This is a genomic window from Pseudomonas sp. WC2401, from assembly GCF_041200115.1.
GTDB classification, from domain to species: domain Bacteria; phylum Pseudomonadota; class Gammaproteobacteria; order Pseudomonadales; family Pseudomonadaceae; genus Aquipseudomonas; species Aquipseudomonas fragi.
Genome location: NZ_CP165623.1, coordinates 4935795 through 5051137, shown reverse-complemented (window position 1 = coordinate 5051137; position 115343 = coordinate 4935795). Strand labels below are relative to the sequence as shown.

95 protein-coding genes, 5 tRNA genes, 6 rRNA genes and 2 pseudogenes (2 of these 108 cut by a window edge) are annotated in these 115343 nt (G+C 58.1%); 58 read left to right on the top strand and 50 right to left on the bottom strand.

Annotated features, from left to right (window positions below):
- The 11 genes from AB3G35_RS23270 to dksA all read right to left on the bottom strand — a co-directional run.
- Positions 1 to 655, bottom strand: partial view of an oxygenase MpaB family protein gene (locus AB3G35_RS23270; protein WP_106116975.1) — the 5' portion only. The gene continues 215 nt to the left of window position 1, outside the view; only the first 655 of its 870 coding nucleotides appear in the window; the start codon lies at positions 653 to 655; the stop codon falls past the left edge of the window.
- A 52-nt stretch (positions 656 to 707) separates the two neighbouring features.
- Positions 708 to 2372, bottom strand: coding sequence for a glucose-6-phosphate isomerase (gene pgi, locus AB3G35_RS23265; RefSeq protein ID WP_016783427.1), 1665 nt, complete (start codon positions 2370 to 2372; stop codon positions 708 to 710).
- A 265-nt stretch (positions 2373 to 2637) separates the two neighbouring features.
- Complete coding sequence (gene panC, locus AB3G35_RS23260) at positions 2638 to 3498, bottom strand: pantoate--beta-alanine ligase (protein ID WP_095040937.1); 861 nt, start codon at positions 3496 to 3498, stop codon at positions 2638 to 2640.
- Complete coding sequence (panB, locus tag AB3G35_RS23255; RefSeq protein ID WP_016783425.1) at positions 3495 to 4295, bottom strand: 3-methyl-2-oxobutanoate hydroxymethyltransferase; 801 nt, start codon at positions 4293 to 4295, stop codon at positions 3495 to 3497. The genes panC and panB overlap by 4 nt, the downstream gene beginning before the upstream one ends.
- 222 nt (positions 4296 to 4517) lie before the next feature.
- The gene (gene folK, locus AB3G35_RS23250) at positions 4518 to 5000 is read right to left on the bottom strand and encodes a 2-amino-4-hydroxy-6-hydroxymethyldihydropteridine diphosphokinase (protein ID WP_016783424.1); all 483 of its coding nucleotides are present in this window, start codon (positions 4998 to 5000) and stop codon (positions 4518 to 4520) included.
- Positions 5001 to 5003: 3 nt separating this feature from the next.
- Positions 5004 to 6398, bottom strand: a complete 1395-nt coding sequence (locus AB3G35_RS23245; RefSeq protein ID WP_016783423.1) for a polynucleotide adenylyltransferase PcnB — start codon at positions 6396 to 6398, stop codon at positions 5004 to 5006.
- Between the two features lie 727 nt (positions 6399 to 7125).
- Complete coding sequence (locus tag AB3G35_RS23240; protein WP_016783422.1) at positions 7126 to 8559, bottom strand: sigma-54 dependent transcriptional regulator; 1434 nt, start codon at positions 8557 to 8559, stop codon at positions 7126 to 7128.
- A gap of 22 nt (positions 8560 to 8581) precedes the next feature.
- Complete coding sequence (locus tag AB3G35_RS23235) at positions 8582 to 11536, bottom strand: sensor histidine kinase (RefSeq protein ID WP_162939352.1); 2955 nt, start codon at positions 11534 to 11536, stop codon at positions 8582 to 8584.
- Positions 11520 to 11696, bottom strand: coding sequence for a hypothetical protein (locus AB3G35_RS23230; RefSeq protein WP_003176118.1), 177 nt, complete (start codon positions 11694 to 11696; stop codon positions 11520 to 11522). The genes AB3G35_RS23235 and AB3G35_RS23230 overlap by 17 nt, the downstream gene beginning before the upstream one ends.
- A gap of 78 nt (positions 11697 to 11774) precedes the next feature.
- Positions 11775 to 12662, bottom strand: a complete 888-nt coding sequence (gene gluQRS, locus AB3G35_RS23225; protein ID WP_095040934.1) for a tRNA glutamyl-Q(34) synthetase GluQRS — start codon at positions 12660 to 12662, stop codon at positions 11775 to 11777.
- A 169-nt stretch (positions 12663 to 12831) separates the two neighbouring features.
- Positions 12832 to 13272, bottom strand: coding sequence for an RNA polymerase-binding protein DksA (gene dksA / locus AB3G35_RS23220; RefSeq protein ID WP_016783419.1), 441 nt, complete (start codon positions 13270 to 13272; stop codon positions 12832 to 12834).
- A gap of 322 nt (positions 13273 to 13594) precedes the next feature.
- On the opposite strand from dksA, the gene AB3G35_RS23215 reads away from it, so the two are divergent.
- Positions 13595 to 14767: a pyridoxal phosphate-dependent aminotransferase gene (locus tag AB3G35_RS23215; RefSeq protein WP_106116976.1), complete on the top strand. Its 1173-nt coding sequence runs from the start codon at positions 13595 to 13597 to the stop codon at positions 14765 to 14767.
- On the top strand, positions 14767 to 15474 hold the full coding sequence (sfsA, locus tag AB3G35_RS23210; RefSeq protein WP_016783417.1) for a DNA/RNA nuclease SfsA: 708 nt from the start codon (positions 14767 to 14769) through the stop codon (positions 15472 to 15474). Before AB3G35_RS23215 ends, sfsA begins: the two co-directional genes overlap by 1 nt.
- Here the strand turns inward: sfsA and AB3G35_RS23205 are convergent.
- On the bottom strand, positions 15457 to 15795 hold the full coding sequence (locus tag AB3G35_RS23205; RefSeq protein WP_369782171.1) for a Rieske (2Fe-2S) protein: 339 nt from the start codon (positions 15793 to 15795) through the stop codon (positions 15457 to 15459). The two genes, sfsA and AB3G35_RS23205, sit on opposite strands and share 18 nt — an antisense overlap.
- A 177-nt stretch (positions 15796 to 15972) precedes the next feature.
- Here AB3G35_RS23205 and AB3G35_RS23200 point away from each other — a divergent pair, with 177 nt between their 5' ends.
- The 3 genes from AB3G35_RS23200 to AB3G35_RS23190 are packed head-to-tail and all read left to right on the top strand — an operon-like array spanning position 15973 to position 18649.
- Complete coding sequence (locus tag AB3G35_RS23200) at positions 15973 to 16848, top strand: hemin ABC transporter substrate-binding protein (RefSeq protein WP_106116977.1); 876 nt, start codon at positions 15973 to 15975, stop codon at positions 16846 to 16848.
- Positions 16849 to 16898: 50 nt separating this feature from the next.
- Positions 16899 to 17882 carry an iron ABC transporter permease gene (locus AB3G35_RS23195; protein WP_169845437.1) on the top strand — a complete coding sequence of 328 codons (984 nt, stop codon included), beginning with the start codon at positions 16899 to 16901 and terminating at the stop codon, positions 17880 to 17882.
- Positions 17882 to 18649 carry a heme ABC transporter ATP-binding protein gene (locus tag AB3G35_RS23190; RefSeq protein WP_106116978.1) on the top strand — a complete coding sequence of 256 codons (768 nt, stop codon included), beginning with the start codon at positions 17882 to 17884 and terminating at the stop codon, positions 18647 to 18649. The genes AB3G35_RS23195 and AB3G35_RS23190 overlap by 1 nt, the downstream gene beginning before the upstream one ends.
- A 233-nt stretch (positions 18650 to 18882) precedes the next feature.
- Here the strand turns inward: AB3G35_RS23190 and AB3G35_RS23185 are convergent, their stop codons facing one another.
- Positions 18883 to 19155, bottom strand: a complete 273-nt coding sequence (locus AB3G35_RS23185) for a TfoX/Sxy family protein (RefSeq protein ID WP_016783413.1) — start codon at positions 19153 to 19155, stop codon at positions 18883 to 18885.
- Between the two features lie 312 nt (positions 19156 to 19467).
- A complete protein-coding gene (locus AB3G35_RS23180; protein ID WP_106116979.1) occupies positions 19468 to 21024 on the bottom strand; it encodes a bifunctional aminoglycoside phosphotransferase/ATP-binding protein in 1557 nt (518 codons plus the stop codon).
- A 116-nt stretch (positions 21025 to 21140) separates the two neighbouring features.
- Between AB3G35_RS23180 and mrcB the strand changes: the two genes are divergently transcribed.
- From mrcB to AB3G35_RS23080, 20 genes are all read left to right on the top strand, one after another.
- Positions 21141 to 23465, top strand: coding sequence for a penicillin-binding protein 1B (gene mrcB, locus AB3G35_RS23175; RefSeq protein WP_369782170.1), 2325 nt, complete (start codon positions 21141 to 21143; stop codon positions 23463 to 23465).
- A gap of 16 nt (positions 23466 to 23481) precedes the next feature.
- Positions 23482 to 24219, top strand: a complete 738-nt coding sequence (locus AB3G35_RS23170; RefSeq protein WP_106116981.1) for a M48 family metallopeptidase — start codon at positions 23482 to 23484, stop codon at positions 24217 to 24219.
- Between the two features lie 5 nt (positions 24220 to 24224).
- Positions 24225 to 24554 carry a YqcC family protein gene (locus AB3G35_RS23165; protein ID WP_029611718.1) on the top strand — a complete coding sequence of 110 codons (330 nt, stop codon included), beginning with the start codon at positions 24225 to 24227 and terminating at the stop codon, positions 24552 to 24554.
- Positions 24555 to 24963: 409 nt separating this feature from the next.
- On the top strand, positions 24964 to 26688 hold the full coding sequence (locus AB3G35_RS23160) for an acetolactate synthase 3 large subunit (protein ID WP_029611717.1): 1725 nt from the start codon (positions 24964 to 24966) through the stop codon (positions 26686 to 26688).
- A 2-nt stretch (positions 26689 to 26690) separates the two neighbouring features.
- The gene (gene ilvN, locus AB3G35_RS23155) at positions 26691 to 27182 is read left to right on the top strand and encodes an acetolactate synthase small subunit (RefSeq protein ID WP_016783407.1); all 492 of its coding nucleotides are present in this window, start codon (positions 26691 to 26693) and stop codon (positions 27180 to 27182) included.
- A gap of 49 nt (positions 27183 to 27231) precedes the next feature.
- Entirely contained in the window at positions 27232 to 28248 is a 1017-nt protein-coding gene (gene ilvC, locus AB3G35_RS23150) for a ketol-acid reductoisomerase (protein ID WP_016783406.1), read from the top strand.
- A gap of 144 nt (positions 28249 to 28392) precedes the next feature.
- Positions 28393 to 29250, top strand: coding sequence for a CDP-diacylglycerol--serine O-phosphatidyltransferase (gene pssA / locus AB3G35_RS23145; protein WP_016783405.1), 858 nt, complete (start codon positions 28393 to 28395; stop codon positions 29248 to 29250).
- Positions 29251 to 29313: 63 nt separating this feature from the next.
- Positions 29314 to 30327, top strand: a complete 1014-nt coding sequence (gene msrP / locus AB3G35_RS23140; protein ID WP_369782169.1) for a protein-methionine-sulfoxide reductase catalytic subunit MsrP — start codon at positions 29314 to 29316, stop codon at positions 30325 to 30327.
- A complete protein-coding gene (gene msrQ, locus AB3G35_RS23135) occupies positions 30327 to 30941 on the top strand; it encodes a protein-methionine-sulfoxide reductase heme-binding subunit MsrQ (protein ID WP_016783403.1) in 615 nt (204 codons plus the stop codon). The genes msrP and msrQ overlap by 1 nt, the downstream gene beginning before the upstream one ends.
- A gap of 479 nt (positions 30942 to 31420) precedes the next feature.
- Positions 31421 to 32957, top strand: a 16S ribosomal RNA gene (locus AB3G35_RS23130).
- A gap of 81 nt (positions 32958 to 33038) precedes the next feature.
- A tRNA-Ile gene (locus tag AB3G35_RS23125) sits at positions 33039 to 33115 on the top strand.
- A gap of 29 nt (positions 33116 to 33144) precedes the next feature.
- A tRNA-Ala gene (locus AB3G35_RS23120) sits at positions 33145 to 33220 on the top strand.
- A 244-nt stretch (positions 33221 to 33464) separates the two neighbouring features.
- Positions 33465 to 36358: ribosomal RNA gene (locus AB3G35_RS23115) — 23S ribosomal RNA — on the top strand.
- 153 nt (positions 36359 to 36511) lie between these two features.
- A 5S ribosomal RNA gene (gene rrf / locus AB3G35_RS23110) occupies positions 36512 to 36627 on the top strand.
- Positions 36628 to 37107: 480 nt separating this feature from the next.
- Positions 37108 to 38644: ribosomal RNA gene (locus tag AB3G35_RS23105) — 16S ribosomal RNA — on the top strand.
- Positions 38645 to 38956: 312 nt separating this feature from the next.
- Positions 38957 to 41850, top strand: a 23S ribosomal RNA gene (locus AB3G35_RS23100).
- 147 nt (positions 41851 to 41997) lie between these two features.
- Positions 41998 to 42113 (top strand): 5S ribosomal RNA (gene rrf / locus AB3G35_RS23095).
- Together the 16S, 23S and 5S rRNA genes with 2 tRNA genes alongside form the textbook arrangement of a ribosomal RNA operon.
- 185 nt (positions 42114 to 42298) lie before the next feature.
- Positions 42299 to 42958 carry a paraquat-inducible protein A gene (locus tag AB3G35_RS23090; protein WP_016781693.1) on the top strand — a complete coding sequence of 220 codons (660 nt, stop codon included), beginning with the start codon at positions 42299 to 42301 and terminating at the stop codon, positions 42956 to 42958.
- Positions 42945 to 43568 (top strand): paraquat-inducible protein A, encoded by a 624-nt coding sequence (locus tag AB3G35_RS23085; RefSeq protein WP_086798750.1) that lies wholly within the window; start codon positions 42945 to 42947, stop codon positions 43566 to 43568. Before AB3G35_RS23090 ends, AB3G35_RS23085 begins: the two co-directional genes overlap by 14 nt.
- The gene (locus AB3G35_RS23080) at positions 43561 to 45864 is read left to right on the top strand and encodes a PqiB family protein (protein ID WP_016781695.1); all 2304 of its coding nucleotides are present in this window, start codon (positions 43561 to 43563) and stop codon (positions 45862 to 45864) included. The genes AB3G35_RS23085 and AB3G35_RS23080 overlap by 8 nt, the downstream gene beginning before the upstream one ends.
- A 235-nt stretch (positions 45865 to 46099) precedes the next feature.
- Here the strand turns inward: AB3G35_RS23080 and mksF are convergent, their stop codons facing one another.
- The 3 genes from mksF to mksB are packed head-to-tail and all read right to left on the bottom strand — an operon-like array spanning position 46100 to position 50854.
- A complete protein-coding gene (mksF, locus tag AB3G35_RS23075; RefSeq protein ID WP_169845240.1) occupies positions 46100 to 48940 on the bottom strand; it encodes an Mks condensin complex protein MksF in 2841 nt (946 codons plus the stop codon).
- Positions 48937 to 49587 (bottom strand): Mks condensin complex protein MksE, encoded by a 651-nt coding sequence (gene mksE, locus AB3G35_RS23070; protein ID WP_016781697.1) that lies wholly within the window; start codon positions 49585 to 49587, stop codon positions 48937 to 48939. The genes mksF and mksE overlap by 4 nt, the downstream gene beginning before the upstream one ends.
- On the bottom strand, positions 49577 to 50854 hold the full coding sequence (mksB, locus tag AB3G35_RS23065) for an Mks condensin complex protein MksB (protein ID WP_086798741.1): 1278 nt from the start codon (positions 50852 to 50854) through the stop codon (positions 49577 to 49579). The genes mksE and mksB overlap by 11 nt, the downstream gene beginning before the upstream one ends.
- 144 nt (positions 50855 to 50998) lie before the next feature.
- Here mksB and AB3G35_RS23060 point away from each other — a divergent pair, with 144 nt between their 5' ends.
- Positions 50999 to 51772 carry an SPOR domain-containing protein gene (locus AB3G35_RS23060; protein ID WP_095041453.1) on the top strand — a complete coding sequence of 258 codons (774 nt, stop codon included), beginning with the start codon at positions 50999 to 51001 and terminating at the stop codon, positions 51770 to 51772.
- Complete coding sequence (gene rimI / locus AB3G35_RS23055) at positions 51765 to 52217, top strand: ribosomal protein S18-alanine N-acetyltransferase (RefSeq protein WP_016781701.1); 453 nt, start codon at positions 51765 to 51767, stop codon at positions 52215 to 52217. The genes AB3G35_RS23060 and rimI overlap by 8 nt, the downstream gene beginning before the upstream one ends.
- Positions 52218 to 52312: 95 nt before the next feature.
- Here rimI and AB3G35_RS23050 read toward each other — a convergent pair whose 3' ends face one another.
- The gene (locus AB3G35_RS23050; protein WP_169885793.1) at positions 52313 to 52696 is read right to left on the bottom strand and encodes a serine kinase/phosphatase; all 384 of its coding nucleotides are present in this window, start codon (positions 52694 to 52696) and stop codon (positions 52313 to 52315) included.
- Positions 52697 to 52846: 150 nt separating this feature from the next.
- On the opposite strand from AB3G35_RS23050, the gene can reads away from it, so the two are divergent.
- On the top strand, positions 52847 to 53491 hold the full coding sequence (can, locus tag AB3G35_RS23045; RefSeq protein ID WP_016781703.1) for a carbonate dehydratase: 645 nt from the start codon (positions 52847 to 52849) through the stop codon (positions 53489 to 53491).
- A gap of 120 nt (positions 53492 to 53611) precedes the next feature.
- Here the strand turns inward: can and AB3G35_RS23040 are convergent, their stop codons facing one another.
- A complete protein-coding gene (locus AB3G35_RS23040) occupies positions 53612 to 55030 on the bottom strand; it encodes a short-chain fatty acid transporter (RefSeq protein WP_083369636.1) in 1419 nt (472 codons plus the stop codon).
- A gap of 212 nt (positions 55031 to 55242) precedes the next feature.
- Between AB3G35_RS23040 and AB3G35_RS23035 the strand changes: the two are divergent.
- The 7 genes and pseudogenes from AB3G35_RS23035 to AB3G35_RS23005 form a co-directional block, all read left to right on the top strand.
- Positions 55243 to 56019, top strand: a pseudogene (locus AB3G35_RS23035) (PAS domain-containing protein); the annotation flags it as partial.
- A gap of 108 nt (positions 56020 to 56127) precedes the next feature.
- A complete protein-coding gene (locus tag AB3G35_RS23030; RefSeq protein ID WP_369782767.1) occupies positions 56128 to 56559 on the top strand; it encodes a methyl-accepting chemotaxis protein in 432 nt (143 codons plus the stop codon).
- A gap of 97 nt (positions 56560 to 56656) precedes the next feature.
- Positions 56657 to 57538: a Dyp-type peroxidase gene (locus AB3G35_RS23025; protein WP_369782168.1), complete on the top strand. Its 882-nt coding sequence runs from the start codon at positions 56657 to 56659 to the stop codon at positions 57536 to 57538.
- Positions 57539 to 57780: 242 nt separating this feature from the next.
- The gene (locus AB3G35_RS23020) at positions 57781 to 60549 is read left to right on the top strand and encodes an ATP-binding protein (protein ID WP_106115822.1); all 2769 of its coding nucleotides are present in this window, start codon (positions 57781 to 57783) and stop codon (positions 60547 to 60549) included.
- 11 nt (positions 60550 to 60560) lie between these two features.
- Complete coding sequence (locus AB3G35_RS23015) at positions 60561 to 61757, top strand: EAL domain-containing protein (protein ID WP_016781708.1); 1197 nt, start codon at positions 60561 to 60563, stop codon at positions 61755 to 61757.
- Between the two features lie 91 nt (positions 61758 to 61848).
- A complete protein-coding gene (locus AB3G35_RS23010; RefSeq protein WP_016781709.1) occupies positions 61849 to 62496 on the top strand; it encodes a response regulator in 648 nt (215 codons plus the stop codon).
- A 36-nt stretch (positions 62497 to 62532) separates the two neighbouring features.
- Positions 62533 to 63177, top strand: coding sequence for a response regulator (locus AB3G35_RS23005; RefSeq protein ID WP_029611521.1), 645 nt, complete (start codon positions 62533 to 62535; stop codon positions 63175 to 63177).
- 9 nt (positions 63178 to 63186) lie between these two features.
- Here the strand turns inward: AB3G35_RS23005 and AB3G35_RS23000 are convergent, their stop codons facing one another.
- From AB3G35_RS23000 to AB3G35_RS22975, 6 genes are all read right to left on the bottom strand, one after another.
- Positions 63187 to 63705 (bottom strand): fimbrial protein, encoded by a 519-nt coding sequence (locus AB3G35_RS23000; RefSeq protein ID WP_169845235.1) that lies wholly within the window; start codon positions 63703 to 63705, stop codon positions 63187 to 63189.
- 7 nt (positions 63706 to 63712) lie between these two features.
- Positions 63713 to 64204 carry a fimbrial protein gene (locus AB3G35_RS22995; protein WP_016781712.1) on the bottom strand — a complete coding sequence of 164 codons (492 nt, stop codon included), beginning with the start codon at positions 64202 to 64204 and terminating at the stop codon, positions 63713 to 63715.
- Positions 64205 to 64224: 20 nt separating this feature from the next.
- Positions 64225 to 65151, bottom strand: coding sequence for a fimbrial protein (locus AB3G35_RS22990; RefSeq protein ID WP_086798727.1), 927 nt, complete (start codon positions 65149 to 65151; stop codon positions 64225 to 64227).
- Positions 65144 to 67765 carry a fimbria/pilus outer membrane usher protein gene (locus AB3G35_RS22985; RefSeq protein WP_106115821.1) on the bottom strand — a complete coding sequence of 874 codons (2622 nt, stop codon included), beginning with the start codon at positions 67763 to 67765 and terminating at the stop codon, positions 65144 to 65146. Before AB3G35_RS22985 ends, AB3G35_RS22990 begins: the two co-directional genes overlap by 8 nt.
- 34 nt (positions 67766 to 67799) lie before the next feature.
- The gene (locus AB3G35_RS22980; RefSeq protein ID WP_016781715.1) at positions 67800 to 68498 is read right to left on the bottom strand and encodes a molecular chaperone; all 699 of its coding nucleotides are present in this window, start codon (positions 68496 to 68498) and stop codon (positions 67800 to 67802) included.
- A 66-nt stretch (positions 68499 to 68564) separates the two neighbouring features.
- Positions 68565 to 69146, bottom strand: coding sequence for a fimbrial protein (locus tag AB3G35_RS22975; RefSeq protein WP_016781716.1), 582 nt, complete (start codon positions 69144 to 69146; stop codon positions 68565 to 68567).
- 287 nt (positions 69147 to 69433) lie between these two features.
- Between AB3G35_RS22975 and AB3G35_RS22970 the strand changes: the two genes are divergently transcribed.
- From AB3G35_RS22970 to AB3G35_RS22955, 4 genes are all read left to right on the top strand, one after another.
- Entirely contained in the window at positions 69434 to 72688 is a 3255-nt protein-coding gene (locus AB3G35_RS22970; RefSeq protein WP_369782167.1) for a response regulator, read from the top strand.
- Between the two features lie 101 nt (positions 72689 to 72789).
- On the top strand, positions 72790 to 74190 hold the full coding sequence (locus tag AB3G35_RS22965) for an FAD-binding oxidoreductase (protein ID WP_369782166.1): 1401 nt from the start codon (positions 72790 to 72792) through the stop codon (positions 74188 to 74190).
- Positions 74191 to 74288: 98 nt separating this feature from the next.
- Positions 74289 to 74364, top strand: a tRNA-Phe gene (locus AB3G35_RS22960).
- Between the two features lie 156 nt (positions 74365 to 74520).
- On the top strand, positions 74521 to 74865 hold the full coding sequence (locus AB3G35_RS22955) for a cupin (protein WP_095040431.1): 345 nt from the start codon (positions 74521 to 74523) through the stop codon (positions 74863 to 74865).
- 50 nt (positions 74866 to 74915) lie between these two features.
- Here the strand turns inward: AB3G35_RS22955 and AB3G35_RS22950 are convergent, their stop codons facing one another.
- From AB3G35_RS22950 to AB3G35_RS22940, 3 genes and pseudogenes are all read right to left on the bottom strand, one after another.
- Positions 74916 to 75230: a DNA-binding transcriptional regulator gene (locus AB3G35_RS22950; protein ID WP_016781720.1), complete on the bottom strand. Its 315-nt coding sequence runs from the start codon at positions 75228 to 75230 to the stop codon at positions 74916 to 74918.
- Positions 75227 to 75569 (bottom strand): annotated as a pseudogene (locus tag AB3G35_RS22945) (toxin). Before AB3G35_RS22945 ends, AB3G35_RS22950 begins: the two are co-directional and overlap by 4 nt.
- 325 nt (positions 75570 to 75894) lie before the next feature.
- Positions 75895 to 75971 (bottom strand) — tRNA-Met (locus tag AB3G35_RS22940).
- 172 nt (positions 75972 to 76143) lie between these two features.
- Here AB3G35_RS22940 and AB3G35_RS22935 point away from each other — a divergent pair.
- A complete protein-coding gene (locus AB3G35_RS22935; RefSeq protein ID WP_134049596.1) occupies positions 76144 to 77361 on the top strand; it encodes an MFS transporter in 1218 nt (405 codons plus the stop codon).
- A gap of 81 nt (positions 77362 to 77442) precedes the next feature.
- On the opposite strand, the gene AB3G35_RS22930 is transcribed toward AB3G35_RS22935, so the two are convergent.
- Positions 77443 to 77967, bottom strand: coding sequence for an RNA polymerase sigma factor (locus AB3G35_RS22930; RefSeq protein WP_340079695.1), 525 nt, complete (start codon positions 77965 to 77967; stop codon positions 77443 to 77445).
- A 263-nt stretch (positions 77968 to 78230) separates the two neighbouring features.
- On the opposite strand from AB3G35_RS22930, the gene sctW reads away from it, so the two are divergent.
- The 12 genes from sctW to AB3G35_RS22870 all read left to right on the top strand — a co-directional run bounded on the left by sctW (position 78231) and on the right by AB3G35_RS22870 (position 92705).
- Positions 78231 to 79328, top strand: coding sequence for a type III secretion system gatekeeper subunit SctW (sctW, locus tag AB3G35_RS22925; RefSeq protein WP_340079694.1), 1098 nt, complete (start codon positions 78231 to 78233; stop codon positions 79326 to 79328).
- Positions 79325 to 81418 (top strand): type III secretion system export apparatus subunit SctV, encoded by a 2094-nt coding sequence (gene sctV / locus AB3G35_RS22920; RefSeq protein ID WP_369782165.1) that lies wholly within the window; start codon positions 79325 to 79327, stop codon positions 81416 to 81418. Before sctW ends, sctV begins: the two co-directional genes overlap by 4 nt.
- Complete coding sequence (locus AB3G35_RS22915; RefSeq protein ID WP_369782164.1) at positions 81415 to 82362, top strand: FHA domain-containing protein; 948 nt, start codon at positions 81415 to 81417, stop codon at positions 82360 to 82362. Before sctV ends, AB3G35_RS22915 begins: the two co-directional genes overlap by 4 nt.
- The gene (locus AB3G35_RS22910; protein WP_369782163.1) at positions 82359 to 83717 is read left to right on the top strand and encodes a FliI/YscN family ATPase; all 1359 of its coding nucleotides are present in this window, start codon (positions 82359 to 82361) and stop codon (positions 83715 to 83717) included. The genes AB3G35_RS22915 and AB3G35_RS22910 overlap by 4 nt, the downstream gene beginning before the upstream one ends.
- Entirely contained in the window at positions 83704 to 84150 is a 447-nt protein-coding gene (locus tag AB3G35_RS22905) for a hypothetical protein (protein WP_095040419.1), read from the top strand. The genes AB3G35_RS22910 and AB3G35_RS22905 overlap by 14 nt, the downstream gene beginning before the upstream one ends.
- Before the next feature lie 5 nt (positions 84151 to 84155).
- Complete coding sequence (locus tag AB3G35_RS22900) at positions 84156 to 84509, top strand: type III secretion system HrpP C-terminal domain-containing protein (RefSeq protein ID WP_016781730.1); 354 nt, start codon at positions 84156 to 84158, stop codon at positions 84507 to 84509.
- The gene (locus tag AB3G35_RS22895) at positions 84509 to 85498 is read left to right on the top strand and encodes a FliM/FliN family flagellar motor switch protein (protein WP_369782162.1); all 990 of its coding nucleotides are present in this window, start codon (positions 84509 to 84511) and stop codon (positions 85496 to 85498) included. Before AB3G35_RS22900 ends, AB3G35_RS22895 begins: the two co-directional genes overlap by 1 nt.
- Positions 85495 to 86148: a type III secretion system export apparatus subunit SctR gene (gene sctR, locus AB3G35_RS22890; protein WP_016781732.1), complete on the top strand. Its 654-nt coding sequence runs from the start codon at positions 85495 to 85497 to the stop codon at positions 86146 to 86148. The genes AB3G35_RS22895 and sctR overlap by 4 nt, the downstream gene beginning before the upstream one ends.
- A 7-nt stretch (positions 86149 to 86155) precedes the next feature.
- Positions 86156 to 86416 (top strand): type III secretion system export apparatus subunit SctS, encoded by a 261-nt coding sequence (gene sctS / locus AB3G35_RS22885; RefSeq protein WP_016781733.1) that lies wholly within the window; start codon positions 86156 to 86158, stop codon positions 86414 to 86416.
- 12 nt (positions 86417 to 86428) lie between these two features.
- Positions 86429 to 87226 (top strand): type III secretion system export apparatus subunit SctT, encoded by a 798-nt coding sequence (gene sctT / locus AB3G35_RS22880; protein WP_106115811.1) that lies wholly within the window; start codon positions 86429 to 86431, stop codon positions 87224 to 87226.
- Positions 87223 to 88323: a type III secretion system export apparatus subunit SctU gene (sctU, locus tag AB3G35_RS22875; protein ID WP_369782161.1), complete on the top strand. Its 1101-nt coding sequence runs from the start codon at positions 87223 to 87225 to the stop codon at positions 88321 to 88323. Before sctT ends, sctU begins: the two co-directional genes overlap by 4 nt.
- Before the next feature lie 68 nt (positions 88324 to 88391).
- Entirely contained in the window at positions 88392 to 92705 is a 4314-nt protein-coding gene (locus tag AB3G35_RS22870) for an AvrE-family type 3 secretion system effector (protein ID WP_369782160.1), read from the top strand.
- A gap of 34 nt (positions 92706 to 92739) precedes the next feature.
- Here AB3G35_RS22870 and hrpT read toward each other — a convergent pair whose 3' ends face one another.
- The 18 genes from hrpT to AB3G35_RS22780 all read right to left on the bottom strand — a co-directional run bounded on the left by hrpT (position 92740) and on the right by AB3G35_RS22780 (position 107366).
- The gene (gene hrpT, locus AB3G35_RS22865; RefSeq protein WP_016781737.1) at positions 92740 to 92943 is read right to left on the bottom strand and encodes an HrpT family type III secretion system protein; all 204 of its coding nucleotides are present in this window, start codon (positions 92941 to 92943) and stop codon (positions 92740 to 92742) included.
- Positions 92940 to 94964, bottom strand: a complete 2025-nt coding sequence (gene sctC / locus AB3G35_RS22860; protein WP_369782159.1) for a type III secretion system outer membrane ring subunit SctC — start codon at positions 94962 to 94964, stop codon at positions 92940 to 92942. The genes hrpT and sctC overlap by 4 nt, the downstream gene beginning before the upstream one ends.
- Positions 94961 to 95179, bottom strand: coding sequence for a type III secretion protein HrpF (locus AB3G35_RS22855; protein ID WP_086798705.1), 219 nt, complete (start codon positions 95177 to 95179; stop codon positions 94961 to 94963). Before AB3G35_RS22855 ends, sctC begins: the two co-directional genes overlap by 4 nt.
- A 21-nt stretch (positions 95180 to 95200) precedes the next feature.
- A complete protein-coding gene (sctL, locus tag AB3G35_RS22850; protein WP_106115806.1) occupies positions 95201 to 95815 on the bottom strand; it encodes a type III secretion system stator protein SctL in 615 nt (204 codons plus the stop codon).
- On the bottom strand, positions 95793 to 96338 hold the full coding sequence (locus tag AB3G35_RS22845; RefSeq protein ID WP_016781741.1) for a hypothetical protein: 546 nt from the start codon (positions 96336 to 96338) through the stop codon (positions 95793 to 95795). Before AB3G35_RS22845 ends, sctL begins: the two co-directional genes overlap by 23 nt.
- Positions 96335 to 97090: a type III secretion system inner membrane ring lipoprotein SctJ gene (gene sctJ / locus AB3G35_RS22840; RefSeq protein ID WP_134049618.1), complete on the bottom strand. Its 756-nt coding sequence runs from the start codon at positions 97088 to 97090 to the stop codon at positions 96335 to 96337. Before sctJ ends, AB3G35_RS22845 begins: the two co-directional genes overlap by 4 nt.
- Positions 97091 to 97098: 8 nt before the next feature.
- Positions 97099 to 97467, bottom strand: a complete 369-nt coding sequence (locus tag AB3G35_RS22835; RefSeq protein WP_262502000.1) for an EscI/YscI/HrpB family type III secretion system inner rod protein — start codon at positions 97465 to 97467, stop codon at positions 97099 to 97101.
- 92 nt (positions 97468 to 97559) lie between these two features.
- Positions 97560 to 97802: a hypothetical protein gene (locus tag AB3G35_RS22830; RefSeq protein ID WP_095040409.1), complete on the bottom strand. Its 243-nt coding sequence runs from the start codon at positions 97800 to 97802 to the stop codon at positions 97560 to 97562.
- 291 nt (positions 97803 to 98093) lie between these two features.
- Positions 98094 to 99011, bottom strand: a complete 918-nt coding sequence (locus AB3G35_RS22825) for a sigma 54-interacting transcriptional regulator (RefSeq protein WP_369782158.1) — start codon at positions 99009 to 99011, stop codon at positions 98094 to 98096.
- 236 nt (positions 99012 to 99247) lie between these two features.
- Complete coding sequence (locus AB3G35_RS22820) at positions 99248 to 100324, bottom strand: aromatic acid exporter family protein (protein WP_134049622.1); 1077 nt, start codon at positions 100322 to 100324, stop codon at positions 99248 to 99250.
- Positions 100325 to 100448: 124 nt separating this feature from the next.
- Positions 100449 to 101549, bottom strand: a complete 1101-nt coding sequence (gene ychF, locus AB3G35_RS22815) for a redox-regulated ATPase YchF (protein ID WP_086798695.1) — start codon at positions 101547 to 101549, stop codon at positions 100449 to 100451.
- A gap of 23 nt (positions 101550 to 101572) precedes the next feature.
- Complete coding sequence (gene pth / locus AB3G35_RS22810; protein WP_016781749.1) at positions 101573 to 102157, bottom strand: aminoacyl-tRNA hydrolase; 585 nt, start codon at positions 102155 to 102157, stop codon at positions 101573 to 101575.
- A gap of 166 nt (positions 102158 to 102323) precedes the next feature.
- Positions 102324 to 102911 carry a 50S ribosomal protein L25/general stress protein Ctc gene (locus AB3G35_RS22805; RefSeq protein ID WP_016781750.1) on the bottom strand — a complete coding sequence of 196 codons (588 nt, stop codon included), beginning with the start codon at positions 102909 to 102911 and terminating at the stop codon, positions 102324 to 102326.
- Between the two features lie 139 nt (positions 102912 to 103050).
- The gene (locus AB3G35_RS22800; RefSeq protein WP_019825119.1) at positions 103051 to 103992 is read right to left on the bottom strand and encodes a ribose-phosphate pyrophosphokinase; all 942 of its coding nucleotides are present in this window, start codon (positions 103990 to 103992) and stop codon (positions 103051 to 103053) included.
- Between the two features lie 45 nt (positions 103993 to 104037).
- Positions 104038 to 104112 (bottom strand) — tRNA-Gln (locus tag AB3G35_RS22795).
- A gap of 37 nt (positions 104113 to 104149) precedes the next feature.
- A complete protein-coding gene (ispE, locus tag AB3G35_RS22790; RefSeq protein ID WP_369782157.1) occupies positions 104150 to 105010 on the bottom strand; it encodes a 4-(cytidine 5'-diphospho)-2-C-methyl-D-erythritol kinase in 861 nt (286 codons plus the stop codon).
- Position 105011: 1 nt separating this feature from the next.
- Entirely contained in the window at positions 105012 to 105638 is a 627-nt protein-coding gene (gene lolB, locus AB3G35_RS22785) for a lipoprotein insertase outer membrane protein LolB (protein WP_016781752.1), read from the bottom strand.
- Positions 105639 to 105641: 3 nt separating this feature from the next.
- Positions 105642 to 107366: a tetratricopeptide repeat protein gene (locus AB3G35_RS22780; protein ID WP_369782156.1), complete on the bottom strand. Its 1725-nt coding sequence runs from the start codon at positions 107364 to 107366 to the stop codon at positions 105642 to 105644.
- A gap of 201 nt (positions 107367 to 107567) precedes the next feature.
- Here AB3G35_RS22780 and hemA point away from each other — a divergent pair, with 201 nt between their 5' ends.
- The 6 genes from hemA to AB3G35_RS22750 all read left to right on the top strand — a co-directional run bounded on the left by hemA (position 107568) and on the right by AB3G35_RS22750 (position 112902).
- Positions 107568 to 108851 (top strand): glutamyl-tRNA reductase, encoded by a 1284-nt coding sequence (gene hemA / locus AB3G35_RS22775; protein WP_016781754.1) that lies wholly within the window; start codon positions 107568 to 107570, stop codon positions 108849 to 108851.
- Positions 108852 to 108853: 2 nt separating this feature from the next.
- Positions 108854 to 109936 (top strand): peptide chain release factor 1, encoded by a 1083-nt coding sequence (gene prfA / locus AB3G35_RS22770; protein ID WP_086798689.1) that lies wholly within the window; start codon positions 108854 to 108856, stop codon positions 109934 to 109936.
- Positions 109937 to 110767, top strand: a complete 831-nt coding sequence (prmC, locus tag AB3G35_RS22765) for a peptide chain release factor N(5)-glutamine methyltransferase (protein ID WP_106115800.1) — start codon at positions 109937 to 109939, stop codon at positions 110765 to 110767.
- On the top strand, positions 110761 to 111516 hold the full coding sequence (locus AB3G35_RS22760; protein ID WP_016781756.1) for a molybdopterin-synthase adenylyltransferase MoeB: 756 nt from the start codon (positions 110761 to 110763) through the stop codon (positions 111514 to 111516). The genes prmC and AB3G35_RS22760 overlap by 7 nt, the downstream gene beginning before the upstream one ends.
- On the top strand, positions 111509 to 112300 hold the full coding sequence (gene murI, locus AB3G35_RS22755; RefSeq protein WP_016781757.1) for a glutamate racemase: 792 nt from the start codon (positions 111509 to 111511) through the stop codon (positions 112298 to 112300). Before AB3G35_RS22760 ends, murI begins: the two co-directional genes overlap by 8 nt.
- Before the next feature lie 83 nt (positions 112301 to 112383).
- Complete coding sequence (locus AB3G35_RS22750; RefSeq protein ID WP_016781758.1) at positions 112384 to 112902, top strand: acyloxyacyl hydrolase; 519 nt, start codon at positions 112384 to 112386, stop codon at positions 112900 to 112902.
- 217 nt (positions 112903 to 113119) lie between these two features.
- On the opposite strand, the gene AB3G35_RS22745 is transcribed toward AB3G35_RS22750, so the two are convergent.
- The 3 genes from AB3G35_RS22745 to AB3G35_RS22735 all read right to left on the bottom strand — a co-directional run.
- Positions 113120 to 113425, bottom strand: coding sequence for a YkgJ family cysteine cluster protein (locus AB3G35_RS22745; protein ID WP_016781759.1), 306 nt, complete (start codon positions 113423 to 113425; stop codon positions 113120 to 113122).
- Between the two features lie 163 nt (positions 113426 to 113588).
- On the bottom strand, positions 113589 to 114095 hold the full coding sequence (locus AB3G35_RS22740; RefSeq protein ID WP_106115799.1) for a DUF2878 domain-containing protein: 507 nt from the start codon (positions 114093 to 114095) through the stop codon (positions 113589 to 113591).
- A protein-coding gene (locus AB3G35_RS22735) for a cyclopropane-fatty-acyl-phospholipid synthase family protein (protein WP_016781761.1) crosses the window boundary here: on the bottom strand, positions 114088 to 115343 show its 3' portion. The gene runs 16 nt beyond the window's last position; 1256 of the gene's 1272 nt are visible here — the last part of the coding sequence; its start codon lies beyond the right edge, outside the window — the gene reads right to left on this strand; its stop codon occupies positions 114088 to 114090. Before AB3G35_RS22735 ends, AB3G35_RS22740 begins: the two co-directional genes overlap by 8 nt.

Genomic DNA, 115343 nt, shown 5'->3' with positions numbered 1-115343 from the left:
CGGGGGCGTTGAGCAGCAGGCGGATCACTTCATGGCTGCGCTCGTCGCACAACAATTGCGGGCGTATGCCTTCGAGGTAATCGGCAATCTGCTGGCGTGAGCGCGGCACATGGGTCGCACCCAGGCGCTCAGCGACCAGGGCGATTTCGTCGTAGTAACGATCCTGATCGGCTTCGGATAAATGCGGGTTGCGGTAGCGCAGGTGGGCGGCGAGGAAGTTGCTGACTTCGGCCACATGCACCCAGGTCAGCAACTCGGGGTCGCTGGCGGCATAGGGGCGGCCATCGAGGCCGGTGCCGGTGACTTGCAGGTGGATGGTGCGCACCTTGTCGATCAGCCAGTTGGCATCGCCACTGGCGCCGAAGGTGGTACCTGATATGAACTGCCCGGTGCGGCGTAGCCGACCCAGCATGTCTTCGCGAAAATTGGAGTGGTCCCACACCCCGGCCAGGGCCAGCGGGTGCAAGGCTTGCAACATCAAGGCGCTGATGCCGCCAATCAGCATGCTGGTGAAATCACCATGTACCTGCCAACTGATGGAATCGGGGCCGAACAGGCCGGGGTCGCCCTTGGGGTTTTCGAGGTCGAGCTTGCCAAGGGAAAGCCCGGTCAGGCTCATGATCTGGCGTTCGATGGGGCGGCGGATAAATTCCATGATGCCTTTCTCGATGGTGCCAGCCAGTCGGTGAAGACTGGCTGGCTATCAATCAACCGCGATGACGACCGCGGAAGTAGTTGATCAGACCTTGGGTCGATGCATCGTCGGCAGGTTCTTCCTGGATACCGGTCAGGCGGTTGTATACGCCCTTGCCCAGTTCCTTGCCCAGCTCAACACCCCATTGGTCGAAGGCGTTGATACCCCAGATCACGCTTTGTACAAAGACCTTGTGCTCGTACAGCGCAACCAGTGCACCCAGGCGGCGCGGGCTGATGCGTTCAACCACCAGGGTATTGCTCGGGCGGTTGCCCGGGATCACCTTGTGCGGTGCCAGTTTTTGCACCTCTTCTTCGCTCATGCCTTTGTCGCGCAATTCAGCTTCGGCTTCTGCGCGGGTTTTACCCAGCATCAGCGCCTGGCTTTGCGACAGACAGTTGGCATACAGCCATTGATGGTGGTCGGACACCGGGTTGAAGCTGACAATCGGCACGATAAAGTCGGCCGGGATCAGTTGGGTGCCCTGGTGCAGCAATTGGTGATACGCATGCTGACCGTTGCAGCCCACGCCGCCCCAGATCACCGGGCCAGTATCGGTTGATACCGGAGTGCCATCCTGGCGCACGCTCTTGCCGTTGGATTCCATGTCCAGCTGTTGCAAGTGCTTGGTGATGTTGCGCAGGTAGTGGTCGTACGGCAGGATCGCGTGGCTTTGCGCGCCCCAGAAGTTGCCATACCACACGCCCAGCGCGGCCATCAGCACCGGCATGTTCTGTTCGAACGGCGCGGTCTGGAAATGCTGGTCCATGCTGTAGGCACCGGACAACAGTTCCTTGAAGTTGGACATGCCGATGGCCAGGGCAATTGGCAAGCCAATGGCCGACCACAGCGAGTAACGCCCGCCAACCCAGTCCCACATCGGGAAGATGTTTTCTTCACGAATGCCGAATGCCACGGCTGCCGCGTTGTTGCTCGATACGGCGATGAAGTGGCGGTGCAGCTCTGCTTCCGAGCCGCCCTGAGCCAGGTACCAGGCGCGTGCTGCCTGGGCGTTCTTCAGGGTTTCGAGGGTATTGAAGGATTTCGACGACACGATAAACAGCGTGGTTTCGGCGCGCAGCTTGGCGGTCAGTTCATGGAACTCACTGCCGTCGATGTTCGCCAGGTAATGGCAGCGCACGCCTTTTTGCGCGTAGGACAGCAACGCTTCAGAAACCAGCTCCGGGCCGAGGAACGAGCCGCCGATGCCGATATTGACGATGTCGGTGATCGGTTTTTCGGTGTAACCGCGCCACAGGCCATCGTGAATCCGGCCGACCAGCTCGGTCATCTGGTTCAGGACTTTATGCACCTCGGGCATGATGTTCACGCCGTTGACCGACAATTTGTCGGCCACCGGGCGACGCAGCGCGGTGTGCAGGGCCGGGCGACCCTCGGAGGCGTTGACGATTTCGCCGCCGAACAGCGACTTGATCGCGCCTTTGAGGTCGACCTCATTGGCGAGGTTGACCAGCAAGTCGCGGGTTTCGTTGGTGATCAGGTTTTTCGAGTAGTCCAGAAACAGCCCGCAGCTACTCAGGGTGAATTCTTCAAAACGTTTCGGGTTGCTGTTGAACGCATCGCGCATGCTGAAGTTCTGCATGCCGGCGCGGTGAAGTTTCAACGCCTGCCAGGCGGGCAGGGCGGTAACGTCGTGAGGGGTGCGGTAGTACGCCATCGCTGCGGATATCCTTTTTGCTTGAACTGCCTTTGGACACTGAAAACACCTACGCCTGTTTTTTCTTGTTCAGGCGTTCGGTCGGTCTGATTCTGCACGTTAACTGGAAGCAGGGCGATTACAGTAACCTTCGCGCCTGCTTCTGTCTTGGCTTTGTCTGACACCGAGAAGTAACTTTTGTCACAGTTAAGTCACAACAGGTGAAACGTTTCAGTGTTTCTTTATGGAGTGCGGGTCATTCCGCGGTTCCGCACAGGCGACTCTGTCAGAGCGCGCTGTCGAGATTCAGATGCACGTTGTCGATCAAACGGGTGGCGCCCAGGAAGGCCGCCACCAGAATCACGATGTCGCGATCGGTGGCTTGTGCCGGGAGCAGGGTTTGCCCCTGGCGTACTTCCAGGTAGTCCGGGCGAAAGCCGAGGGCTTCGATTTGCGCCAGATGCTGGCGCACCAGAGCCGGGTAATCGCGCTCACCGGCTTCGATGGCGCGGGCCATTTCGCTCAGGTGGCGATACAGGGCGGGTGCCAGGGCACGCTGCTCATCGCTCAGGTAACCATTGCGCGAGGACAGGGCCAGGCCATCTTCAGCACGCACGGTGGGTTCGCTGATGATCTGGATCGGGAAGTTGAGATCGTTGACCATTGCACGAATGACTGCCAGCTGTTGGTAGTCTTTTTGCCCGAAGATCGCCAGATCCGGCTGAACCATATTGAACAGCTTGCTGACCACAGTGGTCACGCCATCAAAATGCCCGGGGCGACGGCTGCCGCACAGTTCATTGCTCAGTTGGGCTGCGGTCACCCGGGTCAGGCCATCCATGCCGTTGGGGTACATCTCTTCAACGGTGGGGGCGAACAGCAAGTCGCAGCCTGCCTGCAGAAGTCTTTCCTGATCGGCAGCAAGGGTGCGCGGGTAGGTATCGAGGTCTTCGTTGGCGCCAAACTGCAGCGGGTTGACGAAAATGCTCGCCACCACAAAATCGGCTTGTTGTGCGGCGGTGGTCACCAGTGCGGCGTGACCGCTGTGCAGGTTGCCCATGGTTGGCACCAGCGCGATCTGTTTGCCTTCGCGGCGGGCGCGGGCGATGACGGCGCGCAGTTCGCGAACGGTTTTAACTGTGTTCATGCAGAGAATCCGTGTTCGGTAGCAGGAAAGCTGACGGCTTTGACTTCGCTGACGTACGCGCGCAGGGCGGACTGGATGTCGGGCTGGCCGGTCATGAAGTTTTTCACGAACTTGGGCACGCGGCCAGTCAGCGAAAGGCCCAGCATATCGTGCAGTACCAGGACCTGGCCGTCGGTGTCGCTGCCGGCGCCAATGCCGATGACCGGGATCTTGACCGCGTGGGTAATCTCTTTGGCCAGTTCGCTCGGCACGCATTCCAGCAGCAGCATGGCGGCGCCTGCCTGCTCCAGGGCAATGGCATCGGCGCGCATCTGGCGGGCCTGGTTTTCGTTGCGCCCTTGTACCTTGTAACCACCCAGCACATTCACGGTCTGCGGGGTCAGGCCCATGTGCGCACACACGGGGATGCCGCGTTCGGTCATGGCCCGGATCGACTCGGCCAGCCACACGGCGCCTTCGACCTTGACCATATGCGCACCGGCCTTCATCAGCACGGCGCTGTTGTTCAGGCTTTGTTCCAGGGTGGCGTTGGCCATGAAGGCCATGTCCGCGAGGATCAGGGCGTCCTGGTTACCGCGTTTGACGCAGGCCACATGGTAGGCCATGTCGGCGGTCGTCACAGGCAGTGTGCTGTCATGCCCTTGTAGAACCATGCCCAGGGAGTCGCCCACCAGTAGCACTTCAACACCGGCCTGATTGCAGGCGTGGGCGAAGGTGGCGTCGTAGCACGTCAGCATGGTGATTTTTTCACCTTTTTGCTTAAGGCTTTGCAGGGTGGTCAGGGTAATAGCTGGCATGAAAAGGATCCTCGTCAGGCAGTGTGGTAGGCACTGCGAGTCACGCGCGTGATTCATCGTTATGAGCAGGCACACCTTTATAGAGGGCGCTTATAAAGCCTGCTTTTCACTTTGCACCATCCTGTGGATGGCAGCGGGATGCCTATAGTCGTGACGAGGGCACTGGAAGTCAATTCCGGGTGTTACCGTGAAGGTGTTACCCGGGTATTGATTCGTTTCAGCTCAGCAAGCGATGCGCTCAAGGCCGATGAAGGGGCAGTCGTTCAGCAATTGCGCGAGCGTGCGGCCATCGGCGAGTTCCAGCGATGCTGGCGCCAGTTCGGCCAGCGGGTAGAGCACAAAAGGGCGAGCGTGCATGTGGTAATGCGGGACCTTGAGGCGGGGTTCGTCAATCAGGCGATCGCCGAACAGCAGGATGTCCAGATCCAGCGTGCGCGGGCCCCAGCGTTCGTGGCGTTCGCGGCCCTGATCCAGCTCGATGGCTTGCAACGCGTCGAGCAAGTCCAGCGGTGCGAGGCTGCTGTCGATGGCTGCCACGGCATTGGTGTAGCGCGGTTGCCCTGGCAGCAGCGAGTCGCTTTGGTAGAACGCTGAAACCCCGACGAATCGGCAGCCAGGCAATTGCGCAAGCGCCTGGACTGCACTGCGCAACTGATCGGCCGGGTCAGCCAGGTTGCTGCCCATGCCAATGTAGACACGTTCCATCGCTTACTCGTCCGCTGCCGCACTGCGCTTGCGTTTGGCACCGCCGGTGCGGCGACGTTTGCGCGGTGCCGGGCCGCTGCCGTCATCCTTGGCGTTGCTCAGGTCGCGAATCATCTCGCGGCGACCGCTGTCATTGGCGTCCTGATAGTCGGTCCACCATTCGCCCAGGCCGTTGGTCTGCTCGCCGGCGCTTTCACGCAACAGCAGGAAGTCGTAGCCAGCACGGAAGCGCGGGTTGTCGAGCAGCATGTCGGCACGTTTGCCACTGCGGCGCGGCAAGCGTTCCTGCATGTCCCAGATCTCGCGGATCGGCATGGTGAAACGCTTGGGAATAGCAATGCGCTGGCATTGTTCGGCGATCAGTTCATGGGCGGCTTCCTGCATGGCAGGAATCGGCGGCATGCCTTGATCTTGCAGGCGCAATACACGGGCAGGCAGCGCGGGCCACAACAGGGCGGCAAACAGGAAGGCCGGGGTTACCGGTTTGCCCTGTTTGATGCGCAGATCAGTGTTGCGCAAGGCTTCGCTGATCAGGGTGTGGGTGTAGGTCGGGTTGTGCTCCAGTGCTTCGGCGCTGGCCGGGAACAGCGGATCGAACAACTCGAGGTCAACCAGCATTTCGAAGGTGTCAGAAGCGTTACCCGAGAGGAACAGCTTGAGGACTTCTTCAAATAGCCGGGCTGACGGGATTTCGCGCAGCATTGGCGCCAGTTCGCGGATCGGCTCGGCGGTGTGCTTTTCGATGCCAAAGTTGAGTTTGGCGGCAAAGCGCACGGCGCGCAGCATGCGTACCGGGTCTTCCTGGTAGCGCTGTTGCGGGTCGCCGATCAGGCGCAGCAAGCGGTTGCGGATATCGTGTACGCCATTGGCGTAATCGAGGATGCGCTCGCTGACTGGGTCGTAGTACAGGGCATTGATCGTGAAGTCACGACGCTGGGCGTCTTCTTCAAGGGTGCCGTAGACGTTATCGCGCAGGATACGCCCGCTTTCGTTACGCGAGGACTGGTTGCTGTCTTCCTCTTCGTCGTTTTGCGGGTGATTGGCACGGAAGGTCGCAACTTCAATGATTTCGCGGCCAAAGTGGATATGCACCAACTTGAAACGACGACCGATGATTCGCGCATTGCGAAATTCGGCGCGCACTTGCTCGGGCGTGGCGCTGGTGGCGACGTCAAAGTCTTTTGGCGTGATATTGAGCAGCATGTCGCGTACGCAACCGCCGACCAGATAGGCCTGGTAACCGGCGTTCTGCAGGCGTTCGACGATATTGACCGCGTAGCGGCTGAACTGGGCACGTTGCAGCGAGTGTTGGCTGCTGTTGAGCACTTCAGGGGTGCTGCGCAGTTGTTGCGTACGACGCTTGGGAGAACGGAATGACTGGAACAGCTTCTTCAGCATGGGATGCACTGTTTGAAGGAATGTTCGGCCAAAACGAAGAATGACCGCATGATGGGCGGGGATTCTAGCATTTAGTCAGGGGATGGTGTAGGACAGTGAGCCGCTCTTGCGAGCGAAGCTGCAAGCGGCAAGCAGAAAAAGCGCCAAGAGGTGCGCGCTAGACAGGATTTGTTAAATCGCAGAAACCACAAGGGGAGCCGAAGCTCCCCCAGAATTAGTTGCGTGCTCTATTTTTATTATTGGTTGCGGGCTTTTTGTTTTTGTTAATCGCCCTGGTTGCATAGGTCTTGCCTGTACAACCCTCCCAATCGGGAGATAAGAGCAAACGGATTGCTTTGGTCGCTGTGTTGATGTGATCAATGATCCAACCAGTTCAGGCTCTGCTTTAAGTGCAGTTTTTGTTGTTCTCTGCCTGGTCGTGGGGCTAGCCCCATTTACAACGCCTCTCCAAAACAATCAGTTAGCTGCGCCTCCGCCGTGTTGTTCTTGTTATGCGTGAGCCGATACGTCTTATTTTTATTGTGTGCTGCTGTGATTCTTATTGTTCTTGTACGAATACATATTGCAGGGTGCGTGCCAACTTTTGCGCGGCCCCGCAAAACATGGGGTTTGCAGGGTTTTTACCTTTTCCGGGGCAAAAAAAAGCCGGGTCATCGTTACCGTAAGACCCGGCTTTTGTTACGTCTTTTAACGCAGGTAACAGTTTTTTCACAAAACTGTGTGTTACCTAGCCTTCGCTCGGCACGCCGGTTTTGCGTCGCGGAATGCCCAGGCGCTGGCGCCGTTCCCACAGGCATTTGCGGCTGACCCCCAGTTTGCGGGCCAGTTCGGTCTCGGTCATGTGGTCCTGATGCTCAAGTACGAAGTGCTGGAAGTAGTCTTCCAGTGACAGGTCCTCGGTAGGGTCCAGGCTGGTGTTACCGTTGCCGATACCCTGCTGCGGGGCCAGGCCGATAAAGTCATCGTCTTGCAGGTCGCTCAGTTCAATGTCGATACCCAGCAGTTCTGCCGAGATTTCCGGGCTTTCGCACAGGATCACCGCACGCTCGACCGCGTTTTCCAGCTCGCGCACGTTACCCGGCCATGAGTAATGGCTGATCGCCCGTTCGGCATCGGGGGCGAACTTGAGGTCGGTACGGCCGATGCGGGCACTCTGGCGGGCAAGGAAGGCGTTGGCGATTTCATTGACGTCGGCGCCACGCTCGCGCAAGGCCGGCAGCTTGAGGGCAATAACGTGCAGGCGGTAGTACAAGTCCTCACGGAACTGGCCCACTTTGGCCAGGCTCTTGAGGTCACGGTGAGTCGCGGCAATCAGGCGTACATCGACCTTTTGCGACTGCACCGAGCCTACGCGACGAATCTCGCCTTCCTGCAGCACGCGCAGCAGGCGGGCCTGGGCTTCAAGGGGCAGTTCGCCGATTTCATCAAGGAACAGCGTGCCGCCATCGGCAGCCTCGACCAGGCCGGCCCGGCCCGCGCTGGCGCCGGTAAACGCGCCTTTTTCGTGGCCGAACAGTTCGGACTCGATCAGGGACTCGGGGATGGCCGCGCAGTTGACCGAAATCATGGGGGCCTTGGCCCGTCGCGACAGGTTGTGCAGGGCGCGGGCGACCAGCTCTTTACCGGTGCCGGACTCACCCTGGATCAGCACATTGGAGTCGGTAGGCGCCACCTTGCGGATCTTGCTGTACATATCCAGCATCGGTGGGCAGGAGCCGATGATGCCGATTTCACCGTTGCTGTTGTCCACCGTGTTCTTGTCGGCGCTGCCAGCCTTGACCGGGCGTTCGACCGGGGCGCTCTGGGCGTTTTGCCGATCGCGCAGGATGCGCGCCACCGCTTGCAGCATCTCGTCGTGGTCAAAGGGCTTGGCGATGTAGTCCACCGCGCCCATTTTCATCGAGTCCACGGCCGAGCGCAGGCTGGCATAGCTGGTCATGATCAGCACCGGCTTGCCCTGGCCCAGCTTGATCAGCTCGGTACCCGGTGCGCCCGGCAAGCGCAGGTCACTGACGATCAGGTCAAACGAGGGGATGCTGAAACGCTCCTGTGCTTCTTGCACCGAGCCAGCCTCGCTGACCTGGTACTGATTGCGCTCCAGTAAACGGCGTAGTGCGGAGCGGATGATGGTTTCATCTTCGACGATCAAAATATGCGGCATTGATTCGGTTCTCTCGACGGTCTCAGTTCACAGCGGACGTCGCTTCGACATGACGCGGTAGTGTCACCCGGATACGGGTTCCGCGTTGGCTGTGAATGTCAGCCGGGCTGTCGATGGTGATTTGTCCATAATGCTCTTCAACGATGGAATAGACCAGTGCAAGGCCCAGACCGGTGCCTTCGCCAGGGTCCTTGGTGGTGAAAAACGGTTCGAACAAGCGGTCCATGATGCTCTTTGGAATACCTGTGCCTTCGTCTTCGACAATAAGGTCGACGGTGTGCTCGTTGGCCTCGCTCTTGACCCGCACGGCACTGCCCGCAGGCGAAGCATCGCGGGCGTTGGACAGCAGGTTGATGAGCACCTGGGCGAGCCGCTGCGGGTCGCCGTCGACCCAATGGTCCGGGTCGCAGAGGTTGTAGAACTGCACTTCGAAATTGCGCCGGTTCAGGGCCAGCAGGCCAATGGCGTCCTGGGCTACTTCGGCCAGGCAGACGGGCTCGTCATTGTGCTGGTGGCTGCCGGCATGGGCGAAGCTCATCAAGGACTGGACGATGCGCGAGATGCGCTTGGTCTGTTCAAGGATCTGGCTGCTGATTTCTGTCAGTTCGCCGTCGTCTTCCCGTTCTTCGCGCAGGTTTTGCGCCAGGCAGGCAATCCCGGTGACCGGGTTGCCGATTTCATGGGCCACGCCTGCCGCCAGGCGACCGATACTGGCCAGACGCTCGGAGTGCACCAGTTTGTCTTCGAGCATCTGGGTTTCGGTCAGGTCTTCAACCAGCAGTACCAGGCCGCTGTTGCCCGGCGCCAGTGGCTCGTCAATCGCCGCCTTGTGCAGGTTGAGCCAGCGGGTCTGGCCGTCGAGGGCCAGGTGCTGCTTGTGCAAATGTTCGTCGGGCAGGTCGATAAAGCCTTGCAGCAGTTCGCGCCAGGGATCGCCCAGGGTGCTCAGGCGTGAGCCCACCACGCGCTGGGCCGGGATGCCGGTCAGCTCTTCCATGGCCTTGTTCCACATCAGGATCTCCTGATCCTTGGCCAGCGAACACACGCCCATCGGCAGCTCTTGAAGGGTCTGGCGGTGATAACGACGCAAGGCATCCAGTTCGGCTGCCAGCCCGGTGAGGCGCGAGTGGTAGTCCTCAAGCCGGCTTTCGATAAAGTGAATGTCTTCGGTCACATAGTTTTCGCCGCCGGACTTGTAGGGCAAAAACGTTTCGACCATGTCCTGTGCGACGCTGGGGCCCATCAAGCCGGAAAGGTTGGCTTCGATCCGGTCTCGCAGACGGCGCAAGGCGTAAGGGCGACGCTCATCGAACGGCAGGAACAGGTCACGCAGTGCTTGCTCGACTTCTTTTTGCGCGGCCTTGGCCCCCAGGGGCTTGGCCAGCTGGGTGGCGAACTCCTGCGGGGACGCCGCGTGCAACTCACGCCGCTGCGGACGGCGCACGTTGTCTACCGCGCAGGCTTCGGCGGCACTGGCCTCTTCGGGGCTGGCGTTGGTAAACAGGGAAATCAGGGTAAACATCAGCACGTTGGCCGCCAGCGAGGCGATGGCTGCCATGTGCCAGCTGGTATCGTCCAGCACATAGATCATGTTCAGCCACGGGATATAGAACCCCTGGAAGTTGCCGATCAGCGGGAACAGCATGCTCGCCATCCACACCATGATGCCTGCCAGCAAACCGGCAATAAAGCCGCGGCGGTTGGCAGTCGGCCAGTACAGTACCGAGAGCACGCCCGGCAAAAACTGCAAGGTGGCAACAAAGGCCACGATACCGAGGTTGGCCAGATCCTGCTCGGCGCCCAGCAGCAGGTAGAAGCCGTAGCCGGCCATGATGATGGCAACGATCAGGGCGCGGCGCGTCCACTTCAGCCAGCGGTAGATATTGCCTTCGGCAGGTGGCTGATAAAGCGGCAGTACCAGGTGGTTGAGGGCCATGCCCGACAGCGCCAGGGTGGTGACGATAATCAGCCCGCTGGAGGCCGATAGCCCGCCCACATAGGCCAGTAGCGCCAGGGGTTTGCTGTTGGCGGCAATGCCGATGCCGAGGGTGAAGTACTCGGGGTTGGTGGTGGCGCCCAGCTTGAGGCCGGCCCACAGGATCAGCGGCACGGCCAGGCTCATCAGCAGCAGGAACAGCGGCAGGCCCCAGCTGGCGCTGACCAGCCCGCGCGGGTTGAGGTTCTCGGTAAAGGTCATGTGATACATGTGCGGCATCACGATGGCCGAGGCAAAAAACACCAGCAGCAGGGTGCGCCACGGCCCTTCTTGCAAAGGCGTATGCAGCGCGGCGAGGGCGGTCTGGTTTTGCAGCAGCCAGACTTCCAGCTGTTGTGGGCCATCGAACACACCATAAAGCGCGTAGAGGCCCACGCCGCCAATGGCGATCAGCTTGATTACCGACTCAAAGGCAATGGCGAACACCAGCCCTTCGTGTTTTTCCCGGGTGGCGATATGCCGCGAGCCGAAGAAGATCGTGAACAGGGTGATCAGTGCACAGAAACTCAGGGCCACGCGGTGTTGCACGGGTTCGCGGGTGAGGATGCTGATGGAGTCCGCCACGGCCTGGATTTGCAGGGCCAGCAGCGGTAGCACACCGATCAGCATGAAAATCGTGGTCAGCGCACCGGCCCAGGTACTGCGAAAACGGAAGGCGAACAGGTCAGCCAGTGACGACAGTTGATAAGTACGGGTGATTTTCAGAATGGGATAGAGCAGCACCGGCGCCAGCAGAAACGCCCCGGAAACCCCCAGGTAACTGGATAAAAAACCGTAGCCGTATTCGTAGGCCAGGCCCACGGTGCCGTAGAACGCCCAGGCACTGGCGTAGACGCCCAGCGACAGGGTGTAGGTCAGCGGGTGGCGAATGATTGCACGCGGGATCATGCCGCGTTCACTGATCCAGGCTACGCCAAACAGCACCAGCAGGTAGGCGGCGCTGATCAGGATCATCTGGGTCAGGCTAAAGCTCATCGGCATCTTTTTGGCTCTGCAGAATAAAGGTCACGACGATCAGAATCAGCCAGAGCAGATAGGGCCTGTACCAGGCGCCTGTCGCATCGATCCACCAATCCATGATGGCGGGAGAAAATAGGTAGATCCCGACAACCAGCAACAGGACCAATCGATAGATATACATCCCGCCCTCACTTTTACAGGCCGCATGCCCAAAAACGTGCGGCGATGGTAACGGATGGCTGGCAACCTGCAAGGGCTGTCAGCGTAATTGCGCCTCGGCAAGGGTGAGTGTGCGTGGGATATTGGCTGCGTTCCAGTGGGCAATGCCCCAATCCAGAACCTCACGCGGGGTAGCGTCGCTCAGGCTTTCGTCAGTGCGCTGACCCAAGGTGCGCAGGGCGCGCAGCAGCAGCGGGGTTGCCTGCTCCGGGGTCAGGGGGGGTGAACGATAGGATTTGCCCAGTTTGTGGCCATCAGGCTGCACGATCAGCGGCACATGCAGGTAGCGTGGTTGTGACAAGCCCAGCAGCTCTTGCAGGTACAACTGGCGTGGCGTGGAATCGAGCAGGTCGGCGCCGCGCACGATATCGGTCACCCCTTGGGCGGCATCGTCGAGCACCACGGCCAGTTGGTAGGCATACAGGCCGTCACGGCGGCGAATCACGAAATCGCCGACATCCCGCCCCAGGTGCTGACGGAACTCGCCCTGCACCCGGTCGGTGAAGGCATATTCCAGTTCGGGTACGCGAATGCGGATGGCGGCGTTATCCATCGAGTGCCCGGCGTTGCGGCAAAAGCCCGGGTAAATGCCGTTGTAGCCTTCCAGCTGTTTGCGCGAGCAGGTGCAGGCGTACGCCAGGCCCATGCTGAACAGGCGGTTGAGTACTTCCGCGTAGGCTTCGTGGCGTTCGCTTTGACGGACCAGTTCGCCGTCCCATTCAAAGCCATAGCGTTCAAGGGCATCCAGGATCGCGGCCTGGGCACCGGGCATTTCCCGCGGCGGGTCGAGGTCTTCCATGCGCAGCAGCCAGCGACCACCCACGGATCGGGCATCGAGATAGGACGCAAGGGCGGCGACCAGCGAGCCAAAGTGCAGGTGGCCACTGGGCGTTGGGGCGAAGCGCCCGATGTAGGAGGGTGCAGTCATGGACGTGGGCCGATTTTTTGTGGGAGCGGGCTTGCTCGCGATGGGGCAACCCGGTTTTGAACCATTGGCGCGGTAATGCTATCGCGAGCAAGCCCGCTCCCACGCAGGGCACTGAAATTTCAGAAACAAAAATGGGGCGTTCGCACGCCCCATCTGGTCAAACCGGCGATTACTTGCCGACTTGTTTTTCCTTGATTTCAGCCAAGGTCTTGCAGTCTACGCACATGTCGGCAGTAGGACGGGCTTCGAGTCGACGGATACCGATTTCGACGCCGCAGGATTCGCACCAGCCGTATTCTTCGTCTTCGATCAGTTGCAGGGTCTTGTCGATTTTCTTGATCAGCTTGCGCTCGCGATCGCGGGCGCGCAGTTCCAGGCTGAATTCTTCTTCCTGGCTCGCGCGGTCGGATGGGTCAGGAAAGTTTGCCGCTTCGTCTTTCATATGATCAACGGTGCGGTCGACTTCCTGCATCAAGTCCTGTTTCCACTTTTGCAGAATCTTGGTGAAGTGCTTGCGCATGGGCTCGCCCATGTACTCTTCACCCTTCTTTTCAACGTAGGGTTCGAAGCCGCTAAGTTGAGTATTCTGTTGCTTTGCTTGTGTGGGCATGAAATGGACCGCCTCTCATTCTTCTAATCCATTGCGCAGGATTGCAACATCACCGACACCTGCCGGCCCTGCGGCTGCAAGCGGGCGAACTTACCAGATCAAATCGGGCTGCGCTACTCCCGCATGTCTAGCCCGTTCTCAGGGGGTGTGTGCAGAGCCTGTGGTGCTTGAGATTAGTGGCTAATTAATAATTTTAGTCGAGCTATGACTAAAGGCCGGGTTGTTTGGTTCTATTGGCAAGCGGGCTAAGACCGTAATTAGCTCTCCCTTATAGCACTGCTTGGGTAGAATCAGCCTTTTGCTTACCCAGGAAGGCAGGCTCATGGCTCAGTCTTACAGTGCGCGCAGCCGCGCAATCGAACCGTTCCACGTGATGGCGTTGTTGGCGCGAGCCAACGAGTTGCAGGCTGCGGGGCACGATGTGATTCACCTGGAAATCGGCGAGCCGGACTTCACCACGGCCGAGCCGATCATTGCTGCTGGCCAGGCTGCGTTGGCCGCTGGCAAAACCCGGTATACCGCTGCCCGCGGCCTGCCGGAACTGCGCGAAGCGATCTCCGGTTTTTATCAGCAGCGTTATGGCTTGAGTATCGACCCGTCGCGCATTCTGATTACTCCAGGCGGTTCTGGTGCGTTGTTATTGGCATCTAGCCTACTGGTCGATCCGGGTAAGCACTGGTTACTAGCGGATCCGGGCTACCCATGTAATCGACATTTCTTACGTCTGGTGGAGGGAGCTGCTCAGTTGGTGCCCGTTGGTCCGGATGTGCGCTATCAACTGACGGCTGAACTGGTTGAGCGTTGCTGGAATCAAGACAGCGTAGGGGCACTGGTTGCGTCCCCGGCCAACCCGACCGGCACCACGCTGAGCCGTGACGAACTGGCGGCGCTGTCGGCAGCGGTCAAGGCCCGCAACGGGCATCTGGTGGTGGATGAGATCTACCACGGCCTGACTTACGGCTGCGATGCCGCGAGTGTGCTGGAAGTGGATGACAGCGCGTTTGTGCTCAACAGTTTTTCCAAGTATTTCGGCATGACCGGCTGGCGCCTGGGCTGGCTGGTGGCGCCGCCTGAGGCCGTGGCCGACCTCGAGAAACTCGCCCAGAACCTCTATATCAGCGCGCCCAGCATGGCCCAGTACGCTGCACTGGCCTGCTTCGAACCGCAGACCCTGGCCATCCTGGAAGAGCGTCGGGCCGAGTTCGGGCGTCGTCGTGATTATTTGTTACCGGCTTTGCGCGAGCTTGGTTTTGGCATTGCGGTAGAGCCCGAAGGTGCGTTTTACCTGTATGCCGATATCAGCGCGTTTGGCGGTGATGCCTTTGCGTTTTGCCAGCATTTTCTCGAAACCGAGCACATAGCCTTTACGCCGGGTCTGGATTTTGGCCGTTACCAGTCCGGGCATCATGTGCGCTTTGCCTACACCCAAAGTCTGCCGCGCCTGCAAGAAGCTGTTGAGCGGATTGCGCGTGGCCTCAAGAGCTGGAAGGGCTGATGCGTTTTTCACCTGAGCTGGAAGAAGGGCGGCTGATCAAGCGCTACAAGCGTTTTTTGGCGGATATCGAAACCAGTACCGGCGAGTTGATCACCATTCATTGCCCGAACACCGGCTCCATGCTCAATTGCATGGTCGAGGGCGGTCAGGTCTGGTTCAGTCGCTCCAATGACCCCAAGCGCAAGTTGCCGGGCACTTGGGAAATCAGCCAGACCCCGCAAGGGCGGTTGGCGTGCGTGAACACCGGGCGTGCCAATCACTTGATCGAAGAGGCGCTGCTGGCCGGGGTGATCAGCGAGCTGAGCGGCTTCACCGCGCTCAAGCGCGAGGTGCCTTACGGGCAGGAAAAAAGCCGCATCGATTTTCGCCTGGAGTACCCGCAGGGCTTTGCCTATGTCGAGGTCAAAAGTGTCACCCTGGGGTTTGACGGCTCGGCTGTTGCAGCATTCCCGGATGCCGTGACCCAGCGTGGCGCCAAGCATCTGCGGGAACTGGCGACCCTGGCGCGGCAAGGCGTGCGTGCCGTGCAGTTGTATTGCGTCAACCTGACGGGGATCGAGGCGGTGCGCCCGGCTGAAGAAATCGACCCGGGCTATGCTGCTGCACTGCGCGAAGCCGTGGCCGCCGGGGTGCAGGTGCTGGCTTATGGGGTCAGCCTGACCTCTGATGCGGTAGTGGTTGATCGCCGTTTAGACGTCATCCTCTGACGTTGGCGGTGTAATCCATATCCCTTGTCTGTCTTCATGGCAGTCGAGGGCTATCAGAAATTGCCCGGCGCAAGGCCCGGCCACGCATTCGCCGCTTTCGATCAGAAACAGTGCGGCGTGGGTCGAACACTGGATCAGGCTGGCGCTGGCGTCGAGAAACTGGTCGGGTTGCCATTCCAGAGCCACCCCGCGATGGGGGCAGCGGTTTTGGTAGGCATACACCCGGCCCTCACGGCGAACCACCAGCAAGCGCAGCTCATCGAGTGCAAAGCCACGACTGGCGCCTTCGCCCAGCGCCTGGGAGGGGCATAAAAACTTCATGGCGATCCTTAATAACAGCCAAACGGTTATGGAGATGTGGCGTTGTAGAGCGGGTTAATAGGTTGACGTGCAAATGCAAACAATTATCAAATGGCAGCTTGCTCTGCGATGTGCTGTGTTCAGCGCGGCACAATTGTTTGGTCCCATTGAGCCCTCTTTTTCAAGGAAAGCCTCTGTATGCGCCTGAGTACCCGCCTGATTACGTTCTGTGCAGGCCTTATGATCAGTCATGCCAGCCTGGCTGGCGAATTGCCGCAACGCTGGGTCAGCGCCGGAGGAGCGCTTTCGGAGTGGGTCAGCGTATTGGGTGCGGAGTCTAAATTGGTTGGGGTCGATACCACCAGCCAGCACCCTGAATCACTCAAGTCGCTGCCCAGCATCGGCTATCAGCGCCAGCTTTCGGCAGAAGGTGTCCTGAGCCTGAAACCGGATGTGCTGATCGGCACTGAAGAAATGGGTCCGGCTGCGGTTTTGTTGCAGATCCGCGGTGCCGGTGTGCCGGTAGAAATGTTTTCGGCCCAGGCAGACCTTGCCAGCCTTGAGGGCAACTTGCAGCATTTGGGCCGCCTGCTCGGGGACGAGGCCCAGGCCGCACAGGTGTTCAAAAACTACCAGCAACAACTCGACCAGCATCAACTGCAGGTCAAGGCCGCGCAAGCCACGCAACAGGCGCCCGGGGTGTTGCTGCTGCTGGGCCATGCCGGTGGCAAGCCGATGATTGCGGGCAAGGACACGGCGGCCGACTGGCTGCTGACCCAGGCGGGTGGGCACAACCTGGCCACCCACAGCGGTTACAAGCCGTTTTCGGTGGAAGCACTGGCGGGGCTCAATCCTGAAGTGCTGGTATTTGCCGATCGCAGCCTGACCGGTGAGGCGGCGCGCAAGGCGCTGCTGAAAGAAAACCCTGTGCTGGCGTCTATCCGCGCCGCTAAAAATGGGCGTATATACGAAGTCGACCCGACGCTGCTGGTGGGTGGCCTGGGGCCGCGTTTGCCCGAGCGCCTGAAGCAGCTGACGGCTGAGTTCTATCCCGCGGCCCCGGCCAGCCAATGAGAACGCTGGTTAAACCACGGTCGTTGTTTATTGGCTTGAGCGCGTTGTGCCTGTTGTCGATCTGGCTGTCGCTGGCGCTGGGGCCGGTGAGCCTGCCGTTGTTTGATACCTTGCGCGCAGCACTGCGCCTGGTCGGGGTGCCGATTGCGGGTGAAGGCCTTGAGCAGGCCGAGTTGATCCTGGGGCAGATCCGCTTGCCGCGAACCCTGTTGGGCCTGGCGGTGGGGGGTGTGCTGGCGCTGTCGGGTGTGGCCATGCAGGGCTTGTTTCGCAACCCGCTGGCCGACCCCGGGTTGGTCGGCGTCTCCAGCGGCGCGGCCCTGGGCGCGGCAATTGCGATTGTTGGCGGGGCTGCCTTTGGCGGGTTGCCGGAGTTTTTCGGTCCGTACCTGCTGTCGCTGTGTGCGTTTCTTGGTGGCTTGGGGGTTACGGCGCTGGTGTATCGGCTGGGCCGGCGTAACGGCCAGACCAATGTAGCCGTCATGCTGCTTGCGGGCATCGCGCTGACAGCCTTGGCTGGTTCTGCTGTGGGTTTGTTTACCTATCTCGCCGATGACGCGACCTTGCGCACCCTGACGTTCTGGAACCTGGGCAGCCTCAATGGCGCCAGCTATGCACGCTTGTGGCCACTGTTGATTGTGACGGCGGGGGTCGCCCTGTGGCTGCCCCGGCGGGCGAAAGCGCTCAATGCGTTGTTGCTGGGCGAGTCCGAAGCCAGTCATCTGGGTATCGATGTTGAAGGCCTGAAGCGCGAACTGGTGTTCTGCACGGCCCTGGGTGTGGGGGCTGCGGTGGCAGCGGCAGGCATGATCGGTTTTATCGGGTTGGTGGTGCCGCATCTGGTGCGGTTGCTGGCCGGGCCTGATCACCGGGTGCTGTTGCCTGCCTCGGTACTGGCGGGGGCGACCTTGCTGCTGTTTGCCGACTTGATCGCTCGCCTGGCGCTGGCGCCAGCCGAACTGCCCATCGGGATTGTTACCGCGTTTCTCGGTGCGCCTTTCTTCCTTTATTTGCTGATGCGAGGCCGCCACTGATGCTGCGTACGGAAAACCTGCAGATCCGTCGCGATCAGAAAATCGTGCTGGCGGATGTCACCCTTGATGTACGGCCGGGGGAAGTCCTGGGCGTGCTCGGCCCCAATGGCGCGGGCAAAAGCACCCTGCTGGCGGCACTGTGCGGGGAGCTGGCGCCAACGGGCGGGCAGGTCTGGCTGGATGAGCAGGTTTTGGGCCACTGCAAGGGCGCGCAGCGGGCGCAGCGCCTGGCTGTGCTGCCGCAAACCTCGACCCTGGATTTTGCCTTTCGTGTTGAAGAGGTGGTGGGCATGGGCCGACTGCCTCATCAGACCGGTCGTACCCGTGACGCAGAAATCATCCACGAGGCATTGCAGGCCGCCGATGTTGAACATCTTGCCGGGCGCAGCTACCTGGCGTTATCGGGTGGCGAGCGTCAGCGGGTGCATCTGGCCCGGGTGCTGGCGCAATTATGGCCGGGGCAGAACGGGCAGACCCTGCTGCTCGATGAGCCCACCTCGATGCTCGACCCCTTGCATCAGCACACCACGCTCAAGGCCATTCGGGCGTTTGCTGATCGCGGCGCCGCGGTGCTGATCATCCTGCATGACCTGAACCTGGCGGCGCGATATTGTGATCGCCTGCTTTTGCTGGAACAGGGTCGCCCAAGGGCCCTGGGTTGCCCGCAGGCGGTCCTGCAACCGGATGAGCTCAAGGCCGTGTTTGGTCTTGATGTATTGGTGCAGCCGCACCCCGAGCTGGGCTGCCCGATGGTGATTGCTCGCTGAGCAACAGTGCCGGTCGCCCGGCTGGCACTTTTCCACAGGCAAAAAAAGACCCGGCAAGAGCCGGGTCAAATAACCGTGATTAGCCTGATGAGGAGATTTTCTGAGAGTCCGAACCAAGGGCCTTTCAGAAGATCGACTGGTCTCGCGACCAGATGGCGTAATCATAACAATTCTCATTTCCATGTCAACAGCTGTTTTTTACCGTTCATCGTGTTCGTTGCCAATTCGCCCTGTCAGGCTTTTTTCAATGCGGCCAGATGCTCGACTTGCTGGTTGAGCGCCTCTTTGCGTGCGGCAGGAATATCGTTCCAGTGAACATCCAGCAGGGCCCCTTCAATCGCATATAAAAGTACTTTGGAGGCTCTGAAACCGCGGGCCTTGACCGCCCGATAAGCATCCACTGCGCCCAGGCGCCTCAAGTCCGCGGCACTGTGAATGCCAACGGCGTGCAGCCATTGCGCAGAGGTCTTGCCAAGGTTCTTCAAATGCTGGAGTTCATCGTTCATCAGCTCTCCTTGCGACGGCGTGAGCTCAGCGTTTACGGGGTGTGGTGACTCTATTGAGTGTAGCGCTCAGCAGGAAAGTCGCAGTCCGTTAGTCGGTTTTGGAACAAGGCGGGGCTGGAATTGAGCGAATGGGCTGTCGCAAAGTGCAAATCAGCCCCTTGGAGCCAAGGGGGTAGAGCGTCCCAGACCACTCAGCAGGCGTCATCCACCGCGAAACGGGGGTGGCGGATCTGATGTCGTATTTGTGATCGTGGGCGGCTTTGCGCAAACAGGTGCCGTGAAACCCTTGCGGTTTCACGGCGTGGATTGGCTTTACAGGCCCGGCAAACGCTGACGAATGTCGGCAATCAGGGTGTCGAGGCTTTTGCTGTTGTTGGTTTCAACACGCTTGCTGCGCAGGATTTCATCGGCCCCCAGCGGTTCACGGCTGGCTTGCTGCGCCTTGACCACTTCCAGGGTGGCGTCAGACGGGTCGGTGCCCACTGATTTGCGATGGGCCAGCCAGCCTTCGATCACGGCGTCCGGGGCGGTGCAGTCGAGGATCAGGCAAGGCACGCCCGTCGCTTCAGCCACTTGGGCGGCTGCATCACGCTGCTCGCGCTTGAGGTAAGTGGCGTCAATCACCACCGGGAAGCCCGCACGCAGCACGATACCGGCCAGTTCATGCAGCTTGTTGTAGGTAGCTGTACTGGCATCGGCGTTATAGATGCCATCACCCACTGCGTTTTCAGCCGTTTGCTGGCCGAACAGCTGTTTGCGGATGACGTCTGAGCGCAGGCGAATCGCTCCCAGAGCTTCCACGAGTCGCATGGCTACCGAGCTTTTACCGACAGCAGAAACGCCGTGGGTGATGGTCAGGAAGCGTGAAGGAATTGTGCTGTAGCTTTCCGCCAGGTTGGCGTAGTTGCGGTATTGGCGCAGGGTGGCTGCCCGCTGAACCGGGCTGGCTTCGGCCGGCATGCTGAACAGGCTGACCTTGGCACGCACCAGGGCGCGGTAGGCCTTGTAGAAGTTCAGCAGTTCAAGCCCCTGGTAGTCGCCGGTCAGTTCCAGGTACTGGCTGACGAAACGGCGTGCCAGGCATTTCAGGCCACGGTCTTCGAGGTCCATCGCCAGGAAGGCGGTATCGGCGTATACGTCGGTGAAACGGAACGGCTCGTTGAATTCGATGCAGTCGAAAATCACCACCTTGCCGTCAATCATGGTGGCATTGCCCAGGTGAATGTCACCATGGCATTCGCGGATAAAGCCCTGGGCCTTGCGCTGCTCGAACAGCGGCTTGAGGCGGGTGAAGCTGGCTTCTGCCCAGGCCTGGAGGGCATCCAGTTGCAGCAGGTCGGCTTTATCCGAAAGGAACGGGCGAATTTGCTCGAAGTTCTGACGGACCGGATCCATCACCGCTTCAGGCGTGCCCTGGTAGTGCGCAGCAGGAACCTGGGGGGCCTGGGTGTGAAAGCGCGCGATCTGCTGGGCCATTTCGTCGATATGGGCGGCATTCAGCTCGCCATTGGCTTGCAGTGTGCTCAGCAGCTGGCTTTGCGGGAACTGGCGCATTTTCAACGCGTATTCAATGGCCGGGCCTTCACCACCGAATGCTGGCGCGTCGTCGGTGCCGGTGATCGGCAGCACGTCGAGGTACAGGCCTTCGGTCAGGCGCTGGTTAAGGCGCAGCTCTTCATTGCAGAAGTGCTCGCGGCCACTGAGTTCGGTGAAGTCAAGAAAGCCGAAATTGACCGGTTTCTTCAATTTGTAGGCATATGGCCCTGTCAGGATGACCCAGGAGATGTGCGTCTCGATAACCTGAAATCCTTCGACTTCATGGGGGTAGAGGTCCGGGTTTTGCAGGGCGGCAATCAGGTTCTGGCTCACGGTTGATCCTTCAAGGTCTGGAATATTCGATGCGCCATTATGGCGGCTGACAGCGGGAGTGCAAACCGCCGGGCTGCGCATGATGAACATGAATAAAGTGCGTATAATCTCGCGCCATGACTCGTACCCGATCTCCTCGTTCCCGTTCCAAACGTCCCTCTGGCGGCCTTCGGCCCTGGCTGGGCTGGGCAATCAAGCTCAGCCTGGTCGGCCTGGTGGTGCTGGCAGGTTTTGCCGTCTATCTGGATGCCATCGTTCAGGAGAAGTTCTCCGGCAAGCGCTGGACCATCCCGGCCAAGGTGTATGCCCGGCCGCTGGAGCTGTTCGTCGGCCAGAAGCTGAGCAAAAACGACTTCCTCACCGAACTCGATGCGCTGGGCTACCGCCGTGAAAGCGTGGCCAACGGCCCGGGCGCGGCCGCCGTCAATGGCAACACCGTTGACCTCAACACCCGCGGTTTCCAGTTTTACGAAGGCGCCGAACAGGCGCAGCCGGTGCGGGTCAGGTTTTCTGGCGACTATGTGGCAGAGCTGTCATCGACCAACGGTGCCAAGCTGCCTGTGGTGCGCCTTGAGCCGCTGCTGATCGGCGGCATGTACCCGAAAAACCTTGAAGACCGGATCCTGATCAACATCAACCAGGTGCCGCCGTTTCTGCTTGAGACGCTGGTCACCGTCGAAGACCGGGACTTCTACCACCACTTTGGCGTGTCGCCGAAGTCGATTGCGCGGGCCATGTGGGTCAATACCTCGGCCGGGCAAATGCGCCAGGGCGGCAGTACGTTGACCCAGCAACTGGTCAAGAACTTCTACCTGACCAATGAGCGCAGCCTCAGCCGCAAGCTGACCGAAGCCATGATGGCGCTGTTGCTGGAGCTGCATTACGACAAGCGCGAAATTCTCGAGGCGTACCTCAATGAGGTGTTCGTCGGTCAGGACGGCCAGCGCGCCGTGCACGGCTTTGGCCTGGCCAGCCAGTTCTTCTTCAGCCAGCCCCTGGCCGAGCTGAAGCTGCATCAAGTGGCGTTGCTGGTGGGCATGGTCAAAGGTCCGTCGGCCTATAACCCGCGCCGCTACCCTGAGCGTGCGCTGGTGCGGCGTAACCTGGTGCTCGACTTGCTCGAACAACAAGGCGTTGCCACTGCCGAGCAAGTGGCGGCTGCGAAAAAAATGCCACTGGGTGTGACCAAGCGCGGCAGCCTGGCCGACAGCTCGTTCCCCGGCTTCCTCGACCTGGTCAAGCGTCAACTGCGCGAGGACTATCGCGACGAAGACTTGACCGAAGAAGGGCTACGGATTTTCACCAGCTTCGACCCGATCCTGCAGATGAAGTCCGAAGCGGCGCTGGGTGAGACTTTCAAACGCCTGGCCGGGCGCAAGGGTTCGGATGAGGTTGAGGCCGCGATGGTGGTGACCAACCCTGAAACCGGTGAGGTTCAGGCACTGATCGGCAGTCGTGCGCCGGGCTATGCAGGTTTCAACCGGGCGCTGGATGCAGTGCGGCCGATTGGCTCGCTGATCAAGCCGGCGGTCTATCTCACGGCACTGGAGCGACCAAGCCAGTACACGTTGACCAGTTGGCTGTCGGATGAACCGTTATCGATCAAAGGGGCTGATGGCCAGGTCTGGAAGCCGCAGAACTATGACCGTCGTTCCCACGGTACGGTTTTCCTCTATCAGTCGATGATGAACTCCTACAACTTGGGCACGGTAAGGCTGGGGCAGGAAGTCGGCGTACCGAATGTGCTCAAGACCCTGGCACGGCTGGGTGTGGAGCGCGAGTTCCCGGCATTCCCGTCCATGTTGCTGGGGGCTGGTGCATTGAGCCCGATGGAAGTGGCGACGATGTATCAAACCCTGGCCAATGGCGGCTTCAATACGCCGATGCGCGGTATCCGCAGCGTGTTGACCGCAGAGGGTGAGCCGCTCAAGCGCTATCCGTTCCAGATCCAGCAACGTTTCGATCCAGGTTCGATTTTCCTGATCCAGAACGCAATGCAGCATGTGATGCGCGAAGGTACCGGGCGTTCGGTCTATAACGTCTTGCCCAAAAGCCTTGCGCTGGCAGGCAAGACCGGGACCAGTAACGATTCCCGTGACAGTTGGTTCGCAGGGTTCAGCCAGGATTTGCTGGCCGTGGTCTGGCTTGGGCGTGATGACAACGGTAAAACACCATTTACCGGTGCAACCGGTGCCTTGCAGGTATGGACCAGCTTTATGAAGAAGGCCGATCCGCTGCCGCTGGACATGCCTCAGCCGGATAACATAGTGCAGGCTTGGATCGATCCGCATACCGGTCAGGGATCGGATGCCAACTGCCCTGGTGCGGTACAGATGCCGTATATTCGCGGCAGTGAGCCGCCAGCCGGTGCCACCTGTGGTGGGCAGGAGCCTGCCACCGGTGACGCCGTGATGGATTGGGTCAAGGGCTGGTTGAATTAAGCACAGAGGGTTTGACGTGAATAAGTTGTGGATTGCGGCTGTTTCAGCCCTGGCTTTGCTCAATGGTTGTGCCAGCGTGCCGCAGGGTTCAATTCCTGTGGTCGACTCTGGTGTTGCGGTGTCGAACAACGAGCGTGTTTCGGCCCAGCGTACGGCGGGGAGTTATCCACAGGCCGCTGCGCCGCGTGCCGCTCAGGCGCGCACGATTACCGAGGACTCGGGGGTTGTGGTAATGATTCCGGGCGGCGCTGCCAGTGTGTCGACGCCGATCAGCACCCAGCCGTTCACGCCGGGGCCGATTACCCCTGGCCCGGCGGCAGCGCCGATCAGCACGGGTAGCTATACACCGAGCGCGACCTACAGTGCCCCGGCACCGGTTACGCCCAGCGGCATTCCGTCGAACAGCGGCGGCCTGGCGGCCGACGAGCAATTGGACGGCCCGGTACTGGCGCTGCTGACCACTGCCCAGCAGCAGCAATCGAGCGGTGACTTGAACGGTGCTTCGTCGAGCCTCGAGCGTGCCCAACGCGTGGCCCCTCGTGAACCGCAAGTGCTTTATCGTCTGGCGCAAGTGCGCATGGCGCAGGGTGACACCGCGCAGGCAGAGCAGTTTGCTCGTCGCGGTTTGACGTTCGCCAGCGGTCGTCCGGATTTGCAGGCGAGCCTGTGGGGTTTGATTGCCCAGGCCCGTGAGAAACAAGGTGATGCGGCTGGCGCTGCACTGGCCCGTCAAAAAGCCAAGGTAAGCCTCTGATGGTTATGGATGTACGCACCTCTGAAGTTGCTGGCTTTCTGCTGCTGATCGAGCAGGAAATGCGCACCCAGGGCTTGTGGAGTGACAAGGCTCCAACAGAGCACGACTTGTCCAGCCTGGAGCCGTTCAGCGTCGACCGCCTGGATTTTGAGCAGTGGGTGCAGTGGATCTTCCTGCCGAAGATGAAAGTCATCGTCGAGCAGGGTCAGCCTCTGCCCAGCGTCTCGGGTATCTGGCACATGGCTGAGCACGTGTTTGCCCAGCGTCGTGGCAACTGGAAGCCCTTGCTCAAGCATTTTCAGGACTTTGATCGCCTGATCAGCCCTTCCTCCTGAGGTCATGGCTGCCAGTTTTTACTGGCAGCCATCCATTTTCTTGTTGGCTTCAGTCATTTTGCGCGTTTTTTTGTGCGTTCCTGTCGATTTATGCAAATAAATTGAATTGATGGCTTGACTTGGACTGGCCTAATGACAAGAATCGAACTCCCGCTGTAGAGGGACTGCCAGAAGCAGGCTCTCTCAGCAGATCATGAGGCGCACACCCGCGCCGACCTGTAACACCCGCAACGCGTTACCTCGCGCTGGGTGGGAAACCCCCGCAACACTTGGGGAGTTCCCAATACTTGCTCAGTCAGTGCTGACGTAGTCGGCGACCACCGTCGCTCATGCTCTGCTGAAAAGTAAACCTATTAAGACCCGTTCGTATTTTTGTGGACGGTATTCTGGCGTTTTAGAGGTGAACAACGTGGAGCTTTTGTCTGGTGGTGAGATGCTCGTCCGCTTTTTGCGTGACGAAGGTGTCAAATATATCTACGGGTACCCAGGTGGTGCTCTCCTGCATGTCTACGACGCACTGTTCAAAGAACCGGAAGTTACCCACATCCTGGTTCGCCATGAACAAGCTGCAACCCATATGGCTGACGGCTACGCCCGTGCTACCGGTAAAGCCGGTGTAGTACTGGTGACTTCCGGGCCGGGTGCTACCAACGCCATCACCGGTATTGCCACGGCCTATATGGACTCCATTCCGATGGTGATCATTTCAGGTCAGGTGCCCAGCACCATGGTCGGAACCGATGCCTTCCAGGAAACCGACATGATCGGTATCTCCCGGCCCATCGTGAAGCACAGCTTCATGATCAAGCATGCTTCGGAAATCCCGGAAGTCATGAAAAAGGCGTTCTACCTCGCGCAATCCGGCCGTCCAGGCCCGGTCGTGGTCGATATCCCGAAAGACATGACCAACCCGGCGGAAAAGTTCGAATACGTTTTCCCGAAAAAAGCCAAGCTGCGCTCCTACAGCCCGGCCTTGCGTGGCCACTCCGGCCAGATCCGCAAGGCGGCCGAGATGCTGCTGGCAGCCAAGCGCCCTGTGCTTTATGCCGGCGGCGGGGTTATTTTGGGCGGCGGTTCGGCACCGTTGACCGAACTGGCAAAAATGCTCAACGTGCCGGTGACCAATACGCTGATGGGCCTGGGTGCCTACCCTGGCACCGACCGTCAGTTTGTCGGCATGCTCGGTATGCATGGCAGCTTCACAGCCAACATGGCCATGCACAACGCCGACGTGATCCTGGCTGTAGGTGCGCGCTTCGACGACCGTGTTATCAACGGCCCGTCCAAGTTCTGCCCGAACGCCAAGATCATCCACATCGATATCGACCCGGCGTCCATCTCCAAAACCATCAAAGCGGACGTGCCGATCGTAGGCCCCGTTGAGAGCGTGCTGACCGAAATGGTCGCCATCCTCAAGGAGATCGGCGAGAAGCCAGACCCGCAGGCCGTTGCCAGCTGGTGGAAGCAAATCGACGAATGGCGCGGTGACGGCGGTCTGTTTCCGTACAACAAGGGCGACGGCAGCCAGATCAAGCCACAGGCCGTTATCGAGATGCTCTGCGAAGTGACCAAGGGCGATGCTTATGTCACGTCCGACGTGGGTCAGCACCAGATGTTCGCGGCCCAGTACTATCGCTTCAACAAGCCGAATCGCTGGATCAACTCCGGTGGTCTGGGCACGATGGGCTTTGGTTTCCCGGCTGCGATGGGGGTAAAACTGAGCTTCCCTGATGCTGACGTTGCCTGCGTGACAGGCGAGGGCAGTATTCAGATGAACATTCAGGAATTGTCGACTTGTTTGCAGTACGGCCTGCCCGTAAAAATCGTCAGCCTCAACAATGGCGTGCTGGGGATGGTGCGTCAGTGGCAGGACATGAACTACGGCAGTCGTCACTCGCACTCGTATATGGAATCGCTGCCTGACTTCGTCAAGCTGGCTGAAGCCTATGGCCATGTAGGTATCCGGATCACCGATCTGAAAGACCTCAAGCCGAAAATGGAAGAAGCCTTTGCCATGAAGGATCGCCTGGTGTTCCTGGATATCCAGGTTGATACCAGTGAGCACGTTTATCCGATGCAGATCAAAGATGGCTCCATGCGCGACATGTGGCTGAGCAAGACGGAGCGTACTTAATCATGCGGCACATTATTTCCTTGCTTCTTGAAAACGAACCGGGCGCCTTGTCTCGCGTTGTCGGGCTTTTTTCGCAACGTAACTACAACATCGAAAGCCTGACCGTGGCACCCACCGAAGACCCGACCTTGTCGCGTCTGACGTTGACCACGGTGGGGCATGATGAAGTGATCGAGCAGATCACTAAAAACCTGAACAAGCTGATCGAAGTGGTCAAGCTGGTGGATCTGTCGGAAAGCGCTCACATCGAGCGCGAGCTGATGCTGGTCAAGGTCAAGGCAACGGGTGCGCAGCGCGCAGAAATCAAACGCACCACGGATATCTTCCGTGGGCAGATCGTTGATGTCAGCGCCAGTGTTTATACCGTGCAGTTGACAGGCACCAGCGAGAAGCTCGACAGTTTCATTCAGTCGATTGGAACCGCCTCGATCCTGGAAACAGTTCGCAGTGGCGTCACCGGGATTGCCCGTGGCGACAAAGTACTCAGCATCTAAAACTAACAAGTGCTAATTGGCCTGAATGGCCTGGATATAAGGGAAAATCATGAAAGTTTATTACGACAAAGACTGCGACCTTTCGATCATCCAGGGCAAAAAAGTAGCCATTATCGGTTACGGCTCCCAGGGTCACGCTCAAGCCTGCAACCTGAAAGATTCCGGCGTTGACGTAACCGTTGGCCTGCGCAAGGGTTCAGCCACTGTCGCCAAGGCAGAAGCTCACGGCCTGAAAGTAACTGACGTTGCCAGCGCTGTTGCCGCTGCTGACCTGGTCATGATTCTGACCCCGGACGAGTTCCAGTCCTCGCTGTACAAGAACGAAATCGAGCCGAACATCAAGAAGGGCGCCACACTGGCCTTCTCCCACGGTTTCGCGATTCACTACAACCAGGTTGTGCCGCGTGCCGACCTCGACGTGATCATGATCGCGCCAAAGGCACCAGGCCACACTGTGCGTTCCGAATTCGTTCGCGGCGGCGGTATCCCTGACCTGATCGCTATCTATCAGGATGCCTCGGGCAATGCCAAGAACCTGGCCCTGTCTTACGCTTCGGGCGTAGGCGGCGGTCGTACCGGTATCATCGAAACCACCTTCAAGGACGAAACTGAAACCGACCTGTTCGGCGAGCAGGCTGTTCTGTGTGGCGGTACTGTTGAACTGGTCAAGGCAGGCTTTGAAACACTGGTTGAAGCCGGTTACGCGCCAGAAATGGCTTACTTCGAGTGCTTGCACGAATTGAAGTTGATCGTTGACCTCATGTACGAAGGCGGTATCGCCAACATGAACTACTCGATCTCCAACAACGCCGAGTACGGCGAGTATGTGACTGGCCCTGAAGTAATCAACGCCGAGTCCCGTCAGGCAATGCGTAACGCTCTGAAGCGCATTCAAGATGGTGAATACGCGAAGATGTTCATCAGCGAAGGTGCTACCGGCTACCCTTCGATGACCGCCAAGCGTCGTAACAACGCTGCTCACGGTATCGAAGTCATCGGCGGGCAACTGCGCTCGATGATGCCTTGGATCGGCGCGAACAAAATCGTTGACCAGGCCAAGAACTAAGTTCCTGGTGTGAAGAGAAAACGCGGCCCAGGCCGCGTTTTTTCGTTTAAGCGGCCGCTTCTGGTATAAAGCAGGATCGTTTGCGGGTGCGTGTAGGCCCCAAGCTTCTATCGAAACTTTCCATATCGTTGCAAGGTAATGTCCATGAGCGAACGTCCCGAAGAGCCAAAAGCGGCTTCAGACGCCGATAGCCTGCTGCCTGTCGATGAGCATGTCGAAGAAGGGCATGACGCCGAAGGCCGAAAAGTCCGGCATCGTGGTATCTATCTGCTGCCGAACCTTTTCACCACTGCGAACCTGTTCGCCGGTTTTTATTCCATCATCAGCTCCATGAGTGCTCAAAGTGCCATGAGTGCGGGTGATGCCGCTGGGGCAAGCAAGTACTTTGCATTTGCCGCCATCGCCATTTTTGTCGCCATGGTGCTCGATGGCCTTGATGGCCGTGTTGCCCGGATGACCAATACCGAAAGTGCCTTTGGTGCCGAGTACGACTCTTTGTCGGACATGGTTGCCTTTGGCGTAGCCCCTGCGTTGCTGGCTTTTGGCTGGGCACTGGGGGACATGGGCAAGGTCGGCTGGATGGTGGCCTTTATCTATGTTGCAGGCGCGGCGTTGCGTCTGGCGCGCTTCAATACCCAGGTCGGCACGGCCGACAAACGCTACTTTATCGGTCTGGCCAGTCCGGCTGCGGCGGGTGTGGTGGCAGGTATCGTCTGGGCATTCAGTGATTACGGTATTCAGGGTTCGAAAATGTCGTTCCTGGTTGCCTTGCTCGTTGCGGCTGCCGGCATGCTGATGGTGAGCAACATCAAGTACAACAGCTTCAAGGAGCTGGACCTGAAAGGGCGCGTTCCTTTTGTGGCCATCCTGGCTGTGGTGCTGGTATTCGCTGTTGTATTCAGTGATCCACCGCGCATTCTGTTGCTGGCCTTCCTGGCATATGCCGCCTCGGGGCCTATCCAGTACTTGCTGCGCTTGCGTCGTAACAAAAACGCCGAGTGATGTAATTTCTCCCATACTCCGTAGTCTATTGGTGCATCAGTCCTCCAATACTGCGGAGTTGTCATGCTCATCAAGCTGCCTGAAGCGTCCGACTGCAAAGAGTCGGACGTTACGCCTGAATCTTTCTATTTATCCCGTCGTGCATTGCTGGGCAGTTCGCTTGCCGGATTGGCTGTGGGCGCGCTTCCGCGCTGGGCCAGTGCCGAAGAGGCGGCGCGCTATGCGGATGTTGAACCGGGCAAGGCGCCAGCCTGGTTTACCGACAAGCTCGCGCAGACCCAATGGCAGGCTGTCACGGTCAAGGGGGAGGCCATCACGCCATTCAAGGATGCAACCCACTACAACAACTACTATGAGTTCGGCACCGACAAGGGCGATCCGGCGCAAAATGCTGGCGCCTTGAAAACCGAACCCTGGACGGTGGTGGTAGACGGGGAGGTGGGCAAGCCGGGGCGGTATGCCCTGGAAGACTTCATGAAACCCTATCAACTGGAAGAACGGATCTATGGCCTGCGTTGTGTCGAAGCCTGGTCAATGGTAATTCCGTGGATGGGTTTTCCCATTTCGCAGTTGCTCAAGCAGGTGGAACCGACCTCCAAGGCCAAATACATACGCTTTGAAACCTTGCAGGACCCGAAGGTGATGCCCGGGCAGCGTTCGGGTTTTGCACTGATCGACTGGCCTTATGTCGAAGGGTTGCGACTGGATGAAGCGATGAATCCATTGGCGATTTTGGCGGTGGGTATGTATGGCCGCGAGTTGCCGAATCAGAATGGAGCGCCGCTACGGCTGGTAGTGCCCTGGAAGTATGGCTTTAAAAGCGTGAAATCCATTGTGCGAATCAGTCTGGTGGAGACGCAGCCCAAAACCACCTGGCAAAGCATTGCTGCGGATGAGTATGGCTTTTATGCCAACGTGAATCCCACAGTTGACCATCCACGCTGGACCCAGGCGCGTGAGCGGCGTTTGCCGAGCAGTCTGTTCAGCCCGAATGTGCGTGATACCCAGATGTTCAATGGTTACGCAGATCAGGTGGCACATCTGTATACCGGCCTCGATTTGCGGAAGAACTACTGATGAAATTTCTACCCTGGCGCATTGGCGTTTTTATGGCAGCAGCCATTTGGCCTTTGTATTGGCTGTATGAAGCCTGGATCTTTGCCTTGGGGCCAGACCCGGGCAAGGTCCTGGTCGATCGTTTGGGGTTGGGTACGCTAATACTGTTGTTGGTTACCTTGAGCATGACACCGATGCACAAACTGACAGGCTGGTCGGGCTGGATTGCCGTGCGCCGGCAAATAGGCTTGTGGTGCTTTGCCTATGTGGTGTTGCACCTGTGCGCCTATTTGACATTTGTGCTGGGGTTCGACTGGTCCCAATTGGGGGTCGAATTGCGTAAGCGCCCCTATATCATTGTTGGCAGCCTGGGGTTCTTGTGTTTGCTGGCCCTGGCGGTGACTTCCAATCAATACAGTCAGCGACGGTTGGGCGCACGCTGGAAGAAACTCCATCGCCTGGTTTATGTGGTGGTGGGGTTGGGGTTGCTGCATATGCTCTGGATAGTGCGCGCCGACCTCAAGGAATGGGCAATTTATGCCTGTATTGGTGTAGGCCTGCTCGCCTTGCGCATACCGCTGGTGAAGAGCCGTATTCCGCGTCTATATAAGAAGAAATCAGCTTCTGCGGTTTAACTTCAAATAAGTGCTTGACCCGAGATTCAAACGGCCTATAATTCGTCCCACTTCCGGCGTAGTCGAAACGGAAAACTCCTTGAGTTTCAATGAGTTGGATGGTTTTCGGCGGTGTCAGCTTCAAGTCATCGAAGCAGGAAATGAGGTGTTGACAGCAGCGTGTAACGCTGTAGAATTCGCCTCCCGCTAACGAGAGATCGAAAGCGCAAGTGGTTGATGTTACAGAGGAAACTTTGAAAGCATCTTAAAATAACCGCTTGACAGCAACAGAGGCTGCTGTAGAATGCGCGCCTCGGTACAGCGAAAGCTAAACCAACCGCTCTTTAACAACTGAATCAAGCAATTCGTGTGGGTGCTTGTGGAGTCAGACTGATAGTCAACAAGATTATCAGCATCACAAGTTACTCCGCGAGAAATCAAAGATGTAACCAACGATTGCTGAGCCAAGTTTAGGGTTTCTTAAAAACCCAAAGATGTTTGAACTGAAGAGTTTGATCATGGCTCAGATTGAACGCTGGCGGCAGGCCTAACACATGCAAGTCGAGCGGTAGAGAGAAGCTTGCTTCTCTTGAGAGCGGCGGACGGGTGAGTAATACCTAGGAATCTGCCTGATAGTGGGGGATAACGTTCGGAAACGGACGCTAATACCGCATACGTCCTACGGGAGAAAGCAGGGGACCTTCGGGCCTTGCGCTATCAGATGAGCCTAGGTCGGATTAGCTAGTTGGTGAGGTAATGGCTCACCAAGGCTACGATCCGTAACTGGTCTGAGAGGATGATCAGTCACACTGGAACTGAGACACGGTCCAGACTCCTACGGGAGGCAGCAGTGGGGAATATTGGACAATGGGCGAAAGCCTGATCCAGCCATGCCGCGTGTGTGAAGAAGGTCTTCGGATTGTAAAGCACTTTAAGTTGGGAGGAAGGGCATTAACCTAATACGTTGGTGTCTTGACGTTACCGACAGAATAAGCACCGGCTAACTCTGTGCCAGCAGCCGCGGTAATACAGAGGGTGCAAGCGTTAATCGGAATTACTGGGCGTAAAGCGCGCGTAGGTGGTTTGTTAAGTTGAATGTGAAATCCCCGGGCTCAACCTGGGAACTGCATCCAAAACTGGCAAGCTAGAGTATGGTAGAGGGTAGTGGAATTTCCTGTGTAGCGGTGAAATGCGTAGATATAGGAAGGAACACCAGTGGCGAAGGCGACTACCTGGACTGATACTGACACTGAGGTGCGAAAGCGTGGGGAGCAAACAGGATTAGATACCCTGGTAGTCCACGCCGTAAACGATGTCAACTAGCCGTTGGGAGTCTTGAACTCTTAGTGGCGCAGCTAACGCATTAAGTTGACCGCCTGGGGAGTACGGCCGCAAGGTTAAAACTCAAATGAATTGACGGGGGCCCGCACAAGCGGTGGAGCATGTGGTTTAATTCGAAGCAACGCGAAGAACCTTACCAGGCCTTGACATCCAATGAACTTTCCAGAGATGGATTGGTGCCTTCGGGAACATTGAGACAGGTGCTGCATGGCTGTCGTCAGCTCGTGTCGTGAGATGTTGGGTTAAGTCCCGTAACGAGCGCAACCCTTGTCCTTAGTTACCAGCACGTAATGGTGGGCACTCTAAGGAGACTGCCGGTGACAAACCGGAGGAAGGTGGGGATGACGTCAAGTCATCATGGCCCTTACGGCCTGGGCTACACACGTGCTACAATGGTCGGTACAAAGGGTTGCCAAGCCGCGAGGTGGAGCTAATCCCATAAAACCGATCGTAGTCCGGATCGCAGTCTGCAACTCGACTGCGTGAAGTCGGAATCGCTAGTAATCGTGAATCAGAATGTCACGGTGAATACGTTCCCGGGCCTTGTACACACCGCCCGTCACACCATGGGAGTGGGTTGCACCAGAAGTAGCTAGTCTAACCTTCGGGAGGACGGTTACCACGGTGTGATTCATGACTGGGGTGAAGTCGTAACAAGGTAGCCGTAGGGGAACCTGCGGCTGGATCACCTCCTTAATCGACGACATCAGCTGCTCCATAAGTTCCCACACGAATTGCTTGATTCATTGAAGAAGACGATAGAAGTAGACCAAAATTGGGTCTGTAGCTCAGTTGGTTAGAGCGCACCCCTGATAAGGGTGAGGTCGGCAGTTCGAATCTGCCCAGACCCACCAATTTTGTTTGGAAGCACCTTTAGAAATATGGGGCCATAGCTCAGCTGGGAGAGCGCCTGCCTTGCACGCAGGAGGTCAACGGTTCGATCCCGTTTGGCTCCACCATTACTGCTTCTTTATCGTAAAGCTTAGAAATGAGCATTCCATCGTAAGATGGTGAATGTTGATTTCTGATCTTTTGATTAGATCGTTCTTTAAAAATTTGGGTATGTAATAGAAAGTTAGACTGGATAACACTTTCACTGGTGTTTATTCAGGCTAAGGTAAAATTTGTGATTGCTCTTAATTGAGCAGCGAATTTTCGGCGAATGTCGTCTTCATAGTATAACCAGATTGCTTGGGGTTATATGGTCAAGTGAAGAAGCGCATACGGTGGATGCCTTGGCAGTCAGAGGCGATGAAAGACGTGGTAGCCTGCGAAAAGCTTCGGGGAGTCGGCAAACAGACTTTGATCCGGAGATGTCTGAATGGGGGAACCCACCTAACATAAGTTAGGTATCTTAAGCTGAATACATAGGCTTAAGAAGCGAACCAGGGGAACTGAAACATCTAAGTACCCTGAGGAAAAGAAATCAACCGAGATTCCCTTAGTAGTGGCGAGCGAACGGGGACCAGCCCTTAAGCTGTATTGATGTTAGCGGAACGCTCTGGAAAGTGCGGCCATAGTGGGTGATAGCCCTGTACGCGAAAACATCTTTACAGTGAAATCGAGTAGGACGGAGCACGAGAAACTTTGTCTGAATATGGGGGGACCATCCTCCAAGGCTAAATACTACTGACTGACCGATAGTGAACTAGTACCGTGAGGGAAAGGCGAAAAGAACCCCGGAGAGGGGAGTGAAATAGATCCTGAAACCGTATGCGTACAAGCAGTGGGAGCCCACTTTGTTGGGTGACTGCGTACCTTTTGTATAATGGGTCAGCGACTTATTTTCAGTGGCAAGCTTAACCGAATAGGGGAGGCGTAGCGAAAGCGAGTCTTAATAGGGCGTCTAGTCGCTGGGAATAGACCCGAAACCGGGCGATCTATCCATGGGCAGGTTGAAGGTTGGGTAACACTAACTGGAGGACCGAACCGACTACCGTTGAAAAGTTAGCGGATGACCTGTGGATCGGAGTGAAAGGCTAATCAAGCTCGGAGATAGCTGGTTCTCCTCGAAAGCTATTTAGGTAGCGCCTCATGTATCACTGTAGGGGGTAGAGCACTGTTTCGGCTAGGGGGTCATCCCGACTTACCAAACCGATGCAAACTCCGAATACCTACAAGTGCCGAGCATGGGAGACACACGGCGGGTGCTAACGTCCGTCGTGAAAAGGGAAACAACCCAGACCGTCAGCTAAGGTCCCAAAGTTATGGTTAAGTGGGAAACGATGTGGGAAGGCTTAGACAGCTAGGAGGTTGGCTTAGAAGCAGCCACCCTTTAAAGAAAGCGTAATAGCTCACTAGTCGAGTCGGCCTGCGCGGAAGATTTAACGGGGCTCAAACCATACACCGAAGCTACGGGTATCACCTTAGGGTGATGCGGTAGAGGAGCGTTCTGTAAGCCTGTGAAGGTGAGTTGAGAAGCTTGCTGGAGGTATCAGAAGTGCGAATGCTGACATGAGTAACGATAATGGGTGTGAAAAACACCCACGCCGAAAGACCAAGGTTTCCTGCGCAACGTTAATCGACGCAGGGTTAGTCGGTCCCTAAGGCGAGGCTGAAAAGCGTAGTCGATGGAAAACAGGTTAATATTCCTGTACTTCTGGTTATTGCGATGGAGGGACGGAGAAGGCTAGGCCAGCTTGGCGTTGGTTGTCCAAGTTTAAGGTGGTAGGCTGGAATCTTAGGTAAATCCGGGATTCTAAGGCCGAGAGCTGATGACGAGTGTTCTTTTAGAACACGAAGTGGTTGATGCCATGCTTCCAAGAAAAGCTTCTAAGCTTCAGGTAACCAGGAACCGTACCCCAAACCGACACAGGTGGTTGGGTAGAGAATACCAAGGCGCTTGAGAGAACTCGGGTGAAGGAACTAGGCAAAATGGCACCGTAACTTCGGGAGAAGGTGCGCCGATGGAGGTGAAGCATTTACTGCGTAAGCCCCTGTCGGTCGAAGATACCAGGCCGCTGCGACTGTTTATTAAAAACACAGCACTCTGCAAACACGAAAGTGGACGTATAGGGTGTGACGCCTGCCCGGTGCCGGAAGGTTAATTGATGGGGTTAGCTAACGCGAAGCTCTTGATCGAAGCCCCGGTAAACGGCGGCCGTAACTATAACGGTCCTAAGGTAGCGAAATTCCTTGTCGGGTAAGTTCCGACCTGCACGAATGGCGTAACGATGGCGGCGCTGTCTCCACCCGAGACTCAGTGAAATTGAAATCGCTGTGAAGATGCAGTGTATCCGCGGCTAGACGGAAAGACCCCGTGAACCTTTACTATAGCTTTGCACTGGACTTTGAATTTGCTTGTGTAGGATAGGTGGGAGGCTTTGAAGCGTGAACGCCAGTTTGCGTGGAGCCAACCTTGAAATACCACCCTGGCAACTTTGAGGTTCTAACTCAGGTCCGTTATCCGGATCGAGGACAGTGTATGGTGGGTAGTTTGACTGGGGCGGTCTCCTCCTAAAGAGTAACGGAGGAGTACGAAGGTGCGCTCAGACCGGTCGGAAATCGGTCGTAGAGTATAAAGGCAAAAGCGCGCTTGACTGCGAGACAGACACGTCGAGCAGGTACGAAAGTAGGTCTTAGTGATCCGGTGGTTCTGTATGGAAGGGCCATCGCTCAACGGATAAAAGGTACTCCGGGGATAACAGGCTGATACCGCCCAAGAGTTCATATCGACGGCGGTGTTTGGCACCTCGATGTCGGCTCATCACATCCTGGGGCTGAAGCCGGTCCCAAGGGTATGGCTGTTCGCCATTTAAAGTGGTACGCGAGCTGGGTTTAGAACGTCGTGAGACAGTTCGGTCCCTATCTGCCGTGGACGTTTGAGATTTGAGAGGGGCTGCTCCTAGTACGAGAGGACCGGAGTGGACGAACCTCTGGTGTTCCGGTTGTCACGCCAGTGGCATTGCCGGGTAGCTATGTTCGGGAAAGATAACCGCTGAAAGCATCTAAGCGGGAAACTTGCCTCAAGATGAGATCTCACTGGAACCTTGAGTTCCCTAAAGGGCCGTCGAAGACTACGACGTTGATAGGTTGGGTGTGTAAGCGCTGTGAGGCGTTGAGCTAACCAATACTAATTGCCCGTGAGGCTTGACCATATAACACCCAAGCAATTTGAGTCGAAGAGACCAGATTGCGGTGTGTGAAGACGATACAAACCGAAAGTTTGCGGTTCACAAAACACCAGGTTCTATTACATACCCATTCGCTGGAGCGTGAGCCGTAAGGCAAACGACCTGGCTACCGAATTTCTTGACGACCATAGAGCATTGGAACCACCTGATCCCATCCCGAACTCAGTAGTGAAACGATGCATCGCCGATGGTAGTGTGGGGTTTCCCCATGTGAGAGTAGGTCATCGTCAAGATTAAATTCCAAAAACCCTGTCTGCTCACGCAGACAGGGTTTTTGTTTTTATATAAGTACAAGCTTTGTAAAAAGCTTGTACGGTTAATCAGGCCATTTGCCTGGCTAACCAATAGATTGAACGTAGCAGGAAATAAAGCGTTGACAGCAGTGTGTAACACTGTAGAATTCGCCTCCCGCTAACGAGATATCGAAAGCGCAAGTGGTTGATGTTGTTGAAGTTCTCTAAGCAAAACTTTGAAAACATCAAAAATAACCGCTTGACAGCAACAGAGGCTGCTGTATAATGCGCGCCTCGGTACAGCGAAAGCTGACCAACCGCTCTTTAACAACTGAATCAAGCAATTCGTGTGGGTGCTTGTGGAGTCAGACTGATAGTCAACAAGATTATCAGCATCACAAGTTACTCCGCGAGAAATCAAAGATGTAACCAACGATTGCTGAGCCAAGTTTAGGGTTTCTTAAAAACCCAAAGATGTTTGAACTGAAGAGTTTGATCATGGCTCAGATTGAACGCTGGCGGCAGGCCTAACACATGCAAGTCGAGCGGTAGAGAGAAGCTTGCTTCTCTTGAGAGCGGCGGACGGGTGAGTAATACCTAGGAATCTGCCTGATAGTGGGGGATAACGTTCGGAAACGGACGCTAATACCGCATACGTCCTACGGGAGAAAGCAGGGGACCTTCGGGCCTTGCGCTATCAGATGAGCCTAGGTCGGATTAGCTAGTTGGTGAGGTAATGGCTCACCAAGGCTACGATCCGTAACTGGTCTGAGAGGATGATCAGTCACACTGGAACTGAGACACGGTCCAGACTCCTACGGGAGGCAGCAGTGGGGAATATTGGACAATGGGCGAAAGCCTGATCCAGCCATGCCGCGTGTGTGAAGAAGGTCTTCGGATTGTAAAGCACTTTAAGTTGGGAGGAAGGGCGTTAACCTAATACGTTAGTGTCTTGACGTTACCGACAGAATAAGCACCGGCTAACTCTGTGCCAGCAGCCGCGGTAATACAGAGGGTGCAAGCGTTAATCGGAATTACTGGGCGTAAAGCGCGCGTAGGTGGTTTGTTAAGTTGAATGTGAAATCCCCGGGCTCAACCTGGGAACTGCATCCAAAACTGGCAAGCTAGAGTATGGTAGAGGGTAGTGGAATTTCCTGTGTAGCGGTGAAATGCGTAGATATAGGAAGGAACACCAGTGGCGAAGGCGACTACCTGGACTGATACTGACACTGAGGTGCGAAAGCGTGGGGAGCAAACAGGATTAGATACCCTGGTAGTCCACGCCGTAAACGATGTCAACTAGCCGTTGGGAGTCTTGAACTCTTAGTGGCGCAGCTAACGCATTAAGTTGACCGCCTGGGGAGTACGGCCGCAAGGTTAAAACTCAAATGAATTGACGGGGGCCCGCACAAGCGGTGGAGCATGTGGTTTAATTCGAAGCAACGCGAAGAACCTTACCAGGCCTTGACATCCAATGAACTTTCTAGAGATAGATTGGTGCCTTCGGGAACATTGAGACAGGTGCTGCATGGCTGTCGTCAGCTCGTGTCGTGAGATGTTGGGTTAAGTCCCGTAACGAGCGCAACCCTTGTCCTTAGTTACCAGCACGTAATGGTGGGCACTCTAAGGAGACTGCCGGTGACAAACCGGAGGAAGGTGGGGATGACGTCAAGTCATCATGGCCCTTACGGCCTGGGCTACACACGTGCTACAATGGTCGGTACAAAGGGTTGCCAAGCCGCGAGGTGGAGCTAATCCCATAAAACCGATCGTAGTCCGGATCGCAGTCTGCAACTCGACTGCGTGAAGTCGGAATCGCTAGTAATCGTGAATCAGAATGTCACGGTGAATACGTTCCCGGGCCTTGTACACACCGCCCGTCACACCATGGGAGTGGGTTGCACCAGAAGTAGCTAGTCTAACCTTCGGGAGGACGGTTACCACGGTGTGATTCATGACTGGGGTGAAGTCGTAACAAGGTAGCCGTAGGGGAACCTGCGGCTGGATCACCTCCTTAATCGACGACATCAGCTGCTCCATAAGTTCCCACACGAATTGCTTGATTCATTGTAGAAGACGAGAACTGCAGAGTTGATCTGCGGTTTATCTGTCGTAAAGCTTAGAAATGAGCATTCCATCAGATGGTGGTGAATGTTGATTTCTGATCTTTTGATTAGATCGTTCTTTAAAAATTTGGGTATGTAATAGAAAGTTAGACTGGATAACACTTTCACTGGTGTTTATTCAGGCTAAGGTAAAATTTGTGATTGAAAGCAAATTTTCGGCGAATGTCGTCTTCATAGTATAACCAGATTGCTTGGGGTTATATGGTCAAGTGAAGAAGCGCATACGGTGGATGCCTTGGCAGTCAGAGGCGATGAAAGACGTGGTAGCCTGCGAAAAGCTTCGGGGAGTCGGCAAACAGACTTTGATCCGGAGATGTCTGAATGGGGGAACCCACCTAACATAAGTTAGGTATCTTAAGCTGAATACATAGGCTTAAGAAGCGAACCAGGGGAACTGAAACATCTAAGTACCCTGAGGAAAAGAAATCAACCGAGATTCCCTTAGTAGTGGCGAGCGAACGGGGACCAGCCCTTAAGCTGTATTGATGTTAGCGGAACGCTCTGGAAAGTGCGGCCATAGTGGGTGATAGCCCTGTACGCGAAAACATCTTTGCAGTGAAATCGAGTAGGACGGAGCACGAGAAACTTTGTCTGAATATGGGGGGACCATCCTCCAAGGCTAAATACTACTGACTGACCGATAGTGAACTAGTACCGTGAGGGAAAGGCGAAAAGAACCCCGGAGAGGGGAGTGAAATAGATCCTGAAACCGTATGCGTACAAGCAGTGGGAGCCCACTTTGTTGGGTGACTGCGTACCTTTTGTATAATGGGTCAGCGACTTATTTTCAGTGGCAAGCTTAACCGAATAGGGGAGGCGTAGCGAAAGCGAGTCTTAATAGGGCGTCTAGTCGCTGGGAATAGACCCGAAACCGGGCGATCTATCCATGGGCAGGTTGAAGGTTGGGTAACACTAACTGGAGGACCGAACCGACTACCGTTGAAAAGTTAGCGGATGACCTGTGGATCGGAGTGAAAGGCTAATCAAGCTCGGAGATAGCTGGTTCTCCTCGAAAGCTATTTAGGTAGCGCCTCATGTATCACTGTAGGGGGTAGAGCACTGTTTCGGCTAGGGGGTCATCCCGACTTACCAAACCGATGCAAACTCCGAATACCTACAAGTGCCGAGCATGGGAGACACACGGCGGGTGCTAACGTCCGTCGTGAAAAGGGAAACAACCCAGACCGTCAGCTAAGGTCCCAAAGTTATGGTTAAGTGGGAAACGATGTGGGAAGGCTTAGACAGCTAGGAGGTTGGCTTAGAAGCAGCCACCCTTTAAAGAAAGCGTAATAGCTCACTAGTCGAGTCGGCCTGCGCGGAAGATTTAACGGGGCTCAAACCATACACCGAAGCTACGGGTATCACCTTAGGGTGATGCGGTAGAGGAGCGTTCTGTAAGCCTGTGAAGGTGAGTTGAGAAGCTTGCTGGAGGTATCAGAAGTGCGAATGCTGACATGAGTAACGATAATGGGTGTGAAAAACACCCACGCCGAAAGACCAAGGTTTCCTGCGCAACGTTAATCGACGCAGGGTTAGTCGGTCCCTAAGGCGAGGCTGAAAAGCGTAGTCGATGGAAAACAGGTTAATATTCCTGTACTTCTGGTTATTGCGATGGAGGGACGGAGAAGGCTAGGCCAGCTTGGCGTTGGTTGTCCAAGTTTAAGGTGGTAGGCTGGAATCTTAGGTAAATCCGGGATTCTAAGGCCGAGAGCTGATGACGAGTGTTCTTTTAGAACACGAAGTGGTTGATGCCATGCTTCCAAGAAAAGCTTCTAAGCTTCAGGTAACCAGGAACCGTACCCCAAACCGACACAGGTGGTTGGGTAGAGAATACCAAGGCGCTTGAGAGAACTCGGGTGAAGGAACTAGGCAAAATGGCACCGTAACTTCGGGAGAAGGTGCGCCGATGGAGGTGAAGCATTTACTGCGTAAGCCCCTGTCGGTCGAAGATACCAGGCCGCTGCGACTGTTTATTAAAAACACAGCACTCTGCAAACACGAAAGTGGACGTATAGGGTGTGACGCCTGCCCGGTGCCGGAAGGTTAATTGATGGGGTTAGCTAACGCGAAGCTCTTGATCGAAGCCCCGGTAAACGGCGGCCGTAACTATAACGGTCCTAAGGTAGCGAAATTCCTTGTCGGGTAAGTTCCGACCTGCACGAATGGCGTAACGATGGCGGCGCTGTCTCCACCCGAGACTCAGTGAAATTGAAATCGCTGTGAAGATGCAGTGTATCCGCGGCTAGACGGAAAGACCCCGTGAACCTTTACTATAGCTTTGCACTGGACTTTGAATTTGCTTGTGTAGGATAGGTGGGAGGCTTTGAAGCGTGAACGCCAGTTTGCGTGGAGCCAACCTTGAAATACCACCCTGGCAACTTTGAGGTTCTAACTCAGGTCCGTTATCCGGATCGAGGACAGTGTATGGTGGGTAGTTTGACTGGGGCGGTCTCCTCCTAAAGAGTAACGGAGGAGTACGAAGGTGCGCTCAGACCGGTCGGAAATCGGTCGTAGAGTATAAAGGCAAAAGCGCGCTTGACTGCGAGACAGACACGTCGAGCAGGTACGAAAGTAGGTCTTAGTGATCCGGTGGTTCTGTATGGAAGGGCCATCGCTCAACGGATAAAAGGTACTCCGGGGATAACAGGCTGATACCGCCCAAGAGTTCATATCGACGGCGGTGTTTGGCACCTCGATGTCGGCTCATCACATCCTGGGGCTGAAGCCGGTCCCAAGGGTATGGCTGTTCGCCATTTAAAGTGGTACGCGAGCTGGGTTTAGAACGTCGTGAGACAGTTCGGTCCCTATCTGCCGTGGACGTTTGAGATTTGAGAGGGGCTGCTCCTAGTACGAGAGGACCGGAGTGGACGAACCTCTGGTGTTCCGGTTGTCACGCCAGTGGCATTGCCGGGTAGCTATGTTCGGGAAAGATAACCGCTGAAAGCATCTAAGCGGGAAACTTGCCTCAAGATGAGATCTCACTGGAACCTTGAGTTCCCTAAAGGGCCGTCGAAGACTACGACGTTGATAGGTTGGGTGTGTAAGCGCTGTGAGGCGTTGAGCTAACCAATACTAATTGCCCGTGAGGCTTGACCATATAACACCCAAGCAATTTGCTTAGAGCAAGTTGCGGTGTGTGAAGACGATACAAACCGAAAGTTTGCGGTTCACAAAACACCAAATCTATTACATACCCATTCGCTGGAGCGTGCGCCGCAAGGCAAACGACCTGGCTACCGAATTTCTTGACGACCATAGAGCATTGGAACCACCTGATCCCATCCCGAACTCAGTAGTGAAACGATGCATCGCCGATGGTAGTGTGGGGTTTCCCCATGTGAGAGTAGGTCATCGTCAAGATTAAATTCCAAACCCCCTGTCTGCTAACGCAGACAGGGGGTTTGTTTTTGTGCCGAGAAAAGTTTCGGCGCGTCCGCGCCAGGCTTCAGATCGCCTGCAGCTAAAGTCCTGCAAATAGGCACAGTTATTTTGTAGCCCGCGCACTAGAATAGGCCCAGTCATTTTCTGAGCCTGAGACTCCCTATATGCCAGATCCGGTTGACCCCCGCAGGGTGTCAGAATTACCGCTGGACGAGTTGGTGGCCTGTCATGAGTGTGATCTGTTGATGCGCAAGCCGCATCTCGCTCTCGGTGAGAAAGCCCAATGCCCGCGCTGCGGTTACGAACTCTACGCCCATAGGTACAAGGTGGTTGAACGCAGCCTTGCGCTTGTGATCGCAGCGTTGCTGCTCTACATACCTGCGAACTTTTTACCCATCATGCAACTCAATCTACTGGGCCAGGCGTCGCAAGACACGGTCTGGAGTGGTGTGCTTGGCTTGTTCAATACCGGCATGCAGGGCATCGCTGTCGTGGTGTTCCTGTGCAGCATGGGCATACCGCTGCTCAAGTTGCTCTGCCAGCTTGCCGTGTTGCTGAGTATTCGCTGGAATATCGGGCGCAGCTACGGCTTGTTGATCTACCGCATTTATCACCATTTGCGTGATTGGGGCATGCTTGAGGTGTACTTCATGGGCGTGCTGGTGGCCATCGTAAAACTGTCCGATCTGGCTGAACTGAGCCTGGGTCTGGGCCTGGTCTGCTTTGTCAGTTTGTTGCTGGTACAAGTCTGGCTGGAAGTGGTGATGTCACCTCACCAGATCTGGCAGGCGCTGTCCGGGGAGGATATTCATGCGGGCGATTGATGCGGGTATCTTGATCTGTGGCGAGTGCCACGAACTGAACAGGCAAGATCCCGACACCGACGAGCAAACCTGTACCCGTTGCGGCGCAGTGGTTCATGCGCGGCGGCCCGACAGCCTGATGCGCACCTGGGCCTTGTTGCTGACGTCGGCCATTCTCTATATCCCGGCCAACCTGCTGCCGATCATGACCGTCAACTCGTTGGGCCAGGGTTCACCGAGCACGATCATGGCGGGTGTCATTGAGCTGGTGCAGCACGGCATGATTCCGATTGCCGCCGTGGTGTTTGTGGCCAGTATTCTGGTGCCCACCTTCAAGCTGGTCGGCATTGCCTTGCTGTTGTTTTCGGTACAGCGCCATCAGCCTCTGTCTGCCCGGCAACGTATCATTATGTACCGATTTATCGAGTTCATTGGCCGCTGGTCAATGTTGGATATTTTCGTCATTGCCATTTTGGTGGCCGTGGTGAATTTTGGACGCATAGCCAGCATCGAAGCCAATCTTGGCGCTGTGGCCTTTGCCAGTGTGGTGGTGATAACGATGCTTGCAGCTGTAACTTTTGATCCCCGACTGATTTGGGATAATACGGAGTCGGACGACGACCATGAGTGACTTGCCTACTGCTAAAACCCGCCCGGCTTCCAATTGGTCGGCGATCTGGATTCTCCCGCTGATTGCCCTGGTCATCGGTGGCTGGCTGGGATGGCGTGCCTACAGCGAAACCGGCATCGATATTCAGGTGCGATTCGAGAGCGGCGAAGGCATCGTCGCCAACAAGACCGAGGTGGTCTACAAAGGCATGCCCGTGGGCAAGGTGAAAACCCTGGCCCTCGACGAGTCTGGCCCCAGCAAAGGGGTGATTGCTACCGTCGAAATGGACAAGGACGTCGAGCAATACCTGAAAACCAATACCCGTTTCTGGCTGGTCAAACCCAGCGTCACCCTGGCCGGTATCACCGGGCTCGAAACGCTGGTGTCAGGCAACTATATTGCAGTCAGCCCCGCCGATGGCGAGCCGGCACGCAAGTTCAAGGCGCTGTCACAAGAACCGCCCCTGTCCGACACCAAACCCGGCCTGCACCTGACGCTGAAGGCTGAGCGCCTGGGTTCGTTGAACCGTGGCAGCCCGGTGTTCTACAAGCAGATTCAGGTCGGGCAGATCAAAAGCTATGTGCTTTCCGAAGATCAAAGCACCGTTGAGATCAAAGTCTTTATCGAGCCGACCTATGCCAATCTGGTGCGCAAACATACGCGCTTCTGGAACGCCAGCGGTATCAGCATCGACGCCAACCTGTCGGGTGTGAAACTGCGCAGCGAATCTCTGGCCAGTATTGTGGCCGGTGGTATTGCCTTCGCCACCCCGGAGAACCGCAAAGACAGCCCGCCCACCGACTCGAGCCTGCCGTTCCGTCTTTACGAAGACTTCGATGCCGCGCAGGCGGGGATCAAGGTCAAAGTCAAACTCAGCGACTTTGAAGGCCTGCAGGCTGGCCGTACGCCGGTGATGTACAAAGGTATCCAGGTCGGTAGCCTCAAGGGCCTCAAGGTCGACCCGGACCTGACCAGCGCCAGTGCCGAGCTGACCCTGGACCCGTTGGCCGAAGATTACCTGGTGCAGGGCACCCAGTTCTGGGTGGTCAAGCCATCCATTTCGCTGGCCGGTATTACCGGGCTGGAGGCACTGGTCAAAGGCAACTACATTGCCATTCGCCCGGGTGACAAGGGCAGCACCCCCGAGCGCGAGTTTGTCGCCCGGCCAAAGGCTCCGCCGCTGGATCTGCGCTCGCCGGGCCTGCATATGGTGCTCTTCACCGAGAACCTGGGCTCGCTGGATGTCGGCAGCCCGATCCTCTACAAGCAGGTCAAGGTTGGTTCGGTGCAGAGCTATCAGTTCTCCCGGACCAAAAAGCAGTTGGTGATCGGTGTCCATATCGAGAAGGAATACGAAAACCTGGTCAATGCTTCGACCCGTTTCTGGAATGCCAGCGGTATCACCCTGACCGGCGGGTTGACCGGTGGTATCCAGGTTAAAAGCGAATCGCTGCAAAGCTTGATGGCCGGCGGCATTGCCTTTGAGACGCCAGAAGCGAAGGCACCGCTGCAAAAACGTATTCCGCGTTTCCGCCTGTTCACTGACCGTGATGCGGCCATGCAGCAAGGCGTGCCCGTGACCATTAAGGTTGCGCGTGCCGATGGCCTGCGTGCTGGCACACCGATTCGTTTCAAGGGCCTGGATGTTGGCAAGATTGAGAGTGTCGACCTGAGTGACGATCTGCAATCGGTGATGCTGCAGGCGCGTATTACCGAAGTCCCCGATCGCATCGCACGGGTGGGCAGCCAGTTCTGGGTGGTCAAACCAGAACTTGGCTTGATGAAAACGGCGAACCTCGAAACCCTGGTCACCGGCCAGTACCTTGAAGTGCAACCGGCGAGCAAACAACTGGGGCGCCAGACCAGCTTTGTCGCATTGGAACAGGCCCCGGATGCCGCCGTACCACAAGCCGGCTTGAGCCTGGTTTTGAGTGCTGCCCGTCGTGGCTCGCTGAAAGAAGGTGTACCTGTCACCTACCGTGAAGTGACTGTAGGCAAAGTCACCGGCTATGAGCTGGGCAACACCGCCGATCGTGTACTGGTACATATCCTGATCGAGCCGCGGTACGCACCGCTGGTGCGCAGCGGCAGCCGCTTCTGGAACACCAGCGGTTTCGGTGTCGACTTCGGCCTGTTCAAGGGCGCGACGATTCGCACTGAATCCCTGGAAACCCTGGTTCAGGGTGGTATTGCCTTTGCCACGCCGGAGGGTGACAAGCTGGGTAACCAGGCCCGCCCTGAGCAAACCTTCCCGCTCTTCGACAAGTTCGAAGACGAATGGCTGCAATGGGCGCCGAAGATCCCGCTAGGCAAATAAGCTGCATAAAAAAACCGCGATCACTGATCGCAATCTTGTTCATTTAAGCGATTTCTGCCTCTGTGGGAGCGGGCTTGCTCGCGATGGTCGTAAACGATGACGCGTATTTACTGAGTAAATTCGGTGCTCTGAAGACCATCGCGGGCAAGCCCGCTCCCACACTTGAGCTGTGTCGCTCTTAAGTGAGCAAGATTGCGATCAATGATCGCGGTTTTTTTATGCTCGGGAATCAGCCTCAGACTTCATCCAGTTCAGGTTCTGCAACCACCGTCAGTGCATCAGGTTTCACCTCGTCATGACGACGAATGTACTTCCAGTCGTCTTCATCGATGTAAATCCCGTTGGGGCCGCTGCCGCCCTCCAGGTCGATGGCCACATGGGCGCAGACCTGCGGTTTGACACTGGCCAGGATCGGCACAAAGCCCAGTTGCAAACTGGTTTCCAGCAGCGCGGTCTGGTTTTTCTCGTCGATGTCCGCGGCTTCGTCCAGGTAGTACGGCAAGCGGATACGCCCGGCCTGATCACGGTCCATCAAGTGCAGCAACAAATACATGTTGGTCAGCGCCTTGATGGTCATGGTCGTACCGTTGGACGCGGCACCGTCGATATCGGTATGGATCACCGGCTGACCATTGAGCTTGGTGATCTCGAACGCCAGCTCGAACAGGTCCTTGAGGCCCAGCTGGTTATGATTGGCTGCCACCAGCCGCGCCAGGTATTCCTTGGCCTCTTCGTTCTTGTTGTCTTGCTCGGCGCTCTGGCTGAGGTCGAACACCGACAGGGTTTCGCCTTCTTCGTACTGGCCGGCGCTATGGATTATCTGGTCGATATGCTTGAGGGCCTCCTTGTTCGGCGCCAATACGATACGGAAGCTCTTGAGGTTGGATACCTGACGTTTGTTGATCTCGCGGTTGAACAGCGCCAGTTGATGCTCAAGGCTGTCGTAGTCGCTGCGGATATTGCGCAGCGTACGGGCGATATCGGTGACGGCCGCACGACGCGCCTTGCCCAGGGTCAGGGCTTCTTCGGTGCGGTGGGCGTAGGCGTTGATCAACAACTGCAGTCGCCGCTCCATATCGTCTTCACTGTCGAACTTGGCCACGCCCTTGAGGCGCACCTGCGCGTACAGTGCCTCGATCTGACCGTCGCAACGCAACAGGCCCTGCCAACTGTCCTGATAGTCGTTGAGCAATGGCAACAGGTTGTCCATCGAGTCGTCGACCGGGTCCATAAATGGCGTGCCAAAGGGCAGGTCGGCTGGCAGCAGCTGGCGTCGACGCAGGCTGTCATCAAGGGTGCGCTGCTTGGCTTCCATATCGCCAATCTGTCGGCCTACCAGCTGCAACTTGGCCGACAACTGCTGGACGCGCTCGGTAAAGGCATCACTGGAACGCTTCAACTCGTCCTGCGCGGCTTCGGCCTGGGCCAATTGTTCGAGCTTTTCGCCTTCTTCAGCGCTCAATGTCTGGCTACGGCGGAAATCTTCCAGGGCCTTTTGCGCATCCAGCACCTGCTGATACAGGGCCTCGGCTTCGCTCTTGCTCGCAGCGCGATCAGAGGTCACGGCTTGCTGGGTTTTCAGTTGCTTGAGTTCTTTTTCCAGACGCTCTTTCTGCTCGCGCAAGGCTGCGCGGTCGGCCAGGGCCTGCAGGGCAGGAGGCTCGATATGGCTGAGGTCGATGGACAGGCCCGGCGCTTCAAAACGCTCGCCTTTAAAGCCGTCGAGGATCAACTCCAGGGACTTGACCCAGGCGTCGCTGTCATCCAGCGCAATCCCGTGCTCACCCAGGGGCAGGCTGAACAGGGCGCTGTTGAATAGACGCATCAGGCGTTCCACATCCTGCTGCGAAAACTCTTCACGCAGGCGGGCATAGCTGTTGTTGTCGGCGTGATCGAGCTGCTGCTTGACCGACTTGAGGCGTTTTTCCAGGTCGCGCAGACGCTCGTCCAGATCCTCGGCACTGAACTGTCGCGATTGCGCCAGGGCGCCCGCCAGTTCGTCGTGGGCGTCCTTGGCGCTCAGCAGTTGTTGCTCCAGCACTTTGACATCGTCGACCAGGGCGAAGCGATGCTTGAGCACCGACAACTCGCCGAGCCAGCGCTGGATACCGGAAATTTCCCGCTCCAGACGCATCAACTCCTGGGTGCTGCTGCGCTGGTCGTTTTGCAGGGCGTCCTGTTGGTTGCGGTAGTGCTCGGACTGGATCAGCAGCTCTTCCTTGCGGGCGCCGGCGTAGTCCTGCCAGGTACCGAGCAGGGAGTCGAGCAGCGGTGACAGGCGGTGCAGTTTGCCGCGCAGCAGGTCGCGCTGGCGAACACCTGCGGCCAATGCCTCGACCAACGGTCCGGCGCCGACCAGTGCGTTGTAGTCCTGTTCCATGCGTCGTACATCACGGAAGGCTTCTTCGCATGCCGCAATGTAATCCACGCTACCCGAGCGCAGGCTGTGTTCGAAGGCATCGAGGAACAGTTGCTTGAGCTTGGCGGCGGTGATTTCGCGCATATGCAGCAAGTTGATAAACAGCGCGCGGAAAGTCTTGAGGCTTTGTTCGCTGGTGGAGCGCAGCGGGATCAGGGTCAGGTCCAGCGGGATCGACGTATGCCCGCCCACCAGCAAGCGGCGCAGTTCATCAGGCTTTAGCTCGTAGGCTTTGAGGCCATTGCGCTCAAGGTTGTTGAACAGCTCCTTCTGGCGCAGGCAGGTGTCGTCTTTCTGGTAATGGGCCAGGTCCAGTTTGCCTGCGTAGGCAAAAAACTGGTGGCCGAAGCCGCCACCCGGGCCGCGCCCCACCACGCCGATGACATGGGGGCCGTGGGGCAGGGACACTTCGACCAGGATATAGCTGGTGTCCGAGGCGAAGTAGAAGCGTCGCGACTGCTCAAGGCTGTATTTGCCGAAGCTCATATCTGACATGCGCGCCAGAATAGGGAACTGCAAGGCGTTGATCGATGCCGATTTACCGAGGTTATTTGCCCCATAGACTGACAGCGGATGTTCCAGCGGAAACAGCCCCAGGCTGTAACCGGCGGTGTTCAACAGGGCAAAGCGGCGAATACCGTAGCGTTCCTGGCTCATGCGTCCATCTCCTGTTGTTCGTCGGCAATGGCGCGGGCCAATGCGGCTTCGTCGTCTTCACTGTCGTCATCGGCCAGCACCGGTGCAGGCAGCGGCAGGATGCTGTGCAGGCTGGCGGCCAGATCGCGGTCTTGCTGTACCGACAGGCATACATCAAGAAAACGGTGCATGGGCGGCAGAAAGCGGTAGATACCGGGTTCTTCGCTGGCAAAACCGAGCTGGGTCATGCGGCGCATGATTTTTTCTTCCAGCTCGTCCTGGCTGGTGACTTCAGCCTGGACAAACAGGTCGCGGTATTTTTCCAGCAGCGCGGGCAGCTCGTCGCGGCCCAGGCTGCCACCGTCGAGCACGGCAATCGGGTCGCGGCCCTGATCGGCCAGGTGCTCGACAATGATGAAGGTGAACAGCGCCAGTCGCTGTGCGGTCTTGTTTACCTGGGCGGTGGCAGTGTCGGGCACAAAGTAATAAAAACCGCGGGTATCACACACCAGCTCAAAGCCCAGGGCTTTGAACAGGGCGCGGTATTGGTCCTGGAAGTTCGACAGTTGCGCGTACAGCTCAGGGTCGCGGCGGCTGACGTGATACCCCTTGAACAGCTCACGAAAAATCGGTGCCAGTTGGGACAGTTCGGAAAGATCAAGATGCATGCAGAGGGCTCGCAGTAGTCTGGGTTGCATCTTCGCTGTGGGAAAGCAGAGCGAAGGAGCGCAGGCTGACCAAATGTTCGTGGGTGTGGTAATCGCGGCGCTCAAGGCGTTCGCGCACGAAGCGTTTTTCCCGGGACAGGCGCGAGAACCAGTACAGCAATTCGTCGGTGTCGCCGTCGGGCTCCTGGGCCAGGAGCCAGCTCATCAAGTCCGGCATCGGCAGCGCATCGCTGCAGCGATCGAGCATTTCCTTGACCGTGCGCGGGGCCTTGGGTGTTTCGCCCCGATGGACCTTGTGTGCCTTGGGAAATTTCGCCGGCTTGGGCTCGAAGCGGGCCAGGGCATACACATAAGCCTCAACCTGGCTGGCGCTGCCCAAAAAGGTGCTTTGCGGGCGGGTGAACATTGGCATCGAGGCTTGCGGCACGGCGTCCAGGCCTTTACGGCGGATGGCGGCCAGGGCCAGCGCCGCGCCACGGGTCACGGCGTTGTGCCGGCGGGCTTCCTCGCGCAGCGGCAGCAGCAGTTCGCGGGCATGGCGCAGGGTCATCTGGGCGCTGGTTTGCATTTCAAGGATGCGCGCATGGGTGCGAAGCAGCATGTCGTCGTCCACCAGATGGCCGAGACGTTGCTGTTCACTGAGCATGCGCAGCAGCACCACCTCGACCTTGCGCACGCCTTGTTCGAAAGCACCGTCGGCGTTGACCAGCTGGATCATCGGTTCGACGTATTCGTCCCACGTTGCCAATACCTCGGCGTACCGCTGGCGCAACGGAATTTGCCGGTCGCTGGTCTTGGCCCGTTCGGCCACGGCCACCAGCGCCTGTTCATCGTTGGCGAGTTTTTTCAATACATCGCGTACGCGCATGTCGAGCAAACGCAGCTGGCGTGCCAGATCGTGGCCGTCACGGATGTCGAAGGCGTCCTGGATATAACCCGCCAGCCGCTCCAGATGGCGCAGGTAGGCTTCGATTTCCAGGCACAGGCCAAGGCGGTGCTCGTGGCGCAGATAGGCGAGGAAGTCGTGGATCTGGGCGTTGAGTTCGAAACGGTTGGGGCTTTTGGCGACCGGCACCAGAATATCCAGACGAATCCAGGCATCGAGCACGGCGGTGATGTCCTGCGGGGTGCTGTCCACCTGATGGGCGGCCAGTTGCAGGCGCAATTCGTTGAGGCTCAAGGTGCCCTGGTCGAAGTGTTCACACAACGGCTCAAGGAGTGCCCAGTGCTCGGCGAGGGCACGTAATACGCGCTTGGGTTCGATCATGGGAGGGCCGGTCAATTGGCTATGAAAGGTCGCGATTGTACTGCAACGTGCGGTCGAGTCATCACTTGGCGGATCAACTGCGGGCGGGAAGGGCAGAAGGGCGGTAGAATCCCCTCTCTTTAGTTATCCACAGATGGCCGACCTTTGTTGAACGAGTCCCGCCGCCGCGCTTTCTTGACCGCCATGCAAGTGGTCAGTTGGTTGCCGCGCACTGAGTTGCCGTTTGCCGCGCCTTCGCGGCCAGAACTGCTGGTGCTCCCTGAGCCGCCCGCCGAGCCTGTGATCGCAAGGCCTGCGGTCAAGGCGGCGGTTGCGCCGGGCAAACCTGCCGAGCGACCAAAAATCGAAGTGCCCAGGCCTTCGGTCAGTCGCCCTGTCAGCAAACCGGTGGTCGCAGCCGGGCCGGCACCTGTCACGACCAAGGCAGTACCGTTGCCACCACCGCGTTTTGCCTTGCAGTTGCTGCGGGCCGGGCGTTGCCTGGTGCTGGTGGAGTTACCCACAGGTGGCGCCTTCCAGAGTCGCGACCCGGCCTACTTATTGTTAAAGGATATGTTGCGTGCTGCCGGCTTGCCCGACAGCCCGCAAATCATCGGCGAGCCGGTGCGCTGGCCGTTGTTGCGGCGTGGCAATGTCGATCAGGGCCCGGACGCGGCCCGTGAGTTTGTGCAGGGCTTCGTCATGGCCCGCCTGGAAGAGGCCGAATGTGCCTGCTTATGGCTGATCGGGCTGCCCGCCGTGCGCTTTGCCGGTGAAGCCGATGCCGAAGCGTTCAACACTGAACTGCAAATTGAAGGGCTGGGCTGCGCATGGGCGCTGCCGGGCCTGGAACTCTTGATGGATGAGCCACAGCGCAAAGCGCATGTGTGGCAAGCCATGCGCCGGCTGATGGCGCGCTGGAAACACAATGATGAGTGATGCGGTAACTTTTCGCCCGATGACCGAGGCGGACCTTGATGCAGTCTTGAAAATTGAATACGCCGCTTTCAGCCATCCGTGGACGCGGGGGATTTTCCTCGACGGTCTGGGCAAATACCATATCTGGCTGATGTTTGAAGGCGAGCAGCAGGTAGGGCATGGCGTGGTGCAGATCATTCTCGACGAAGCGCATTTGCTCAATATCACCGTCAAGCCCGAAAGCCAGGGCCGCGGCCTGGGCCTTAAACTGCTTGAGCACCTCATGTCGATTGCCTACCAGCATGAGGCGCGCGAATGCTTCCTCGAACTGCGCGACAGCAACACCGCGGCGTTCAAGTTGTATGAACGTTACGGCTTCAATGAAATCGGCCGCCGCCGCGACTACTACCCGGCAGTGGGTGGGCGTGAAGATGCGGTGGTGATGGCCTGTACGCTGGTCGACTGACGGCTATAAATTGTTGTTGTGGGAGCAGTGGTGTTTCAGTGACACACCGTGTCGATCGCTATCGCGAGTAAGCCCGCTCCCACAGGTCCTGCCTTTTAGCGCTTGCGCCCCACCGGGTCGATTTCCGCCAGTTCGGCTTCATCCAGTCCCTTGCCGGCGCCGATGTCGTCTTCGTCGACCAGGCTCAGATCCCAGTCGGCCGCGCCGTCCGGGCTCTGGGCCGCCTCCTTGGCATCGCGGGCGCCGTCTTCGCGGATCAGCATCTCCTGTTCAAGGTCGTCATCGTTGAGGCCCAGATCCAGTTCGTCATCCAGGGCCGCCCTGTGCTTGACGCCAACGTCGTCGACAAATAGATCACTGATGGGCTCATAGGTATCGTCTTCGTCGAAATCCAGTGGCTCAACCGAGCCCATTGCGTCTTCGATATCGTCTATGGGCGCGGGTTGCGGTGCCCCGTAGGGGCGACGTGAATCAGTCATGGCAAATCCTCAAAGTCCGGGGTCTTGATAGGATGACTGTAGCCATTGCTGAAGATTCCACCCAACTGACCGCCGGAATGTCATGGCGCAAGTGACCCCGACCGCTGGTCGGCTGTCAAAACAGCGCATCAACTCTTGAGGCCTCACAGCATGAACGAACTACAAGATCTGATTGATAACAACGAGCGTTGGGCCGATGCGATCAAGCAGGAAGATCCCGACTTCTTCGCCAAGCTGGCCCGCCAGCAAACGCCGGAATACCTATGGATTGGTTGTTCGGATGCCCGCGTACCGGCCAATGAAATTGTCGGCATGTTGCCCGGCGATCTGTTTGTACACCGCAACGTGGCCAACGTGGTGTTGCACACGGACTTGAATTGCCTGTCGGTGATTCAGTACGCGGTGGATGTGTTGAAGGTCAAACATATTCTGGTCACCGGCCACTATGGCTGTGGCGGCGTGCGCGCCTCCATGACGGATCAGCAGATGGGCCTGATTGATGGCTGGCTGCGCTCGATCCGCGACCTGTACTACGAAAACCGCGAAGTGCTGGCGCTGCTGCCCACCGAGGAAGAGCGCGTCGACCGTTTGTGCGAGTTGAATGTGATCCAGCAGGTAGCGAACGTCGGTCACACCAATATTGTGCAAAATGCCTGGCATCGCGGGCAGAAGCTGTCGGTGCATGGCTGCATCTACGGGATCAAGGACGGCCGCTGGAAGAGCCTGAACACCACCATCAGCGGTCTTGACCAGTTGCCGCCGCAGTATCGCTTGCGGCCGGCGGGTTCGGTCTGAGTTTGCAGGCCTGACCTGTGGGAGCGGGCTTGCTTGCGATTCAGGCGGCGCAGTAATGCAGGAAAACAGCGTCGATACCATCGCGAGCAAGCCCGCTCCCACATTGGGTCATGAGTTCACTTACGGCATCACTGGCGCCGTATACACCAGCGTTGTCCCCAATGCCCACAGCAAAAACAGCACCAGGGGCGTGTGTACCAGCAGTTGCACAAACGAGAAGCCGATCAAGTCCCGCGCCTTCAACCCCAGTACGCCCAGCAGCGGCAGCATGTAAAACGGGTTGATCAGATTGGGCAACGCCTCGGCGGCGTTGTAGATCTGCACGGCCCAGCCCAGGTGATAGCCCAGATCATTGGCCACCTGCATCACATACGGTGCTTCGATAATCCATTTGCCGCCGCCCGATGGAATAAAAAAGCCCAGAATCGCCGAATACACACCCATTAATAACGCGTAGGTGTCATGGGACGCGATCTGCACGAAAAACGTCGAAATATGATGGGCCAGGGTTTGCCCGTCAGTCCCTTTGACCACTGTCATCAGCGCTGCAATCGAGCCATAGAGCGGGAACTGGATCATCACCCCGGTGGTGGTCGGCACGGCGCTGGCCACGGCATTCAGAAAGCTGCGCGGACGCCAGTGCAGCAGGGCGCCGAGCATCAGGAACAGAAAATTGTAGGTGTTGAGCCCCGAGATGGCGCTGATCGCCGGTTTGGTCGAAAACTCATGGAACAGCCAGCCCGCGGCCAGCAATACCAGTAACAGGGTCAGCAGTGGGCTGTACTCCAGCCACTCGCCGGGCCGTGTGCGCGGTGGCAGCTCGGGTGAGCTGAAGCTGGGGTCGATACCGCAGGCCGCCGCGTCGCGGGCCGATTCAGCGCCGGGGGCGGTGGCATAAGCCACGATCAGCGATACCACCACCAGTGCCGCCAGCAACACGCCGGACTGCCAGAGAAAGATGGTTTCAGTGAAGGGAATAACCCCGGTAATTGCCAGAATCGACGGCGGCAGGCTGGCCGGGTTGGCCTGCAGCTGCGCCGCCGAAGACGACAACCCCAGCGCCCACACTGCGCCAAGGCCCAGATACGCAGCAGCGCCAGCGGCGCGATAGTCCATGCGCAAGTTGGTGCGCCGGGCAAGCGCCCGTACCAGCAACCCGCCAAAAACCAGCGACAGCCCCCAGTTGAGCAATGACGCGACCATTGAAATCAGCGCCACCCAGCACACCGCCTGGCGCCCGTTTTTCGGCACCCGGGCCAGTTTATCGATCAATTTGACGGCGGGTGGCGAGCTGGCCACCACATAACCGCCAATGACCACGAAGGCCATTTGCATGGTGAACGGGATCAGGCTCCAGAAGCCGTCACCAAACGCCATTGCGGCATCGGTGGGTTTGGCGCCCATCAGCATTGTGGCCAGTGCCACGGTGATCACCGCCACAGCGGCGAACACCCAGGAATCAGGAAACCAGCGTTCGGCAAAGTTCGAACAGCGCAGGGCAAAGCGGGCAGAGCGGCTGTCTGTAATCTCAGCGGCCATGGGGAGTACCTCGGTTTTCTTATGGTTATGGGATGGCTTGAGCACAGTAAATCAAACCGTCAGCAATTCCGATGGCCTGCTGTGGCATGGCAATGAATTTGCAGGGTTGTTCAGTCGCTTGAATTTTGGATGAACGGTCGTTTTTGCCGCTCCAGAAAAGCCGTTCAAAGCCGATTCTGTTGCACGCATTCTTTCATTGCTCCAGGTACCTCATGTTCAACACACGCTTGAAGCAAGAGCTGTCGGCTCTTCGCGAAGAAATATCCAGTCTTCAGCAAGTCCGGGAGAGCCTTGACAGCGAAATGCTGGTGCTGTCCCTGGGCGCGGATGGACGCATCGAGACGGCCAACCCCAATTTCATCCAGCAGATGCATTACAGCAGTACCGAGTTGCTGGGCCTGCATATTGATAAACTGGTGCCGGCCTACCTGAAAAACGACGAGCACACCCTGCGTTTCAAGACCGCCATGAACCGCAAGGAGCATTACAGCGGCACCGTGCGCTTGCTGCGCGGCAACGGTCAGGAGGCGTGGTTGCGTTCGATCATGCAACCGATCCTGGACTCCGCAGGCCGCGTGTTGCGCATCTCGATTTTCTCCAGCGACCTGACGCGCACCATTGAGGCCTCCCGCGATCATGAAAATCTGATGAGCGCGCTGATGCGCTCCACTGCGGTGATCGAGTTCAACCTCAAGGGTGAAGTGCTGACTGCCAATGAGCGCTTTCTTGCAGGCATGGGTTACACCCTGGCGCAGATCCAGGGCAAACATCACCGGATGTTCTGCACCCCGCAAGAACAGAACAGTGCCGAGTACCAGGCCTTTTGGCGGCGATTGAACGCGGGTGAGTTTGTCGCGGCACGTTTTCAGCGCATCGACAGCCATGGCCGTGATGTCTGGCTGGAGGCCACCTACAACCCGGTGCGGGACGCCAACAACACCCTGTACAAAGTGGTGAAATTCGCCACGGTGATCACTGACCAGATCCATCGAGAGCAAGCCGTTTCTGACGCGGCCGGCATCGCTTACAGCACTTCACTGCAAACCGACAACAGCGCCCAGCGCGGCACCAAAGTGGTGACCGAGGCGGTGGAAGTCATGCGCGACCTGGCCCGGCATATGCAGCAGGCGGGTGATGGTATTGAAGCCCTGAGCGATCAGTCGCAAGTGATTGGCAGCATCGTCAAGACCATCAGCTCGATTGCCGACCAGACCAACCTGCTGGCGCTCAACGCCGCCATCGAGGCCGCGCGGGCCGGGGAGCAGGGCCGTGGCTTTGCCGTCGTGGCTGACGAAGTGCGGCAATTGGCCTCGCGCACCAGCAGAGCCACTGAAGAAATCATCGGCGTGGTGCGGCAAAACCAGGACATGGCGCGTGATGCCGTGGCCCTGATGGCCGATGGCAAACTCCAGGCCGAAGCAGGGCTGGCGCTGGCCGCCGAAGCGGGCACGGTGATTGTCGAAATTCAGGATGGCGCGCAGAAAGTGGTCAACGCCGTAGGGCAGTTTGCCAACCAACTGTCGTCCTGAGCCTTGATTTGCTGGGGTTGAACTTAAGAAAAATCCGCGTGAAGTGACGGAAAAAGTACTGGTAGGAGTAAACTCGGAACTTTCCAAAGGAGTTTCTATGAGTCACTACCAGTCGAGCATTCTTGCCAAACCGATACCTTCGCAAGCGCGTTACATGTTTTTCGCCCTCAAGTCAGTAGAAGCTTTGCCGGCTGCACTGGACACCTTGTCGCAGTGGGTGGATGGCAAAGGCGTGGTGGCCGGTTTTGGTTCGCCGCTGGTATTGGCACTGGGCGCGAAGGTCCCGGGCTTGCGAGTGTTTCCTGCTATCAATGCGATGGTTGAAAACCCGTCGACCCAGCACGCCCTGTGGTTGTGGTTGCTGGGCGAAGACCGTGGCGAGCTGCTGCACCGCAGCCAGGCCATCGAGACTGCGCTGGCGCCTGCGTTCAACCTGCTGCAAGTGACCGAAGGCTTCCGTTACGGCACTGACCGTGACCTGACCGGTTACGAAGACGGCACTGAAAACCCGGTGGACAAAGCGGCTGTGGACGCCGCCATCGTGGCCAATGCTGGCGCCGGGCTGGACGGGGGCAGCTTTGTGGCCATCCAGCAGTGGCAGCACGACCTCAACGGCTTCGCCGCACTGCCGTCCGAGGAGCAGGACAACATCATGGGCCGTCGCAAGAGCGACAACGAAGAGCTGGACGATGCGCCAGAGTCTGCCCACGTCAAACGCACCGCCCAGGAAAGCTTCACGCCAGAGGCCTTTATTGTGCGCCGCTCGATGCCGTGGACAGAAAACGGCAAGTCTGGGCTGATGTTTGTTGCCTTTGGCCGCACGCTGAACGCCTTTGAAGTGCAACTGCGGCGTATGAGCGGCCTGGAAGACGGCATTATCGATGGCCTGTATCGCTACAGCCGTCCGCTTAATGGTGGCTACTACTGGTGCCCGCCGATGAAAGACGGGCGCATGGATTTGAGTGCGGTGCGACCGTAACAAGCTTCACTTCCCCCCGTAGCAGCTGACGAGCGGAGCGAGGCTGCGATCGGCTGCAAAGCAGTCGCAAACCCAGACGACCGGGTTTAACTGATACACCGCAGTCACAGGATTTGCGACTGCTACGCAGCCGATCGCAGCCTCGCTCCGCTCGTCAGCTGCTACGCAGAGCGTAGTCAGCGACGACTGGTTTCAGGAATTGTCTGATTATTTTTATCATGCCCCGGCCTCAGGCTTGCGGCATGAAATCGACCCCTCAAGCCGCCCGAAAACTTCTGCACTTATTTGCCAGCGGTTTGATCGTCGCGGCCATCGCCAGTTCGTTCATTTATTTGCGCTCGGTCTTTAACCAGGAAGTGTCCCTGCGCCGCAGTTTTATGAACGAGGCGGTATTCAATGCCCAGGATTTTTTCGTCAGCCGCCAGACCTTGCTTAAGAGTCTGGTGCTGGCGACTGTGCCCGACAAGAAAGGTAATCAAGCATTTATCAGCGTTGATCCAGAAGAAGAACTCAACATCAATCTGGGCAGCGAAGCCGGCCACTGGAGCCTGTGGCTGACCCGGCGGATGACGGACTATCTGCACGAAAGCAAAGTCAATCTTCTGTACGTGCCACAAACAGACAAGCCCAAGGTGGTGCGTTTGTTTGACGCTTCAGGCAGCCTGGAACCGTTGCCCCAGGTAGTGCTGCAACGTCTGGTCGATGAGGGCGCCAAGGCCTATTCATTTGGTGATGATCTGTGGCTCACGGACAACCGGGTCCTGGATTCGCCCTTTTATTTATTCTCCCGTCTTGATAACCGTAACCTGTCTTCCGGCTGGCTGGGCATTGAGGTCGAAGTGCCGGATCTGGTGGAGGCCTTGCGCAGTGAAAGTGCCGGTGACTTCATGCTGCTCAACGGTCAAGGCCAGATTCTGTTCACCAACGCCGCACAATCCACGCTGGTCGGTTCATTGCAGACGCTGGAGCCCAAGAACTCGTTTGGCTTTATCGGGAGTGGCTGGTTGCCCGACAGCCTGGCAATCAGGAAGAAGCTGGGCTATTCGGGCTGGCAAATTGTGTATGCCGTAGATATCAAATCGTTATTGCCTGTATTGGGCGGGCCTTTGCTGGGCTGTGTGTTGTTGTTTATTGCAATTTGCATCGGCTTGCGATTACTGATTGTGCGCATTGATCGGCGCCTGATCACCCCGGGTGAGATACGCATTCAGGCGCTGGTTGAAAGTGAGGCGTTCAGTCGTGCCGTCTTGCAAGTTGCACCGATGGCCCTGTGTGTGATTCGGCGCACAGACGGCACTGTGGTGCTGGAAAACTCCTTGTCACAACAGTGGCTGGGTAACGGCACTGAGCGCAGCAAGTTATGTCATGGCTGGATTTCTCGCGCGTTCGATGAATGTGACTTGCGCAACAGCGATGAGATCGAAATGGAGGATGGCCGCCTTCTGTACCTGGCGTTTGCGCCCACGCGCTACAAAGGTCAGGACGTACTGATTTGCGCGTTCAGTGATATCAGCGCACGCAAGCAGATTGAAGTCACCCTCGAACGTGCCCGGCAGCTGGCGGACCGGGCCAATGAGGCCAAGACCCTGTTTCTGGCTACCATGAGCCATGAAATCCGCACCCCCCTGTACGGCGTATTGGGCACCCTGGAGCTGCTGGCGCGTACCGATCTCAACGATCAGCAGAACAACTATCTCAAGGCCATCGAACGCTCATCCGGCAACTTGTTGCAGCTGATTTGCGACGTGCTGGATGTGTCACGGATCGAGGCGGGTCAACTGCAACTGGAACTCAATACCTTCAGCCCCCTGGAGCTGATAGAAGAGGTGGTCCAGGGCTACAGTGGCGCGGCTCAGGCCAAGGGCCTGCAGTTGTTTGCATTGATTGATTCGACGGTGCCCGAATGGCTCAGCGGCGATGTCACCCGCATCCGCCAGATCCTGAACAACCTGCTCAACAACGCCCTGAAATTCACCGACTACGGGAAAATCGTCCTGCGCCTGAAAATGGACAGCCGTGACGATGAGCGCGTCATGCTGCATTGGCAGGTCTCCGATACTGGCAAAGGTATTGCCCATGAAGAGCAGGCCCATCTGTTCGAGCCTTTTTATCAAGTGGAGTCAGCCAAAAACGTAGTCGCCGGTACCGGGCTGGGCCTGTCCATCTGCAAGCGTCTTATGCACTTGATGAACGGCACCATGCGCCTGGTCAGCGAGCCGGGGCTGGGCAGCAGTTTTACCCTGCACCTGCCCCTGGTGCAGGTTAACGAGCCGGCGCGTTTGAGCCCTTTCGGCGAATTGGCTGCCAGCGTTGTTTATGTGGTTTCACCCGTGCGCGAGCTGGCCGAGTGTTATTGCGCCTGGTTGCGCCGTTGGGGCGCGCGGGCTTATCTGGGCGCACCGAAACCAGGGGATGCACCCGATGCTGCTGTTTTACTGGAGCTGCATCCTGGTGCCGCCCGGCAATTGCTTGAACCTGGGTGGACGGGACCGCTGGTGGTAGCCGCCAGTGACATGTCGGTAGCTCCCGCCGTTGACAACCCTTGCTGGCAAGCGGACCTGAGCAGTTTGCAGGACGTCTATCGCGCCCTGTGCAAGGCTCAGGGCATGGGAATGGGGGCCGATCTTGAGCCGGGTACGGCGAAGACGGAACTCAAACTGGATTTGCGCATTCTGGTTGCCGAAGACAACGTGATCAATCAACTGATTCTGCGCGATCAGCTTGAAGAGTTGGGTTGCACCGTGACATTGGTCAGCGATGGCCTGGAAGCACTTGAGCGTTGGCGGGATGAGGATTTTGATCTGCTGCTGACCGACGTCAACATGCCGAAAATGAATGGCTATGAGCTGGCAGCCCGGTTGCGGGCCATGAACATCACGCTGCCGATCATTGGGGCAACGGCCAATGCCATGCGCGAGGAGAGCGAGCGCTGCCTGAACGCCGGGATGAATCATTGCCTGATCAAGCCTTTTACGCTGCACACCCTATACAACTGTCTTCAGCACTTCTAAAGGAGGATCCAGTGAAGCCCTATCGTGTACTGGTCGTTGAGGATCACCCTTTTCAGCATGAGTATTTGCTCAACGTTTTCAATGAGGTGGGTGGCTTTACAGTTGACACCGTTTGGGATGGCGATGGCGCGCTGGAGTGTCTGGCGCGCAATGACTATGACCTGCTGCTCAGTGATTTACTGATGCCGGTCATGGATGGCGTGCAACTGATTCAGAAAGTTGCCGCCCTGAGAAGAAAACCGGCGTTGGCACTGATGAGTGCCTCGTCGCGGCGCATGTTGATCAGTGCGGGGCTGGCAGCCAAGAACCTGGGTATTTCAGTGATTGGCCTGATCTCCAAACCAGTCGAGTTCAATTCTGTCATGCGCTTGAAAGAGCGGCTGGAGCTTTTTCGCCTTAACGGCGAGACGGACCCCGCCCTGGCCATTGAGGTTGACCCGCTGAGTATCGAATGGGCGATGGGCAATGGGCAGATTCAAGCGTGGTTCCAGCCCAAGAAGTCCCTGAGCAATGGCAATATTCTCAGTGCAGAAGCGCTGGTGCGCTGGGTACACCCTGAGGCCGGCCTGTTATTGCCCAAGGACTTTCTGAGTGTGCTGATCAGCCACGGCCTGGAAGAGCGACTGTTGTGGCTGATGCTGCAACAAACCCTGCAGGCGCAAAGACAATGGCGTGAGCAGGGCTGGGACATTCCGGTGTCTATCAACCTGCCCACGCATCTGCTGGATAACCATGCGCTTGCCGACCGCCTGCGCGACGCTGTGATTGCCGATGGTGGCGAGCCGCGCAGCATCGTGTTTGAACTGATGGAAAGCTCCACCACCGAGGAACTCAGCAATTACTACGCGGGTGCCTGTCGCCTGCGCATGATGGGTTTCGGTTTGGCCCAGGATGATTTTGGCAAGGGGTTCAGCTCTTACTTCAATCTGGTTTCCACCCCGTTCAGTGAACTGAAGATCGATCGTTCGCTGGTACATGGCTGTGTTGAAAACGAGAATCTGGCCTCAGCCTTGCGCAGCCTTGTCGAGCTGAGCCGCAAGCTGGGCCTGACAGTTGTCGCTGAAGGGGTCGAGACTCAGGCCGAGCTCGAATTTCTGCGCAGTATCAAGTGTGATCAAGTGCAAGGTTTCCTGATTTGCGGCGCTATATCGTGCGCCGATTTTGAAACTCTTTTACTGGACGATAGCTCTAAGCCATCACCGGGGTAGCTGAGTGCGGCGCCACGGGTCTTGTTCTGCGCTCGATCTGTAGAAACCCGGGGGCGCCGGACTTGCCATGTCATCAAAGTGGAGCCAGGCAATGCGCGAATTAAAGGTAGTGATTGCCGACGATCATCCGGTGGTATTGCTGGGGCTTCGGGAGATGATCCAGCGTGATGAGTATTTCACCCTGGCAGGTGAGGCACTGAGTTCGTCGCAGTTGGTCGAGCAGTTGCAGTTGCATCAACCTGAACTGCTGATTACTGATTTCAATATGCCCGGCGATGACATCTATGGCGACGGGCTGCAACTGATCGAGTACATCATTGAGCATTTTCCCGGGGTCAAGATCCTGGTGCTGACCGTCATGAGCAATCATCTGATTATCTCGCGCTTGCTGGAGCTGGGCGTGGCGGGCGTGATTGCTAAAAGCCATATTCGCGAAGAAATAGGCAAGGCCCTGAGTGCGCTGGCCAACGATCGGGGCTATGCGCCGCCGGCTGCTGCAGCAATTTCGGTGGTGACCAACCCCAAGGTCATTGATGAACGTTTCTCCACGCTGTCACCTCGTGAAGTCGAAGTGCTCAGGCTGTTTGTGGCCGGCAACAGTGTGGGCGACATTGCCCGTCAATTGAACCGCAGCGTCAAAACCGTGAGCACCCAAAAAGTAGCCGCCATGCAGAAGCTGGAAGTGCTTAACGACCACGCCTTGCTGACCTATTGCATCAAAGCGGACCCCTTCGAATAGTTGTAGCGCTCTTCCCGTGCAGGAGTCATGTTTGCCATGCCGCAAATGAAAGTCTTATTGGCCGACGACCATCCGATTGTGTTGATGGGCGTGCGTGAAATCATTGAGCGTGACCCGCGCTTCAAGGTTGTGGGTGAAGCAATGAGTTCGTCCGAGTTGATCGACAAGATTTCGTTGCTCAAGCCTGACGTGATTATTACCGACTACAACATGCCAGGTGATGATCAATACGGTGATGGCACCCGCCTCGTGGAATACCTGCGCCGGCATTTCCCCGAACCCAAGGTGTTGATCCTGACCGTTATAACCAATGCCCAAGTGCTGACCTGGCTGTATGAGCTGGGTATCAGCGGTGTCATTTCAAAGAGCGCTGGGCTTGAGCAGATCCTGGTGGCGCTGGACGCGTTCTATCGCCAGGGGCACTACCAGCAGGACCAGCCGCAAGGTGGCTTGAGTGAAGATACCGATGACCTTTCGCAAAGGCTCAGCCAGTTGACGGTCAAGGAGTTTGAGGTCCTGCGTCTGTTCTCTACGGGGGTGAGTGTGGGCGATGTTGCGCAGAGCCTGAACCGCAGCATTAAAACCATCAGCACCCTGAAGGTTTCGGCGATGCGCAAACTCAATGTCGACAATGATCAGGCGCTGCTGATCTTGTGCGTCAAGGCCAATCTGTTTGCCTGACGCAGCGGTTTACAGATAGATCATTTCCATCAACAGCGTCGAGCTGTAGCTGCCGATTGCGGGCAGTTCCTCCCCGGTCTTGACCGGCCGCACAGAGAGCTGGAGCTTGAGCCGCGTTTCTTCAACCGGGAAGATCAATTGCTCGCCCAGCTTCAAGTCAATCACTTTCAATGTACTGGTCATGTCGCTCAGGCGGGTTTTCAGCCCCAGCCTGTCGAGTGTGGTGCGCAGTGTGCTGCTGTCAAAAGCACCATTGCCGGCGCTGAAACGCAGGTGTACCTGGCTGCCCTTGATGCATTGGAAGTCCAGGCTGACATCGGTCCAGCCGGTGATGTCCGAGTTCAGCGAGTTGAGGTTTGTCTTGGGGATATCCACGCTTTGCGAGGCCGGGAAATTAGCCGTGCAGGGCGGTTTTATCAGGGTGCCGACCACCTCTATCCGGGCCGCATCCTCTGCGCAGCTGGCCGGGCTGAGCAGCAGTGCGGCGGTGGACAGCAGCGCCACCCACAGGCTCACTCTGGCTAGCATGGACACCTCACAGGTACTCGATACTGATAACGGCCGAGGTGCTGAATGCACCCTCGGTCAGTGCGCCCTGGGCAATCAACTTTGCTTTCATGCTCAGGTCGACCGTACCGCTCTGGTTGGTCAGGTTGCGTTTGACCCCGGTAACGTTGGCGGCCGTGCTGTCGCTGTTCCAGAGCAATGAATAACCCAGATTGGCCTTGCCCGTTGAGGCCTGTGTGGTTGAGCCCTGAATCGTGCGGGCTGCCAGAATGCTCACCGCCAGCACCGAGTTGGCCGGGCAGGTCATGGTGAGGGGGATGTCGATCAGCGGGGCATCGGCCACCTGGTCATAGCGCAGGCTGCCGAAGTTGGCGGTCAGCGTCTTGCTGCTGGTCAGGGTGCAGGGCGGGCGGGTCAGGGTTCCGCTCAGGTTGATGGTCACGGTGTCTGTTGCGGCGTTGGCGGTTGCGCTGAGCAGGCCTGCGAACAGTGTTGCGGCCAGCGTTACGGATAATTTCATGGTCGAGTTCCTGTGCCTGATCAGAGATAGGTGATGTTGAGGGTGTACTGACTGGAAAAATTTCCGGTCGGCGAAACGCTGGTATTCAGGCGCGGGCGAAAACCAAGGCGGATGTTGTTGCTGCCATTGGTCAGCGCCAGCGTGCGTGGGCTGTTGAAGGTCACTGCCGTGTTGGTGTCAGCCCAGGTGGCGGCCATCGACAGACCGGCCAGGGTTGTGGCTGAAACCCCCGGGCTGCCGCTGATGGCCGCCTGGGTGGGTACCAGCGTGGCGGTCGCTTGCGTACCGCGAGTGCAATTCATGGTGATATTGGCAATTTGCTGCGAACTGGCGAAGTCATTGCTGCTGAGTGTGCCAAAAGGCAGGTTGAGGGTTTTTGCCGAGCCCATCGAGCAGGCGGGCTGGATGACCCGGAAGCTGAGAATGACGGTCTGCAAGTAGTCGCCATAAGCCTCATAACCTCGAATAGAGGTGTCTGTGAGCGAAACACTGACCATGTAGTTGCCAGGCGTGACGGGCGCCGTTCCATAAAGCAGAACGTTGTAGGAAAAGGTATTGCCCACGAACAGCTGCACACAGCTTGAGGGCATGCATGTACTGCTCGCAGTCCCGATGGGCAGCTCGGGAACCATCAGCCCGGAGTTGGTGTGAAACACCTGGACCTTGCTGCCTCTGCCCTGGTTGTAGAACTGGCTGTGCTGCAGTGACGAGCCATAGGGATACCAGCGGGTCACCCGGCAGTTGGCTGTCATGTTGGCGGTGTAGCTGGTGGATGGCGCAAGGTCGCCCAGCTGAATGATGCCGGTGGTGCCCGTAGCGGTGCATGCGAGGTTGTTTTGAATCAGTGCAAACGCTTGCTGACTGACAAGACCCAGCAACAGGCAAAGCAGCAGCATGCTGACTTTGCCCCGGCCCGAACGAGATGATTTGACGGTTGATTCATGCATCGGGAGTACCTTGAGTGTCTGGCGATAGGGCATCGCAACGAATGTGCAGTTGCCCGATGCCGGTCTCTGACAGGTTGTAGGTGTTCAGGTCCAGGTCCTTGGCGCACCAAGGCTGGCCGTTGACGTTGATCAGCAGCCGCGCCTTGTCCGGCACGCCAGTCATAAATACCCGGCCCTTGTCGGCTACCATCGCGCTGCTCAGCAGCGTGCCCTTGAGGTCATACAGCTGCGCTTCGGCGGCGAAAGGGGCGGGCTTGCCAGTGCTTGAGCTGACGCTGACCAGCAGGCGGCGGCCGTTATGGGTTTCGAAGTTGGCCAGGACAAAGGCACCACGATTGGGGGTGACTTCCTGTACCAGGTTGGCAATGTCGGTGTTGTCCGACAGTGAGTCAGTGTTGAGCGATACCTTGTTTTTGCGGTACGGCTGCGCCGAGGGAATAATCGTGTAGCCACTGCCGTTGGTCTTGATCCCGCTCTTGGTCAGCACGCCCACATCGGCGGCGCCGGGGGTGGCGACAATGATGTTGGTCTCGCCCAATGGCTGGGTGAACATCACGGTATTGCGGATGGCAACCACGCCACCCTCCACGCCATAGTCCATCTGCCGGGTGTTCTGATCCTTGTTATAGGAACCGTGCCAAATGGCATTGGCCGCGTTGTAGCGGGCCGCCACCGAGCCGCCGAGCACGCGGTCATCGTCACTGATCTGCTGATTGATGCCCAGGTTGTACGACAGGGCATCGTCCTGCAGTTGCGAGCCGCTGAAGGTGGCATTGCGGCTGGCATTGCCGGCGGAGTCCTGGTTGGTGCTCAGGCCGATCCGGCTGCTGCTGCCCGGGTTGCCCAGCGGCAGGCTGACGCTCAGCGACACGCTGCGGATGTCGTCGCCCATACCGCTGTTCTGAGACAGCCCCAGGTTGTAGGAGGCGCTGGCAACACTGAAGCTGTAGCCCAACTGAATGGAGGTATTGCTCTTGGCCCGGTTCCAGTAATCGGTTTTGGTCAGGTTGGCGTACATGCCGCCCCAGGTACCGAATTGTTGCGATACGTTGGCGGTAAAGCTGCTTTTCATATGGCCGGTCAAATACGGTGAAAACGCCGCACTGTTGCTCAGGGTTTCATCGACATAGGGCACGAGCGAGTTGTTGGAGCGTGCGTTGATCGCCTCGTTGAAACTGTAGTAACCGCTGGTGGAGTAGCGGTAGCCAATCAGGCTGAAGCTGGTATCGGTCAGGTCGATGGATTTGGAGTACCGGAAGCGATATGACTGGCCCGACAGCGTTTTGGCGTCTGTGCCCATGTCTTCGCTGATGGCATGGGTCACGTCCAGGGAAATGGCACCAAAGCCGGCAAAGTCGTGGGCAAAGCCCAGCAGCGCCGATGTGTATTGTTCGCTGACGATGCTGCCGCCGAACAGCGTGGTGCCCTCGGTCAGGCCACGACGATAGGTGCCTTGTACAAAACTGGGCTTGGGCGAATTCTGCGCGCCTTCTGCCGGGCGATACTGGCCTGCGGTCACGGCGTAGCTTTGCTGGCCTTCACGCAACATGTAAGGCACAGAGGCAAATGACTGGATGTAGACCTGGCGCTCGCCATTGGGGCCTTCGATGGTGACTTCGATATCGCCGTTGCCCGCGGTCGAGTACAGGTTCTTGAGGGCGAACGGGCCTGATGGCACCCACTGTTCACTGATGACATAACCGCGCTGGCGCAATGTCACCAGCGAGCGGCCGTTGGCAACCCCACGCACTACGGGGGCAAAATTACGCGCATCATCGGGCAGCATGTCCAGATCAGAAGCGATCCCCACGCCGCGGTAAGAGATGGTGTCGAACAGATCGCTGTCGGTGGCGCTCTCACCCACCGTGGCAATGGCCATCAGGTTGCCCAGGTCGCGCTGGACATAGGTGTCCACCGATTTCCAGCTGCCGTCGACGTTAGTGCCTTTTTGCCAGGTCGAGAAATTGCGAAAGCGCCAGGCGCCGCTGTTGAACCCGCTATGAACACTGCCGAACTGGGATTGGCGGCTGCCGAACTGGTTCTCGTAGTTGCTGCCGGAAAAACTGTAGTTGGCGAAGGCCACCTGCTCGCCATCGCTCCAGGTCTTGCGCCGGGTTTCAAACGGCACGCTGCCGATATACGCCTGGGGAACCTGCAGGCTCAAATGCTGCTTGTTGAAGTCGTAATCGTAGGTGACGCCGGTAAGGTCACGGTTGAAGTACACGCAGTTGTCAGTGCTGATGTCGGCGTTTTTCAGGCGTGTGGGGTCAACCCCCAAATCCGTCAGGGCCTGAAGGCTGAAGCAGGGGAACAGACCATTGGGGGTCGAGACCTGGCTTGCGGTTTCTCGCACAAAGTGCAGGTCGCGCTGCTCCACAAGCCGGTCGTCCACTGACAGGTCAACCCGGTAGATCCCCGGCAGTTGACCCTGGCTCATGGCTTTTACCTGCTCGGCCACTTCGCTCGAAGCGTTGCCGCCGCCAATTTCCAGAAAGGATGAATCGAAGCTGTATTCAGCATGCACGGCGGTGGTTGCAAGGCCCGCAGCAGCAGCGGTGAGCGTGCTCCAGCACTTTATTCGGCGCGCGAAGGCGCACATGCGCAATCGCAGCATGAGTGAGTCCTTCCAGTCGACTGATCGGCAGTTTTCAATGAGGTGTAACGGGTTTTGCCTTGACCGTACTGCCGTACTCGTTGATGTAGCTGAGTTCGAGGCTGTCGCTGTTTTTCAGCGCAATCGGGGTGGTGGCGGTGCTGCCGGGCTTGATGACCTCAGGCATGCCTTTGCTGGCGCTGTTGTTGATCAGCAACTCACTGACCACCACGTTGTAACCCGACGGGTTATGCACCGTGAGTTTTCCGCCTTCTGCCCGCCACTGCAGTTTCTCCACCGCTTCGGGCAAGGTGCCCTTGAGGTTGGCGGGGCGATAAAACAGTTTGATCGTGGTCTTGAGTGCTATTTGCAGCACGTTCTGGTTGCGCTGTTCCTCACTCTTGGCCGGGATGGCTTTGACGTTGAGCAAAAACAGGCTTTCTTTGTCGTCGGGCAGGTTCTGTGCGTTGGTGGCGATGATCCGCAGAATGTTCTGGCTCTTGGCATCCAGGCGGAACAGGGGCGGCGTGACAATAAACTCATCGGCACTCGCGTCGCGGTCATCGAACGGGCTGACCCACGACTGCACCAGATATGGCACACCGTCATCACCCGAGTTTGAAAGTGCCAGGTTGGCTTCCTTCTCCTTGCTTTGATACACAACGCGCGTGGAACCCACGTTGACGCCTGCCTGAACCTGGGGCAGCCAGAAGCTTGCTGCCAGTGCCAAAAAGGCTGCAACTTTTAAACGCATCAAGGTGTCCTCTTGTTAACGCCAGAGCTCGCGATAGACCGCGAGCTCCCTCGTCAAGCTCATGAATTACTTGTAGGTAACGTCGAAGCTGGCCAGTGCATTGACTTTACCGGTGCCGATACCACGTACACCCGGGGTGTCGCCCGAAGCTTCGGTGTCGGCAACCAGGCGTACATAGGACGCGGTGAAGTCAAACGTGTTGGACTGCGGGCGCAGAACGTAGTCGTTGCTGGCCGTGTTGAGCGGCAACTTGTTACCAGTGCGGGCATCGTTGATCTGGATACCGACGCCGGAAACCTGGTTGTCACCGGTCATGCCCAGTACGGTGGCATCAGTGCCGGACTGCTGGCCGCTGAATTTGATGGAAGCGTTTTTCAGGGTCGAGCCGCTGCAGTTTTCCAGCGAGATCGAGAAAGGGGTGGCGCCAGCAGTGGCAACAGCCCCAACGGTGTTAGGGAAGTCGGCAATGCGGACCTGGCCCATATCAACCGCTTTCTTCACGCTTTCGCTGTTGATGGTGCATGCGTTGTCGTTGATAGTGCCGGTGAATTCAACCTGGCCATCAGCCGCTTGAGCGGTAGCAGCAGCCATCACGATCAGCAGCGAAGAACCACAGAGCGCGGTGTATTTGCCAATTTTTTGAAACATGAGAGAAGCCCTCTACAAACAAGTGATGTGTGATTTCCATTTTTTTACTGCCCCTCCTGTCAACGGCTAGCCGCGGCAGGTGATGCACAGGATGCAATTGCCAGCGGACAATCCCCATCAGACGATTCCTGTTCGTCTTGCTCAGAGCGTTTCGGGGGCGTGGGGACGGGGCCGGTGTTCTGCTGGTTGCGACCGCTGACGGGGTGCTGGCGCATGGAGCAATGTGTAACCCTTTGGCTGGCAACAGGCTTGCCAATCTCCTCTCAGGTAAACGACGGCGCTAAATCATGAAGCAAGCTAAGGTACGTCTCGGTGCGCTGGCACTGAGCTCACTCAGACTGAACAAGCTGTTGCTGCTGCTGACAGGGCTTGCCCTGCTGTTGGTGAGCATGAGTTATTGGGCGGTTAACCGGGTGCTGAAGGAGGAGGGCGAGAAGACGGACTTTCATTTCGCGCGGCTGATGGAAAGCATCCATGAGCATGAGGCCTTTTTGCGCATTGCCGTTCAGAGCTACAGCCAGGCCAACGACAACCTGCTGATAGATAACCAGCCGCATTCGCATCAGGCGCTGATTCGTCAGGGGGATGAGCGTTTGTTCCAGAACCGTGACACGGCCAAGTCATTGCCTTTTACGGTGAGCCAGCGAGACAAGTTCAGCCATGCTGACATGCAGGGGGTTTACTCGTTCGGTGTGCAGTTGACCGACCTGTTCACGGCATACTGGTCCGATTCCCACTATGTGGCGCCGCAGGTGTTTGTTTTTTCCCCCAGCGATCAATTCACCATTGCGGTCCCCGGGATTGATGGCACGCGGCAGTTTCCCCTGCTGCTCAAAAGCAACTTTTTCGATGTGACCAAGCGTTTGTATGATGAGCTGGTGGCGCGCCAACATGCCCTTGGTGCTGATCAGATGATCTGGTTAAAAGCCCCGCAGGGCCTGATTCAAAAGCGCAAGTACATTATCGGTGCCATCGGGCTGAACCTGTCGCGCAACTTCTTGCCGCCGGGGGCAGAAGCCAATGACCTGGTGATCCTCAGCGCGTTGCTGGACGTCAGCGATATCAGTGATCTGGAACGTTTGTTGATGCACCCCACCAACAGTCGCCTGACCTTGATCTCGCCTGCGGGCGATGTGTTGCTGGGGGACGTTCAGGATGTGGAGGAACTGCCCCTGGGATTGAGCATTACCCGTGATGGTTTGCGTTTCAAGTTGAGCTCAGGCGGGGCCGCGCCCTGGATCGGGCTGTACGCGATCAGTTATCAGAACTTTTTTGGTTATGCCAAGTGGCCCCTGGCGGGCGCAGTGGGCCTGCTCGTGGTGTTTGTATTGATCGGCTGGCGCGTCAACCGCTGGTATCGCAAGCAAATCATCGAGCCTGCCCAACGGGCCAGCCAGTCCCTGGCCGAGAGCGAAGAGTTCAACCGGGCAATGCTCGACAGCGCCCCCGTGGGACTTTGCGTGGTCGAGCGCGGCACCGGCGTGGTATTGCTGGAAAACCAGCGGGCACACGAATGGCAGGGTACGCCAGAGCTGATAGCCCTGTTGAAGCGCGATTATGGTGAGCACGAACTGGGTGAGGTCCAGCTGGAAGTCGCGGGGCGCTATCTGCAGGCCTGTTTTGCCTTCACCCGTTACAAGGGCAAGAACGTGGTGCTCTGCGGTTTCAACGACATCACCCGGCATGTGGACGACGCCAACCTGATGGAGCAGGCCCGGCGTTCGGCCGATGAAGCGAGCAAGGCCAAGACCCTGTTCCTGGCAACCATGAGCCATGAAATCCGTACGCCCCTGTACGGGGTGCTCGGCAATCTTGAACTATTGGGCCTTACACCTCTGAGTGAGCGTCAGCGTGAATACCTGCAGACCATTCAGCGTTCATCGACGGTGTTGTTCCAGTTGATCAGCGACGTGCTGGACGTGTCAAAAATCGAGTCCGGGCAAATGGCTGTCGAGGCCAAGACGTTCTGCCCGCTGGATTTGTTCGAGGATTGCGTGCGTAGTTATTGCGCCGCGGCGGGTAACAAGGGCCTGAAGATCTTTGCCTGTGCCGACGCGCAGTTACCGCCATTGTTGCGTGGCGATGCGGTGCGTATACGGCAAATTATCAATAACCTGTTGAGCAACGCGATCAAGTTCACCGACACCGGCTGGGTGGTCTTCAGGCTCAAGGTCATCGGCATCGAACAAGGGCAGGCAACGTTGCAGTGGCAGGTCTCCGATACCGGCGTGGGCATCAGCGAGGAGCAACTGACGCGCCTGTTCAAGCCGTTCTCCCAGGTGGGCGGCAGTGAGCGGGCGGGCGGTGCCGGGCTGGGCCTGTCCATTTGCGCGCGCTTGAGCGAGATGATGGGCGCCAACCTGCGGGTGGTCAGTGAACCGGGGTTGGGCAGCAGCTTTTCATTGCACATGAGCCTGCCGGTTATCGCTGGCGCACTGGACAACTGTGCCGATATTGACCTTCAGGGGGTCAGTGTTTATGTGCGTGCTGCGCGCAATGATATCGGGCAGATTGTGGCGGACTGGCTAAACCGCTGGGGCGCTCGCGCCCAGGTACTGCCGGCAGCGGTCCCCCCTGATAACTCCGCCATCCTCCTCGATCTGGACCCTGACCAGCCGCTGACCGTGCCCTGGGCAGGCGAGCGGGTGCTGGCGACCGAGTCGGGGCGCAGCCAGCCGCAAAGAACGGGCCGCGGCTGGGAGGTCAACGCGTACGATATTCGCGCCATTGGCAGAACGCTGATGCAAATCGCCCACGGAACTGTGCCCCAGACGCCCGCCAGTGTGGTGCCTTATGCCGCCAGCCTGGAATTGAGCGTGCTGGTCGCTGAAGACAACCCCGTCAACCAGGAGATCCTCAGGGAGCAACTGGAGGCCCTGGGGGTAAGGGTTACGCTGGCGGACGATGGCGAGCAAGCCCTGGCCCGCTGGAAGGAGGCGTCGTTCGATCTGGTGATCACCGACGTCAATATGCCCAAGCTAGATGGCTATCAGCTGACCCGTCGTTTGCGTGAGCTTGACCCGCAGGTGCCGATCATTGGTGTCACCGCCAATGCCTTGCGTGAAGAGGGTGAGCGCTGCCTGGAAGCAGGGATGAATGTGTGGCTGGTCAAGCCCCTGAGCCTGACAACCCTGCGCCAGACCTTGTCGGCCTGGTGCCCGCCGTCTGCAGAGGCACCTTTTGGTGCCCTTGAAGCACCCGCACCACTGCCGCAGGCGGATGACCTGCACGACTGGATTACCCTTTCGCCCGCCATGCACCGGCTGTTTATCGCCACCATGCAGGATGATCTGCTGCAAGCGCAGCTGGCCTTGCAGGAGGCCAATACCTCGAAATTGATCAGTTATGTACACCGCATGCACGGCTCATTTGCCACGGTGGGCGCTGTCAATTTGGCTGAGGCCTGCAATCAGTGCGAAATGGCCTTGCTGCGTGAGCCCTTGAACCCGGCTTCGGTCGAGGCCAACCAGGTGTTGCTCGAACGCTTGCGCAAGGTTGTCGCAAGGCTGGTTGACGGAGCGTTGTACCCCCAGGGCCAGTGATGTGCGGTCTGTTTTCACGGGTTGGTTGATCTGGCGGTGATCGTTGTGGCGGTTTGTTGTACCTTGGATTCGTCCCTCCCAACAATAATATGGACGTTTTCATGGCCTCTAACCCAGCGTTTCAAGCGTATTCCATGCCCACCCTGCTCGATGACCTGCGCGAGCTGCTCGGTGAGCGCCTGAGCACTAGCCGTGTCGAGTGCGAGCAACACGGCCGAGGTGAGTCATACCACCCGAGCCTGCCGCCGGACGCGGTGTGTTACGCCCAATCCACGGCCGAGGTCGCGGCCATCGTCAAGCTCTGCGCAGCGCAGCGAGTGCCGATCGTTGCCTTTGGGGGTGGTACTTCACTGGAAGGCCATGTAGGCGCCACCCGGGGCGGGATCTGCATCGACCTGAGCCGCATGCAGCGCATCATCGCCGTGCGCCCGGATGACCTGGATGTCACGGTGGAGGCCGGGGTTACCCGCATGCAGCTCAATGCCGAACTGCGCACCACCGGGCTGTTCTTTCCGGTCGACCCGGGGGGTGAAAGTACCTTGGGAGGCATGGCGGCGACCCGCGCCTCAGGAACCAACGCAGTGCGTTACGGGACCATGCGCGAAAACGTATTGAACCTGACTGTGGTGCTGGCTGACGGTCAGGTGATCAAGACCGGCGGGCGGGCGCGAAAATCTTCCGCAGGCTATGACCTCACGCGCCTGTTTGTCGGCTCGGAAGGCACCCTGGGGATCATCACCGAAGTCACCCTGCGCCTGTACGGTATACCGGAAACCACCTGCGCGGCGGTGTGTACCTTCCCGACGATTGCGGCGGCGGTGAGTTCGGTGGTGTCGATCATTCAGTACGGCATTCCCGTGTCGCGGGTTGAGTTGCTCGATGCGCGCACGGTGCAGGCGGTCAACCGTTTCTCGCACATGGGCCTGGTTGAAACGCCGACGCTGTTTTTCGAATTCGCCGGTTCCCCGGCCAGTGTGGCCGAGCAGGTTGAACTGACCCGGGACATCGTTGAAAGCAATGCTGCATTGGGTTTTCAAGCGGCAGAGGATACCGATGCGCGCAATGCCTTGTGGCGTGCCCGGCACAGTGTTCACTATGCAATGCAGGCCATGCGCCCGAATGGGCGGATCTGGAGTACGGATGTCTGCGTACCCATTTCAGCGCTGACCCAATGCATTGCCGAAACCGCAGAAGATGTGGCCAGGGTTTCATTTTTCGTGGGCATGGTCGGGCATGTGGGCGATGGCAACTTTCATTTGGGGCTGGTGGTCGACCCGGATAACGCATCAGAGATGGCCGAGGCTGAAGCGCTCAATGAGCGGGTGGTCGAGCGCGCCATTGCCCTGGAGGGCACTTGCACCGGCGAGCATGGCATCGGCTCGGGAAAGATAAAGTTCATGCCCCTGGAGCATGGTGCGGCGCTGGGTGTGATGCACCTGGTCAAGCAGGCGCTCGACCCGCTAGGGCTGATGAACCCGGGCAAAATCCTGCCCCAGGGCTGACATCGGGCCTGGGTGGGGACGTAAGCGCAGGTAATCATTGGTCTTTTTTTATTTCGTGCTTGACGCCCCGGCGGTAAAACACGTTTAATTGCCGCCTTGCCCAGATAGCTCAGTCGGTAGAGCAGGGGATTGAAAATCCCCGTGTCGGCGGTTCGATTCCGTCTCTGGGCACCACAACAGCAAAACCCCTGATGCCTCATGGCGTCGGGGGTTTTTTGTTTTCGGGCGGAAAAACGCTGTTCTGCCTATCCCTTTGTCGCTTCGTCACTCAATACGCTTTTCAGGGTGTTTACTTCCAATAAGGCTTTGTCTTTTGAAGAGGTGGGCGCGATGAGCAGTAAACAGGCAGTACCCGCAACGAAAGGCGTTACGGTCGAGTTGCTGGCAACCATCGACCTGGGTCCCGAGATCGAAGGAATGGCCGGGCGCCAGCTTCGCATGCGCAGGGTGACCATTGAGCCGGGGGGTGTTTTCGGGCCGGTTCATAACCATATAGACAGGCCCGGTACCGTCTACATTTTGCACGGAGTCATCACTGACCATCGAAATGGTATTGCCACGGAGTATGGTCCGGGAGCGGGCTGGCCTGAAGACAGGCACACCACGCACTGGCTGGAAAACAGGGGCGTGATTGAGGCGGTGGAGATATCGGTGGACATTGTCAGGTTGGAGTAACCGCGCAACGCTCCCACAGAATAATCATCGCTCTGCGAGAAGTGATCAACTCAAACCGCGTTGAGTCGATCAACCATATCCGGGAAGCGTTCAACCAATTTGATCAGCAGCGCCGCCTGGGCGTTTGGCTTCGATTTTGATTGCTCCCAGTTTTTCAGGGTGTCCGGGCTGGTTCTGATCTGCCGGGCAAAAACTGGCTGGGACATATGCAGCTTTTTGCGGATGGAAACGATTTCGGCAGCAGTTACTTCAGGAGCTGGTAACGCCTCCATTTCGTACTGGCGAAGGGTGATCTTTCCTTCACGCTGCTCGCCCATCTCGTTTACGCCTTGCATTAGTTCGGCAAACAGATCGCGCTTTTTCATTTCCCACCTCGTTGTTTCAATTCTGCGCCGATGGCTGTTTTTAGCGCTTTCTCCTGATCGGCGGTCAGGTTCTCCAGCTCATCTTTGTCGTAGATTGCAAACATCCAAAACTGACCATCATCCAGCAGCCAGTAATAGATCACTCTCAACCCACCTCTCTTGCCTTTCCCTCTGCGGGTATCTTGCCAGCGTAGCTTTCTGAATCCTCCTGCGCGGCATCACATCGCCCGCAAGCGGGTTCGCCTGCATTTCTACCTGAAGCTGCCGATATTCATCGTCGTTAAGGTAGTCGCCTACCGTGGCGGTGAAGCTTGTAGTTTCAAAGAAAATTGTTCTCATTGGCTTAAAGTGTACGCAACTTGCCTATAGTTTGGCAAATTATGGCAGGTTGTACTGATTCAGTTGGGGAGTCGGGGAGACCGATGTGTCACAAGGTATTGATCCAACAAAGGTGCGCGCCTAGAGATCAGCAACATGTCTGCAGGACTATCTGAGGTATTGGTTTTCCCTTTGTAGCTTTTTTGGCCAGGGATACACAGGAGGGGATACACGCAGGGAAGGTATAGGGGGAGACAAGGAGAAACCCCCAGACACAAGAAAGCCCGCACTAGGCGGGCTTCTTGTACTGTCTGCAGACTCATGGAGACTTCTGTAAACAAGCGTTTGGTGGCTACACAGGGACTTGAACCCCGGACCCCAGCATTATGAATGCTATGCTCTAACCAACTGAGCTATGTAGCCGATGGCGCGCATTATTCCCTCGTACGGGGGGTGTGTCAAGCAAATATCTAAAAAAAATCTTCGTTCTATCAATTGCTTAAGGTTTTACGGCGTTTGGATGGCAATATCTTGCAAAAGAATGGCACATTGACCCACCTGCAAGCGCGCATTCACCAGTCGTACGGAAACCCCAATGGCTCTTAGCAACGCACAAACAACTACAACAGCGTCTTCTCCTGCCCCACAGACCAGCCCCTTAGTCATGCGCATTATCGGCGCCGTGGCCCTGGCGCATCTGATCAATGACTTGATCCAGGCTGTACTGCCGTCGATCTATCCGATGCTCAAGGCCAAATATGACCTGACCTTTACTCAGATCGGGCTGATTACCCTGACGTTTCAGATGACCGCTTCTCTATTGCAGCCGTGGGTGGGTTACTACACCGACCGTCATCCCAATCCGCTTTTGTTGCCTGCCGGGATGGTTTGCACCCTGGTCGGGATTTTGATGTTGTCTCAGGTCGGCAGTTTTGAACTGATTTTGCTGGCCGCCGCCCTGGTGGGGATCGGCTCTTCTACGTTTCACCCCGAAGCTTCCCGTGTCGCAAGGCTGGCTTCAGGCGGGCGCTACGGGCTGGCGCAATCAACCTTCCAGGTCGGTGGCAATGCCGGCTCGGCCTTTGGGCCGTTGCTGGCTGCGGCAATCATCATTCCCTTTGGTCAGGGTAACGTGGCCTGGTTTGGCCTGTTTGCGCTGTTCGCCGTCGGGCTGCTGTATGCCATCAGCCGCTGGTACCGCAACCATCTTAATCTGTTCAAGCTCAAGGCCGGGCAGCAGGCGACTCACGGGTTGTCGAAGCAGCGGGTGCTCGGTGCCTTGGTGGTGCTCGGCTTGCTGGTGTTCTCCAAGTACTTCTACATGGCGAGTCTGACCAGCTACTACACCTTCTTCCTGATCGAAAAGTTCGACGTGTCAGTGGCCACCTCGCAGTTGTACCTGTTCCTGTTTCTGGGCGCAGTTGCGGCGGGCACGTTCTTTGGCGGCCCCATTGGTGACCGGATCGGCCGCAAGGCGGTGATCTGGTTTTCAATTCTCGGGGTGGCACCGTTTACCTTGCTGCTGCCTTATGCCGATCTGTTCTGGACCAGTGTGCTCAGCGTGATCATCGGCTTTATTCTGGCTTCGGCATTCTCGGCCATCGTGGTGTATGCCCAGGAGCTGGTGCCGGGCAATGTGGGGATGATTGCCGGTATCTTCTTTGGTCTGATGTTTGGTTTTGGCGGGATTGGTGCAGCCTTGCTCGGGCATCTGGCGGACATTCATGGCATCGAGTATGTGTACACCCTGTGTTCATACCTGCCGTTGTTCGGTGTGCTGGCGATTTTGCTGCCGCGAACGAAAAAAGCCTGAATCGTTAGCGGGGGGCCACTCCCTGGCCTTGCTGCAGACGTGCCTTCAAGCATGGCGCTTTCTGAGCGTCCGTGACGGGCACTAGCAGTGGGTCGCCAGCTTCAGCTGTTCGCGCGCTCGCGAGATGCGTGAGCGAACCGTTCCTATGGGGATTTCCAGAGCGCTGGCGGTGTCGCGATAACTGCCGCCGCTGTGCACGGAGGCATACAACGTATCGCGCATTTCGCTGGGAAGCCGGTTGAGGGCAACGAGCGTGCGTTCAAGCCGGCGATGGGTCTCGAACTGGCCGTACAGGTCGCGGCTGCAGTCCTGCTCATGGCACAGCATCTCGTCGAACTCGCAATGCACCGGCCGAGCGTACAACCGACGAAAATGATTGCGAATCAGGTTCTGGGCAATGCCGCACATCCATGTGCTGAGGGTTGCCTGGCCGTTGAAGCGTGTTTGGCTGCGCCACGCCTCCAGGCAGGTCAACTGGAAAATATCCTCTGCATCTTCGGGGTTCAGCACGCGTTTTTGGATAAACGCTTTGAGCTTTTTTTGCAGGTCAGCCGACAGATCCAGAATGTCGGGGGCAGGGGGGGGAGCTTCATCAAGGTGATCCATTGTTTATCCTCAAAGTGGGTGCGATCGAAATGATTTCGATAACAACCTTCTAAGCATCGCCTGTGCCAATCTTTTGTTTTAATGCAAGTATCTGATTTATAAGTGTTTATATGGTTTTTTGAAGCCGCTGCCGTGCCGGATCTTGCGCTGCGGGCCTTGTGCGTGCGCCAGTTTTTTCAAAAGCATTTCAATGCCGTTGCCAGGGAACTGTTTGCCTGTGGTCAGCCACACAGGTCATCGAAACCTCCTGACTGGGCACTGCCATGAAAGTTGATGGGCGAAACGACACCGCGCAGATCCTGCTCTCCTCCAGGGCCGTTGGGGGGGCGACAGCGCAGTCATCAGCGCAAAGTGCTGCCGAAGAAGTCGGCATGCTGTTCAGCCAGAAAGCCGAGGGCAGCAGCAAGGCATTGGCTCAACGCGAACTGCGCACGGTGGATGCCCGGGTGCAGAAGGTTCAGGGTATCCAGCAGTTGAACGCGCTCTATGAGCAACTGGGGCATCCCGCGCAGCTCAGCCTGGGGCTGCTGGCCCGGCAGGTTCGTCAGGAACTGGCGGCCAATGCGGGGGTTGAGACCTTGCTGGGGCTGACCGGCGACGACCCGGCCCGTACCAGTGTTGTCTTGCACTATGTGACCGCCCAGGCCCGGGCTCAAGGGCGTGAACGCGACACCGTACTGGCGCAGACTGTTCAGGAGCAGCTGCATGCCCGTTATGCCCGGCAAATCCAGGCGGGCCTGAATATTGCGCTGGCGCTGAAAACAACCGAAGGCGATGCCGCGCTGCGCCAGGCTGTTCGCACGCTTTACTACACCAGTGTGGTGCTCAAGCAATCCCTGGCGAGCATCACCCAGGCCTTGCTGGAGTTATTCGGGGAGGAGGGGGTCAGTAACGGGGTGCGCATGATGGCGCGTGCCCTGGCGGATGATCTTGCTGCTCACCGCCCTTCGCTGCCGACCATCAAGCTGCGTACCTTGCTGAGCGGGCTTAATGGCTGCACCCAGTTGAGCAGCCTCTTGTACAGTTGTCGGCTGCTTGTCGAGCGATTGTCATGCGCTGACATGCAGGCCGGGCTGTCACCTGTCTCCCTGTTGCAGCGCCTGCTGGGGTACGCGAGCACAGGCATCGCTGACGATGAGGTACAACGCCTGAGTCGGGAGCTGGCTGGGCACAGCCTTTCCAGCCAATTGTTTTCGCTCAATCAGCTTTACCCGTTGATTCAGCAGCTCCCGCTGGCAGTGTGGAGTGACTCGCAAAGTCGTCAGGACGCATTGCAGGCTATTTTGCGCCGGATGGGGGAGCACACCCAGAGTGAAGGCCGGGTCCCGCTGTCGCCAGGGTTGTCGAGACAGATTCGATGAGTCTGGTGCAATGGTTCAACAAGGGCCTTTGCACTGTGGCAAGCCCGGGCGAAGTGCTCGGGGCTGCGGTGGTGCTGGGCATTGTATTTATCTTCATTGTGCCGTTGCCCACCTGGCTGGTGGATGTGCTGATCGCGCTGAATATTTGCATCGCCAGCCTGTTGATCGTGCTGGCGTTCTATCTGCCCAGCCCTTTGGCATTTTCTTCGTTTCCGGCACTGTTGCTGCTGACCACGATGTTTCGTCTGGCGTTGTCGATTGCCACCACCCGCCTGATCCTGCTGGAGCAGGATGCAGGAGATATTGTCGAGGCCTTTGGCAACTTTGTGGTGGGGGGCAATCTGGCGGTGGGGCTGGTGGTTTTTTTGATTATCACCATCGTCAATTTTCTGGTGATTACCAAGGGCTCGGAGCGGGTCGCCGAAGTGGCGGCGCGCTTTAGCCTGGATGCGCTGCCGGGCAAGCAGATGTCCATCGACAGTGACCTGCGCGGCGGCTTGATCGATGGGGCGCAGGCCCGCCACAAGCGTGACCAGTTGTCCCGGGAAAGCCAGTTGTTCGGGGCGATGGACGGCGCCATGAAGTTCGTCAAAGGCGACGCCATCGCCGGCCTGGTGATTGTGGCGATCAATATTCTGGGCGGATTTTCCACGGGCATGTTGCAGCACGGCATGAGTGCTGGCGAGGCCATAACGCTGTATTCGGTATTGACCATTGGCGATGGTCTGATCGCGCAAATTCCGGCGTTGTTGATTGCCTTGACTGCGGGGATGATCATCACCCGTGTCGCCCCCGACGACCAGTCGCCAAGCAGCCATATCGGCGCGCAGATCGGCCAGCAAGTAACCCGTGAGCCCAAGAGCTGGATGATCGCAGCGGCAGGCATGCTGGCCTTCGCCGCACTGCCGGGAATGCCCGCAGCGGTGTTTGGCAGTATTGCCCTGTGTACCTTTGCGCTGGGGTTTTACTTGTGGTCGCGCAGCCGCAAGGGCGCGGAGGCGGAGGCGGTGCAGGCTTCGCAGGTGGCCCCCGAGCACAATGGTGACGAAGACCTCAGGTCCTTCGAACCGACACGCCCTTATCTGTTGCAGTTCGCCAGTGCCCAGCAAAACATGGAGCGCACCATTCGGCTCATTTACGGGATTCGTCAGGTGCGCAACAGTATCGTCACGCGCATCGGCCTGACACTGCCCAGCTTTGAAATCGAATACAGCGATGTGTTGCTTGAAGATGAGTTTCGCTTTTGCATTCACGAAGTCCCCATGCTCAAGGCCACCCTGGCTGAACGTTTGGCCGTGGCCCTGGACAGTGTCAGCGAGGCGCCCCCGGATGCGCTCAGAGGCAGCGAGCAGCGCGACGAGCTGGGCTGGCTATGGCTGCAGCCCGATGACCCGCTGCTGGCCCGGGAAGGTGTCGAGTCGTTTAGCGCCCATACCCTGATTATTGAGCGCATGCGCCAGGCCATGATGATCAGTGGGCCGCAGTTTTTGGGATTGCAGGAGAGCAAATTGATCCTCGGCTGGCTCGAGCAAAGCCAGCCGGAGCTGGTTCAAGAGTTGCAGCGCATCATGCCGGTCTCTCGATTCTCTGCCGTGCTGCAGCGTCTGGCCAGTGAAGGGGTGCCTTTGCGTGCGGTCCGCCTGGTTGTAGAAGTGCTGACCGAGCATGGCCAGTACGAACGCGAAGTGACAGCGCTGGCAGACTATGTGCGCATTGCCCTGAAGGCGCAGATCTATCATCTGTACAGTCAGGCTGACGGTCTGCATGCCTGGCTGCTGTCTGCCCATAGCGAAAACATCTTTCGCGAGGCATTGCGCCAAACCCAGTCGGGCGTGTTTTTTGCTCTGGACAATGAGCACAGCACCCAGCTTGTTGAGTTGCTCAAGGAGGCCTTTGCCCCCCGCGAGCACGACGCCCGCGTACTGCTGGTGGCGCAGGATCTGCGCAGCCCGTTGCGCACCTTGTTGTTCGATGAGTTCAACCATGTGCCGGTGATGTCCTTCTCCGAGTTGATGGGCTCGGCCAAGGTCAGGGTGCTCGGGCGTCTTGATCTGCAATTGGACGGTGTACAGCACGAGGCCGTGTCTTGAGTTCGGGGCCGGTGGTGTCTGATGGTGCAGCCGTGGTGCCCGAGCCGCCGCAGCCTGCTGTGCTGTTCGAGTTGCGAGTGTTGAGCGGCTTGCATGAGGGGGCTGCACTGCCTTTGTTTGGTGAGTGCTGGAGCATCGGCGCTGATCAAGACGCTGACCTGGAGTTGTACGACCCGGGCGTTGCAGCCCGACATGCGCGGTTGCACGGCTTGGCCGGGTGCTGGACCGTGCAGGCGCAGGAAGGCCTGCTGCAGGATGACGCCGGTACTGTGCGGGCACAGATTGCCGATCTGGCGCCTGGCAGGGCTTTTGCCATTGGCGGGATTCGCTTGTGTGTGGCCGATACGCAAAGTGCCTGGCTGGATGAGCGGGCAGACGCCGTGGCACAGCCGGGTGCGTCAGTAACTGCTGGCAGCAAGAGCAAGAGCAAGAGCAAGTGGCTGGCACCGGGGATTCTGGTGCTCGTAACGATACTGATGGCACTGGCCTGGCAGCCTATGGGCACGGCACCGGCCCTTGCCCCGAAGCCATCGCCAGCCAGCAACAAGCGTCAGATGGCAACAACGGCCCAGGTCCATCAGCAATTGCTCAAGATGTTGATCGAGCGTGATCTGGGCAACACTGTGCGCCTGCAGGTGGCCGCTGATCGAATCACCCTGGACGGTGTTGTCGGCCAGGATTCGCTGGCGCTGGTCTCGCGGATGCTCGAGCGTTTCGAAGTGCAGTTTGAAACCCCGGTTGCGATCGTCAACCAGGTTCAGCAGACCAGCACGGTGCTGCCCTTCAGGATCGTCCAGATCATCGGCGGCCCAAAGGCCCATGTTGTGTTGGCTGACGGTCGCCGCCTGTTTTTCGGTGACGAAGTGCAGGGGTTGCGTCTGACGGCGATCGACAACCGCCGCGTACTGTTTGAAGGCAGGCAGCGCCATGAGGTGAACTGGTGAGCCGCGCCATTGCACAGCGTCTTGAACGCTGGCAGCAAGGCCAGTTTGCGCATCTGGCGGGCTTTTGTGCGGTGACCCGGTACGGTCGGATCCTGCGGATCAATGGCCTGTTGCTGCACTGTCGTCTGCCCCAGGCCCGCATAGGGGATCTGTGCCGGGTTCAGGCGGCGGGCAACGCATGGATACTGGCGGAGATCATCGGCTGTGATCAGCAAGACGCCACGCTCAGTGCGCTGGCGAGCCTTGAAGGTATTAGCGCAGGGGCGGCAGTTGAATCCCTGGCGGCCGTGCATCAGGTTCGCGTCGGCAATGACCTGCTGGGGCAGGTGCTCGACGGCTTTGGTCGGGCGCTTGTCGAGGGCGGCGCGAGCGCTTTTGCCAGGGCGCCTTGCGAGGGCGCGCGTGCAGTCGTCTGCGATGCGCCCCTGGCCACGCAGAGGCCGCGCATTGTACGCGCCTTGCCAACCGGGGTACGGGCCATCGACGGGCTGTTGACCCTGGGTGAGGGGCAGCGTGCCGGGCTGTTTGCCGGTGCCGGGTGTGGCAAGACTACCCTGCTGGCCGAAATCGCACGCAACGTGGATTGCGATGTCATTGTCTTTGGCCTGATTGGCGAGCGCGGTCGCGAGCTGCGTGAATTTCTCGACCATGAGCTGGATGCCGGGCTGCGGGCCAAAACCGTGCTGGTGTGCGCCACCTCTGATCGTTCCAGCATGGAGCGTGCGCGGGCAGCCTTTACGGCAACCGCCCTGGCCGAAGGTTTCCGGCGCCAGGGCCAGCGGGTGTTACTGCTGATCGATTCGCTGACCCGCTTCGCCCGCGCGCAGCGGGAAATCGGCCTGGCCGCGGGCGAACCCTTGGGGCGCGGCGGGTTGCCGCCCTCGGTCTACAGCATGCTGCCGCGCCTGGTAGAGCGTGCCGGTTTGACTCAAGAAGGGGCTATCACCGCGATCTATACCGTACTGATCGAGCAGGACTCGATGGGCGATCCGCTTGCCGATGAAGTCCGCTCCTTGCTGGACGGGCACATTGTGTTGTCCCGCAAACTGGCCGAGCGCGGTCATTACCCGGCGATTGATGTGCTGGGCAGCCTGTCGCGGATCCTGGGCAATGTCGCAGCACCCCGGCATGTGCAGGACACCACGGCGTTAAGGCGCCTGTTGAGTGCGCATCAGCAGATCGAGTTGATGCTCAAGCTGGGTGAATACCAGCCAGGCAATGATCCCTTGACCGATAGGGCCGTGGACAGCCGCCAGCAGGTCGAGGCCTTTTTGCGTCAGGACTTGCGCAACCCTGCGGCATTTGACGTGACGCTTGAGCAACTGCGTGAGTTGACGGCCCATGTGCCCTTCTGAGAACAGCCCGCAGGCCACCGCCCCCCTGCGGCTTTTGCGCCAGCACCGGGCCGATCGGGCCGAACGCGTGTTGCAGCTCAAACGCCGCGAGCAGCAAGCCCTGAGCCTGAGCATCGAACAGGCCCGCGCGGCTGTGGAGCTGGCCAGGCAACACGAAAGCCGGCAGCAAGCGGCACTGGCCGGGCGGTATCAGGGGCAACTGCTATCGCCCAGGATGTTATCGGGCTGGCACGCGTCACAACACCAGTTGGCGGCGCAAACAGCGCAGCAGTCCAGCGCCCTGCAGGGGCTGCTGGAGCAGCAGCGCCAGGTTGTGCTCGATGTCGAGAGTGCCCGCCAGTACGCGGTTGAATGTCTGCGAAACGTCGAAAAACTTGAGCAATTGTCGGCGCTGCTGGCAGAGGAGGCGGGGTGGCCGAATCATCAGGAATAAGCCCGTTGGCATGGCCTCGGCCACTGACTGGCGCACTTGGGCGTGCAGCCGACAGCAGGCTGTTTGCAGACAGCCTGGCAGGCGCGGACATGGGCCTGGCGCAGGCCTTGGGCGAGGCGCTGATGCCGCGGATAGCGGGGCGTGGGCCGTGGCCTGTGCAGTTTGTGCTGCATCTGGCGCATCGCGGGCAGGTCAATGTCAGCGCCGGTTATGCCGCTCAAGGCTGGCACATCACATTAGGGGCGCAGCAAGCCGGTACCCGGCACTGGCTCGCCCGGCAGCGACAAGCATGCCAGCGACGACTGGCCCGGGCATTGGGGCAGCCGGTCAGCCTCCAGTTAATGGCGCAGTACCTGTGATGAGCCTGTCCCCGATCAGTTGCCCGCGGTTGGACGCAACCACGGTGGCGGCCAGCCGACGCCTGGGCCGTGGCCTGCGCTATGCGTTCCAGGTTGCAGGCGAGTGCGGTGAGCTTTTGCTCGAGCCGGGGCGTGCGCCAGAGGGCGGGGCGGCCCTGTCGTTCGAGAGCCGTTGCGGGGTTTTTACCCTGACTGAGGCCGGCCCCTTGCTTAGCCTGTTCGGCGAATGCCCGGTGGTGCTGGCCGATACCGGCAATGACCCGCAGTCATGGTTTTGGGCATATTTCGAGCAGCGCATGAGTGCGCAATTGACGGCGCTTTTTGGTTATTTGCGGCCGCTGGCCGAGCGGCAGGCGGGGGCATTTGAGTGCTGTCTCAGCGTGATGCTGGGGCCCTCGCGAACGATCGGCCGATTGATGATTTCGCCACACAGCCTGTTGGCGCTGTGCGAGGCGGGGCCGTGGCAGGCAGTCAAGGCGCCGTTGCCGGATGACTTTGCAGTGCCAGCACCCGTCGTGCTCGGCTGCCTCGGGTTGACGCTTGAACAACTGCGCACCCTGCGCCCCGGCGACGTACTGGTGCCGGAGCGTTTGCTGTTCAACGCCGCCGGCGAGGGGCAATTGCGGCTGGGGCGGTGGCGGATCGCATCGCAGATTGATGATGACGGCGGGCACCGGTGCCTGACCATTTGTGCTGTCGAGGAGTTGGTTGTGGACGAAGTGATGTTTGCCGGTACGGGTGTTGAACTGCAAACCGGTGATGAACCGTTTGAAACCTTGCAGGTGGAACTGAGCGTGCGCTGTGGCGCCCTCAGGGTGAGCCTGGGTGAGCTGCGCCGGTTGGCCCCCGGCATGGTGTTGAGCCTCGAAGGTTATGACCCGGGCATGGCGGGGTTGTATTACGGCGACCGCGCGATCGGTCACGGGCAGTTGGTGGAGGTCGAGGGCCGCCTTGGCCTGCAACTGTCGCGCATCAGTTTTTCGCAATGACCGTTCAAGGGGTCGATCCTTTTCTGCTGGCGCTGTTTCTAGGCGCCTTGTCACTGCTGCCCATGCTGATGGTGGTGTGTACCGCGTTCCTGAAAATCTGCATCGTGCTGATGATCACCCGCAACGCCATCGGCGTGCAGCAGGTGCCGCCGAGCATGGCCCTCTACGGTATTGCCCTGGCGGCGACGCTGTTTGTCATGGCGCCGGTGGGCTATGACACCGCGCAAATCCTCAAGCAGTCGCCGCTGGACATGAGCAGCGTGCAAGCCTTGCAGGGCAGCGGGCTGCAGGCAATAAAGCCATTGCAGGGCTTTATGCTGCGCAACACCGACCCGGATGTGTTGACCCATCTGCAAGAAAGCACCGTACGCCTGTGGCCCGCCGACATGGCCCGACAGGTCAGCCGCGATGACCTGATACTGCTGGTCCCCGCCTTTGTCCTTTCGCAGTTGCAGGCAGGGTTCGAGATCGGTTTTCTGATTTATATCCCGTTTATCGTGATCGATCTGATCGTCTCGAACCTGCTGTTGGCCCTGGGCATGCAAATGGTCTCGCCGATGACCATTTCCCTGCCGCTCAAGTTGCTGCTGTTTGTGCTGGTTTCGGGTTGGACGCGCCTGCTGGACAGCCTTTTTCTGTCCTTTCTGTGAGGCGCCAATGGATCCGGTATTGTTATTCAAGCAGGGCATGTTGCTGGTGGTGGTGCTGTCTGCACCGCCGCTGATCGTGGCCGTTGTGGTGGGGGTGCTGACCTCGCTGGTGCAGGCGCTGATGCAGGTCCAGGACCAGACACTGCCGTTCGGCATCAAGCTGGTTGCGGTGGGCGTCACACTGGCGCTGACGGGGCGCTGGATCGGGGTGGAGTTGATTCAGTTGGTCAACCTCACCTTCGACATGGCCGCCCGCTCGGCACTGTAAAAGGAAAGCGCGATGGCCCCACAGATCCCGTTTCTCGAATACCTGCCCAGCCTCGCCATTGCGATGGCGCGTTTATATCCCTGTTGTTTCCTGATCCCGGCATTCTGCTTTGAACATGTGCGCGGCATGCCCCGGCATGTCATTGTTTTTGCCCTGGCACTGATGCCTGCGCCGGGCATTCATCACGCGTTGGCGGGCATGGACTACAGCCTGCTGGCACTCAGCGGTCTGTTGCTCAAAGAGGCGGTGCTGGGCGTGTTGCTGGGCATTCTGCTGGCCATGCCTTTCTGGTTGTTCGAGTCGGTCGGGGCGTTGCTCGACAACCAGCGTGGCGCGTTGATCGGCGGCCAGCTCAACCCTTCACTGGGGCCGGATGCCACGCCTGTCGGGCATCTGTTCAAGCAACTGAGCATCTTCTTGCTGATGGTCACCCTGGGGTTGGGCAGCCTGACCCAGGTGATCTGGGACAGCTACCTGATCTGGCCCGCTGCGCTCTGGTTTCCGGCCCCGGCTGCGGACGGGCCAGGGGTGTTCCTGGCGCTGCTGGGCGATACCTTTACCCACATGGTGCTATACGCCGCGCCTTTTATCGCCTTGCTGTTGATGGTCGAGTTCGCCGTTGCCTTGTTGAGCCTTTACAGCCCGCAGTTGCAGGTATTTGTGTTGTCGATGCCGGCCAAGAGCCTGGCCGGGCTGTGTTTCCTGCTGCTCTATCTGCCGCAATTGCAGGCGCTGATTGTGGCGCGCATGAGCCTTCTGGGAGATCTTGAACATGCACTGGCCCTGCTGTTCAAGGTGCCGTCGCCATGAGTGAAGACAGCGGCGAAAAGAAATACGCCGCGAGCCAAAAAAAACTGCAGGACCAGCGCAAAAAAGGCCAGGTCGCGCAAAGCCAGGACATCGGCAAATTGCTGGTGCTGGCGGTCATCAGTGAAATTGCCTTGCTCATGGCCCAGAACAGCCTGGAGCAATTCGGGAAATTGTTGATGCTGCCCGTGTCGCTGGTCGGGCAGCCGTTCAGCCGTTCGCTGCAGGTTGTGGTTGCCGAGGCCGGTCAGGTTTTTTTCGGGTTTGCCTTGCTGATGACGGGGACTGCCATTGCGATGAAACTGGCCAGCAGTTGGCTGCAATTCGGTTTTTTGTTTGCCCCCGGGGTCCTGACCCCGGACTTCAACCGGCTCAACCCCTTTAATCAAGCCAAACAGATGTTTTCGCCCCAGTCGCTGATGACCCTGCTCACCGGCCTGATCAAGGCGCTGCTGATCTGTGGGGTGCTGTACCAGGTAATCGGGCCGTCCCTTGGGGCATTGGTGGGGTTGGTCAACGCTGACCTGCCGGGCTATATCACCGCGCTTGTTGTCCTGTTCCGGTATTTGCTGCATGTGTGCCTTGGCCTGCTGCTGGTGCTGGCGGCGGTAGACTTCGGGTTGCAACGGTATTTTTTTGCCCGGCGCATGCGCATGACCCATGTCGAAGTGGTCAAGGAGTACAAGGGCATGGAGGGTGACCCGCATATCAAGATGCTGCGCCGGGCCCTGGCCCAGGAGCTGGCCCATGAAGCGCCTGCGGCCAGGGCGCCGGCGCTGGAAGAAGCCGATGTCCTGCTGATCAACCCCACGCATTTTGCCGTGGCGCTGTACTACCGGCCGCCACAAAATCCCTTGCCGACACTGATCGCCAAGGGGGCCGATGCCCAGGCACGACGAATGATCGACAGGGCACGGGCTGCGGATGTTCCGGTAGTCCAGTGCGTGTGGCTGGCGCGTACGCTGTACAACATCGAGACCGGGCACTGCATCAGCCGTGACACCCTGCAAGCGGTGGCGCTGGTCTACCGTGCCCTGCGGGAGCTGGAGGATGACGCCCGGGGCGGCATCATCGAGCTGGCTGAGCTTGAGCAACGCTGAGCGGGGCAGGAACTGCATGCTGCTTCAAGGTCACTCACTCTGCATCAGCCCATCAGAGTTGAGCCTTTATGACCGTAAAGTCGTTTGATCTCGCCAAGCCCGCCCCGGCAGAAATCCCCGCCACTATTTGCCCGCACACGGCTCGTCCCGCCACAGAAACAGTGCAACTGACCGGCTTTCGCCACTATGAGCAGCCCTCCCTGGTATTCAGCGCCAGCCTGGTTGCAGGCAAAGTCGTGACCCAGGGCTCGTATGTGGGGCAGGACATTGCCGAGCAACTCAATCAGTTGCCCAGGCAGTTTATTCAAGACGCCACCTACGCAGGTCATCGCCAGGACCTGCGCTTGCTGGACAACGAGCGCAATGTGTTTCATCTGCAGTCCACGCCTGCTGCTGCGGCCGTGCTCAAAAGCAGTTGCCCCACGGGTTTTTTGCGCTTGCCGCCGAACAATCCCGGGCGTGCCCACCTGGGACAGATCAGTGGGGTGCACACCACCCTGTCGGGCGAGCAGTTTCGCCTGGATGAAGGGCGCCTGTTGCGCTTCGAGCCACAGAGCCATTGCTGGCTGCCCGACAAGGATGACGCCCGCTACAACCGCCTGGGCCTGAGCAGCGATGGGCGGCTGATAAAAGTCCCGGTGGGTGTTACCGATATGAGTGTCGAGGGGCAAGCGCAGGTGTGCCTGCAACCTGACCCTGGCGGTTGTGCCCTGCGCATCAGGCACAGTGCAGAGGGCCCCGAGCTACATCTGCTGCCAGTCAGTGAAACTGGCGATCGCGTGCCGTTGCATCGTATAGGGTTGGCCGGCGATACGCTGTACGCCTCAACGGCGCAGGGCGAACTGTTGCGTGCCAGCCTGAGCACGGCTCAAGACGGTCGGGTGGTCATGCGGCCTGAGCCGGTCGAGGCGTTTGAGCATCTGCACCAGGGGGCGGTCAGCTTCAAGGGCTTTATGCATGACGACAATGGCCAGCTCAATGCGTTGTTACTCAACCACTGCAAGCAATTGCACAGCACGCCCCTGATCAATACGCCGCTACAGGCCACGGGCTGGAACCTCAGTGACGTGCTGCTCAAGGTCAACGATAAAGGTTTGCCCGCGCCCGGCCTGCGCGCGCTGGCCAGCGCGATTGACCTCGGCGCGCGGGGCAAGGTCGCGCTTGAGGGCAGCACCCTGCTGAGTTGGGATGAGCACGCCTGCCAATGGGAGAAAACTGCGCATCGGGATGTGGTCCTCCTGGCCCCGGGCCTGGATGGTCGCGCCTATGTATTACAAGGGGCAGAACTCAAGGCGCTGGCCAGTCATAAAACGCGAGCCCCGGCCTATAGCGGCGCAAGTTACGACCTGGCCCCGATCAATGATGCTCGCAACCACGTCACTCTCGATGCCACTTTGACGGAAAACACCGGGCGCAAAATTGCGGCGTTTGCGGTCGATAACGCCAGGCGCTTCGTTACCCTTGATGAACACAACCAACTGGTTGCCCATATCGACAATAAAGAGATCGCGTTGAAGTTTGCCCCGCCCAGGGAAATCCAGGCGTTGGCCCTTGACCGTCTTGGCGACCTCTATGCCCAGACCCGGGCCGGAGAGTTGCTCAAGCTCGACAAAGCCCGGTGGCAAACGCCCCCCGCTGCAGCGCTGGCCTGGACAACACTGACGTTGCCGGGCAATGCGCGTGTGCAGTCGCTACGCATGGATGCCGACCAGGGGTTGGTCGCCAGTTGGGAACAGCTTGGGCCCAAGCACAAAGCCTTTGCTGAGCAATACTGGCAGCTGTCTGCGGCAGCAGATTGCACCCAGCAGTGGCAGCCGTTTGATTCCCGGGCCAGCAACCGTGCGCCGTCACTGGCGTCGATGTTGAGCCGCGGTGAGATGAAAGGCCAGAACAATGGGACTGCCTGGGCAGTGAATTCTGCGGTCATGGGCAGCAAGACCGAAGGCCTGCCGTTGGATCGAGATTTTTTCAGCGGTGCCCGCGCTCATCTGGAGCCACTGCAGGGCATCAAGAATATCGGCCTCGACATTCAGCACCGGGCCAATGGCCGTCGCGGCATGGCAGCCCTGTACGCACAGGAGCGGGAATTGCACGGGCAACTGCAGGCGCTGGCGAACACGAGGCCCCATGCACTGGACATGACGACCCGCCTTGATCACCTGAGCGAGAAGGCGTCGACCCAGGCCTTGGCCGGCGAACTCAAGGCTGCTCTGCAGCAGGTTGAAGCCTGCAGCGAACAATTGGCCATGCGTCTGGGGGATTTGAAGGGCGCGCAGTTGGTACCGCAGATGCAAGCGGGCGCAAAACCATCGGCGGGCAGGCTGCGCACGATGTGCAGTGCCTTCGAAAACCTGGCGCCGTCAAAAACCAATGCCACGGCTGCGCTGTTGCGCAGTTATGAGCGCCAGGGGGTGGTTTTGTCGCCGCGTAATGCCGACCACAGGCGTGACCTGAGCAACCCGACAGGCCTGCTTGAGAGTGATTTGATTCTGCATGCCCGGACCCTGTCCGGGCTCGCCGACCTGATCGGTGGGCTGGAGCGTATAGCCCCCGATCAGGACGCTATCCATGCCGGATTGAAGGCGGTGATGGAGGACTATCGAAACAGTCAGGTACACCAGAAAACATCACAGAACATTAACGGTTTGGCGCAAGCAGAAACCCTTTATAACAATTTCAAACTGTTGGCCAGGGACCTTGGTACCCCTGGGTCCGCGCTCAATTTTCATATAGCCCGCACAATGGGGCTTGGCGAGCAGCAGACAGTCAAAGAGGCCCTGTTGCACGCCATCCAGGGCTCGGACAGCGGGCAGTCGATTACCGCGAGCCGGACTAAAGCCAAATCCATGTCGGCCTTTGTTTTGCCCGCCCCTTTGCTGGAAATCATCGTGGGGGCTTCAAGGAGCAAGACCAACGGCATCACGATGAGCCGAACCAATCAGGGGGTCAGTTTTGACATCAGCATGGGCACGACTCATGCCGCGACTGGTTCAGTGGGGGGCGGTATGGCGTTGCCCATTACTAATGAATTGCCGCTCAGGCTGGGGGCGGAGACAACCCTGGCGCTGGCACATGAAAAAAAGCAGGGGGTTAGTTTTGAGGTGAAGGAAGCAGACTTTCCCGCCATGATGGATATTTTGACGGGGGCAAAAGGGGATGTTTTCGACTTGCTGAACCTGGGGAGTCATCACAACAGCCATCAACGCGCGCAACATTCTCTGGACTGGAGCGTTTCAGCCCATGTGCAGCCCCGGGTTCAAGTAGTCTCGACGCAAAGCCCGGAGGCAGTGAGCGGGCTGGCGCGGGCCATGGTCAACACCGGTGCCAGTGTTCATTTGCTTCATCTTGATAAAAGTAACGCCGTGACCCTGGGTGAATCCGGGATCACCCGGACTCTTGGCTTGAATGCCCAGTTGTTGCCCAAGGGCAGTGTTTCTTCAGGGGGGGCACCTGCCAATGCGGCGGCGTCGGTCGCCCTCAATGGTCCCGATTCGAGCTGGGTGGCGTATACCGCGGCCGATGCATCATTTTCGTTGAGTTTTGATGGCAGCAAGGCCCGCACCATGCGCTTTACGGTCAAACAACCCCAGGTGATCGAACAGGCGCAGATCGATACCTTGCGCAATGATATGTCCAGGCACTCCCCACAACTGAAGCAGCAACTGGCCTCTCTGGCGAAAGAGGGTTCACCGTTCGAGCAACTGCAGGATCTGCAGCAGTTGTTCGAGCGGATACCGCCACCCCCTGCGCGGTCTGAGGAGCACCACAGTCTCCAGGCAAGGTTGCAGGATCACCTGCATCAGCAGACGCTGGCGGCACAAGGCTTGCGTGAGCTGCAATCGATAGAGCGCACGGTGTCATATGTGGGGTTGAAAGGTGGCCCGCAGCATGAGTGGCTGAATGAGGCTGCGCCGGCGAACAAGGATGCGATTGTGCGCCTGTTTGCGCAGCAGCCGCAGTTTGCCCGGCTGCTCAGGGATCTGGAAAGCAGCCAGGGTACTTCGGTGGTTATGGAACTGGAGGTCAAGCCACAGGTGCTGCGCATGATCGCGCAGCGGTTCCAGGATGGGCCAGGCGCTAAAGGGGAGGTGCAAAAGGCCCTGGAGAACAACGACAACCTGCGGGTCAAAAAACTGGCCGTGAGCTACACCGCAAGTCGGACCCACAGCCTGACGACGCCTGTTCCTTTACTGGCCTATACCAGCAGTGCCACGTTGGGTCATACCGGCAAGCTGCTCAACATCGAGCTGAAATACGGCCAGGACCCGGATGCGCCGCTACGCCTGGAGTTCAAGGACACTTTGCCCCCGGCCCCGACCCGGGAGCTGCACCCTGAACAGCGGGACCAGAAAATCCGCGATGCGCGTAATCCCGTGATCTGAGGCAAACGCCTGCCTGAGCTTCAGGCAGGCGGGTTTATCGTTCCAGGGGCACGACTTGATGGTCTGAACGCTCAGCGTTCGGGCCTGTTTCACTGCGCATTTGCGGCGGCCACCAGATCACCAGCGCGCTGGCGCTGGAGGCCGGGCGCTCGCACAGGTCGCCCCGGCAATAGGGAGTACAGCCTTGCAGCAGCGCCATCAGGGCTGCGGTCATGGCCAACGTGATCAGGCGGCTCATGGCGAGGCCCCCAGCAATGATGGTCGAGGTTCGGTGGTGCGGGCATCGATATCGGGCGCCCGGGTGGCGATAAACACTTCGGCGCGCTCGCCGGGCGCCAGCCACGGGCTCGGCCAGACACTGACCGCCAGGGTGCTGGCCGAGCTGCAGTCACGTTCATCGATGCGCACGCGGTGCTGGCTGCGGTTGTGCATGACCAGCACGGCCACGTTGTAATCCGCGCTTTCGTACCATTGATGACGGTCGCCATCGACCCTTGTAGACCCCGGTGTTTTACACAGGTTGCGCGCAGGTGCAGGCATCGGCATAGCGCGCAAGTGAGCGGGAACATGGCCTCTGACCAGTTGGCTGAATACCTGGGCAATATCGGCGCGCGGGATCACCGGTTGCCTGGCTGCACGCCGTGCCAAGGGGCTAAGTGCCGCCTCCAGTTGCGCCTGATCCGCTTGCGGTAAATAGCGGGCAGGCTGGGTCTGATCGCCAATCAGGCGTGGCGTCAGAATAAACAGTCGTTCACGGCGATTTTGAGTGTTGTGCGAGGACGAAAACAGCCACTTGCCCAGCCAGGGGATCTGCCCCAGCAGAGGGACGCGATCCAGGCTGTCGACAGCTTCGGAAACATGAAAGCCGCCGATGACCAGGGATTGCTGTTCCTGGATTACCGCCTGGGTACTGACATTGCCTTTGCGCACATCCGGTGTGGATTGCGGCCCTGGTTGATTGGCAAAGGTACCGTCCTCAATGTCGATGATCAGGTGAATCTGCCTGGCGCCATTGCCCTCGATCACCCTGGGGATCACCTGAAAGCTGGTGCCTGTGGTCACCGGCTGGATAGTGGCCACCCCCTCGCCAATGGCCTGGATATAGTGCGTGCGATTGAAATCGATCACCGCGGGCTGGTTTTCCAGGGTCATGATCGAGGGGTTGGACACCACCGTGGCCAGGCCGCGCGCCTCAAGGGCCTTGATCTGGGCAGCAAAGCGATCAATCTGGATCGTCGACACGGTTGTCGAGGCACTGCCCGACACGCCTGTGGCTGCCCCAAAACGGCCGTTCTGCAAGCCCCAGTTTATCCCCAGCTGGTTGAGTTGGGTGCGGTTGATATCGACAATCACCGCGTCTATTTCCACCAGTTTGCGGGGCACATCCAGCTCGGCGATCAGCGCTTGATACAGCGGCCGGCGTTCGCTGGCGTCGTAGATCAGCACGCTGTTATTGCGCACATCGGCCTCCACGCGAATGGCGTTCTGGCCTGAGGATTTCAGCTCGGGGGCTTGCGCTAGCAAGGGGGGCATGTCGGGATAAGGCATGTTGGCGGCAATACCGGGTATCGGTGAGGTGCGCGGGGAGAGAACATTGAACGGGGCAGATGGCTTGGCATCAACCAGCCCGCGCAGCAGGCTGGCGATGCCCGGAATATTCAGTTTTTCACCGCGATAGTCGATCTGCCGATCGGCCGCGTTGGCGAACTGCAGCGGGAAATTCAACACCGCCTGTTTATTCGCCGGCTGCGCACGTTTGCGGCTGAACTGCCTGATCTGCTCTATATAGCGTTTGGGCCCGGACACAAGAACCACGCCGATATCGGGCAGCTCGCCCCAGCCGAAACGTTCATCCAGCAGGCCTATCTGGCTCAGGGCCTGTTTCAGATCGGCGATGGTATCGTCCGCCACTTCAAGGCGGGCCGAGGTTTGTTGGTCCAGGGTGCTGATGTAGAGCGTGTGGTTATGCACGAACCACTGGAAGCGGTGTTCGAGTGCGAGCCTGTCCAGCAGCTTGATCAGGGTGTCGGCCCGCAGCTTGCCGTTTACGACACCCTGCAGCGGCCCGTCAATTTGCAGTTGCAGGCCCACGGTATGGGCGAAGTCCTGCAAAAAACCACGCAGCGCCCGGTTATTGGCCTCATGGGCATAGGGCGTGTTTTTCCACTCTTCGGGAACAGCGGCCAGTGCTTCGGCTGCCAGCAGAAAAGCCCAGGGCAACAGTGCCTGCCAGCAGGTGCGCAGGTTCCAGGCCATCATTGGACTGCATCAATAATGCTTTTGGTCAGGCTGTGCTTGAATCGGGTTTGCTCGTTGATCGAAAAAGTGGCAGTGGCCACTTTGCGCGAGGCGTCCAGAAAGCGGGCCATGTCTTCAGGGCCGCCCTGGTTGTTCAGGGCAATCTCGTGCAGATTTTTTTGCGCCTGGACAAAGCGGGCATCAATGCGGCGCTGGATACTTTCGAACGAAGCCATACATCCTCCATCGGTCAATGTTCACGACTCAGTGGCGGTGCCTGGCGCATCGGTTCCATCGCCGGGCGTGGGGGCCAGCAGTGCCTTCAGCGTGCGGCTCCAGTCAATGCGCAGGTCGTGTTGCGCGGTAACCAGCACCAGCGCCTGCGGGTCGAGACGCTCATCGGTGTGCAGTTGCCATGCACCGCCCGGGTTGGCACTCAGCCACTGGCGCACAGGAGCAAGCATCTGTGGATGGCAGCGCAGGGTGGCATTCACGGGCGGGCACTGGGCTGCCAGCAGTTGCCTCAGCAAGGCGTCGATACGGGCAGGCGGCGGCACCTCATCAAGCAATTGCGCGAGGGCCAGCCTGACCACTTGTGAGGCGTGAATTTCAATGGCCTGACACAAGGCGCCATGTTCCTGTTGCCAGTGCGCCAGTTGTACATTGGCCTGTTGCCAGAATTCATCGTGGGCCTTTTGCAGCAGGGTCCGGGCCGCTTGTTGCGCGTTGTCCAGCAATTCATCAGCCTGAGCGTATGCCCGGGCCAGCAGGGCATTGGCCTGGCCGCAGTCGCTCAGGGTCTGGCTGGCGATCAGGGTCTGGGGCAGCCCGCTGGTGCCTGGCCGCAGTTCAAGGGTGCGACGTGACAGCATGGTTGCTTCCCTCGACAGCGAGCCGTGTGTGCCAGAGCACGGTTTGCCAAAGCGTCTGCAGTTTGGCCGCAGAAAGGGCCAGCAGCGGTTTTTGCTCCAGTGTCTGGATCCGTGCAGGGGCAAAGCGCAATCGCAAGCGTTGCCATACCGCAGGCTCGACCCATGCCCTGAGCAATTGCAAAACATCATCGCCCGGTTCAAGCCAGCCTTGAGGGCGCAATGCCTTGCCAAGGCGCTGGCACCACAGGCGCTCAGTGGCGTCCAGTGCCGTGGGGCGTGCGGGGCGGCAGATATGCCCGATTCGTTGCAACCATGCGTCATGCTGCGCAAGTGGCGCCAACGCCAGTTGCCTCAGGCTGGCGGCAGGCGGGCAGGGCAGGCAGGGCGTGATGCCGAAACGGCTGCTGGCATTTGCATGCAGGCTGCGCAGTTCGGCGGGCGTGGCAACAAGCGTGGGCCAGTGCGGGTGAGCGTGGCGCCAGGCACAAGCCCACCACAGCAGCCATAGGTCGGTATCGTTCATGCCGCCCCCTTGTTGCGCAAGGTTAGCCAGGCAAGTGGGGCAATGATTGCCAGCAGGCAGCCGAACACCGCTGCGGCGAAGGCTTTTTTCCAAAAGCCCAGACGTTGTTCGGGCAGCAGAAATGGCCCGAAAAACACCAGCTGCTGTTTATCTTGAAACGCAGTGGCGGGCACAAACACCGTGGTTATCTTGTAGGGATTGTCGATTGCCGTGGCCATGCCCGGAATGCTGCTGGCCACCAGTCGCCGCACCCGTGACTGGATGCTGTCCGGGTCCAGTCTGGCATCGTGTTTGATAAACACCGAGGCCGAGGCAGGCTGCACAGCCTCACCCGGCGCAATCCGCTCCGGCAGCACCACATGCACACGGGCCACGATAACCCCGTCAATCCTGGAGAGCGTGGCTTCAAGTTCCTGTGACAGGGCGTAGATATAGCGGGCACGTTCTTCAAGTGGTGTGGAGATGACGCCTTCTTTGCGAAAAATATCGCCCAGGGTCGAACGTGCGGTTCTGGGTAGCCCGGCGGCCGTCAGCGAATTGATGGCGCGGCTGATATCTTGCGCGGCCACGCGCACGGAAACACCGTTTTTGGAGGTGCTTTTTTCGGCGCTGATCTGTTTGTCTGCCAGTTCAGCGATCACTTCATTGGCTTCCTGCTCAGAAAGCCGGCCATGCAGCTCCACGCTTTCGCCACAACCGGCGATACACAACACGAACATCAGGAATACGCTCTTGATCGGGCGCGATGCCATAAGGTTACCTAGGACAAATTGGTGAGCTTTTCTATGGCTTGCGAGGTTTTACTGATCATCTTGGCGCTCAGCACGGTTTCAAGGTGAAACGCCGACATGGCCCGGGTTGAGGTGAGCATGTCGACAGGGTCGGTGCTGCTGCTGACTTTTTGCAGGGCGCGGGCGGCGGTGTTCGACAGGGTTTGTAGCAGTTGCGAGCGCTGGCTCAGCGGCTGGAGCATGCGGTTATCGACTGGCATGTGGGTCGACGTGCCAGTCATGGGGGGCTTTAGCGTGGCGTTAAACCAGTTGATATCGGCTATTGCCGGGGGGGGCAATGGCAGATCCGGGAGGGCTGGCGCCTGCGGGGCATCAATGGCAAGCGAGTGTATTTTCATATAAGACCTCGAACGCTGAAGTGAATCCCTATTCAATGGCTTAACGTGCATTTATGGAGCCCCCATAGAGGAATGGGGGCTGTGTAGCAGAGTTAGAACCTGATGGCTTTGGAACTTTCAATCATGGCATTTATCTGTTTGTTATAGGAGTCGGTAATGCCATTGGCTTTTGCGCTTTTACTGTCGTTCTCCATTTTATCCATGGCGGTAAGTGCGTTATTCCAGGCCTGTTTATGAGCAAATTCTTTTTGTGCCTTGAGCGGGTCGTCGCCGCCGTCGCTTTTGCCACGACCGCCACCAAACAAGGCGCCAAGAAATGGAAGTATGCCGAGCATGAGTAGTTTCCTTTAAAGTGGAAGACAGGGGTTAAAACGAAATCTTATTGTGGATCTGGGTTGAGTTGATGGTGATATTCTTGGAAGCTGGAGGTGCAGAGCGTTGGATATCGCCTGTCAGCATTCTGGTCATGTCGCCAAGGGTGTTGGATACTTTATTTACAAGAGGGAGTGCGAGAGCAAGGAGTGGGAGCATGTAGAGGCCTCAATGAATAAGTGTGTATTTGAACCGGGAAGTGGGTTCGATTTATAAGTGATAAACCCAAGGGCTTTAGTTCCATTGGCGAGTATTTAAGAAATATCCAGTTGTTTCATCCGGTGATACAGCGTGCGCTTGGCAATGCCCAGTTCAAGCACAACCGCATCGATACAATGCAGGTGGCGGCGCAAGGCATCCGTGATCAGCAGTTTTTCAATTTCCTGCAAGCGCACTTTCAACTTGAGGCGTGTGTCGTCATGTTTACGCGCAGCCTTGCACTGCAGCGGCAGGCCAAGCACCAAACGCTTGGCAACTGAGCGCAACTCCCTGACATTACCGGGCCAGTCATGGCACAGCAGGTGCTGAAGCAGTGCGGTCTCAAGTACCGGTATAGACACGTTGAAGTATTGCGCTTCTCGCTGAAGCAGAGTCTGGAACAATGGAACAATCTGTTCGCGTCGCTCGCGCAAGGGCGGCAAGTGCAGGTTCAGCACATTGAGGCGGTAATACAAGTCACGTCTGAACTGCCCTTGTTCGACCCGTTGCGCCAGGCAGGTTTGAGCCGAAGCAATCACGCGCATGTCGACCGGTATGAACGCAGTCGAGCCCAAGCGTTCAACACCTCGGGTTTCCAGTGCGCGTAACAACTTGGCCTGTAAAGACAGCGGCATGCTGTCTATTTCATCGAGGTACAGCGTGCCTTTGTCAGAAGCCTCTATAAAGCCCGGCCGCGACTTCACGGCACCGGTAAATGCACCCTGGGTCACACCAAACAACTGGCTTTCCGCCAGGCTCTCGGGAATGGCCGCGCAATTAAGTGCAATATAATGGCCGCTGCGCCCGGATAAAGCATGCATTTGCTCGGCTAACGTATCTTTGCCAGTGCCTGTTTCGCCATGAAGCAAAATGTCGATATTTTGTGCTGCCGCGTTACGGACGGTTGTGTCAAATTCACTGTCGTTGAAAAGATATGTTTTTAAAGGTTCTTTTTCTGGGCGAAAAGCTCCCATCTAATGTGCTCCCGCGTAATATTTTTTTGTGGGGGATATTCGCTACGCCAAGTCGGGATAAACAGTATTGGTTCAGTTACAGCTTGGTGGTATTGGCGGTTTAAACCAAGTCCTAAACTGGCTGGATGTCGTGAGTTAAAAGATATAGATGTAGTAGGTGTTGGTGTTTGCTGACGTAGGGTATTGCACCTTACCTGCGTAGAACACACTCCACGGAGGTAAGGATAAGTAGATGTTTATACGAGGTTTTTATCAGGGTTTTTTCTGCTGTCGCCCTGGGTAGTAAAACCGAAGGTCAACAAGGCGCTTTCCACGGTGCTCAAGTGCTGCATGCACAACTGCCACGGCCCTGATACGACATCGGCCAGTTCATCGCTGGCCACGGGTATAAGTACCGGGTGTTCGTCGTCGTTGGCGATCGAGGCGCAGCCTGAGGCGACGTTTGCCAGGCGTTGGTGCAAGGACGAGGGGGCCGGGCCTTGTTCCTTACGCAAGGCATCGGCAAAGGCTTCGGCAAACAACAGGGAGCTGGCGTATAAACGCACGGCGTGGCGCTCGTAACGGTTGGCAATATCCTTGACTTCGCGTGACACAAAGCGCCCGCGCAAGGTCCAGCGTGCGGTGTTGCGGGCCATACCAATGCCGTTTTCCAGGGCGATCAGGCTGTCGTGGGCCCGGGAGAATATTTGTACCGCGTGTTGAGCTTTGGCAGCGTCTTGCCCTTCAAGAGCCTGCAGGCTTTTGCCGAAACCGGACGCGAGCTTTTCGAGCAGTTCCTTGGCGGAGCTGTCGATAATGCCAATGGGGTTGGGGGTGAGCAGTATCTGGCTGAAAATCAGCCCGACGCATGAGCCCACCACCACATCAAGCATGCGTACCACCCCCGCGCTTTCCGGGCCGACCGCCAGCATCAGCACCGCCGATACACCGGCCTGGATCGGCACCACGGCCCCCAAGCCATAGAGGGCCGCGATGGCGATGGCCGAGAAGGTGGCAAAGCCGATGCGCAACAACGGGTAGGCATCCGGCAACCACAAGGCCGCTTCGCCGACGATGATCCCCGTGGCGACCCCCACCATCAGGCCAACCGCTTGCTTGCCGTGGCTGGGCAGGCCGGGAGCCAGGCACACCACGGCACTGATCGCGGCAAACACGGGGTGTATGTGGCCGAAAAAATGCCGGGCGATAATCCATGCCAGTGCGGCGGCGATGGCTGAAGCCAGTGCATCGCGCCAGCCGAGAGACCAGCGTGATTTTACTTTTTCGGCAACAGAGTCAACGTAGCGACTGAGAAACTTGGCGCGGGGAATCATTGAGGCTCCCTATCGTGAGGTGAGATGGCGTTAACCATAGACCGTAGTTGCGCCCGGGAGTGCGCCACAAACGCCAGGCCAAAAAAAACCGCGCCAGGGCGCGGTTTTTTATAGGTGCGGTGTTTTACACGTTGAAGCGGAAGTGCAGGACGTCACCGTCTTTAACAATGTATTCCTTGCCTTCCAGACGCCATTTACCGGCTTCTTTCGCGCCCGCTTCACCGTTGAACTTGATGAAATCGTCGTAGGCGATCACTTCAGCACGGATAAAGCCTTTTTCGAAGTCGGTGTGGATCACACCAGCTGCTTGCGGGGCGGTAGCACCTACTTTTACAGTCCAGGCGCGAACTTCCTGAACGCCGGCAGTGAAGTAGGTTTGCAGGTCCAGCATTTCGTAACCGGCACGAATCACGCGGTTAAGACCCGGCTCTTCAAGGCCCAGGGCCTCCAGGAACATGTCTTTCTCTTCGCCGTCATCCAGCTCGGCGATTTCTGCTTCGATCTTGTTGCAGACCGGAACAACGATGGCGCCTTCTTCTTCAGCGATAGCCAGCACCACGTCCAGCAGCGGGTTGTTCTCGAAACCGTCTTCAGCCACGTTGGCGATGTACATCACCGGCTTGGTGGTCAGCAGGTGGAAGCCCTTGATGATGGCTTTCTCATCGGCGTCCATGTTCTTGATCAGGCTGCGTGCCGGCTTGCCCAGGGTAAAGTGGGCAATCAACTGCTCCAGCAGGGCCTTTTGGGCCACGGCTTCCTTGTCACCGCCCTTGGCGTTGCGCGCGACTTTTTGCAGTTGCTTTTCGCAGCTGTCGAGGTCGGCGAAGATCAGCTCAAGGTCGATGATCTCGATATCGCGCTTCGGGTCAACGCTGTTGGAAACGTGAATCACGTTTTCGTCTTCGAAGCAGCGCACTACGTGAGCGATGGCATCGGTTTCACGGATGTTGGCCAAAAACTTGTTGCCCAGGCCTTCGCCTTTCGATGCGCCAGCCACCAGGCCTGCGATATCGACGAATTCCATGGTGGTCGGCAGGATGCGCTGCGGCTTGACGATGGCAGCCAGTGCGTCCAGACGTGGGTCGGGCATCGGCACGATACCGGTGTTCGGCTCGATCGTGCAGAAGGGGAAGTTCTCGGCCGCGATACCGGATTTGGTAAGGGCGTTGAACAGGGTGGACTTGCCGACGTTAGGCAGGCCGACGATGCCGCAGTTGAATCCCATGGTGTTTCCCCTCGGAAAAAGAGTCAGGCCTTCTGGCTGTGCAGGTTTTTCATCGCACGGTTCCATTCCCCGGCGAGGATATCCGGCAGCACGCCGAGGGCAAAATCGATGCTGGCGTCCAGCTTTTCCTGTTCGGCGCGTGGCGCACGACCGAGGACAAAGTTGGACACCATGCTGGCGACGCCCGGGTGGCCAATGCCAAGCCGCAGACGGTAGAAATCTTTGTTGTTCCCCAGTTGCGCAATGATGTCGCGCAATCCGTTGTGACCTCCGTGGCCGCCGCCCAGCTTGAGCTTGGCAACGCCCGGCGGGAGATCGAGTTCGTCGTGGGCCACCAATATGGATTCCGGCGCAATGCGGTAGAAACCGGCAAGCGCCGCAACGGCCTGGCCGCTTCGGTTCATATAGGTGGTGGGAATCAACAGACGAACATCCTGACCCTGGTGGCTGAAACGCCCGGTCAGGCCAAAATATTTGCGATCAGCAACAAGGTTGACCCCGTTTGCCGCCGCGAGACGCTCAACAAAAAGGGCCCCTGCGTTATGCCGGGTCTGTTCGTATTCGGTGCCTGGATTTCCCAGGCCAACGATCAGTTTTATGGCGGTCACGACAAGGGCCCTTCTATGGAGTTGTGGATAACATCGCCGCTAACGGTTAGCGGCGAAAACGGACAAAAAAGCGGGTTTACATGAGTAAACTTCGCGATCTTGTCCGCTTTACTCGCTGCGTGTTAGCTCGCGATGTTTCTCAAGACTCCAACTACAGAGTAATGAATTACTCTGCTGCTTCTGGTGCAACACGTGGAGCGTGAACGTTGGCTACTGCCAGGTCGTTACCGTGTGCCAGAGCTACGAACTCAACGCCTTTAGGAGCGGTGATGTCCGACAGGTGAATGATCGAGCCAACTTCGGCGTTAGCCAGGTCAACTTCGATGAATTCAGGCAGGTCTTTTGGCAGGCAGGAAACTTCGATTTCCGCAACAACGTGGGAGATCTCGCCGCCTTTCTTGATCGGAGCCGCTTCACCAACGAAGTGAACCGGTACGATTGCAGTCAGTTTTTGACCAGCAACAACGCGTACGAAGTCAGCGTGCATCACGTGGCCTTTAGCCGGGTGACGTTGCAGAGCTTTGATGATCACGTTTTGCTTAACGCCGCCAACGGTCAGTTCGATAACGTGGCTGTAAGCAGCTTCGTTTTCGAGCAGTTTGGCAACTTCTTTAGCCAGCATGCTGATGGATTCAGGGGCTTTGTCGCCACCGTAAACTACAGCTGGAACCAGGCTTGCGAGACGACGCAGGCGGCGGCTCGCACCTTTCCCCAGGTCGGAACGCACTTCAGCATTCAGAGTAAAATCGTTCATGTTGTATCTCCAAAATAACCACATCCGCCCTGACGTTTGCGACCAGCGCCATGGACGGTATGGGCAAAAAAGCCCCGCCCCAACGGATTGCTGGGGCGGGGCGCTTTTCGTCAGCAGAAGTCCAGAAAGGGCAGGGCCCTTAGCGGAACATCGCGCTGATCGATTCTTCGTTGCTGATGCGGCGAACCGCTTCAGCCACAACCGGTGCGATATCCAGTTGACGGATACGCGAACAGGCTTGTGCGGCAGCGGACAGCGGAATGGTGTTAGTCACCACCAGCTCATCCAGCATGGAATTTTCGATATTCTCAATTGCCCGACCCGACAGCACAGGGTGTGTGCAGTAGGCGAACACTTTGGAAGCGCCATGCTCTTTCAAGGCTTTAGCTGCGTGGCACAGGGTGCCGGCAGTATCGACCATGTCATCAACCAGAATACAGGTACGCCCTTCGACATCACCGATGATATGCATCACTTCCGAGTGATTGGCTTTCTCACGGCGTTTGTCGATGATACCCAGATCAACGCCCAAGGACTTGGCAACAGCACGTGCACGCACGACGCCGCCGATATCCGGGGACACAATCATAAGGTTCTCAAAGCGCTGATCTTCGATGTCATCCACCAAAACTGGGGAGCCATAGATGTTATCTACAGGAATATCGAAGAAACCCTGGATTTGGTCAGCATGCAAATCAACCGTGAGAACACGATCGATGCCGACTACGGTAAGCATGTCAGCAACAACTTTTGCGCTGATAGCCACACGTGCGGAACGCGGACGGCGATCCTGACGGGCATAACCAAAGTAAGGAATAACAGCAGTAATACGAGTCGCTGAGGAGCGGCGGAAGGCATCAGCCATCACGACGAGTTCCATCAGGTTATCGTTGGTCGGAGCACAAGTCGGCTGTATGATGAAAACGTCTTTACCGCGGACATTTTCATTAATCTCAGCGGTAATTTCGCCGTCGGAAAACTTGCCGACAGAGATGTCACCGAGTGGGATATGCAGCTGACGTACGACACGCCGAGCCAGATCGGGGTTAGCGTTCCCCGTAAAGACCATCATCTTGGACACGCGCAGTACCTGAAGGCTGAGGGTAACCTGGATGAGTATAAGAAATGGCAGGGGCGGCTGGATTCGAACCAACGCATGGCAGGATCAAAACCTGCTGCCTTACCGCTTGGCGACGCCCCTGTATCTGTTGCTACGAGTACCGTGTACCCGTTTCCTTTTACAAATTTTGCAGCTTGCGATGCAACATCGAGACGTTGCTTCCTTTTGCTACAAACCCTGTAAGGGTCTCTGTAAGAAGGTGCAGCACTTTATCAGCATCTGCTTCGTTTGGGAAGGCCCCAAATATACAACTTCCAGTTCCAGTTAATTTTGCTTCGGTATATTTACCTAACAAATTCAAAGCGTTACGTACTTCTGGATAACGCTCCTTCACTACTGCTTCGCAGTCGTTTCGGCTGTTTCCCTTGGGAACGGGGCGCACTTTAATGGGCAAAGAGTCGCGTGTCAACAAAGGATCTGAAAATATTTCTGCAGTACTTACAGATACTTGCGGGACAAGCACGACATACCAGGGTTCTTCTGGCTCTGCAGGCGTAAGAATTTCGCCGACACCTTCAGCAAATGCGGCGTGCCCGCGGACAAAAACCGGCACGTCTGCCCCCAGGCTCAGGCCCAGTGCGGCCAGCCGGTCTTCATCCCAAGCCAACTGCCAAAGATGGTTGAGCGCCAGCAGGGTGGTCGCCGCATTGGAACTGCCGCCGCCGATGCCGCCGCCCATGGGCAGGATTTTCTTGATCCAAATGTCGATCCCCAGCTGGCAAGCGGATTGCGCCTGAAGCTTTTTTGCCGCCTTGACGATCAAATTGTCGTCGTGGGCAACGCCGGGAAATTCGGTATGCAGGCAAATAACCCCATCTTCACGCACGGCAAAGGTCATTTCGTCGCCGTAGTCGAGAAATTGAAACAGCGTTTGCAGTTCGTGATAGCCATCTTCGCGACGGCCGAGGATGTGCAGCATCAAGTTCAGCTTTGCCGGTGAGGGCAAAACCAGAGTGTTTCGATCCAGGCGGTCTTGCATCTTATTGACCCAACAAACGAGGTTGCCAATCTTTAACGACGAGCGTGACGTCCAGATCCGGGCCGTGCAGCTTGACGCGCTCGGGCAGCCAGAAGCCGTTTTGCTCGACATAGCTCAAATATTCGATTTTCCAGCCGTCCTGCTCCAGGTTGGCCAGGCGACTATCGCCATTGAGTGTCACCCGGCTTTTGCTGCCGGGCGCAGGCAAGCCGCGTACCCACCAGACCAGATGTGACACCGGCAGGCTCCAGCCCAATTGTTCACCCAGCAACTCTTCGGGAGTCGGCGCTTCATAGCGGCCCTGATTGGCCACTTCCAGAAGCACGCTGCCCGGGCGCCCGGTCAGGCGGGCAGCACCGCGGCCCAGTGGCCCGGAAAGACGAATATCGTAGTAATCCTGGCGCTGCAGCCAGAACAGCGTGGCGCTGCCTGAGTCTTTAGGGGCGCGAATGCCGACTTTGCCGTTGATTTGCCAGCCGTCGAGCCGGGTCAATTGCTGCTTGTGTGCCGACCACAGGGCAGGGCTGCCGTGGCCTTCTACGGATTCGCGGGCGCCGAAGCCCGCGCAACCGGCGAGCACGGCAACCAGGCTGAAAACTACGAGATGGCGCAAGTGACGATAAAACATGAGTTAAAGAGTCTCTGATCCGGTCAGGCGCAAAATGGTTTTGCGCAGAATAGGGCTGTCAGGATTTTCTTTGAGAAAAGTGCCCCAGATTTTTTTCGCTTCACGCTGTTTACCGTTTGCCCACAGTACTTCACCCAGGTGAGCAGCAACTTCCTGGTCCGGGAAGCGCTCCAGTGCCTGGCGCAGCAAACGCTCGGCCTCATCAAGATTGCCCAGGCGGAAATTCACCCAGCCCAGGCTGTCGAGCACTGCCGGGTCATCCGGGCTCAAGTCGTAGGCTTGCTGGATCAGGGCCTTGGCTTCGGCGTAGCGGGTGGTTCGATCTGAAAGCGTGTAGCCCAGCGCGTTCAAGGCCATCGCATTGTCAGGTTCGCGCTGGATGATGGCGCGCAAATCCCGCTCCATCTGCTCAAGATCGTTACGTTTCTCGGCCAGCATGGCGCGTGAATACAGCAGGTTGAGATCGTCCGGGTATTGCTCGAGTGCTTGTTGCAGCGTGTTCCAGGCGCGATCGGTCTGATTGTTCGCCGCCAGGGTTTCGGCTTCGATCAAGTACAGCTGAATGGCGTAGTCGGGCTGTGCGTCGCGTGCCAAGGCCAGTTTTTTCGATGCCTCGGCACCGCGACCATGACTGATCAGGATGTCCGCCTGGCGCAGTTGTGCGGGCAGGTATTCGTTGCCCGGACCTACCAGTGCGTACTCGACCAGTGCGCCCTCGGGATCATTGCGTTCTTCGGCGATGCGGCCCAGGTTCAAGTGCGCCGAGTCGACATGGCTGTCGCGCTCGATCAACTCTTGCAGATAACCTTCGGCTTCGTCCCAGGACTTGCCTTCGAGGCAGACCAGTGCCAGAGAGAATCGCAGCTCATCGTCTTCGGGGTATTGCTCTACCAGGCTGGCAAATTGCACTTTTGCCTCGGCCATGCGGTTCTGCTCGACCAGGGTGCGTGCATAGGTCAGGCCCAGGCGTTTGTCGTCGGGGTACTGGCTGACGCTTTTTTTCAGCAGCGGCAACGCTTCATCACCACGGTTGAGGCTTTGCAACAAGCGGGCGCGCAACAGAATCGGGGCGATCTCACCGTTTTGCGGCGGGTTTTTCTCCAGCAGTTTCAGCGCGCCTTCGGCATCACCGTCCTGTTGCATCAACAGGGCCTTGCCGAAAATCAGCTGGCCGTTGTCCGGGTGCTTGGCCAGCAGGCTGTCAAAACTCTTTTGCAGGCCTGCACGGGTCTCGGCATCGGTCTCTATGGCCGCCAGGGCGAGGAAATCAAAGTGCGTGTCGCCCTTGGCCTGCAGGACTTTCTCCATGTACACCAGGGATTCGTCATAGCGGCCGTTACGCGCCAGCTGAATGGCTGCAGCACGTTGTGCCTCGATATCGTCCGGGGCGTTTTTGACCCAGATCAGCGAGGTGTCCAGTGCAGCCTGGTCGGCGCCCAGGTACTCGGCAATGCGGAAAGCCCGTTCGGAAATGCCGGGGTCCTGGGTGTTGATCGCTTGCGTCACATAGTTATCGAGGGCGATATCCAGGCGATTGCGTTGGCCAGCCAGCTCGGCACTTAACAGGCTGTACAGCGTGTCTTCGCTGAACGAGCTGTAGACCGTGGGTTTTTCCGGGACGGAGGTAACGTCTTCAGTCGCGGATGAATCATCCGGGGACGTGGGGGCCAAGGCCTGGCAGCCACTGAGAAGGACGAGAGCGAGGAGCAACGCGGAGGATCTATTCATATAAGAGATGGGCGACTTACCTGCGGTCTGGGCATCATGACACATGCAATGGTGCAAACCATAACAGGTGCGACTATCGATATCCGGGGCTGATGATGGGTTCAACAGACGTTAACTATAGAGACAATAGTCAGCAATGGTTGTTCTGAATCTGGCGAAGTAGGACAATTGTCGGCTTCTCGTCATCATCAGCGATCTTGAATGGCCTTCCTCGCACTCGGTATTAACCACAAGACTGCTTCAGTAGACGTCCGCGAGCGCGTGGCTTTTACTCCGGAGCAGTTGGTTGAGGCCTTGCAGCAGCTCTGCCGCCTAACCGACAGTCGCGAAGCTGCGATCCTCTCCACCTGCAATCGCAGTGAGCTCTATATAGAGCAGGACCACCTTTCGGCAGACAGCGTGCTGAAATGGCTGGCGGACTACCATGACCTGAGCCTCGATGAATTGCGTGCCTGCGCTTATGTCCATGAAGACGATGCTGCCGTTCGTCACATGATGCGCGTGGCCTCGGGGCTGGATTCGCTGGTGTTGGGCGAGCCGCAGATTCTCGGCCAGATGAAATCGGCCTACGCCGTAGCGCGTGAAGCGGGTACGGTCGGGCCGTTGTTGGGACGCTTGTTCCAGGCCACGTTCAACTCGGCCAAACAGGTACGCACCGACACCGCCATCGGCGAAAACCCGGTTTCGGTGGCTTTTGCGGCCGTGAGCCTGGCCAAGCAGATCTTCAGCGACCTGCAGCGCAGCCAGGCCTTGCTGATTGGCGCGGGCGAGACCATTACCCTGGTCGCCCGCCACCTGCATGACCTGGGAGTAAAGCGTATCGTGGTTGCCAACCGTACTCTGGAGCGCGCCAGTACGCTGGCCGAGCAGTTCGGCGCTCATGCCGTATTGCTGTCGGATATTCCCCAGGAACTGGTCCATAGCGATATTGTGATCAGCTCCACGGCCAGCCAGTTGCCGATTCTGGGCAAGGGGGCTGTCGAAAGCGCCCTGAAGCTGCGCAAGCACAAGCCGATCTTTATGGTCGATATTGCCGTTCCCCGCGATATCGAGCCTGAAGTCGGCGAATTGGACGACGTTTACCTCTATACCGTCGACGATTTGCATGAAGTGGTCGCCGAAAACCTGAAGAGCCGTCAGGGCGCGGCCCAGGCAGCTGAAGAGCTGGTGAGCATTGGCGCTGACGATTTTATGGTGCGCCTGCGTGAGCTGGCGGCAGTGGATGTGCTCAAGGCCTACCGCCAGCAAAGCGAACGGTTGCGCGACGAAGAGCTGCAAAAGGCCCAGCGCATGCTGGCCAACGGCAGCAATCCGGAAGAGGTGCTGGTACAACTGGCGCGGGGCCTGACCAACAAATTGCTGCACGCCCCCAGCGTGCAGTTGAAAAAACTTTCCGCCGAAGGCCGCCTCGATGCGCTGGCCATGGCCCAAGAACTTTTTGCCCTCGGTGAGGGCTCATCGCATAGCTCTGCGGATAAAAAATAGTAATGAAAGCGTCACTGCTTAATAAACTGGATATCCTCCAGGACCGTTTTGAAGAACTGACCGCATTGCTTGGCGATGGCGAAGTCATTTCCGATCAAACCAAATTCCGCGCCTATTCCAAGGAATACTCGGAAGTTGAACCCATTGTTGCCGCTTACGGGCAGTGGCTCAAAGTGCAGGCCGACCTCGAGGGCGCCCAAGCGTTGCTCAAGGACAACGACCCGGACATGCGTGAAATGGCGGTCGAAGAAGTTCGCGAAGCCAAAGAGCGGCTGATCGAGCTGGAAAAAGACCTGCAACGCATGCTGCTGCCCAAGGATCCGAATGACGGGCGCAACGTGTTCCTGGAAATTCGCGCCGGAACCGGCGGCGATGAAGCGGCCATTTTTGCCGGCGACCTGTTTCGCATGTACTCGCGCTACGCCGAGCGGCGCGGCTGGCGGGTTGAAATTCTCTCCGAAAGCATCGGTGAGCATGGCGGCTATAAAGAAGTCATTGCCCGTGTCGAAGGCGAGAATGTTTACGCCAAGCTGAAGTTCGAGTCCGGCGTACACCGCGTGCAGCGGGTACCGGCGACCGAATCCCAGGGCCGTATCCATACCTCGGCCTGTACCGTGGCGGTGTTGCCAGAGCCCGATGAGCAGGAAGCCATCGAGATCAACCCGGCGGATTTGCGTGTGGATACCTACCGTTCCTCCGGGGCCGGTGGTCAGCACGTCAACAAGACCGACTCGGCGATCCGTATCACGCACTTGCCTTCGGGCATTGTGGTGGAGTGTCAGGAAGAGCGTTCCCAGCATAAAAACCGGGCGCGGGCGATGTCCTGGCTGTCGGCCAAGTTGAATGACCAGCAAACCAGCGCCGCGGCCAATGCCATTGCCAGCGAGCGCAAGTCGCTGGTGGGCTCGGGGGATCGTTCCGAGCGCATCCGCACTTACAATTTCGCGCAGGGGCGAGTGACCGACCATCGTGTCAACCTGACCCTGTATTCCCTGGATGACGTACTGGCTGGCGGCGTTGATGCCGTTATCGAGCCATTATTGGCGGAGTTTCAGGCTGATCAACTGACAGCCCTGGGTGAATAAATGACTATTATTGCCAGCTTGTTGCGTGCTGCTGAACTGCCTGATTCGCCTACGGCCCGTCTTGATGCGGAGCTGCTGCTGGCCGCTGCCCTGGGCAAGTCGCGCAGCTATCTGCACACATGGCCCGAAAAAATCGTCAGCAGCGAAGCGGCACTGACCTTCGCCGAATACCTGCTGCGCCGCCGTGCCGGTGAGCCGGTGGCCTATATTCTGGGTCAGCAGGGTTTTTGGAACCTCGACCTGGAAGTGGCACCGCATACGCTGATCCCGCGCCCGGACACCGAGCTGCTGGTCGAAACCGCGCTGGCCCTGCTGCCCGCAAGCCCGGCCAGGGTGCTGGACCTGGGCACAGGCAGCGGCGCCATTGCCCTGGCATTGGCCAGCGAACGCCCCACCTGGCACGTCACTGCGGTTGACCGGGTGCTTGAGGCCGTCGCACTGGCCGAACGCAATCGCCAGCGTTTGCAGCTCGACAACGTCAATGTGTTCACCAGCCACTGGTTCAGCGCACTGGCTGATCAGCGCTTTGATCTGATCATCAGCAACCCGCCTTATATTGCCGCCGGTGATGTGCACCTGGCTGAAGGCGATGTGCGCTTCGAACCCGAGAGCGCCCTGGTCGCCGGTGCCGACGGCCTGGACGATATCCGTGAAATCATCACCGCCTCGGCACAGCACCTCAATGCTGGCGGCTGGTTGATGCTGGAACATGGTTACGATCAGGCTGCGGCCGTGCGCCAACTGTTGCAGGACGCCGGTTTTGCAGCGGTTGAAAGCCGCAAGGACCTGGGCGGCCACGAACGCATCACGTTGGGTCGCCTGCCGTGCTGACCGACGAGGAGCTGTTGCGCTATAGCCGACAGATCCTGTTGCAACAGGTCGATATCGATGGCCAGTTGAAGCTGAAAAACAGTCGTGTGCTGATTGTCGGCCTGGGCGGGCTTGGCTCGCCCGTCGCGCTGTACCTGGCCGCAGCCGGTGTCGGCGAGCTGCATCTGGCCGACTTCGACAGCGTTGACCTGACCAATCTGCAGCGCCAGGTCATTCATGACAGCGCCACTGTCGGTGAAAGCAAGGTCGATTCGGCCTCGCACCGGTTGCGCCTGATTAACCCGCATATCACGCTGGTCGCCCACCGCTCGGCACTGGATGCCGACTCGCTGGCCGACGTCGTTGGCGCAGTGGATCTGGTGCTCGATTGCTCAGACAATTTTGCCACCCGTGAAGCGGTGAACAGGGCCTGTGTTGCGGCGCGCAAGCCGCTGGTCAGCGGTGCGGCGATCCGTCTTGAAGGGCAGTTGTCGGTGTTTGATTCGCGTCAGAGCGCCAGCCCCTGCTACCACTGCCTGTACGGGCATGGCAGCGAAGAGGAGTTGACCTGCAGCGAAGCCGGTGTGATTGGCCCCTTGGTGGGGGTGATCGGCAGCTTGCAAGCTCTTGAAGCGCTCAAGGTCCTGGCCGGTTTTGGCGAGCCGCTGGTGGGCCGGTTGTTGCTGGTTGATGCCTTGAGCACGCGCTTTCGCGAGCTGCGGGTCAAGCGTGACCCGGCGTGCAGCGTGTGTGGTACAGGCCATGCGTGAAGCGCCGGTTGGCGTTTTCGACTCCGGGGTCGGTGGCCTGTCGGTGCTCAAGGAAATCCAGGCACTGCTGCCCAATGAGTCGCTGCTTTATGTGGCGGACTGCGGGCATATTCCCTATGGCGAAAAAAGTCCCGAGTTTATTCGTCAGCGCTGCGCGGTAATGGCTGATTTTTTCCAGCGCCAGGGCGCCAAGGCGCTGGTGCTGGCTTGTAATACGGCCACGGTGGCAGCCGTGGCGGATTTGCGGCAGCGTTACCCGCAATGGCCCCTCGTTGGCATGGAGCCTGCGGTCAAGCCTGCAGCGGCGGCCACTCGCAGCGGTACAGTGGGCGTACTTGCCACTACCGGGACGTTGCAAAGCGCCAAATTTGCCGCTTTGCTTGACCGTTTCGCCAGCGATATCCGGGTGATCACCCAACCTTGTCCGGGGCTGGTGGAGCTGATCGAAACCGGTGACTTGCACAGCGATGCCCTGCGCGCCTTGTTGCGCGGTTATGTTGAGCCATTGCTGGCCGCTGGCTGCGACACCATTATTCTGGGTTGCACCCATTACCCTTTTCTCAAGCCTCTGCTGGCGCAGATGCTCCCGCCATCGATCACCCTGATCGATACCGGCGCCGCCGTGGCGCGCCAACTCCAGCGTCTGCTCGCCGAACAAAACCTGCTGGCCGCCGGGCCGCCTCGCGAAACACAGTTCTGGACCAGTGCTTCACCTGAACACTTGGGAAATATCCTGCCAGTGTTGTGGAATAAATCTGGCGTTGTGCGAAGCTTCGATCTGTAAAAAAACAGAACTTATGCTTCATGACACCTGCCTGATGAAGCGCATAACAACTGACATGTGCATATGAAAATAGGATTTTTCTTATGAAGCGACTGTTTTGTCTGGCTGCGCTTGCAGCCGCTGCACTGGGGCCAAGTCTTGCTGCACAGGCTGCCGGGCTTGAATTTGCGGTGGGACACACCAGCGAATCGACCATGACCTATCGTCTGGGGTTGAAGTCTGACTGGGACAAAAGCTGGCTGCAAAGTGATGTGGGGCGTCTGACTGGATATTGGGATGGGGCTTACACCTACTGGGAAGGTGACAAGTCATCCGCGAGCAACAGCCTGTCGTTCTCGCCCGTGCTGGTGTACGAATTTGCCGGAGAAAGCGTAAAGCCTTACCTCGAAGCCGGGATCGGGGTGGCGTTGTTCTCCCATACCGAAGTTGAAGGCAACCGGCTGGGCAGTGCTTTCCAGTTTGAAGACCGCCTGGGGTTTGGGCTGCGTTTTGCGGGGGGGCATGAAGTCGGGATACGTGCCACACACTACTCCAATGCCGGGATCTCCAGCCGCAATGACGGCGTAGAAAGCTATGCGCTGCATTACACCATGCCGCTGTAGAATCGGACATTGTGGAAGCAGAATCACCGCATAGTGCCTGACAGACCGCGCCGTATGCATCGCAGGCAAGCCAGCTCCCACCGCTCATGGGGTGCTTCCGCTATTTGGGGGCATCACTGTGGGAGCGGGCTTGCTCGCGATGGCATCAGCGCGAAATACCTGACAGACCGCGCCGTAAGCATCGCAGGCAAGCCAGCTCCCATAAGGCGTTCAGTGTTTAGCGGTACGCCGTCGAAATCCCCTGGCGCTCATTGAGGCATTCGACTTCGCCCATTTCGAACTCGCGACAGATCAGTGGGCGCTTCTCATAGATGGTGCACATCATGGTGTTGCGGTCCAGGGCCGCACACCAGCCATCATCCAGGCGCAGCATCACTTCGCCGCCCCAGTCATCTTCTGCAATAAAGCGCTCAGGCACGCCGGTGTCGGTGATCAGCATCACTTCCAGTTGGCAGCAGCATGCCGCGCACGTCGAACAGGTAACGGCGGGTTCGGTAATTTCGGTCAGGGGGATGTTGGTCATAGGCGCGCAGTGTAAGGCAGTGCCGCCGTCAGGTGTGAATGTGCTGATGAACGCAGGTGTATAAACACTTGTAGCAGCTGCCGTAGGAACGAGGCTGCGTCCGGCTGAGTAGCCGTCTTAAGTCAGCCATTGCGGTTTGCCAGATGAACCTCGCTCTCAGGATTTACGATTGCTGCGCAACCGGACGTAGCCTGGCGGCAACTGCTACAAGGACCGCAAACAACCCGGCCCACAGCACGCTCAACCCAAGCAGCGTCGGCCACAGGCCCAGAGGGAATTGCACCGCGCCCAGACGTTGCCCGGCGTAATACGACAGCGGTCCACCGATGGCTCCCAGCAAAACAGAACGCCACCAGGGCTTGGCAGTCCACGCCAGGCAATGGTTCAGGGTGATGGCCAGCAGTGCCCACAACAGCATCAGCCAGAACGGAATCAACACCCCGGGCTGGGCGAAGGCGAAAACTCCGGCATTGAGCAGCAGGCTGTCCACCGCCGAGCCAAGCAAGCAGACCACAACCACTAACCGCACTTCTGCCAACGAAGGGCTGATAAACAGCAGATGCACCAGCAGGGCGCCCGCGGCCAGCAGTAACCACAGGCTATTGCCGCCCAACACACAGGCAAACCAGCCGAGCTGGAACAGCCCGGCATTGGCCAGGTTTTTAAGCATTGAACCGACCCAGCAATGGCGCGGGCATGGCCGCCGGTTTGGCCAGCAACAGTTGTGCAGTGCCGATACTGCGCTCAAGAAAGCCACCTTCGCAGTAGCACAGGTAAAACTCCCACAGGCGCAGAAAGTAGTCGTCGTAGCCCAATTCCGTTAAACGGCCGTGTGCCCGGCGAAAGTTCTCATGCCACAAACGCAGGGTTTTGGCGTAGTGCAGGCCAAAATCTTCCATGTGCATCAGGTTCATATCGGTGTCCTTGCCAACGATTTCGAGCATTTTCTGCACGCTGGGCAATGCGCCTCCGGGGAAGATATAACGCTGGATAAAGTCCACGCTGCTTTTCGCCTGCTCGTAACGCTGGTCGCGAATGGTGATGGCTTGCAGCAGCATCAGGCCGTGGGGCTTGAGCAACTGGGAGCATTGCTTGAAATAGCTGGGCAAGAAATGATGGCCGACGGCTTCGATCATCTCGATAGACACCAGCTTGTCGTATTGCCCGGTCAGGTCGCGATAATCCTCCAGCAGTAACGTTACTTGCTCTTGTAAGCCCAGCGCCTCGATGCGGGCTTGGGTGTAGTCGAACTGTTCTTTGGACAATGTAGTCGTCGTCACCTTGCAACCGTAATGCTGCGCCGCATACAAAGCCATGCTGCCCCAGCCGGTACCGATTTCCAGCAAATGGTCTGTGGGCTTGAGGTCGAGCTTCTGGCAGATGCGCTGCAGCTTGTTGAGCTGGGCTTGCTCCAGGGTGTCGTCAGCCGTTAAAAACTGCGCCGCTGAATACATCATGGTCGGGTCGAGGAATTGCTCGAACATCTCATTGCCCAGGTCGTAATGCGCGGCAATATTCTTTTGCGAGCCCTTGCGGGTGTTGCGATTGATCCAGTGCAAGCCGCGTATCAACGGGCGACCCAGGCGGGCCAGGCCACCTTCCATTGCATCGAGCACGTCCATGTTGCTGACCAGCACGCGGATCACTTTGGTCAGGTCAGGCGAACTCCAGTAGCCATGAATAAAGGCTTCGCCGGCGCCAATCGAGCCGTTGCTGGCAATCATGCCCCAGACACTTGTGTCGTGAATCTGCACCTCGCCGACCAGACCCGCGCCGCTGTCACCGAACATCAGGCGTTCACCGTTTTCGATGACCACCAGATGCCCGCTTTTCAATTGACTGAGTTGGCGCAGCACCCCGCGTCGCAGTAGTGCGCTGGTCAGGTTATGGGTAGTCGACAGTGAGGTTTTGCTCACCA

Excerpts from the sequence above, each read along its gene's own strand:
- sctR (WP_016781732.1), top strand. The coding sequence starts at position 85,495 with ATGACCGTTCAAGGGGTCGATCCTTTTCTGCTGGCGCTGTTTCTAGGC.
- rimI (WP_016781701.1), top strand. The coding sequence starts at position 51,765 with ATGAGTGATGCGGTAACTTTTCGCCCGATGACCGAGGCGGACCTTGAT.
- AB3G35_RS23000 (WP_169845235.1), bottom strand. The coding sequence starts at position 63,705 with ATGCTAGCCAGAGTGAGCCTGTGGGTGGCGCTGCTGTCCACCGCCGCA.
- AB3G35_RS22990 (WP_086798727.1), bottom strand. The coding sequence starts at position 65,151 with ATGCATGAATCAACCGTCAAATCATCTCGTTCGGGCCGGGGCAAAGTC.
- AB3G35_RS22995 (WP_016781712.1), bottom strand. The coding sequence starts at position 64,204 with ATGAAATTATCCGTAACGCTGGCCGCAACACTGTTCGCAGGCCTGCTC.
- sctJ (WP_134049618.1), bottom strand. The coding sequence starts at position 97,090 with ATGGCATCGCGCCCGATCAAGAGCGTATTCCTGATGTTCGTGTTGTGT.
- mksF (WP_169845240.1), bottom strand. The coding sequence starts at position 48,940 with ATGAGCCAGGAACGCTACGGTATTCGCCGCTTTGCCCTGTTGAACACC.
- AB3G35_RS22780 (WP_369782156.1), bottom strand. The coding sequence starts at position 107,366 with ATGAATAGATCCTCCGCGTTGCTCCTCGCTCTCGTCCTTCTCAGTGGC.
- AB3G35_RS22740 (WP_106115799.1), bottom strand. The coding sequence starts at position 114,095 with ATGCTTAAAAACCTGGCCAATGCCGGGCTGTTCCAGCTCGGCTGGTTT.
- lolB (WP_016781752.1), bottom strand. The coding sequence starts at position 105,638 with ATGTTTTATCGTCACTTGCGCCATCTCGTAGTTTTCAGCCTGGTTGCC.
- ilvC (WP_016783406.1), top strand. The coding sequence starts at position 27,232 with ATGAAAGTTTATTACGACAAAGACTGCGACCTTTCGATCATCCAGGGC.
- AB3G35_RS23230 (WP_003176118.1), bottom strand. The coding sequence starts at position 11,696 with ATGTATATCTATCGATTGGTCCTGTTGCTGGTTGTCGGGATCTACCTA.
- ispE (WP_369782157.1), bottom strand. The coding sequence starts at position 105,010 with ATGCAAGACCGCCTGGATCGAAACACTCTGGTTTTGCCCTCACCGGCA.
- folK (WP_016783424.1), bottom strand. The coding sequence starts at position 5,000 with ATGGAACGTGTCTACATTGGCATGGGCAGCAACCTGGCTGACCCGGCC.
- can (WP_016781703.1), top strand. The coding sequence starts at position 52,847 with ATGAACGAACTACAAGATCTGATTGATAACAACGAGCGTTGGGCCGAT.
- sctW (WP_340079694.1), top strand. The coding sequence starts at position 78,231 with ATGAAAGTTGATGGGCGAAACGACACCGCGCAGATCCTGCTCTCCTCC.
- panB (WP_016783425.1), bottom strand. The coding sequence starts at position 4,295 with ATGCCAGCTATTACCCTGACCACCCTGCAAAGCCTTAAGCAAAAAGGT.
- AB3G35_RS23030 (WP_369782767.1), top strand. The coding sequence starts at position 56,128 with ATGCGCGACCTGGCCCGGCATATGCAGCAGGCGGGTGATGGTATTGAA.
- AB3G35_RS22930 (WP_340079695.1), bottom strand. The coding sequence starts at position 77,967 with ATGGATCACCTTGATGAAGCTCCCCCCCCTGCCCCCGACATTCTGGAT.
- AB3G35_RS23235 (WP_162939352.1), bottom strand. The coding sequence starts at position 11,536 with ATGCCGATGAGCTTTAGCCTGACCCAGATGATCCTGATCAGCGCCGCC.
- AB3G35_RS22835 (WP_262502000.1), bottom strand. The coding sequence starts at position 97,467 with ATGAAAATACACTCGCTTGCCATTGATGCCCCGCAGGCGCCAGCCCTC.
- AB3G35_RS22905 (WP_095040419.1), top strand. The coding sequence starts at position 83,704 with ATGTGCCCTTCTGAGAACAGCCCGCAGGCCACCGCCCCCCTGCGGCTT.
- prfA (WP_086798689.1), top strand. The coding sequence starts at position 108,854 with ATGAAAGCGTCACTGCTTAATAAACTGGATATCCTCCAGGACCGTTTT.
- AB3G35_RS22805 (WP_016781750.1), bottom strand. The coding sequence starts at position 102,911 with ATGAACGATTTTACTCTGAATGCTGAAGTGCGTTCCGACCTGGGGAAA.
- ychF (WP_086798695.1), bottom strand. The coding sequence starts at position 101,549 with ATGGGATTCAACTGCGGCATCGTCGGCCTGCCTAACGTCGGCAAGTCC.
- AB3G35_RS22985 (WP_106115821.1), bottom strand. The coding sequence starts at position 67,765 with ATGCTGCGATTGCGCATGTGCGCCTTCGCGCGCCGAATAAAGTGCTGG.
- hrpT (WP_016781737.1), bottom strand. The coding sequence starts at position 92,943 with ATGAGCCGCCTGATCACGTTGGCCATGACCGCAGCCCTGATGGCGCTG.
- ilvN (WP_016783407.1), top strand. The coding sequence starts at position 26,691 with ATGCGGCACATTATTTCCTTGCTTCTTGAAAACGAACCGGGCGCCTTG.
- AB3G35_RS22935 (WP_134049596.1), top strand. The coding sequence starts at position 76,144 with ATGGCTCTTAGCAACGCACAAACAACTACAACAGCGTCTTCTCCTGCC.
- sctL (WP_106115806.1), bottom strand. The coding sequence starts at position 95,815 with ATGCTGTCACGTCGCACCCTTGAACTGCGGCCAGGCACCAGCGGGCTG.
- AB3G35_RS23010 (WP_016781709.1), top strand. The coding sequence starts at position 61,849 with ATGCGCGAATTAAAGGTAGTGATTGCCGACGATCATCCGGTGGTATTG.
- AB3G35_RS22870 (WP_369782160.1), top strand. The coding sequence starts at position 88,392 with ATGACCGTAAAGTCGTTTGATCTCGCCAAGCCCGCCCCGGCAGAAATC.
- msrP (WP_369782169.1), top strand. The coding sequence starts at position 29,314 with ATGCTCATCAAGCTGCCTGAAGCGTCCGACTGCAAAGAGTCGGACGTT.
- AB3G35_RS23080 (WP_016781695.1), top strand. The coding sequence starts at position 43,561 with ATGAGTGACTTGCCTACTGCTAAAACCCGCCCGGCTTCCAATTGGTCG.
- AB3G35_RS23215 (WP_106116976.1), top strand. The coding sequence starts at position 13,595 with ATGGCTCAGTCTTACAGTGCGCGCAGCCGCGCAATCGAACCGTTCCAC.
- AB3G35_RS23245 (WP_016783423.1), bottom strand. The coding sequence starts at position 6,398 with ATGCTGAAGAAGCTGTTCCAGTCATTCCGTTCTCCCAAGCGTCGTACG.
- AB3G35_RS22745 (WP_016781759.1), bottom strand. The coding sequence starts at position 113,425 with ATGACCAACATCCCCCTGACCGAAATTACCGAACCCGCCGTTACCTGT.
- AB3G35_RS22950 (WP_016781720.1), bottom strand. The coding sequence starts at position 75,230 with ATGAAAAAGCGCGATCTGTTTGCCGAACTAATGCAAGGCGTAAACGAG.
- mksB (WP_086798741.1), bottom strand. The coding sequence starts at position 50,854 with ATGATCGAACCCAAGCGCGTATTACGTGCCCTCGCCGAGCACTGGGCA.
- panC (WP_095040937.1), bottom strand. The coding sequence starts at position 3,498 with ATGAACACAGTTAAAACCGTTCGCGAACTGCGCGCCGTCATCGCCCGC.
- mksE (WP_016781697.1), bottom strand. The coding sequence starts at position 49,587 with ATGCATCTTGATCTTTCCGAACTGTCCCAACTGGCACCGATTTTTCGT.
- gluQRS (WP_095040934.1), bottom strand. The coding sequence starts at position 12,662 with ATGACTGCACCCTCCTACATCGGGCGCTTCGCCCCAACGCCCAGTGGC.
- AB3G35_RS22955 (WP_095040431.1), top strand. The coding sequence starts at position 74,521 with ATGAGCAGTAAACAGGCAGTACCCGCAACGAAAGGCGTTACGGTCGAG.
- AB3G35_RS22820 (WP_134049622.1), bottom strand. The coding sequence starts at position 100,324 with ATGATTCCCCGCGCCAAGTTTCTCAGTCGCTACGTTGACTCTGTTGCC.
- sctT (WP_106115811.1), top strand. The coding sequence starts at position 86,429 with ATGGCCCCACAGATCCCGTTTCTCGAATACCTGCCCAGCCTCGCCATT.
- AB3G35_RS23040 (WP_083369636.1), bottom strand. The coding sequence starts at position 55,030 with ATGGCCGCTGAGATTACAGACAGCCGCTCTGCCCGCTTTGCCCTGCGC.
- AB3G35_RS23025 (WP_369782168.1), top strand. The coding sequence starts at position 56,657 with ATGAGTCACTACCAGTCGAGCATTCTTGCCAAACCGATACCTTCGCAA.
- AB3G35_RS22970 (WP_369782167.1), top strand. The coding sequence starts at position 69,434 with ATGAAGCAAGCTAAGGTACGTCTCGGTGCGCTGGCACTGAGCTCACTC.
- AB3G35_RS22895 (WP_369782162.1), top strand. The coding sequence starts at position 84,509 with ATGAGCCTGTCCCCGATCAGTTGCCCGCGGTTGGACGCAACCACGGTG.
- msrQ (WP_016783403.1), top strand. The coding sequence starts at position 30,327 with ATGAAATTTCTACCCTGGCGCATTGGCGTTTTTATGGCAGCAGCCATT.
- sctU (WP_369782161.1), top strand. The coding sequence starts at position 87,223 with ATGAGTGAAGACAGCGGCGAAAAGAAATACGCCGCGAGCCAAAAAAAA.
- sctV (WP_369782165.1), top strand. The coding sequence starts at position 79,325 with ATGAGTCTGGTGCAATGGTTCAACAAGGGCCTTTGCACTGTGGCAAGC.
- AB3G35_RS23205 (WP_369782171.1), bottom strand. The coding sequence starts at position 15,795 with ATGAAGTTTTTATGCCCCTCCCAGGCGCTGGGCGAAGGCGCCAGTCGT.
- AB3G35_RS22825 (WP_369782158.1), bottom strand. The coding sequence starts at position 99,011 with ATGGGAGCTTTTCGCCCAGAAAAAGAACCTTTAAAAACATATCTTTTC.
- AB3G35_RS22845 (WP_016781741.1), bottom strand. The coding sequence starts at position 96,338 with ATGAACGATACCGACCTATGGCTGCTGTGGTGGGCTTGTGCCTGGCGC.
- AB3G35_RS23190 (WP_106116978.1), top strand. The coding sequence starts at position 17,882 with ATGCTGCGTACGGAAAACCTGCAGATCCGTCGCGATCAGAAAATCGTG.
- AB3G35_RS23020 (WP_106115822.1), top strand. The coding sequence starts at position 57,781 with ATGAAATCGACCCCTCAAGCCGCCCGAAAACTTCTGCACTTATTTGCC.
- AB3G35_RS22980 (WP_016781715.1), bottom strand. The coding sequence starts at position 68,498 with ATGCGTTTAAAAGTTGCAGCCTTTTTGGCACTGGCAGCAAGCTTCTGG.
- AB3G35_RS23240 (WP_016783422.1), bottom strand. The coding sequence starts at position 8,559 with ATGCCGCATATTTTGATCGTCGAAGATGAAACCATCATCCGCTCCGCA.
- AB3G35_RS22830 (WP_095040409.1), bottom strand. The coding sequence starts at position 97,802 with ATGCTCGGCATACTTCCATTTCTTGGCGCCTTGTTTGGTGGCGGTCGT.
- murI (WP_016781757.1), top strand. The coding sequence starts at position 111,509 with ATGCGTGAAGCGCCGGTTGGCGTTTTCGACTCCGGGGTCGGTGGCCTG.
- AB3G35_RS23005 (WP_029611521.1), top strand. The coding sequence starts at position 62,533 with ATGCCGCAAATGAAAGTCTTATTGGCCGACGACCATCCGATTGTGTTG.
- AB3G35_RS23200 (WP_106116977.1), top strand. The coding sequence starts at position 15,973 with ATGCGCCTGAGTACCCGCCTGATTACGTTCTGTGCAGGCCTTATGATC.
- dksA (WP_016783419.1), bottom strand. The coding sequence starts at position 13,272 with ATGCCCACACAAGCAAAGCAACAGAATACTCAACTTAGCGGCTTCGAA.
- sctS (WP_016781733.1), top strand. The coding sequence starts at position 86,156 with ATGGATCCGGTATTGTTATTCAAGCAGGGCATGTTGCTGGTGGTGGTG.
- pgi (WP_016783427.1), bottom strand. The coding sequence starts at position 2,372 with ATGGCGTACTACCGCACCCCTCACGACGTTACCGCCCTGCCCGCCTGG.
- AB3G35_RS23165 (WP_029611718.1), top strand. The coding sequence starts at position 24,225 with ATGGATGTACGCACCTCTGAAGTTGCTGGCTTTCTGCTGCTGATCGAG.
- prmC (WP_106115800.1), top strand. The coding sequence starts at position 109,937 with ATGACTATTATTGCCAGCTTGTTGCGTGCTGCTGAACTGCCTGATTCG.
- AB3G35_RS22965 (WP_369782166.1), top strand. The coding sequence starts at position 72,790 with ATGGCCTCTAACCCAGCGTTTCAAGCGTATTCCATGCCCACCCTGCTC.
- pssA (WP_016783405.1), top strand. The coding sequence starts at position 28,393 with ATGAGCGAACGTCCCGAAGAGCCAAAAGCGGCTTCAGACGCCGATAGC.
- AB3G35_RS23090 (WP_016781693.1), top strand. The coding sequence starts at position 42,299 with ATGCCAGATCCGGTTGACCCCCGCAGGGTGTCAGAATTACCGCTGGAC.
- sctC (WP_369782159.1), bottom strand. The coding sequence starts at position 94,964 with ATGATGGCCTGGAACCTGCGCACCTGCTGGCAGGCACTGTTGCCCTGG.
- AB3G35_RS23085 (WP_086798750.1), top strand. The coding sequence starts at position 42,945 with ATGCGGGCGATTGATGCGGGTATCTTGATCTGTGGCGAGTGCCACGAA.
- AB3G35_RS22855 (WP_086798705.1), bottom strand. The coding sequence starts at position 95,179 with ATGGCTTCGTTCGAAAGTATCCAGCGCCGCATTGATGCCCGCTTTGTC.
- AB3G35_RS22750 (WP_016781758.1), top strand. The coding sequence starts at position 112,384 with ATGAAGCGACTGTTTTGTCTGGCTGCGCTTGCAGCCGCTGCACTGGGG.
- mrcB (WP_369782170.1), top strand. The coding sequence starts at position 21,141 with ATGACTCGTACCCGATCTCCTCGTTCCCGTTCCAAACGTCCCTCTGGC.
- sfsA (WP_016783417.1), top strand. The coding sequence starts at position 14,767 with ATGCGTTTTTCACCTGAGCTGGAAGAAGGGCGGCTGATCAAGCGCTAC.
- hemA (WP_016781754.1), top strand. The coding sequence starts at position 107,568 with ATGGCCTTCCTCGCACTCGGTATTAACCACAAGACTGCTTCAGTAGAC.
- AB3G35_RS23050 (WP_169885793.1), bottom strand. The coding sequence starts at position 52,696 with ATGACTGATTCACGTCGCCCCTACGGGGCACCGCAACCCGCGCCCATA.
- AB3G35_RS22975 (WP_016781716.1), bottom strand. The coding sequence starts at position 69,146 with ATGTTTCAAAAAATTGGCAAATACACCGCGCTCTGTGGTTCTTCGCTG.
- AB3G35_RS23185 (WP_016783413.1), bottom strand. The coding sequence starts at position 19,155 with ATGAACGATGAACTCCAGCATTTGAAGAACCTTGGCAAGACCTCTGCG.